At 50.5% G+C, this 115,343-nt stretch carries 90 protein-coding genes, 1 pseudogene and 2 riboswitches (2 of these 93 cut by a window edge); of the genes and pseudogenes, 75 read left to right on the forward strand and 16 right to left on the reverse strand.

The window, feature by feature from the left end; genetic code table 11:
• From BLW29_RS15995 to BLW29_RS16060, 14 genes are all read left to right on the forward strand, one after another.
• Positions 1-1,631, forward strand: partial view of an alpha-mannosidase gene (locus BLW29_RS15995; RefSeq protein ID WP_177186663.1) — the 3' portion only. The gene continues 1,081 nt to the left of window position 1, outside the view; the window shows 1,631 of its 2,712 coding nt (coding positions 1,082-2,712); its start codon lies beyond the left edge, outside the window; the stop codon is at positions 1,629-1,631.
• Positions 1,628-3,538 carry an ADP-ribosylglycohydrolase family protein gene (locus tag BLW29_RS16000; protein ID WP_090981314.1) on the forward strand — a complete coding sequence of 637 codons (1,911 nt, stop codon included), beginning with the start codon at positions 1,628-1,630 and terminating at the stop codon, positions 3,536-3,538. Before BLW29_RS15995 ends, BLW29_RS16000 begins: the two co-directional genes overlap by 4 nt.
• A 178-nt stretch (positions 3,539-3,716) precedes the next feature.
• Positions 3,717-4,160 (forward strand): protein-tyrosine phosphatase family protein, encoded by a 444-nt coding sequence (locus tag BLW29_RS16005; protein WP_090981316.1) that lies wholly within the window; start codon positions 3,717-3,719, stop codon positions 4,158-4,160.
• Positions 4,161-4,246: 86 nt separating this feature from the next.
• A complete protein-coding gene (locus BLW29_RS16010; protein ID WP_090981318.1) occupies positions 4,247-4,798 on the forward strand; it encodes an Hcp family type VI secretion system effector in 552 nt (183 codons plus the stop codon).
• A gap of 313 nt (positions 4,799-5,111) precedes the next feature.
• Positions 5,112-5,690, forward strand: coding sequence for a TMEM175 family protein (locus BLW29_RS16015; RefSeq protein ID WP_090981320.1), 579 nt, complete (start codon positions 5,112-5,114; stop codon positions 5,688-5,690).
• 186 nt (positions 5,691-5,876) lie between these two features.
• Entirely contained in the window at positions 5,877-7,376 is a 1,500-nt protein-coding gene (locus tag BLW29_RS16020) for a spore germination protein (RefSeq protein ID WP_090981322.1), read from the forward strand.
• Positions 7,373-8,458: a GerAB/ArcD/ProY family transporter gene (locus BLW29_RS16025; RefSeq protein ID WP_090981324.1), complete on the forward strand. Its 1,086-nt coding sequence runs from the start codon at positions 7,373-7,375 to the stop codon at positions 8,456-8,458. Before BLW29_RS16020 ends, BLW29_RS16025 begins: the two co-directional genes overlap by 4 nt.
• On the forward strand, positions 8,455-9,561 hold the full coding sequence (locus tag BLW29_RS16030; RefSeq protein WP_090981326.1) for a Ger(x)C family spore germination protein: 1,107 nt from the start codon (positions 8,455-8,457) through the stop codon (positions 9,559-9,561). The genes BLW29_RS16025 and BLW29_RS16030 overlap by 4 nt, the downstream gene beginning before the upstream one ends.
• Positions 9,562-9,676: 115 nt before the next feature.
• Complete coding sequence (efeO, locus tag BLW29_RS16035) at positions 9,677-10,534, forward strand: iron uptake system protein EfeO (protein ID WP_090981328.1); 858 nt, start codon at positions 9,677-9,679, stop codon at positions 10,532-10,534.
• A 6-nt stretch (positions 10,535-10,540) separates the two neighbouring features.
• Positions 10,541-11,839 carry an iron uptake transporter deferrochelatase/peroxidase subunit gene (gene efeB, locus BLW29_RS16040; RefSeq protein WP_090981330.1) on the forward strand — a complete coding sequence of 433 codons (1,299 nt, stop codon included), beginning with the start codon at positions 10,541-10,543 and terminating at the stop codon, positions 11,837-11,839.
• A gap of 19 nt (positions 11,840-11,858) precedes the next feature.
• Positions 11,859-13,658: an FTR1 family iron permease gene (locus BLW29_RS16045; RefSeq protein ID WP_177186664.1), complete on the forward strand. Its 1,800-nt coding sequence runs from the start codon at positions 11,859-11,861 to the stop codon at positions 13,656-13,658.
• Positions 13,659-13,823: 165 nt separating this feature from the next.
• On the forward strand, positions 13,824-14,516 hold the full coding sequence (locus tag BLW29_RS16050; protein ID WP_090981334.1) for a response regulator transcription factor: 693 nt from the start codon (positions 13,824-13,826) through the stop codon (positions 14,514-14,516).
• Complete coding sequence (locus BLW29_RS16055; protein WP_090981336.1) at positions 14,509-15,837, forward strand: sensor histidine kinase; 1,329 nt, start codon at positions 14,509-14,511, stop codon at positions 15,835-15,837. Before BLW29_RS16050 ends, BLW29_RS16055 begins: the two co-directional genes overlap by 8 nt.
• 75 nt (positions 15,838-15,912) lie before the next feature.
• Positions 15,913-17,307, forward strand: coding sequence for a hypothetical protein (locus BLW29_RS16060; RefSeq protein WP_090981338.1), 1,395 nt, complete (start codon positions 15,913-15,915; stop codon positions 17,305-17,307).
• A gap of 196 nt (positions 17,308-17,503) precedes the next feature.
• Here the strand turns inward: BLW29_RS16060 and gcvPB are convergent, their stop codons facing one another.
• From gcvPB to gcvT, 3 genes are read right to left on the reverse strand one after another with little or no spacing between them, the layout of a single operon-like run.
• Complete coding sequence (gene gcvPB / locus BLW29_RS16065) at positions 17,504-18,985, reverse strand: aminomethyl-transferring glycine dehydrogenase subunit GcvPB (protein ID WP_305728486.1); 1,482 nt, start codon at positions 18,983-18,985, stop codon at positions 17,504-17,506.
• Positions 18,982-20,337, reverse strand: a complete 1,356-nt coding sequence (gcvPA, locus tag BLW29_RS16070) for an aminomethyl-transferring glycine dehydrogenase subunit GcvPA (protein ID WP_090981340.1) — start codon at positions 20,335-20,337, stop codon at positions 18,982-18,984. The genes gcvPB and gcvPA overlap by 4 nt, the downstream gene beginning before the upstream one ends.
• Before the next feature lie 6 nt (positions 20,338-20,343).
• Positions 20,344-21,453, reverse strand: coding sequence for a glycine cleavage system aminomethyltransferase GcvT (gene gcvT, locus BLW29_RS16075; RefSeq protein WP_090981342.1), 1,110 nt, complete (start codon positions 21,451-21,453; stop codon positions 20,344-20,346).
• Between the two features lie 200 nt (positions 21,454-21,653).
• Positions 21,654-21,757: riboswitch (glycine riboswitch) on the reverse strand.
• 148 nt (positions 21,758-21,905) lie between these two features.
• Positions 21,906-22,021: riboswitch (glycine riboswitch) on the forward strand.
• 153 nt (positions 22,022-22,174) lie between these two features.
• Here gcvT and BLW29_RS32125 point away from each other — a divergent pair.
• From BLW29_RS32125 to BLW29_RS16105, 6 genes and pseudogenes are all read left to right on the forward strand, one after another.
• Positions 22,175-22,318 (forward strand): annotated as a pseudogene (locus BLW29_RS32125) (serine hydroxymethyltransferase); the annotation flags it as partial.
• A gap of 52 nt (positions 22,319-22,370) precedes the next feature.
• Positions 22,371-22,763, forward strand: coding sequence for a glycine cleavage system protein GcvH (gcvH, locus tag BLW29_RS16085; RefSeq protein ID WP_090981346.1), 393 nt, complete (start codon positions 22,371-22,373; stop codon positions 22,761-22,763).
• Positions 22,729-23,673, forward strand: a complete 945-nt coding sequence (lipA, locus tag BLW29_RS16090; protein ID WP_371264734.1) for a lipoyl synthase — start codon at positions 22,729-22,731, stop codon at positions 23,671-23,673. The genes gcvH and lipA overlap by 35 nt, the downstream gene beginning before the upstream one ends.
• Complete coding sequence (gene lpdA, locus BLW29_RS16095; protein ID WP_090981638.1) at positions 23,667-25,097, forward strand: dihydrolipoyl dehydrogenase; 1,431 nt, start codon at positions 23,667-23,669, stop codon at positions 25,095-25,097. Before lipA ends, lpdA begins: the two co-directional genes overlap by 7 nt.
• Positions 25,098-25,102: 5 nt before the next feature.
• A complete protein-coding gene (locus tag BLW29_RS16100) occupies positions 25,103-25,966 on the forward strand; it encodes a lipoate--protein ligase family protein (protein WP_090981350.1) in 864 nt (287 codons plus the stop codon).
• A gap of 15 nt (positions 25,967-25,981) precedes the next feature.
• Positions 25,982-26,599 (forward strand): hypothetical protein, encoded by a 618-nt coding sequence (locus BLW29_RS16105; protein ID WP_090981352.1) that lies wholly within the window; start codon positions 25,982-25,984, stop codon positions 26,597-26,599.
• 146 nt (positions 26,600-26,745) lie between these two features.
• Here BLW29_RS16105 and BLW29_RS16110 read toward each other — a convergent pair whose 3' ends face one another.
• Entirely contained in the window at positions 26,746-27,801 is a 1,056-nt protein-coding gene (locus tag BLW29_RS16110; protein WP_090981354.1) for a LacI family DNA-binding transcriptional regulator, read from the reverse strand.
• 310 nt (positions 27,802-28,111) lie between these two features.
• Between BLW29_RS16110 and BLW29_RS16115 the strand changes: the two genes are divergently transcribed.
• The 3 genes from BLW29_RS16115 (at position 28,112) to BLW29_RS16125 (ending at position 31,862) form a co-directional block, all read left to right on the forward strand.
• Entirely contained in the window at positions 28,112-30,529 is a 2,418-nt protein-coding gene (locus BLW29_RS16115; RefSeq protein ID WP_177186665.1) for an alpha-L-rhamnosidase-related protein, read from the forward strand.
• Positions 30,530-30,673: 144 nt separating this feature from the next.
• Entirely contained in the window at positions 30,674-31,228 is a 555-nt protein-coding gene (locus BLW29_RS16120; protein WP_177186666.1) for a GNAT family N-acetyltransferase, read from the forward strand.
• A gap of 34 nt (positions 31,229-31,262) precedes the next feature.
• Complete coding sequence (locus tag BLW29_RS16125; RefSeq protein ID WP_090981358.1) at positions 31,263-31,862, forward strand: P-loop nucleotide/nucleoside kinase family protein; 600 nt, start codon at positions 31,263-31,265, stop codon at positions 31,860-31,862.
• Here BLW29_RS16125 and BLW29_RS16130 read toward each other — a convergent pair whose 3' ends face one another.
• The 3 genes from BLW29_RS16130 to BLW29_RS16140 form a co-directional block, all read right to left on the reverse strand.
• A complete protein-coding gene (locus BLW29_RS16130; RefSeq protein ID WP_090981362.1) occupies positions 31,863-32,990 on the reverse strand; it encodes a sensor histidine kinase in 1,128 nt (375 codons plus the stop codon).
• A gap of 128 nt (positions 32,991-33,118) precedes the next feature.
• Positions 33,119-33,700 (reverse strand): DUF1349 domain-containing protein, encoded by a 582-nt coding sequence (locus tag BLW29_RS16135; RefSeq protein ID WP_090981364.1) that lies wholly within the window; start codon positions 33,698-33,700, stop codon positions 33,119-33,121.
• A 71-nt stretch (positions 33,701-33,771) separates the two neighbouring features.
• Positions 33,772-34,644 (reverse strand): helix-turn-helix domain-containing protein, encoded by an 873-nt coding sequence (locus BLW29_RS16140; RefSeq protein ID WP_090981366.1) that lies wholly within the window; start codon positions 34,642-34,644, stop codon positions 33,772-33,774.
• 124 nt (positions 34,645-34,768) lie between these two features.
• Here BLW29_RS16140 and BLW29_RS16145 point away from each other — a divergent pair, with 124 nt between their 5' ends.
• The 3 genes from BLW29_RS16145 to BLW29_RS16155 all read left to right on the forward strand — a co-directional run bounded on the left by BLW29_RS16145 (position 34,769) and on the right by BLW29_RS16155 (position 38,729).
• On the forward strand, positions 34,769-36,763 hold the full coding sequence (locus BLW29_RS16145; protein WP_090981368.1) for a beta-galactosidase trimerization domain-containing protein: 1,995 nt from the start codon (positions 34,769-34,771) through the stop codon (positions 36,761-36,763).
• Positions 36,764-36,912: 149 nt separating this feature from the next.
• Complete coding sequence (locus BLW29_RS16150) at positions 36,913-37,746, forward strand: sugar phosphate isomerase/epimerase family protein (RefSeq protein WP_090981370.1); 834 nt, start codon at positions 36,913-36,915, stop codon at positions 37,744-37,746.
• A complete protein-coding gene (locus tag BLW29_RS16155; RefSeq protein ID WP_090981372.1) occupies positions 37,743-38,729 on the forward strand; it encodes a zinc-dependent alcohol dehydrogenase in 987 nt (328 codons plus the stop codon). The genes BLW29_RS16150 and BLW29_RS16155 overlap by 4 nt, the downstream gene beginning before the upstream one ends.
• Before the next feature lie 96 nt (positions 38,730-38,825).
• Here BLW29_RS16155 and BLW29_RS16160 read toward each other — a convergent pair whose 3' ends face one another.
• The 3 genes from BLW29_RS16160 to BLW29_RS16170 all read right to left on the reverse strand — a co-directional run bounded on the left by BLW29_RS16160 (position 38,826) and on the right by BLW29_RS16170 (position 40,856).
• Positions 38,826-39,062: a hypothetical protein gene (locus tag BLW29_RS16160; protein ID WP_090981374.1), complete on the reverse strand. Its 237-nt coding sequence runs from the start codon at positions 39,060-39,062 to the stop codon at positions 38,826-38,828.
• 335 nt (positions 39,063-39,397) lie between these two features.
• Complete coding sequence (locus BLW29_RS16165) at positions 39,398-40,033, reverse strand: GntR family transcriptional regulator (protein ID WP_090981376.1); 636 nt, start codon at positions 40,031-40,033, stop codon at positions 39,398-39,400.
• A complete protein-coding gene (locus BLW29_RS16170) occupies positions 39,999-40,856 on the reverse strand; it encodes a sugar phosphate isomerase/epimerase family protein (protein WP_177186668.1) in 858 nt (285 codons plus the stop codon). The genes BLW29_RS16165 and BLW29_RS16170 overlap by 35 nt, the downstream gene beginning before the upstream one ends.
• 158 nt (positions 40,857-41,014) lie before the next feature.
• Here BLW29_RS16170 and BLW29_RS16175 point away from each other — a divergent pair, with 158 nt between their 5' ends.
• The 27 genes from BLW29_RS16175 (at position 41,015) to BLW29_RS16310 (ending at position 77,979) form a co-directional block, all read left to right on the forward strand.
• Entirely contained in the window at positions 41,015-41,881 is an 867-nt protein-coding gene (locus tag BLW29_RS16175) for a phosphogluconate dehydrogenase C-terminal domain-containing protein (RefSeq protein ID WP_090981380.1), read from the forward strand.
• Between the two features lie 29 nt (positions 41,882-41,910).
• On the forward strand, positions 41,911-42,951 hold the full coding sequence (locus BLW29_RS16180; RefSeq protein WP_090981382.1) for a Gfo/Idh/MocA family protein: 1,041 nt from the start codon (positions 41,911-41,913) through the stop codon (positions 42,949-42,951).
• Positions 42,952-43,206: 255 nt separating this feature from the next.
• A complete protein-coding gene (locus tag BLW29_RS16185) occupies positions 43,207-43,920 on the forward strand; it encodes a GntR family transcriptional regulator (protein WP_090981384.1) in 714 nt (237 codons plus the stop codon).
• Positions 43,921-43,949: 29 nt separating this feature from the next.
• A complete protein-coding gene (locus tag BLW29_RS16190) occupies positions 43,950-44,726 on the forward strand; it encodes an SDR family NAD(P)-dependent oxidoreductase (protein ID WP_090981386.1) in 777 nt (258 codons plus the stop codon).
• Between the two features lie 55 nt (positions 44,727-44,781).
• A complete protein-coding gene (locus BLW29_RS16195) occupies positions 44,782-46,722 on the forward strand; it encodes a DUF8034 domain-containing protein (protein WP_090981388.1) in 1,941 nt (646 codons plus the stop codon).
• Between the two features lie 151 nt (positions 46,723-46,873).
• Complete coding sequence (locus BLW29_RS16200) at positions 46,874-47,170, forward strand: hypothetical protein (RefSeq protein ID WP_090981392.1); 297 nt, start codon at positions 46,874-46,876, stop codon at positions 47,168-47,170.
• On the forward strand, positions 47,167-47,931 hold the full coding sequence (locus tag BLW29_RS16205) for an SDR family NAD(P)-dependent oxidoreductase (RefSeq protein WP_371264729.1): 765 nt from the start codon (positions 47,167-47,169) through the stop codon (positions 47,929-47,931). The genes BLW29_RS16200 and BLW29_RS16205 overlap by 4 nt, the downstream gene beginning before the upstream one ends.
• A gap of 631 nt (positions 47,932-48,562) precedes the next feature.
• The gene (locus BLW29_RS16210; RefSeq protein WP_090981393.1) at positions 48,563-49,396 is read left to right on the forward strand and encodes a phytanoyl-CoA dioxygenase family protein; all 834 of its coding nucleotides are present in this window, start codon (positions 48,563-48,565) and stop codon (positions 49,394-49,396) included.
• A 31-nt stretch (positions 49,397-49,427) separates the two neighbouring features.
• Complete coding sequence (locus BLW29_RS16215; protein ID WP_090981394.1) at positions 49,428-50,237, forward strand: sugar phosphate isomerase/epimerase family protein; 810 nt, start codon at positions 49,428-49,430, stop codon at positions 50,235-50,237.
• Positions 50,238-50,251: 14 nt separating this feature from the next.
• The gene (bglX, locus tag BLW29_RS16220; protein WP_090981396.1) at positions 50,252-52,393 is read left to right on the forward strand and encodes a beta-glucosidase BglX; all 2,142 of its coding nucleotides are present in this window, start codon (positions 50,252-50,254) and stop codon (positions 52,391-52,393) included.
• Positions 52,394-52,742: 349 nt separating this feature from the next.
• Positions 52,743-53,789, forward strand: coding sequence for a LacI family DNA-binding transcriptional regulator (locus BLW29_RS16225; RefSeq protein ID WP_256208668.1), 1,047 nt, complete (start codon positions 52,743-52,745; stop codon positions 53,787-53,789).
• A 96-nt stretch (positions 53,790-53,885) separates the two neighbouring features.
• A complete protein-coding gene (locus BLW29_RS16230) occupies positions 53,886-55,331 on the forward strand; it encodes an extracellular solute-binding protein (RefSeq protein ID WP_090981401.1) in 1,446 nt (481 codons plus the stop codon).
• A gap of 67 nt (positions 55,332-55,398) precedes the next feature.
• A complete protein-coding gene (locus tag BLW29_RS16235; RefSeq protein ID WP_143044418.1) occupies positions 55,399-58,521 on the forward strand; it encodes an extracellular solute-binding protein in 3,123 nt (1,040 codons plus the stop codon).
• The gene (locus BLW29_RS16240; RefSeq protein ID WP_090981405.1) at positions 58,518-59,423 is read left to right on the forward strand and encodes a carbohydrate ABC transporter permease; all 906 of its coding nucleotides are present in this window, start codon (positions 58,518-58,520) and stop codon (positions 59,421-59,423) included. The genes BLW29_RS16235 and BLW29_RS16240 overlap by 4 nt, the downstream gene beginning before the upstream one ends.
• A gap of 40 nt (positions 59,424-59,463) precedes the next feature.
• Positions 59,464-60,345 (forward strand): carbohydrate ABC transporter permease, encoded by an 882-nt coding sequence (locus BLW29_RS16245; protein ID WP_090981407.1) that lies wholly within the window; start codon positions 59,464-59,466, stop codon positions 60,343-60,345.
• Positions 60,346-60,356: 11 nt separating this feature from the next.
• A complete protein-coding gene (locus BLW29_RS16250; protein ID WP_090981409.1) occupies positions 60,357-62,417 on the forward strand; it encodes a YIP1 family protein in 2,061 nt (686 codons plus the stop codon).
• Entirely contained in the window at positions 62,407-64,713 is a 2,307-nt protein-coding gene (locus BLW29_RS16255) for a DUF5696 domain-containing protein (RefSeq protein ID WP_090981411.1), read from the forward strand. The genes BLW29_RS16250 and BLW29_RS16255 overlap by 11 nt, the downstream gene beginning before the upstream one ends.
• 7 nt (positions 64,714-64,720) lie before the next feature.
• A complete protein-coding gene (locus BLW29_RS16260; protein ID WP_256208681.1) occupies positions 64,721-65,596 on the forward strand; it encodes a carbohydrate ABC transporter permease in 876 nt (291 codons plus the stop codon).
• Entirely contained in the window at positions 65,596-66,564 is a 969-nt protein-coding gene (locus BLW29_RS16265) for a carbohydrate ABC transporter permease (protein WP_090981415.1), read from the forward strand. Before BLW29_RS16260 ends, BLW29_RS16265 begins: the two co-directional genes overlap by 1 nt.
• Before the next feature lie 45 nt (positions 66,565-66,609).
• Positions 66,610-67,677: a Gfo/Idh/MocA family protein gene (locus tag BLW29_RS16270; RefSeq protein ID WP_090981417.1), complete on the forward strand. Its 1,068-nt coding sequence runs from the start codon at positions 66,610-66,612 to the stop codon at positions 67,675-67,677.
• Between the two features lie 174 nt (positions 67,678-67,851).
• Positions 67,852-68,976, forward strand: a complete 1,125-nt coding sequence (locus BLW29_RS16275) for a Gfo/Idh/MocA family protein (protein WP_090981420.1) — start codon at positions 67,852-67,854, stop codon at positions 68,974-68,976.
• Positions 68,977-69,017: 41 nt separating this feature from the next.
• Positions 69,018-71,429, forward strand: a complete 2,412-nt coding sequence (locus BLW29_RS16280) for a beta-galactosidase (protein ID WP_090981422.1) — start codon at positions 69,018-69,020, stop codon at positions 71,427-71,429.
• A gap of 429 nt (positions 71,430-71,858) precedes the next feature.
• Positions 71,859-72,815, forward strand: coding sequence for an ABC transporter permease (locus tag BLW29_RS16290; RefSeq protein WP_177186669.1), 957 nt, complete (start codon positions 71,859-71,861; stop codon positions 72,813-72,815).
• 22 nt (positions 72,816-72,837) lie between these two features.
• On the forward strand, positions 72,838-73,761 hold the full coding sequence (locus BLW29_RS16295; protein ID WP_090981428.1) for a carbohydrate ABC transporter permease: 924 nt from the start codon (positions 72,838-72,840) through the stop codon (positions 73,759-73,761).
• Between the two features lie 60 nt (positions 73,762-73,821).
• Positions 73,822-75,741, forward strand: a complete 1,920-nt coding sequence (locus tag BLW29_RS16300) for a type 2 periplasmic-binding domain-containing protein (RefSeq protein WP_090981430.1) — start codon at positions 73,822-73,824, stop codon at positions 75,739-75,741.
• Positions 75,742-75,811: 70 nt separating this feature from the next.
• Complete coding sequence (locus tag BLW29_RS16305; RefSeq protein WP_090981432.1) at positions 75,812-76,879, forward strand: Gfo/Idh/MocA family protein; 1,068 nt, start codon at positions 75,812-75,814, stop codon at positions 76,877-76,879.
• A gap of 134 nt (positions 76,880-77,013) precedes the next feature.
• Complete coding sequence (locus tag BLW29_RS16310) at positions 77,014-77,979, forward strand: D-2-hydroxyacid dehydrogenase (RefSeq protein ID WP_090981434.1); 966 nt, start codon at positions 77,014-77,016, stop codon at positions 77,977-77,979.
• Between the two features lie 20 nt (positions 77,980-77,999).
• On the opposite strand, the gene BLW29_RS16315 is transcribed toward BLW29_RS16310, so the two are convergent.
• Positions 78,000-78,893 (reverse strand): TetR/AcrR family transcriptional regulator, encoded by an 894-nt coding sequence (locus tag BLW29_RS16315; protein WP_090981435.1) that lies wholly within the window; start codon positions 78,891-78,893, stop codon positions 78,000-78,002.
• A 141-nt stretch (positions 78,894-79,034) separates the two neighbouring features.
• On the opposite strand from BLW29_RS16315, the gene BLW29_RS16320 reads away from it, so the two are divergent.
• On the forward strand, positions 79,035-80,507 hold the full coding sequence (locus BLW29_RS16320) for a DHA2 family efflux MFS transporter permease subunit (protein ID WP_090981437.1): 1,473 nt from the start codon (positions 79,035-79,037) through the stop codon (positions 80,505-80,507).
• Between the two features lie 75 nt (positions 80,508-80,582).
• On the opposite strand, the gene BLW29_RS16325 is transcribed toward BLW29_RS16320, so the two are convergent.
• Complete coding sequence (locus tag BLW29_RS16325) at positions 80,583-81,221, reverse strand: phosphatase PAP2 family protein (protein ID WP_177186670.1); 639 nt, start codon at positions 81,219-81,221, stop codon at positions 80,583-80,585.
• A gap of 126 nt (positions 81,222-81,347) precedes the next feature.
• Between BLW29_RS16325 and BLW29_RS16330 the strand changes: the two genes are divergently transcribed.
• The 3 genes from BLW29_RS16330 to BLW29_RS16340 all read left to right on the forward strand — a co-directional run bounded on the left by BLW29_RS16330 (position 81,348) and on the right by BLW29_RS16340 (position 86,603).
• Entirely contained in the window at positions 81,348-82,031 is a 684-nt protein-coding gene (locus BLW29_RS16330; protein ID WP_090981441.1) for a response regulator transcription factor, read from the forward strand.
• A complete protein-coding gene (locus tag BLW29_RS16335) occupies positions 82,024-83,439 on the forward strand; it encodes a sensor histidine kinase (protein WP_090981443.1) in 1,416 nt (471 codons plus the stop codon). Before BLW29_RS16330 ends, BLW29_RS16335 begins: the two co-directional genes overlap by 8 nt.
• A gap of 74 nt (positions 83,440-83,513) precedes the next feature.
• The gene (locus BLW29_RS16340) at positions 83,514-86,603 is read left to right on the forward strand and encodes an efflux RND transporter permease subunit (protein ID WP_090981445.1); all 3,090 of its coding nucleotides are present in this window, start codon (positions 83,514-83,516) and stop codon (positions 86,601-86,603) included.
• 688 nt (positions 86,604-87,291) lie between these two features.
• Here BLW29_RS16340 and BLW29_RS16345 read toward each other — a convergent pair.
• A complete protein-coding gene (locus tag BLW29_RS16345; protein ID WP_090981447.1) occupies positions 87,292-88,539 on the reverse strand; it encodes an MFS transporter in 1,248 nt (415 codons plus the stop codon).
• A gap of 127 nt (positions 88,540-88,666) precedes the next feature.
• Positions 88,667-89,536 (reverse strand): helix-turn-helix transcriptional regulator, encoded by an 870-nt coding sequence (locus BLW29_RS16350; RefSeq protein WP_090981449.1) that lies wholly within the window; start codon positions 89,534-89,536, stop codon positions 88,667-88,669.
• Positions 89,537-89,684: 148 nt separating this feature from the next.
• On the opposite strand from BLW29_RS16350, the gene BLW29_RS16355 reads away from it, so the two are divergent.
• From BLW29_RS16355 to BLW29_RS16405, 11 genes are all read left to right on the forward strand, one after another.
• On the forward strand, positions 89,685-90,515 hold the full coding sequence (locus BLW29_RS16355) for a phytanoyl-CoA dioxygenase family protein (protein ID WP_090981451.1): 831 nt from the start codon (positions 89,685-89,687) through the stop codon (positions 90,513-90,515).
• A 119-nt stretch (positions 90,516-90,634) separates the two neighbouring features.
• On the forward strand, positions 90,635-92,203 hold the full coding sequence (locus BLW29_RS16360; RefSeq protein ID WP_090981454.1) for an MDR family MFS transporter: 1,569 nt from the start codon (positions 90,635-90,637) through the stop codon (positions 92,201-92,203).
• Positions 92,200-92,667, forward strand: coding sequence for a GNAT family N-acetyltransferase (locus BLW29_RS16365; protein WP_090981457.1), 468 nt, complete (start codon positions 92,200-92,202; stop codon positions 92,665-92,667). Before BLW29_RS16360 ends, BLW29_RS16365 begins: the two co-directional genes overlap by 4 nt.
• 102 nt (positions 92,668-92,769) lie before the next feature.
• Positions 92,770-93,711, forward strand: a complete 942-nt coding sequence (locus BLW29_RS16370) for a DMT family transporter (RefSeq protein WP_177186671.1) — start codon at positions 92,770-92,772, stop codon at positions 93,709-93,711.
• 227 nt (positions 93,712-93,938) lie between these two features.
• On the forward strand, positions 93,939-95,702 hold the full coding sequence (locus BLW29_RS16375; protein WP_090981460.1) for a sensor histidine kinase: 1,764 nt from the start codon (positions 93,939-93,941) through the stop codon (positions 95,700-95,702).
• The gene (locus BLW29_RS16380) at positions 95,695-97,080 is read left to right on the forward strand and encodes a response regulator (RefSeq protein WP_090981462.1); all 1,386 of its coding nucleotides are present in this window, start codon (positions 95,695-95,697) and stop codon (positions 97,078-97,080) included. The genes BLW29_RS16375 and BLW29_RS16380 overlap by 8 nt, the downstream gene beginning before the upstream one ends.
• A gap of 176 nt (positions 97,081-97,256) precedes the next feature.
• Positions 97,257-98,969: an extracellular solute-binding protein gene (locus tag BLW29_RS16385; protein ID WP_090981464.1), complete on the forward strand. Its 1,713-nt coding sequence runs from the start codon at positions 97,257-97,259 to the stop codon at positions 98,967-98,969.
• An 88-nt stretch (positions 98,970-99,057) separates the two neighbouring features.
• Positions 99,058-99,957 (forward strand): ABC transporter permease, encoded by a 900-nt coding sequence (locus BLW29_RS16390; protein ID WP_090981466.1) that lies wholly within the window; start codon positions 99,058-99,060, stop codon positions 99,955-99,957.
• Positions 99,958-99,981: 24 nt separating this feature from the next.
• Complete coding sequence (locus BLW29_RS16395) at positions 99,982-100,866, forward strand: carbohydrate ABC transporter permease (RefSeq protein ID WP_090981468.1); 885 nt, start codon at positions 99,982-99,984, stop codon at positions 100,864-100,866.
• 25 nt (positions 100,867-100,891) lie between these two features.
• On the forward strand, positions 100,892-101,767 hold the full coding sequence (locus tag BLW29_RS16400; protein ID WP_090981471.1) for a ChbG/HpnK family deacetylase: 876 nt from the start codon (positions 100,892-100,894) through the stop codon (positions 101,765-101,767).
• A gap of 51 nt (positions 101,768-101,818) precedes the next feature.
• Positions 101,819-102,586 carry an alpha/beta hydrolase gene (locus BLW29_RS16405; RefSeq protein WP_090981474.1) on the forward strand — a complete coding sequence of 256 codons (768 nt, stop codon included), beginning with the start codon at positions 101,819-101,821 and terminating at the stop codon, positions 102,584-102,586.
• Between the two features lie 656 nt (positions 102,587-103,242).
• Here the strand turns inward: BLW29_RS16405 and BLW29_RS16410 are convergent.
• Together BLW29_RS16410 and BLW29_RS16415 are read right to left on the reverse strand one after the other, a co-directional pair.
• Positions 103,243-103,935 (reverse strand): hypothetical protein, encoded by a 693-nt coding sequence (locus tag BLW29_RS16410; protein WP_256208669.1) that lies wholly within the window; start codon positions 103,933-103,935, stop codon positions 103,243-103,245.
• A gap of 171 nt (positions 103,936-104,106) precedes the next feature.
• Positions 104,107-106,215 (reverse strand): Sip1-related alpha-galactosidase, encoded by a 2,109-nt coding sequence (locus BLW29_RS16415; protein WP_090981476.1) that lies wholly within the window; start codon positions 106,213-106,215, stop codon positions 104,107-104,109.
• A 411-nt stretch (positions 106,216-106,626) separates the two neighbouring features.
• Here BLW29_RS16415 and BLW29_RS16420 point away from each other — a divergent pair, with 411 nt between their 5' ends.
• The 7 genes from BLW29_RS16420 to BLW29_RS16450 all read left to right on the forward strand — a co-directional run.
• Positions 106,627-108,696: a bifunctional aldolase/short-chain dehydrogenase gene (locus tag BLW29_RS16420; protein ID WP_090981477.1), complete on the forward strand. Its 2,070-nt coding sequence runs from the start codon at positions 106,627-106,629 to the stop codon at positions 108,694-108,696.
• Positions 108,697-108,713: 17 nt separating this feature from the next.
• Complete coding sequence (locus tag BLW29_RS16425; protein WP_090981479.1) at positions 108,714-109,085, forward strand: sensory rhodopsin transducer; 372 nt, start codon at positions 108,714-108,716, stop codon at positions 109,083-109,085.
• Between the two features lie 20 nt (positions 109,086-109,105).
• Positions 109,106-110,398, forward strand: a complete 1,293-nt coding sequence (gene rhaA / locus BLW29_RS16430) for an L-rhamnose isomerase (RefSeq protein WP_090981482.1) — start codon at positions 109,106-109,108, stop codon at positions 110,396-110,398.
• Positions 110,399-110,409: 11 nt separating this feature from the next.
• Positions 110,410-111,882 (forward strand): rhamnulokinase, encoded by a 1,473-nt coding sequence (locus BLW29_RS16435; RefSeq protein WP_090981484.1) that lies wholly within the window; start codon positions 110,410-110,412, stop codon positions 111,880-111,882.
• An 86-nt stretch (positions 111,883-111,968) separates the two neighbouring features.
• Positions 111,969-112,739 carry a DeoR/GlpR family DNA-binding transcription regulator gene (locus BLW29_RS16440; RefSeq protein WP_090981486.1) on the forward strand — a complete coding sequence of 257 codons (771 nt, stop codon included), beginning with the start codon at positions 111,969-111,971 and terminating at the stop codon, positions 112,737-112,739.
• Between the two features lie 495 nt (positions 112,740-113,234).
• Positions 113,235-113,963, forward strand: a complete 729-nt coding sequence (locus BLW29_RS16445) for a (Fe-S)-binding protein (protein ID WP_090981644.1) — start codon at positions 113,235-113,237, stop codon at positions 113,961-113,963.
• Positions 113,960-115,343 carry the 5' portion of a LutB/LldF family L-lactate oxidation iron-sulfur protein gene (locus BLW29_RS16450; RefSeq protein WP_090981488.1) on the forward strand. 149 nt of this gene lie beyond the right edge of the window, so only the first 1,384 of its 1,533 coding nucleotides appear in the window; its start codon is at positions 113,960-113,962; its stop codon lies off the right edge, out of view. Before BLW29_RS16445 ends, BLW29_RS16450 begins: the two co-directional genes overlap by 4 nt.

A 115,343-nucleotide genomic window follows, 5' to 3' on the forward strand; every position in this document is an offset into this window, starting at 1 on the left:
TGGACCAAGTTCATAAAGATATGCGGAATCGATTCGAGGAAATAGAGAACACCGGAGCCTATCTAATCAAGGATGGACTTCACCAACTGATAGGAGCTATTGATACCGCCTCTTCGGATCATAACGCGATCGCAGTCGTGGTGGTGAACCCGCTCGGCCGCATGCATGCCGGCCCCGTGAAGCGTTATGTACGGGTTCCGAAGCGTTTCAAGCATGATGCGTATCTGCTGGTCGATGAGAAGGGGCAAACCATTCCGGCGAGAATCCGCCATATCGTCGATAAGAATAAAGATTTGGAAAGCGAATATATGACTGCCGATATGCTGGCTGTGTTAATTTCGAAGACCAGCGAGGATACGCGCGCGGATAATCAGGTGTTCACGGTATTGGAGATTGTTTTTATAGCTGAGGAAGTTCCCGCAACCGGATATCGAACTTATTGGGTGAAGCCAGCCGGCATGGAGAACGAAGCTGAGTCGCCGTCGGCGTCACTCCGATTGTGTGAAGACGGAATGGAGAACGAAGCTATTCGGGTTCTTTTCCACGATGATGGAACATTTGACCTTCTCTATAAGCGCACAGGCCGCAAATATCATAATCTCAATTACTTCGTGGATCGGGAAGAAACGGGCGACTTATATGATCATCATGAATTTGCGTTCTATGATGAGCGCGATTCCAGGACGATCGGAGCGAAGTGGCAGCTTCATGAACAGGCTCCGGATCGCATTGTATATAGATCCGAGATGAACTGGGCGCTGCCTGAAGCGAACGTGAATGGTAAACGATCCTCTGTGCAGGCGGAAGTTTCTATGACGATGTATGCAACTTTGTATGCGGGCATCGAGAGGCTCGACTTTGCGTTGGATATGAATAATAGCTGCAAGGATCATATGCTGAGAGTCGCTTTCGAGACCGGTCTGCACACGCAGTCGGTTGCGGCATACGATCATTTTCATGTTGTGGATCGGAGTGTCAGAGCTGCCGGAGGAGAGTGGCGAGATGAGCCGTTTCAGGAGTTTATTGATGTATCGGATGGACGAGAAGGGCTCTGCCTATCGACAAAAGGACTTCCGGCATATGAAGCAGTAAATGGCGGTGACAGAGGAACAACGGTGCAGCTTACTTTAGTTCGGTCGGCAGGCAGCGTCGGCCAAGCGGCAGGCGCCAATTATCCGGCTCCGGGCGGTCAGTGCCAAGGTCCGCATCGGTTCGAATATGCGTTAATTCCCCATGAAGGGGATTGGCGGCAAGGAGAATGTTTGGGAAAAGCTTCAGATTATCGCACGCCTCTATTGGTGGAAGCCACGCTGCAGCATGATGGGAATTGGCCGTCTTGTGGCTCACTATTCTCCTTTCAATCTACGGGGGGAAAGGACTTGTTTATGAGCTGTCTCAAGCAAGCCGAGGATCGGAGCGGGTGGATTGCCCGCCTGTGGAATCCTTTACAATCGGGGCGTGTTCATGTTCAAAGCTCGCTCGTTGATGTGGATGTTTGCACGGCTTTACTGGATGAGAGTCTGAAGGAACAGGTGGAGGATGCAGCAGGAGAAGCCATTCCGATGATAGCAGGAGAGCTTGTCACGATTAAGCTTCAAGAGCGAATTCAAGGACAAGAGGGAGAGCGATGATGGCCAATTACCAATTAACCTATGAGAACTATCTCGATAAAGTGTACGGGGCATGGCTCGGCAAAAGCATAGCCGGTACGATCGGTGCGCCTTTCGAAGGCAGGAAGGAATTGTTCGATTACGAATATGACCCTCGGGCAATCGCCGAAATGCTTCCCAATGACGACTTGGATCTACAGGTGTTATGGCTGCATGTACTTGAGCAGAAAGGCGTTTATTTCACCTCGATGGACTTGGCCGAGGCCTTCTACGAGCGATATCCTTTCGTGCCCGGAGAATATGCCTGGTTCAAGAAAAACTATAATCGCGGCATTTATCCGCCTGTATCGGGTGCTTTCAATAATCGCTATTATATCAACGGAATGGGCTGTCCCATTCGTTCCGAAATATGGGCTTGTGTCGCTCCGGGCAATCCCGAGCTCGCAGCCGAGTTTGCCGGGCGTGATGGCATGCTGGACCATGAAGGTGATTCCATCTATGCGGAGCAGTATTTGGCTGCAGTTGAAGCGATGGCCTTCGTCGAAGATGATCTCATGAAATTGCTTCGAGATGGCATGGTTTATTTGCCGGTGGGTTCTAGAATACGCAGACTAGTGGAAGATACGATGGCATGGTGCTCACAGGACCTGACCTGGCAGCAGGTTCGTTCTCGAATCATTCGCGATTACGGTCACCCGGACTGTACGAACCTCTATCAGAATATCGGATTTACGTTTGTATGTTTGTTTTACGGCAAAGGGGATTTTCTTGAAACGACGATGATCGCGCTCAATTGCGGCTTCGATACCGACTGCAGCTGCGCAACGGCGGGGGCTCTATTAGGCATTATATATGGAGCGCGTTATTTAATTGAGAAGCATGCCTTCTACGATACGAGCTACAAGCTTGACGTGAAAGTGACTCGCCGCTCTAACCAGCTGGCTGATTTGGCTGAGGATACTTGCGTTGCGGGCTTGACCATCCTGGGGGAGCTTAATGATCGGATAGAGGTAAGCGATATACCGGTTGGACTAGGCTCCATTCCAGCGAACCAGCCGCAGCCTTCCATAGTGATCTCCGTGGATTATCAGGGGATTCCAGTCGTTGGATGGCGTGAAAGCAAAACGATCGCCATTGGTCTGTCAAACGAGACGGAGTTTGTCGCTGTGGATCAATTGAAAGTCGACTTGCCTGACGGCTGGCTGAGTGATTGGACTTCGCAGCATATCGTTCTACAGCCGGGGGAGACCAAATCCGTATCGCTCACGGTAAGCGTACCGGAGCAGATCACCTATCTATCCGAGAAAAACCTATTGACGGCTGCATTTGGCGAGTCTATCTTTGTCTTCGGACTGAACGGCGCACAGGTCTGGAAGGTGTACGGACCGTTCTGGGAAAATCATATCGACCTTCCACGCACGGAGCTCGGCGAGTGGTATTACGGCGCTTTCCAAGGCACAAGGGACGAAGTCGCCGATTTGACGCGGCAATTCCATCTCAATACGAAGGCGGACGCAACCAAAGATTATAGGAGTCTTGTCGATCCGCAGGATTACCGGATCGTGAATGTGACCGAAGATTTATTCTCGGTTTCTGATCTGATCGGCTTCCAGGGGCCTTGCGTCGTATACGCGGAGCGGGAGATCGAGCTTCCGGAGGAGCGAGAGGTCAATATCATATTCGGACATACGGAGGCCTATCGGTTGTGGATTAACGATCAATTAATCAGCGAGGCCGATCACCATGATTGGTGGACAGCCGAGAACCGGCATCACTCTGAGGTTAAGCTGCGTCAGGGGAGAAATAAGATTAGGCTTCAGGCGATACGGCGCGGACGTCACGCGGATTACAGCCTAATCTTCACCGAGCTGGGCCAGTCGTTCCCTCATCATATTACGGATCTTGGTTCGTGGATCGAGCTCAAGTAACGGTTGTGTGCAGAGAGTAAAGGTGGCAACAAGAATGAAATCCTTGTTGCCACCTTTATTTATTCACTGGCCACTTCCTGAGGATTCTTCTCTACCGAATGGTGCGTTATTGTCTATGTTCATTTATGCTATTATTGGAGCATCTGCAAATGGGGGATTATCGAAGGAGGCAACTACCATGTCACAGAAACAGAATAACTATCAAGCGTTAATCGAAGATCGGATCTTCATGGGAGCGGCAGCGGATGTAGAGGATATGATCAAGAACGAAGAGGTTGATGTCGTAATCGATTTGCGTGCCGAGGCAACAGGCTGTGCTTATGAAGGTGCAGACGTGGAGTGGATTCAAATCCCGCTTGGCGACAATACGGCGGAAGACCACCTCCTATTTAAGCAAGCGATTGATGAAGTTGTTGGTGCGTATAAGAGCGGTAAGAAAGTTGCATTTCATTGTGCAGGCGGCGGTGGCCGCACAGGCGTCGTGGCAGTGGGAACGCTGATCGAGCTTGCGCAAGCAGCCGGAATTGAGGAAGCAGAAGCGAAGGCAATCGACATTCGCGCCAAAATCAACATTAAACCGCCGCAGCGTGAAGCACTCGAGAAGTTATACAACAAGAAATAATGTGACTGCCCACCGACTCGGTACCTATTGTCATAACTCTTCCGTTGATACATAATGTATCTATATTGAAGGAGGAGTGATCATTCTTGAAGAAGCTGCTATCGTCCGTCTTGATTGCTTGTTTATGGTTAGCTACGTTCAGCATTGTTCCGGCAAGTGCGGCAGCACCAAGTAACCTTAACATTGTGCTGCAGCTGGATGGGATTACTGGCGATTCTACGATTAAAGGCTACGAGAAATGGAGTATCGTTACGGGAGCTTCATTTTCCTTATCCAGTCTGGGCTCTGGTACTGTCGGTGCCGGAAGTGGAAGCTCGAAAGTAAGCCTCTCAGAACTCACCATTACCAAAGCCACCGATGCAGCCTCGATTCCGATCATGATGACTGCCATGAAAGGCGTACATATTCCGAAGGGCAAGCTTGTATTTACGCGTCAGGATGGGACGGGAAGTCAATTCCCTTACCTAGTGCTTGAGCTTGAAGATGTGGCGATAACCGGCTATACCTTTAATGATACCGACGAAACGGTGAAGCTTAATTATAAGAAGATCAAGTGGACCTTCTGGTCTACGGATGCGAGGGGCGTTCGTACGCCAATCACAGGCGGCTGGGATGTTAAGACTAATAAAGCGGCATAAAGATTCATGAGAAGGCAACCGCGAAAGTATGAAGGCAGCCGAGGCGGCTGCCTTTTTTGTCGTGCATTCGGAGCTCTTGGCCGGATCGCATCATGCAAGCGACATAGTCGTATTTACCCCAAACCCCGTTCATTTCTGCCTATTTCGGCTAAATAAGACCTCTGTGGTTCGTTTAGAATTTCGGAGATGCCCATATCTCCACAATAAGCCCTCCACGGTTCGTTAGAATTGTGAGGGGGTGAAGTGAAGAAGGGTTTCCGCCGCAGATGTCGAAACAACAAAGCAACGTCAATACATGGAGAGAGTGAGTACGTTGAAAGCAAATCGAATGGAAGCGTTCAGCGATGGCGTGTTCGCCATCATCATTACAATTATGGTGCTGGAGCTCAAAGTACCGGAAGGCCATGAGTGGCACTCGCTGATCGGGCTGGCGCCGAAGCTGCTCAGTTACCTGTTAAGCTTCATCTATGTCGGGATCTATTGGAATAATCATCATCATCTTCTTCATGCCGTTCACACGCTAACGGGCAAGCTAATGTGGCTCAATATGCTGCTGCTGTTCTGGTTATCACTTGTGCCTTTCTCTACGGCATGGATAGGAGAGAGTCACTTTGCCCCCACGCCAACAGCGTTGTATGGCATCGTGCTGCTGCTTGCTTCTATAGCATATTGGTTATTGCAGCGCGCGATTCTGGGCCAGCACCCATCTGATTCTGCTATTAGAGCGGCGATAGGGAGAGATTTCAAAGGCAAGATTTCGCCTGTGATTTATATATTAGCAATCGTGACCGCCTATCTTAACGCCTGGGTTTCGTGCTTCTTCTTTGCACTGGTCGCTATCATTTGGTTTGTGCCCGACAAGCGTATCGAACATGTCTTACAGAGGAAGTAAACCTAGCGAGCGAGCGCGCTGGCTGGTTATGGAATTGAGGCAATTAATCGAAAAGGGTCATCATCAAACAGTTAGATCAATCCAATGATCTAGCTGTTTTTTCATGGATACCCATACTATTTTCATAAATAATAGCGTGCTTGAGAACAATAAGGAAAGAATTAACTATCGGCAGGTGGTGATGGCATGTTTCGCACCAAGAAGGGAAAAACAAATTCTGGTCCTAAAGTAACGATTGAAATGGAAGCCGGGGATCTCGATAAGAAGATTGTTCAGATTCAGAACTATTTCGCACAAACAGAAGATCTGATGATGCAGAAGCTCGCATGCTCGGATCAAAACTGCGCATTGATCTATCTGGAGTCACTGGTACAATCGGCTTCCATTCAAACGCTTGTCATTGATGCATTGCTGGAATCCAGCCCCGATGATATCGAGCAGAAGTTAACTGCAGTCGAAGTCAAAAAGTCATCCGATCTAATCCAAATCGGAAAATATATGCTTGAAGGACATTGCGTCATTGTAACGGAAAGTGACTCGACCGCGATCGTGATACCCGTAGCAAAGTCGCAAGACCGAGCCATACAGGAACCGAAAGGCGAGCAGATCATCAAGGGAGCACATGATGGATTTATCGAAAGCTTGAGTACCAATCTATATTTGCTTCGCACTCGCATGACGAATCCAAAATTAAAAGTGAAGTACCTTACGCTGGGTCGTGTGACAAATACAAAAGTCGCGATGATTTACATGGCTGGCTTTGCGGATCCCAAAGTCGTTGCAGAATGCGAGAAACGACTTTCCTCAATCGATCTGGAATATCTGTATTCCACAGAAAACATTGATGAGATGCTCGAAGAACATCCGCTCTCACCATTTCCTCAAGCGATTCAGACCGAGAGGCCCGATAGGACGGTAGCTTACTTAATGGAAGGCAAAATCTCAATTTTCGTCGATGGTAATCCAGTCGCTTTGATACTGCCTATTACGTTCTTTTCCTTTTTTCAGACACCGGATGATTACAACAGACGCTGGATTATCGGGTCTTTTTACCGTTTGCTTCGTTTAGTTAGTTTTCTATTAGCCATTTGCTTACCGGCCATCTATATCGCTACCGTATCGTACCATTCTGAAGTGCTGCCGATCGGAATTCTTTATTCGGTAAAGGTGGCGTTAACTTACGTTCCTTTACCGCCTATACTAGAAGCGCTTGTTATGCAAATCATCCTGGAGCTGCTGAAGGAGGCCGCGATTAGGCTGCCTTCACCCATCTCTCAGACGATCGGTATTGTCGGGGGCTTAGTCATTGGTACCGCTGTGGTGGAAGCTCAATTGGTTTCGAACACGATGATCGTCGTCATCGGGCTCACGGCGATTGCGTCTTTCGGAAACCCAGTCAACGAATTTGGAACCAGCCTTCGGGTATTGGGATTTCCCATGATGATAGCTGCATCCTTGTTCGGTTTTTTCGGTATTTCCATTATGCTGATGCTGATCTTCATCCATCTCTGCAAAATCGAAACATTGGGAATACCCTATTTTGCGCCGTTCGGCCCGTTTCAAGGAAAAGAGAATTTTAAAGATGTGTTGCTTAGACTGCCTCTGTGGATGGTCAATAAAAGCTCGCGAAAAGCGGAATTCGGCCTCATTAAGCAGACGATATTCGGGAGGTGGAAGCGTCCATGAAAATGACGATAAGCAGAACCCAGTTGTTTTTTTTGATTATCAAGACGCAGATTGGAATAGGCTTATTATCCTTGCCCTCTGAAATTCAGAGCATTGCGAATGGAGATTCTTGGATTTCGGTTCTTTTGGCCGGGGCACTTATCCAGATTTTGCTATTCGTCTATTGGCGGCTGCTCAAGAAATTTCCGAATGAAACCTTGAGCGAAATTACAAATCGCCTGCTTGGGCGATATTTGGGAAAAACGATCAATCTCGTCTATTTTGGTTTCTTCGTATTCATCGCGGCGTATGCATGTTCACTCTACGTACAGTTGATCAATACATGGATGCTCCCCTTGACCCCCGGATGGGTGCTGCTTCTGCTGATCGTCGGGACGAGCGTTTATTTGGCTCATGATAATTTGCGCGTCATCGCTAGGTTTTTTGTCTTAGCTTCCATGCTGTTCATTGTGTTGCTTCTACTCAGCATTTTAAACTTTAAGAATGATATGCATATTACGAACATATTGCCTTTAGGCCATTCAGGTATGCTGCGAATTTTCAAGGGAAGCGACAAAACGTTCTTCTCCATGCTTGGGTTTGAGGTGACACTATTTTTCTTCTCCCATGTACAAGATAATAAGAAAGGCATGTTTACCTTAATTTCATTAGCCAATTGCTTTGTTACATTGTTTTATACCTACTTTGTTTTCATCTGCCTGATCGGATTTTCTCCAAAGGCGTTAGAGCCGGTGAATGAACCGGTTTTGTTTTTATTTAAAGGCTTGACCTTTCAACTGTTTGATCGTTTAGACCTGATTTTCCTGACGATCTGGAGTATTCCGATGACTGCAACCATCGTTTCTTATTTATCTGTCGCCGGAAAGAGCCTTACGACCAAGCAAGGCGCCTATAGAAAGCTAGTATGGTTCAGCGGGGGAATTGTCTTCGTTGCAGCGTGGTATTTAACGACAATTGAGAATGTGGATTCTTTCAGTAAATGGCTGGAGTATGGCTATCTGATCATGATTGCAGCGGTGCCGGTATTGCTCTGGCTCGCATCCCTTCTTGTTAAAACCAATGAAAAGGTCGAGTCAGTATGAGAAGAAAGTGGTTTATTACGGTATGGATCTTGTTATGCATAATGGTGCTAGCAGGCTGCTGGGACAGCCAATATTTATTGACAAAGAAAATGGTAAACGGAATTAGCTTGGACAAGGACAAGGATAACCAAATACTTGTGACCGTTCGAACAGTCCAGCTCGACAGCAAAGGCGGCGGCCAATTTGATGTAAAGGACCAAGAGATGCGAGCAAGCGGGGCATCAACAGCCAGTACAGGCATGAAAATAGATAGTATGCTTCCCGGCACCGTCGAAGCCAGTAAGACGCATGTTGTCATCATTGGGGAAGAACTAGCCAAACAAGGGATCAAAGTTCCCTTGGAGTACTTTTATCGGAATCCGAAAGGCTATCTGAATTCGAATATTCTAATGAGCAAGGGGCAAGCTGCCGAAGTATTATCTTTCAAAAAAATTGATAACAGTCCCATCGCATTCGGCATTAAACAATTGATAAATGGGGCTGAGCGCACGACGGTCATTCCAAATCAAACGATGTATTCGATCTGGAGTCAAATGTTTGACCTGGGCGAAGATATGGTGCTGCCTCTCATTCAAAAATTAGGGAATAAAGCCTTGGTCATTGACAGTGTCGGTCTATTCGATGAGGATAAATTTACCGGACAAACCTTAAAAAATGAGGATAGTACACTGTTATTGCTCATGATCGGCAAGCTTAATAAATTTGCAAACATGGACATACCGGTTGAGCGGAGTATGCTTACCTTTCAAGCGCGCAAAATGAAGAGATCCATCCACTTGTCAGTCAAGCCATCCACGTCCGAAATCGAATGCTTTGTGAAGGTAGACTTATATGGTGTCCTTGGCAGTTTTCCGAACCAGCTGGGCCAGGAAGTCGATCGTGAACAGGTGAAGCAGGAAATTAACGCAAACCTAAGCAAACGAGCCTTAGGCGTAACAAGGAAGTTGCAGCAGGCAAATTGCGATGCGCTTGGCATTGGAAGAAGGCTCAAAGCCCATCATGTCAAGCTATGGAAAACCATCGATTGGAATAAAACTTACAAGGAAGTGAAGATAAAAACGGAAGTGAAAGTTCATATTGCAAATACGGGCATCATTAAATGATCGGTGAGAAGGATGATCTCTCCACTTGGAGAGGTCATCTTTTTTTTTTTGCATTTACGATTGGCATCCACAGGCTTATAATGAGATTGATTATCATTACTAGGGGGATGCAAACATGAAAGTTTGGTATAGAGGTGCAGTTCTATTAACTGCGGCAGCAATCGTATTATCCGGTTGCGGTAAGAATGACAACAATGCTAACGCGTCCAAGGCAACCAATGCAGCAGCTGCGAATGGTGAAGGAGCAGTTGATCTAACGGAGGCGCAAGACCAATATCAGGCTTTCGGCATTGAGCAGTGCGATCTATTGATCGCGGATACGGAGAAGTTCGTAAATGCCGTCAAAGCGGGCAATATCGATGAGGCGAAGCAGTTTTATGCCCCTGCACGGATGTATTATGAACGTATTGAGCCGATTGCAGAATCGCTTGGCGACTTCGATCCGAATATCGATGCGCGCGAAGGCGATGTGGCTGAAGCCGATTGGCGCGGATTCCACCGCATCGAGAAAGCGCTGTGGGTCGATAACTCTACGGACGGCATGACGGAGTATGCCGATCGTCTTCTCAGTGATGTCAAAGCGCTTCGCGCATTGATGGAAACCGTTGAAGTAGACAGCACGATGCTCGTGACCGGCGCGGTAGAGCTGCTTAACGAGGTTTCCTCCTCGAAGGTAACAGGGGAAGAGGAACGTTATTCCCGCACGGATCTGTATGATTTTGTTGCGAACGTTCAAGGAGCGAAGAAAATTTATGAACTGTTGAAGCCTGCGCTTGCGCAAAAAGATGCGGATCTGGAGAAGCAAATCGGTGAACGCTTTACCGAATTGGAAGGCCTTCTCGATAAGTACAAGTCAGGCGACGGTTTTGTCTTGTTTACCGACTTAAAGGACGCGGATACCAAATCGCTGAGCCAATCGCTTGATGCACTTGCAGAGCCGCTTTCGCAGATGGGTACTATTTTGGGGGCGTAATTAGAGATGAAGGACCAGGAGAAGAAGAACCGTCCGGAAGAAGGACAAAGCGGAATTTGGAAAAAACCAGTTAGCCGGCGCGATCTGCTCAAGATGGCCGGTATCGGCGGAGCCGGACTTCTGCTCGGCGGCCTAGGAACAGGCGGACTGCTGGAAGCAAGCAGTCGTCTGCACGGTAGCGAGGCTTCACAGTCCGAAGACGACATTGTAGCGTTCTACGGTCCGAATCAGGCGGGCATTGCAACGCCTTCACAGGATTTTATTTGTTTTGCCGCTTTTGATCTACGGACGACGGATGTTGCGGATGTACGCGAGCTGTTCAAGAAGTGGACGGAAGCTGCAAGCGCAATGACTCGTGGACAATTAATCGGAGAGCCCGTTCATGAGAATGAACATGTACCGCCTACGGATACGGGAGAAGCCGCCGGACTGAATCCTTCTCGAACGACGATTACGTTTGGGGTAGGGCCAAGCTTCTTTGATGAACGATTCGGTCTTGCGGGGAAACGTCCGGCTAGCTTCGCTGAGCTGCCGCTCTTTAACGGGGATGCGCTGCGCGAGGAATGGACTGGCGGAGATATTGGCGTGCAAGTTTGTGCCAATGATCTGCAGGTTGCTTTCCATGCTATACGCAACCTCGCCCGCATAGCGCGAGGGAAGGCAGTTCTTCGGTGGACGCAGGAGGGCTTTCAACGTACCGGCCAAGCGGATCCGTCTGGCGCTACGCCGCGAAATCTCATGGGCTTTAAGGATGGCACTGGTAATCCGGATATTCACGATGCGCAGACGATGAAAGAGGTTGTTTGGGCTGGTGCAAGCGACGGAGCTCCGTGGATGGCTGGTGGAAGCTATATGGTCGTCAGACGTATTCGGATTCGCGTTGAAGTGTGGGATCGCTCGACACTTAAGGATCAGGAAGATACCTTTGGCCGTAATCGGCACAGCGGAGCACCACTTGGCAGTCAGAATGAGAGGGATAAAGTTGATCTTGCGGCGAAGAATGAGAAAGGGAACCCGCTAATTCCAATGGATTCCCATGTGCGTCTGGCAAGAGGCGACAGCTCGATTCGGATCTTGCGACGCTCTTATTCGTACTCCAGCGGACTCGACAATGCGACCGGACAATTGGATGCAGGCCTTCTGTTCATCAGCTATCAACGCGACATTGCCAAACAGTTTATTCCCATGCAGCAGCGGCTTGCAACCGACAAGCTGAACGAATACATCCTACACCATGGAAGTGCTGTATTTGCTTGTTTCCCGGGTGTACGCAAAGGCGGCTATATTGGGGATACACTGTTGTGATCAGAAGGGGAATAGATACATGAAGGTGAAATTTCATACACCAAGGCATTGGGTGAAGCGGGGAGCAAGCTTGCTCCCCATTGTGTTTATAGCGCTTATATTATGGTTTCCACTGGGCAGTAATGCGATTGCAGCAGGTGAACAAGCGCCTATTGAACGGATACTTCCTCTGATCGGCGATGCGCTTGTCGATATCGGCCAAGAGAAGTTTACGGATGCGCAGGACGCATTTACTGAGGCGAATCAGCTTTGGGAAGGCGTTCAGGCGGAGAATTCGGACCTGGCTGCGAATGTGAATTCTGCACTGGCTCATGCCAATAAAGCGGTGGCTGCAGCGAAAGATGATCCTGCAGCGGCGAAGAAAGCATTAGCAGCAGCTGCAAAGGCCGTCAATGCCTATGCGAAGTCTGCCAGCGGAAAGACGCAAATGACAGGACCTGATGCAGCAGCGACGCTGATCCCTCTATTGGAACAGCTGACTACGCATATTAAAGAGGGGTCCTGGTCTGCAGCGAATGCGGACTACAGACAGATCGACAGCGGCTGGAAGAAGATCGAGCAGCCGATTCGGGGCGATAACGTCATCGTTTATGGCTCGCTTGAGACGAGTATGAGCATGATTCGGATCGCGCTTCGCTCGGATCCTCCGCGCGCAGCGCAAGCCGAAGCGGAAACCGCTGCTTTGCTGCAGCAGGTCAAGGATTATGCGTCAGGGAAGATTGCCAAGACAGCAGCAGATATGAGTTTAACGCTGACAGATGCTTTTGAAGTGCTGAATCAAGCGGAGGCGGATGCGAAAGCAGGTCATGCTGCGGAATCGAACGGCCAAATGCAAGCTTTCATTCGCATGTGGCCGAGCGTAGAAGGAGAAGTCCAGCTGCGATCAGCTGCGGTTTATCGCGATATCGAGAACCAGATGACAGAAGCTGCAGGCTATTTGGTTTCCGAGCCTCCTGAGACAGAGAAAGCCGGCGAGATCATCGCAGGCATGAAGGAACAATTGGCGCCGATTTTGGAGGAAGCGAGTTACAACGCTTTCGATGCAGGTGCGATCCTGCTCAGAGAAGGGTTCGAGGCTATTCTGGTGTTGGCAGCGCTCATCTCGTATTTGAACAAAGCCGGCCATGCGGATAAGCGCAAATGGATCTGGGGCGGAGCGGGCATGGGGCTGCTGCTAAGCGCCATTATGGCGCTCGTGCTGACCTATGCGGTTTCGCAGGCGATGTCAGGCAGCATGCGAGAGAAGATTGAAGGAATAAGCGGACTCGCCGCTGTTCTATTCATGCTCCTAGTCGGGAATTGGCTTCATAAGAAGTCCAATATTCGCGCTTGGAATGCCTTTATCGATAAGCAGGTCGGAGGTGCCTTGGCAAGGGGCAGCTTATGGTCCTTATTTGTCGTATCGGGGCTTTCCATCTTCCGCGAAGGCGCGGAAACGGCTATATTCTACGTGGGGATGGCTGCATCTATTGATCCGATGCAGATGCTGCTTGGTATCGCGGTGGCGCTGCTGTTACTCCTGATTCTTGCCGTACTGATGATTAAGTACAGTGTGAAGCTGCCGCTTCGCCCGTTCTTCCTCACAGCTTCGGCATTCATCTATGTGCTGGTGTTCCGGTTCATCGGCGAAAGCATTCATTCGCTTCAGGTTGCAACCTGGGTGCCGGCGCATTCCATATCGAGAAGCATCTCGGTGAATGTCCTTGGCATCTACCCGACACTTGAAACGGTCATTCCGCAAGCTGCACTGCTTCTATATTTATTGATTCGGTATACTTCCGTATATATAATCGGCGTGCGTCGTGGGCGAACGACCTAGCCTGGCTTGAAATCGACAAGAAAGTTTAATCCAATCCTTTTGGGGATATCGGATTAAGCTTTTTTCGTTTCTGGTTTTTCAGAATGCTTTCATCTTTTGCAGGTATAATGATGGAAGCAATTCGCTGGATACTCAAAGGTCAAGTTTATATAGGGGGAAAAGAAGTTGCGAATTCTGTTTGCGGAAGACGATGAAACATTGGGCGAGTTAACGGAGCATCAGCTGCTGCGGCGCTATCATGTCGTGGATTGGATGAAGGACGGTGCGGAGGCGCGGCAGGCTATGGCTCCCGGCCGATATGACGTATATGTGTTCGATTGGATGCTGCCCGGTGCAACAGGTATGGACCTCGTTAGAGCTGCCCGGAAGAAGGATGATAATACGCCGATTCTACTGCTTACGGCTCGGGACGCCGTACAGGATCGTGTAGAAGGATTGCTCGCTGGGGCAGATGATTATATGATCAAGCCGTTTGCATTCGAAGAACTGGAGGCGCGGCTCCTTGCGTTATTCCGGCGTCAAGAACGTGTCATACAATCCGATTCCTTGCAGGTGGGCGATTTGGTTGCCCATCTGAATCGGTTCGAAGTGACGCGCGGTGGAGCAGCGATTACGTTAACTCGGCGTGAATTTCAGCTGCTTGTCTGCTTGATGCGGCATGAAGGGCAGGTGCTGTCGCGCGAGCAGCTGCTGGATCAAGTCTGGGGCGTAGGGGCAGACGTGACACTGAATACGGTAGATTCCACGGTCAAGCTGCTTCGCAAGAAAGTGGACGGGCCGTACGAGCATAAATGCATTCACAGCGTTTACGGCGCAGGTTACCGACTCTCGCAGAACGGCGGGGAGCATCATGTTTAAACGAACGCAGACCCAGCTGACGCGCCAATTTTCAATCACAATCGGTGTCATCCTTCTTCTTACCGTATTCTTTGCGCATTGGATGGTCCAGTATATCCTTACGTCGACGGAGAATAACCAGCTGCGGTCACTCAGTCATCAATACGCGAAGGATCTCCAAGAACTGCTGGATTCGCCGAAAGCGGCTGTACTGTTTGACCAAAATATGAATGACAAGAAGCTTAACGAGGCTTTCTCGCCGACGGGGCTGCAACTCAATCAGATGACTTGGCTTGTTTCTGCCCAAGGGGAAATTCTGCTTCAATCTCCCGGAGGTAAGAATGGCAGTCTTATTGCAAGTGAATTTCCCATTCTGCCGCTGCTCCCGAGTATACTAAGCAAGCCAGATGATAAGTATCACAATGTGCGGTCTGATGGAAGAACATTTCGTATTGGGGGGCTGACAATCAACGCCTCAACCGGAGATGAATATCGAGTCATCGTCGCACAGGAGGTGACAAGCGACGTCGCCTTGCTTGTTCAATTGCGATGGGCGTTCGCAGGCTTTGCCCTCGTTATGCTGCTTGCTGGAGCCGCCGCCGGCTACTTGCTTGCAGGCCGGGCCATGGTTCCCATATTCAATGCTTACCGACGCCAGGAGCAATTCACGGCAGATGCATCCCATGAACTGCGTACTCCGCTCAGCATATTAAGGTCCTCCGTGGAGGTACTTAATGAGCAGCGAGAGACGCTGCCTGAGTTCTACCGGAATGTGCTCGCCAAGTCCGGCAAGGAAATTCATCATTTGATCCGACTTGTCGACAATTTGCTGACGCTTGCGCGCAGCGAGAACGGTCGGATTGAAATTATGAAGCGGCCATTCTCTTTACGCAGTATGGTTCTGCAAGTCCTGGAGCAGCTGGAGCCGATTGCACAGGGAAAGCAGGTGCGCTTGCATTTAGCGGAAAGCTCCCAGACGGTGGAGAGGGAATTTTGCGGCGATGAGGTACGAATCAGGCAGCTTACGTTCATCCTGGCGGAGAATGCGATTCAGTATAATCGTTCGGGGGGCACAGTAACCGTTGCTATCGAAAGCGGGCCGGATGAAGCCGCAATCATGGTAACCGACACCGGCATCGGTATTGCGAAGGAGCATTTAACCGGCATATTCGAACGGTTTTATCGTTTAGATCAAGCTAGGACTCGCCGCTCGGAAGGAACAGGACTCGGTCTTGCCATCGCGAAGCAAATTGTTCTGTCGCACAGAGGAAGATTGCAGGTATGGAGTGAACCAGAGGTCGGCACTACATTTCGCGTGACCATGCCGAACATTTCAGATTAGTTTCAGAATGTCTCGTTAGAATCAGTATTGTAACCGCTCATGGGCGGAATTAAGGTACAGGAGGTTATCATCAACATGAACAAGAAGTGGAAGCTGGCCGGAGCGGCCATTGCACTAGCTGTAGCGATTCCGGTATCGGCATATGCGGCAGCAGATGGGGCAAGCCAGAAGAACCCGGACAAGAAGTATCATGTGATTTCGATTAACAAAAGTGGTGTCAAATCGGAACGTAAGGATGCAAGAATTGACGTACTCGACATCGCGGTGAAGAAGCTCGGGCTGGATAAGGCAGCTATCGAGGCTGCGGCTAAAGATGGCAAATCTCTCAACGATCTTGCGAAAGAGAAAGGGATCGCGATTCAGCCGATTATCGACGAACTGACTGCACAGCTGGTGGCAGAAATACAGAAGGCACGCAGCTCTGAGGGGCAACTGACCGACGAAGAGAAAAACAATATTAATCTGAAAGTCAGCACCGAGCTGAATCGGGTCGTAACAGTGCCGCTGTCTGAGCAGATGAAGGAAGACAAGGGTCATGCAGTTTATATCGAAGATCATGGTGGCAGTGGAATCGACATCGCTGAATTAGCAGTAACGAAGTTCGGTCTGGACAAAGCTGCCTTCGAGAAAGCGGTCAAAGATGGCAAATCACTCACCGATCTTGCGAAAGAAAAAGGGATTGCGATTCAGCCGATTATCGATGAATTAACCAAACAGCTGCTGGCAAGTATACAGAAGCCCAATGATGCCGAGAAGTTGACGGCTGAGGAGAAGAGCAATATCACGAAGAAGGTTGGCCTTGAGGCGAAGCGGATCGTAACCGAGCCATTGGCGGAACAACTGAAGGCGGCTAAGCGTGAACGGGTTTATAAAGAGGATCACGGCGGGGTAGGCGTCGACGTAGCCCAAATTGCAATAACGAAGTTCGGTCTAGATAAAGAAGCCTATGAGAAGGCAGCCAAAGCGGGCAAATCGCTCGGTGATCTTGCGAAAGAGAAAGGAATCGCGATTCAGCCGATTATTGATGAAGTGACGAATCAAATCATGAGCGGCATGCAGAATCCTGACGATTCCGAGAAACTGACGGATGAAGACAAGAGCAATAGGAAGAAGAAGATCAACTTCGAGGCGAATCGGATTGTAAACGAGCCTCTGAATAAGCAAATGTCGGATGACAAGTATGGTCTTAATATAAAAGCAGCGATTGTGTTCCTTGGGCTAGATAAAGCCGCACTTGAGAAATTTGTTAATTCCGGAAAATCACTTACCGAAATCGCTAAAGACAAAGGATTTACTCGTCAGCAGCTCATCGATGCTCTGCTTATTGATGTGGACGCGCAGCTAAAGAAACTTGTGGATAATAAACAACTAACGCAAATAGAAGCCGATCAGGAAAAGAAGGAAGCTCGTGCGTTCGTAGATAAGTTTGTCGATGAGAAGCTAAGCTTGAGCTCTAACCAGAAAAAATAGATCGGCCCCCAAGTAAAACAAAGGAGCTGCAGATGCTGCAGTCTTTATGATCGGCGCGCGTCGAGAAAGAACGACACAAACTAGCTTGAAATAAAGATGAAAGCTTAATCCAATCTCTTAGATGAGATCGGATTAAGCTTTTTTCGATATTGGCTTGGCTTAACAAATCTATCGGATTTGTCCTAAGTGCTGCTGATTAGCTGCACGCGCAGTTGAGAACCGGTTTGCGGGCGGCTGTCGTTTCGTCCAGCCGGCGTACGACTGTATCATAAGGTGCGCCTAGTACAATGGCTGGATTCGTGCGTGCTTCTTCGGCAATTTGGATCATCGTTTCAATAAACCCGTCGAGAGTCTCTTTACTCTCCGTTTCGGTCGGTTCGATCATGATACATTCCTCGACGTTGAGCGGAAAATAGATGGTTGGCGGATGGTAACCGAAGTCGAGCAGCCGCTTGGCTACGTCTAACGTGCGGACGCCGTACTCCTTCAAGCCGCGACCCGACATCACGAACTCATGCTTACAAACGCCGGGGTAGGGAAGCTCGAAATGTGGAGCGAGCCGGTGCATCATATAGTTGGCATTTAGAACCGCACATTCCGAGACGCGGCGCAGTCCTTCCGGTCCATAAGTCCGAATATACGTATATGCCCGTACAAGAATGCCGAAGTTGCCGTAAAACGCTTTGACCCGGCCGATTGACTCAGGACGGTCGTAGTCAAAGTAATAGGTGCCGTCATCGCGTCTGGCGGCAAGAGGTTTAGGCAGAAACGGGATGAGCGTACTCTTGACGCCGACAGGGCCGGCTCCCGGGCCGCCTCCGCCGTGCGGCGTGCTCATCGTCTTGTGCAAATTAAGGTGGACAACGTCAAACCCCATGTCGCCGGGTCTGGTGATGCCCATGATCGCATTCGAATTCGCTCCGTCGTAATAGAGCAGGCCGCCGGCCTCATGGATAATCTCTGCGATCTCAACGATCTGTTCCTCGAACAGGCCGAGGGTACTCGGATTTGTGAGCATGAGCGCTGCGGTATCCTTGCCGACAGCTGCGCGCAGCGCGCCTAGGTCAACCATGCCGTGCTCGTTCGATTTGATTGTGATGGTTTCGAAGCCTGCGACGGTGGCACTGGCAGGATTCGTTCCGTGCGAGGAGTCCGGAACGATCACTTTGGTGCGTACATCGCCGCGGCTTTCATGGTAAGCGCGAATCATCATCAGCCCGGTCCATTCGCCATGGGCGCCTGCAGCCGGCTGAAGTGTAACCTGATCCATTCCGGTCAGTGCAGCCAGGTCGTTCTGAAGCACATACATCAGCTCGAGTGCGCCTTGAATGCTCTCTTCCGGCTGATAGGGATGAATTTTGGCGAAGCCCGCAAAACGAGCGGTGTCTTCGTTGATTTTCGGATTATACTTCATCGTACAGGAGCCGAGCGGATAAAAGCCGTTATCGACGCCGAAATTGCGCCGGGACAGCTCGGTGTAATGACGGATTACGTCGACCTCGTAAACCTCGGGAAGCTGTGCAGGCGTTTGTCTTAGCATTGCGGCAGGAATGAAGGCAGAAGGATCCGATTCCGGTACATCGCAAGGCGGGAGGGAATAAGCGACGCGCCCTGGTTTGCTGAGCTCGAATATCAGCGATTTGGCCGGTTTCAATGACATGTTCCTCATATCGTTCATGCCATTTCCTCCAGTCTAGTGACAAAGTTATCGATTTCCGTGCGCGTACGTTTCTCCGTCACAGCAATTAACATATGTCCTTGCAGCTCCGGATAGGCAAACGCAAGATCGCAGCCACCGAGGAAGCCGGCTGCAAGCAGCTTCAGATTCGCTTCCTTTACGGAAACGTTGGTCGGCAGCTTCACGACAAATTCATTAAAGAACGGAGCGGTGAAGGGGAGTTCGAAGCCGCGCTTTGCAAACTGATCGGCTGCGTAATGGGCTTTCTGTACATTCAAGTTAGCGGCCTCGCGCAAGCCCTCTTTGCCCATCGTCGACAAGTAGATCGAAGCGCATAGAGCAAGCAAGGCTTGATTCGAGCAGATGTTGGACGTCGCTTTCTCCCGCCTTATATGCTGCTCCCGAGCTTGCAGAGTCAGAACAAAGCCGCGCTTTCCATCGATATCCGTGGTCTGGCCGACAATTCTGCCCGGCATCCGCCGCATCAGCGGCTCGGTGACGGCGAAGAACCCGCAGGTCGGTCCTCCGAGCGATTGCGAGATGCCAAGCGGCTGCGCATCACCGACGACAATGTCGCTTCCGAGCTTACCCGGTGTCTCCAGCAAACCGAGCGATAAGGGGTTGCTGCTGACAACAAGCAGTCCTTTAACATGGTGAATGATTGGCTCGATGGCGGCTAGATCCTCGACTGCGCCGAAGAAATTCGGTGATTGCACGAGCACGGCTGCGGTCTTGTCGTCTACGGCTGCCTGTAGGGCGTTCAGATCTGTAACGCCGTTCGTATAGCCTACTTCGACGATGTTCAGGTTGAGGCCGCGAGCCATCGTGCGGACCATCTCGCGGGCTTCCGGATGGACGGTGCGCGAGATGACGATCCGGTTTCGCTTCGTTGCTCCTGCAGCCAAGGCGCCTGCTTCGGCTAAGGCCGTAACGCCGTCATACATACTGGCATTTGCGACAGCCATACCGGTTAACTCACAAATGTACGATTGGAACTCGAAGATGGCTTGAAGCTCGCCTTGGCTGATCTCCGGCTGATAAGGCGTATAAGCCGTATAAAATTCAGAGCGAGAGATCATGTGATTGATAACGACAGGCAAGTGGTGATCATAGATGCCCGCACCAAGAAAGCTTTTGTAACGGTCGGTGTCGGCGTTGCGGCCGGCAAGCTCCTTCATATGCTCAAGCAGGGAGAACTCGTCGAGAGCGGCGGACATCGGCAACGTACCGCGGTAACGGATGGATTCCGGGATGTCTCGGAACAGCTCTTCGATCGATGCTGCGCCGATCGTTGCAAGCATATCGGCTTGGTCTTGATCGGTTACGGGGATGTAGCGGTGTAAATTAGCCAATTAATTTCACTCCTTAGGAAGTCTTTTATAAAATGGGGTCTTTATGACTTTGGCCTTCAACTGTTTACCGCGAATTTCAACTGTCAGTTCGGTGCCGAGAGCGGCAAAGTTCGCATCGATCAAAGCGAGACCGAGGTTACGCTTCAGCGTCGGCGATTGTGTGCCTGTCGTGACGGTTCCGATCAATGTGCCGTTTCCGTAGACAGGGTAATGCGAGCGGGGGATACCGCGGTCAATCAGCTCGATGCCGACAAGCCTGCGGGACAGTCCCTCTTCCTTCTGCTTGACCAGCGCTTCTCGGCCGATAAAGACCTCTTTGTCGAGCTTGACGAAGAAGCTGACTCCAGCCTCAAGAGGCGTGATGGTGTTCGAGAGCTCTTGACCGTATAGCGGCAAACGCGCCTCAAAGCGTAAAGTGTCACGAGCGCCGAGTCCGGTAGGGATTAAGCCGAACGGTTCGCCGGCTGCGAGCAGGTTTTTCCAGACGTCGCCGGCTCGGTCTGCCTGAACATAGAGTTCGAAACCATCCTCGCCCGTGTAGCCGGTTCGCGAAATTAACGCATTCACTCCCGCGAGTGAGGTGCTTGTTGCGAATCGGAATGAAGGGAGTTCGAGGACGTCGGCACCGGCGCCTGCGGCAGCCATGATAGCGGCGGCTGATGGTCCCTGCAAGGCGAGAAGGGCCAGCTTATCGGAGATATTCTCGAGCAGGACATCCCCGATTAAATGATCTCGCATCCATTCGTAATCTTTATCGATGTTCGAAGCGTTTACGACGACCATGAACTGATCGGCCGTGATTCGATAGACAAGCAAGTCGTCGACGACGCCTCCATCCGGATAACACATCAGTGAGTATTGTGCTTGGCCGTCGGCGAGCTTGGTGACGTCATTCGTCGTCAACAGCTGCAAGAAGCGCTCCGCGAATAAGCCTGTCACCTTGAATTCTCCCATATGGGAGACATCGAACAGACCGGCGCGCTGCCGAACGGCGTCGTGTTCTTTCTGTATGCCGGAGAACTGGACGGGCAGCTCCCATCCGCCGAAATCGATGCAGCGGACCTCCGGATGAGCGGCATAGAGCGGGTACAACGGGGTTCTTTTCAAATCGGCCATTCTTATCTCTCCTCCTCGAATTCGTGATAGTAACGCAAAGAAGGACAGCAACAAAAAGGCAGCGCATTCTCAGCCGAAGCTGCCTGCGTTTCCTTTTTGCTCTGTCCTTTGTACCTGAGAGTTACCCTATGTCCGTATGAAAAGAAGGGACATAAGTTTCCCCGTGGGTGATCCCGCGAACGGGATGCTCTCCAGAGGCGCGTCCGATAAAGGTCCTTTTGCCTGAGAGATTCACCTATGTGAGGTTTACTCCTTCGGCGCCGCCGAAATCTTGCTTATTGGCGATCTCTCCCTGTATCATCATCCGCATATTTAGTTGTCACAGTCTATTCTTACACAACGATGATAGGTTTTGTCAACAAAAGTATTTTTAATGTCAATATTTTGTTAGATATATTGACATTAATAATCATTCTGATTTAAGCTAAACGCATCAACAACCGAATAAGCGGATGACGATGGCAGGGAGAGACTGAAGGAGCGAACCGCTCTGGAGGCACCGAAGGAGCAAGTCGACGGCCGGCCGGCCGAAGATTAATCTCTCAGGTAAACGTACCGCCATTCGACGCAACTCTGGAGAGAGCTAAAAGCCACCAAAGGGGTAAGAGCGGTTCTTGAACCGTTTAAACTCTCAGGTACCCGGGACAGAGAACTTGGCGAATAGCCGGTTCTCTGTCCCTTTTTATTGGTTTACCGGCATTAATGGAAGGTCTAGGGTTTTAAATTTATTTTTCCAAGCATACAGGGCGGACCGCTTATGCATATCATTGCGGCCAAGGCCGTATGCTTCGGCAAGGCGATAAATCCTTCTTTTAAAGCATATGCAGCAATGCTCCTCAATAACGCCTGGACGCTGCAGGAATCGCAGGAGACGGACAACAGCAGTCAACTACCATATAACGGAAAGGATGTTGAACTTGAGTGAAGTGAGAGCAGGATTGGGATATACAGAGGAACATGAATGGGCTGAGGCGCGAGGAACCATCATTCGAATTGGGATTTCGGATTTTGCGCAATGTCAGTTAGGCGACATTGTGTTCGTGGAATTCCCGGAAGTGGGGGTAACGCTTGAGGCGAACGAGCCGATGGGGACGATCGAGTCGGTAAAGACCGTATCCGATCTGTTCAGCCCTGTTAGCGGAACTGTCGTGAAAGTGAACGAGGAATTGCTGGACGAACCGCAAAAAGTGAACGAGGACCCGTACGGAGAAGGCTGGATTATCGAGGTCGAGGTGGAAGGCGAAGCGGCGGAAGTGGTGGCCGCGCTTTGGAGCGCTGAGCGATACGCGGCGTTCGTTGCATCCAAATAAGGAGGTGCGCAAGATGCCGAAGCCTAGGGAACGCAAGCCGGAGTGGCTGAAAATATCGCTTCATACAGGAGACGGATACCAAGAGATCAAATCGATGATGCGCGGCCGCCAGCTGCACACGGTGTGCGAGGAGGCGAAATGCCCGAATATATTCGAGTGTTGGAGTCAGCGGACGGCAACATTCATGATTTTGGGGAGAATCTGCACGCGCGCCTGTCGGTTCTGCGCCGTAAACTCGGGCCAGCCTACAGAGCTCGATCTGGAGGAGCCCCGGCATGTGGCGCAATCCGTCAACGAGATGGGACTTGCGCATGTCGTCATCACTTCCGTCGCCCGTGACGATCTGAACGATCACGGTGCAACGATGTTTGCTGCGACCATTGTGGCTGTGCGCTTGGAAAACCCGCTAACGAGCATCGAAGTGCTAATCCCGGATTTCGGCGGTGACGCGAATCGGCTCGCTGCCTTGCTTGAGGCGAAGCCGGATGTGTTGAATCACAATCTCGAGACGGTGCGCCGGCTTTCGGACAAAGTGCGTGCAAAGGCCAAATATGACCGTTCATTGTCCGTGCTGCGCAAGGCCAAAGAACTCCGTCCAAGTCAGACGACGAAATCCGGATTGATGGTCGGTCTGGGGGAGGAGAAGGAAGAGCTTATTGAAGCCATGCGTGATTTGCGAGAAGCCGGATGCGATATTTTGACGATTGGGCAGTATTTGCAGCCGACTTCCAAGCATATGGATGTCGTTCGCTATTATCATCCAACGGAATTCGAAGTACTCAAGCAGGCGGGACTTGCGCTTGGCTTCGCCCATGTCGAGGCAGGGCCGCTCGTCCGAAGTTCCTATCACGCCCGCGAGCAAGTCGAGCGCGCGAAGGCAGTCAGTGCTGCGGGGGGAGTGTTATTATGAACGACTATGATATCGTTATTTTGGGTGGCGGCCCCGGCGGTTATGTAGCCGCCATCCGAGCTGCGCAGTTGGGCAAACGCATTGCGCTGGTCGAGAAAGAGAAGCTGGGCGGCACTTGTCTGCATAAGGGCTGCATTCCCAGCAAAGCGCTGCTGCGCAGCGCGGAGCTCTACGAGACTATGAAGCGCAGCTCAAGCTTCGGCATCCGCGTGCAGGGGATCGAACTTGATTACAGTAATGTGCTAGCCCGCAAGGATGCTATCGTTGAGCGGCTCGAGAGCGGCGTACGCTTCCTGATGAAGAAGAACAAGATCGATGTCTATGAAGGCATGGGTCTGATTGCAAATACTGCAATTACGAGCGATCGTAATGGCGTTATAGATGTAAGGGGCAGCGGCAAAGCGGAAGGTGAACCACCAATAAGCATCGGCTATCGTGACCTCATTGTGGCTACGGGATCACGTCCCCGTCGTATCCCCGGGTTGCCGGTAAACGAGCGGATAATGAGCAGTGATGAAGCGCTTGCCATGGAAGCCGTCCCGGCTTCGATAATAATCGTCGGAGGCGGCGTCATTGGCGTTGAATGGGCTTCGATGTTGAATGATTTCGGCGCACAAGTCACAATCGTCGAAGCGGCAGATCGGATCGTGCCAACAGAGGATGAGGACTTGTCCCGCGAACTGGCGCGTCTGTTCACGAAACGCAGGATCAAAACGTTGACAGGCGCAATGCTGCTTCCGGACAGTGTTTTGGCGGACGGTGGAGGCGTAGTCTTGCAGGTCTCGCGGGGAGGTAAGATCGAGACGCTGATGGCAGATCGTATGCTTGTCTCTGTTGGACGAGCGGCGAATATTGAAGGTTTCGGCCTCGAACGAACGGCAGCGCGGATCGAACAGGGGGTCATCGCGGTCGACCGATCAATGCGGACCAACGATCCCCATGTCTATGCAATCGGCGATGTCGTCGGCGGTTTGCAGCTCGCCCATGTTGCCAGTCACGAAGGGGTGACGGCGGCAGAGAGCATCTGCGGACTTGACGCTCATTCGTTGGAGGCTGTTTCCGTTCCGAAATGCATATACAGCCGTCCCGAGCTTGCTAGTGTCGGATTATCTGAGCAGGCTGCGGTTGAAAACGGGCATTCGGTCAAAATAGGCAAGTTTTCGTTCAAGGCGATTGGCAAAGCGCTGGTTTTAGGCGACTCCGACGGCTTTGTTAAAGTTGTTGCGGACGAGAATACCGGTGATGTCCTTGGCGTTCACATGATCGGACCTCATGTGACGGACTTCATCGGCGAAGCATCGCTTGCGCAGCTGTTGAAGGCGACTTCGATGCAGATCGGCCGAATGATTCATCCGCATCCGACGCTCTCCGAAATTATCGGCGAAGCAATGCTCGAGGCCGACAACATGGCTCTGGGGATGTGACTGCGATGTGGAGGTTCGTACACACGGGGAATCGGACGCCGGCAGAGAACATGGCAATCGATGAAGCGATCGTCGTTGCTCATGAACGGGGACTTGTACCGCCAACCGTTCGATTCTACGGCTGGAGTCCGGCGACATTGTCCATTGGTTGTTTCCAGAAGGCTGCCGAAGAGGTCGACTTTGATGCTTTGCACAAGCATGGCCTCGGCTTCGTCCGGCGGGCAACCGGCGGACGCGCGGTGCTTCATGATCAAGAGCTCACCTATAGCCTCATCGTCTCCGAGAATTATCCCGGCATTCCGAGCAGCGTAGTTGAAGCCTATCGCGTGCTCAGCATGGGACTGCTGTTTGGCTTTCGCAAGTTAGGTTTAGCCGCGAACATGTCGGGTATGGACGACTTAGAGGCTGATGTTTTGGCGGATCCATCCACGTGCAGTGCTTCGAGAGGAAAGGTGATGTCGGCTGCATGTTTCGATGCTCCTTCCAAGTATGAGCTTGTCGTTGAAGGCAAGAAAATCGCGGGAAGCGCACAAATGCGAACCAAAGGAGTCATCCTCCAGCACGGTTCCATCCTTATTGAACTGGACGCTGACCTGTTATACGATGTTTTGCGTTTCGACGACGAGACGGAAAAGCGGCTGATGAAAAAAGTATTCGAGCGCAAAGCAGTCGCGATAAATACCTGTCTGCGCCGCAAAGGGGAACTGCCGCTAATGATTTCGGATGTGGAAGAAGCTTTTCGCATCGGATTTGCTCAAGGTCTGGAAACCGAACTCATCTACGGCACCTTAACGGAGTTTGAAACGGAATTGGCCAACCAGCTTGCGGTAGATAAATATGGCGCTGACGGTTGGAATCTTCGAAGATAAACGGAGGATGATCAGATGAAGCCTATACGACGGCATTCAGCTATGACTAATCTGCATGGACCGCGGCATCGCCGGCTTCTAATCGCTCTTTTCGCCTCCCATTTCTTCTGCACGGTACTATTTGTTTCTGCGGGGTATGCGCTATCGGAGGGTTTCAACCTATCTCCGATTTCGATAGGTTTGAACCTCATTACCGGCATCATGCTATGTGTTGGAGCCTACATTCCGGATAATATGCTCGCTCGATCAGCTTGGTCTTCCATCCCTATTGGATTGTTGCTATGCATGTTCGCTTCGATTTGTCTACTATTTTGGGGCGGCAGCGACTCATCCGTCATCACCTTTGCGGTGTCCTGCGCAGGCTTCGGCTTTGCGGTGGTGAATCTTGGCGTGTCTTCCGAGAAGGCTGAGGTTCAGCTGCAAGGGCTCCCTGACGGATTCAATCATAAAATGGTCAGTTCGCGGCTGCTAGGCCTTGCCATCGGCTTCGCAATCTCGGCGCTATTCGCGATTGTGCAATGGGGAAGCTTTCATATCGGACTAATGCGGCTGGTTAACGGCTGCGCGTTCTGTCTGCTTGCTGTCAGTTTCATATTCATATCCAAAATTAGCCGGGTTCGTGCCTGGGAATAAGCAGAACAGACGATGAGGGAGCAGATTTCGATTGACAAACGTATTTACAGAATGAAGCCCGCGGATTTCCGCGGGCTTCATTCGTATTTGTCGGATCACGCGTTCAGGAAATGCAACAGATCCCTTCTGAATAAAGCGACCTAGTGTTAATGATTTGTTCGTCCCCCGACATGAAGGATGGAAGCGACTAAGTTGTCATGGTCTTGTTCACTCACGACGCCTGAGAATCCGCAGGACTGTCTGGCAATCAGCTGGGTAGGCAGGATGATGGAGTCTTCTTCCTTGCGAGCATTAAAAACGAGCTGGGTGGCAATAGCGCCAACCTCAAATTTAGAATGACCGATCGTCGACAATGCAGGTCTGATTAGAGGGGCAAGGTTAATGTTGTCGAATCCGACAATGGCGATATCCTCAGGCACGCGAAGGCCTGCTTCGTGCAGGGCACGAATGGCACCGATCGCCATCTCATCATTGGCTGCGAATATAGCATCCGGCAGCCTTTTGCTTGCAATCAGGAGCTTGACAGCTTGATAGCCGCCGGCTTCGAGGAATCGGCCGTGCATCGCAATCCGCTTGGGAACGGGCAGGTCATGCTCGAGCAAAGCGCGTTTGTAGCCTTCGTATCGCTGCGTGTTATCGAAGGCAGCCGTCGGTCCGCTCAGAAACTCGATATTGCGCCGTCCCAGCTTGATCAGATGCGTGACTGCATCATAACCGCCTTGCTCATTGGTAATGAGGACATTATGTACATAATCTCCACGTAACTCTCTATCAAGTACGACAATGGGGAAAGATTCCGACGCTACTTGAAGAATGAGGCTGTCGCTGATCGCTGTACCCATAACGATGGCACCATCAACGAATTTTTCTCTTAAGAAACGATGTGCAGAGCTGTTCTCGCCGCCATAGGTGCTGCAGACGATCAAATTGTAATCATGTGAGGCTACAATTTCTTGGACGCCTTCAATGACTTGGCTGTAGAACGGACCGCCAAGATCGTTCAGGAATAATCCGATCGTCTCACTCTTGCGTTTCTTCAAATTACGAGCAGCCCCGCTTGGACGGAAATTAAGTGCCTCAGCGGCCCGAACGACTTTACGGCGTGTCTCTTCACTGATCTTAGGCGAGTTATTCAGTGCGTAGGAGACGGTCGAAACGGCAACGCCCGCCATCTTCGCTACATCCTTGATTGTAGCTGACATGTTATCCTCCCGGTCGAATACGAATTTTAGATAATGGAATGAAAGAAGGTTAACAATTTCGTCATATGTAATGATTATTATAACATTCGTTTCTACAGCATGTGAATGATCAAACAGGAAATATAGGGCCTAGAGTCGCATCTATCTACTCATTTATTAGCTTAAATCTATAAATTATTCGCCAATTCGAACTAGTAAGATTGTTGCTGATGAAAATACCGATTTTCATTATAATGGAAGATGACAGCGTAATGGCAACTCACTTAGATGAATGGCGACATGAGCTATGAGAAGGAGTTGGAGAGCTAGCATGGAAGAGAACCTTAATTGGCAGGCAAAATGGATCTGGCCGAATCGGCCAAGCCTCGAGCACGCTGCAGGTGAGCGAGAGCCGCAGTTGGCTTATTTTCGCCGGAGCTTTCACGTTTCGGATAAGTCGGATGTTCGATTGACTGTACGCGTTTCTGCAGACAGCCGCTATCGAATCTGGCTGAATGGAGAGTCGCTCGTAAGCGGTCCGCTTAAAGGCGACATGAACACGCACTACTATGAAGTGATCGATGTGACGGACAAGCTCCGTGACGGAGAGAATGTGTGGGCGGCCCAAGTGATTTACTACACCGGACGAACCGGACCGGCTTCCGTGTGGCGCTCAGATATGGGAGCGTTCCTGCTGGACGGCCAACTGGTAGATGGATCGGGTAACACGTTGGAAGATGTAAGCACAGATACTCGTTGGCAGGCACTGCGTCTTGGCGCCGGAGCGTTTACGTTCGAGCGGGAGACATTTACGTTATTTATCGGCGGCGGGGAACGAGTGAACGGCAGCGAGCTGCCGTTCGGCTTCACGACTCCTGATTTCGATGACAGCAGTTGGTCGAATGCAGTGGTTGTCAGCGAGATTATGGACGGGATGTATGGTCAGTTGACCCGCTGGCAGCTAACCGAGCGGTCTATTCCGTTTATGCAAGAGACCCTTCGTTCTTTTACACGCGTTATGCAGGCATCGAGTGGGGACCGGACATGGAGTGAAGGGGACTCGCCGGAGCAGCTGCTCGGCGTGGAGCTGAATCCGGGAGAGAAGTTGATTGTCGAGCTGGATGCTTCGAAGATGACAAGCGGATACCCGCGCGTTCAGTTCTATGGAGGCAGAGGTGCACAAGCCTCCGTGCTTTATGCCGAATCTTATGAATTCCCGCCCGGCGAAGGCGGCATGCGCAACAAAGGGATTCGTGATGATCAAGAAGGCAAGTCGTTATTAGGGTTCGAGGATTACTATTCTCTTGCCGGTGTAGGTAATTCGAGTACCGCTGTAAGTGAAGTGTACGAGCCTATCCACCGCAGAGGATTCCGGTTTATTCGTCTGACGCTTCAAGCCGCGGATGAACCTGTCACGCTGGCTGGTATCGATTATCGGCAGAGCGGCTATCCGCTGGAGGAATTGGCTGCTTTTGACGGATCCGATCCTACATTCGCTCCGTTATGGGAAATCAGCTTAAATACGCTTCGCGGCTGTATGCATGAAACGTATGAGGATACTCCGTTTTACGAGCAAATGCAGTATGAGCTGGACAGCCGACTTCAAGCGTTGTTTACCTATTCGGTGAGCGGTGATGACAGGCTCGGTCGGAAGACGATTCGCGACTTCCACAGCTCCTTGCTGCCAAGCGGCATCCTGCAAAGCCGTTATCCATCTGTCGACAGACAGGTCATTCCGGGTTTTGCCTTGTTCTGGCTCATGATGGTGTACGATCATTACAGTCATTATGGCGATGCTGCGCTTGTGAAAGCCTATCGTCCGACAATGGATGCGGTGCTCGGCTGGTTCGAGAATCGCCGCGAGGAGAGCGGACTTGTCGGGCAAATGCCGACAGCGTACTGGTCTTTCGTCGATTGGACAATGGCATGGAAGGACAATGCCGGAGCGCCGCATGCAGCACGCCGAGGGCCGCTCACGGTATACAATCTCATGTATGCGGATGCGCTTGTTAAAGCTGCAGAGATGAATGAGTGGACCGGACGAAACGAAGTCGGCGCGGAATACCGCGAACGGGCAGCATCCGTGCGCGAAGCTGTTCGCCTGCATTGCTGGTCGGAATCGCGTCAGCTGTTCCGCGACGGTCCGGAAGTGGAAGCTTACAGCCAGCATGCGCAGATGTGGGCCGTACTCACAGGAACGGTAAATGGCGATGAAGCGAAGTCGCTGACGGTGCGGATGCTGGACGGAGACGGAGATGGAGCAGACCTGGCGCAAATTTCGACGGCGATGTCCTACTACCTGTTCCGTGCGCTGGCGATGACGGGCATGTATGAGCTGACATTCAAACTGTGGGATTCATGGCGCAGACAAGTCGATCTCCATCTGACTGCCTGGGTGGAGGACCCGGTGTCAGAGCGCAGTGATTGCCACGCCTGGGGCGCTTTGCCGCTCTATGAATTCCCTGCGGAGATACTCGGCGTCAAGCCGCTCACGCCTGGTTTTGCCGAGATCGGGATATCGCCTGTCGTCGGGCCGCTCAGCTGGGCGAAGGGAAGCACATCGACGCCGCATGGTCTTGTTGAAGTGGCCTGGCAGCAAGAAGGCAGCCGTTTCACCATTCAAGTGAACGGACCAGCCGGTATTCCGGTTACGCTCACGCTGCCAAGTGGTGAGAAGCGCACCTTTGCTGAAGCACGGGAACTGGAAATCGTGTGCGAATATGCAGGGAATGCTGTTGCTAATAGCTGATAGGGTTAGGGAGATCGAGATGTCCGTAATGGACATCTCGATCTTCTTTTTGTTATCCCTAATTTTCCAGTTCCTGTTATACTGAATGTGAGGTAGATAGCATCGTTAAGAGCAGTTTAATCGATTTCGAAGGAGCGTGAATCCTTGTTCAGTTACTCGATAAACGCGGACTTGAAATTACATATCTTGCAGATCCATCATGCGGATGAAATCTATGCCGCGATTCAGAAGAACCGAGAGCATATCGGCGAGTTTCTGCCTTGGGCGCTTACGACGACTAGCGTCGATGAAGTGAAGCTGTACATTGAATATGAGTTAAAGAGATTCGCAGGAAACAACGGCGTATCGTGTGGGATCTTCTATCAAGATCGCTACATCGGTAATATTAGCGTCCAAGATATCAATTGGAAGCATAGGAAGACGTCGATTGGCTATTGGTTATGCGCGGATTATCAAGGCAAGGGATTCATGACGGAGGCTTGTCGGACGATTATCCGGCATATTTTTCAGGAGCTGGAATTAAATCGGATCGAGATTCGGGTAAGAGAGGATAATGCGAGGAGTAAGGCAGTTCCTCTGCGGCTTGGCTTCCTGCAAGAAGGAATCATTAGAGCGGCCGAATACAATAAGGGACACTATCATGATCACCTCGTATATGGTCTGCTGAAATCGGAGTGGAAGGCAAGCGAGACAGGTTAGGGATCAGCAAATATCATAGGAAGGAGAATTCGTCATGATTATTCTGATAAGCGGAAACAGTCAAACCGGTAAGACGCTCATGTCTCAAAAGTTACTTGAGCGCTATCACATCCCATACCTCTCAATTGACCATCTCAAAATGGGGTTATATCGGGGAACATCAAATTGCGGGTTTACGCCGCTCGACAGCAACGAGCACATTGCGGAGGTGCTCTGGCCGATTATTAAAGGCATTATCATGACGAATATCGAGAATAACCAGCACCTTATTATTGAGGGCTGTTATATTATGCCACATCATAGTAGAGACTTTGAACCGGAATACGCAGACAAGATCATCTCCGTATATCTGGGATTCTCACAACGGTATATAGAGGAGAACTTTCTATCGGGTATTGTGAAGCATCGCAATGTGATCGAGGACCGAGGAGGTCCGGAAGAGCGATCAATCGCGGAGTATATCGGTGAACACGAAGCATTTAGAAGAAAATGTTTAGACAACGCTGTCCATTACTTCGAAATTGACCACAGTTACGAAGCTGAAATGAAGCAGGTCTATGAGTACATAGATGTTCAAAAGAAGGAAAGGGAAGTTACGCCGAATTGCGAAGAATCGGATGGAGCTTCCCTGTAATTAACCATTCTCCGGCGGTGCCGGAAACCGCAGCGTAAACGTCGTTTCTCTGCTGTTAGTGTCAAAAGCAATCGTGCCTTCGTTGCGCTCCACGATTTGTTTGCAGATGGCAAGTCCAAGGCCGGTGCCGTCGGATTTGCTCGTGACGAACGGATCGAACAAGGAAGGCTGAATCTCAGGCGGAATTTCGGGACCGGTGTTGCTGATTCTGATGTAGATGTCAGAGCCGTCGACTAAAGTATGTATCGTAATTCTGCGCAGCTCCCCATTTGATTCGCGAAGCGCGTCAATCGCATTGTTAAGCAGATTAGAAAATACTTGTACGATCGCAATCTTCTGAATCTCCACTTGCAGCTCCTGCTGCATGTCTAGAATGAGCTCGATGTTTTCGTTGAGCAGCAGCGGATTGACGAGAATCAGCGTTTGATCGACAAGCTCATTAAGTGAAGCGAGAATGCGGTCTTCTTCGGCAATCGGTTTTCTCGAGAAGCTGAGGAAGCCGGTTATTTGCATTTCAATATTGCGAAACTCATGATCGATGATATCTAAGTATTTCTCGATGCTGGAAAGTGCGCTTGGGGCAAGGGATTTGCGAATTAAAACGAAGAACCCCTTAATGGATGTCAACGGATTTCGAATCTCGTGTGCCATGCTGGAGGCCATCTTACCGATGAGGTTAAGCTTATCCGTGTGCATGTCCTCGATCAGCTTGTCTTGGAGCTCGATTTTTCCGAATGCATGCTCCCAGAAGTAAGTGGAGAGTACAGATTGGAAGGTATCAATTCTTGAAAAGATCGTGGTAATGATCGATACAATTTCAGTACGATCGATATCCGAATGATTGAAGGCTTCATGAAAGGCTTCCCGTAAAAATAAAGTGCTCTGGTTAATATGGGCAATCGGGACTTTTCGCCGAAATAATAACTCAACCCAATCCTTGTAATTCACATAAACCGGATGCTGATCGATCGGAATATGAAAATCCGAAATAAGAGCCATATAAAGCGTGCCTTGTAAGCGGAGCTGAGTCAGGTCATATAGACCGGGATAGGCAGTAGTTAATCGTTCAATCCAACTGTCGACGATCTCGTTCGAATGGTTTTCAAAAAAACGTTTAATTTCGCTCATGTATGGGCTCCATTATTCAAGTTGGACGATGCTTGTTCGATAACTATGTCTATTTAAGCACGAATACAAGATATTCTTCAACAGACTATAATTTCCAGATTCCGCGTGTGTTTGGAGCTGGGCCTGCTTTACTGCTCCTTTAGCATCAGCTCTTCAACTTGTACCATGCACCCCGTCCCTTGCGGAGACTGTGCGACTACGCCTGCTAAGCAAGTAGTAGGAAGATTCATCCCGAAATACCGGATTTGCCGCCACTGCTCGCCGTCCGCCGAATAGTGGAAGGAGATACAATTGCCGTCCCGAGTAAGGCGCAGATAAGGTTTCTCTACATCCACCCGCTCGGAATTGCAGTCGTCCGAACTGCCATCCTTCGTGACAACAGACACGATAGTAGGGTATTCGCCATTGTATTCGTAGCATAGCTTCGCCCAATTACGGTCATCAACCATCAGCATCAGACAGCCGGAGTCATACTTGTGTGTCATGACAGCACTTAATCGGGTTGTCAGCACAAACGATCCGCTAACCGGCCTGTACAAGAAGGGAGCGGAGCTGATGATGTGTTTGCCTGCCGGATCTTGATAGAAGTCAGCATTCGCCGGAGCCTCTATTAGGAGTTCGCCTTTCTCGCCACGCTCCGAGTATCCCGGTTCATTCATCCACTGCATGGTTTGTTCTGGCACTTGATTCAGCAATAAATTAGCTTCCACCCTCATCCCTCATTTCATATTAAGTAACTAACTCTTAAGTACATTCTCTCCGTATTCGAAATGTCCTGCCCTCAGCTTAATCCTTGCCGAGATTTGCGGTAGTCTCCCGGTGTCTGACCGGTCAATTCTCGAAACATCCGAATGAAATAGTTGTAGTCATCGATGCCGATGGCTTCGGCTACGACGGGAACAGGCAGCTCGCTCGCTGCGAGAAGCCGCTTGGCTTCCTCGATCTTCAAATAACGGATGTATTGGACAGGGGTTTTGCCGGTGTGCATCTTTAAACAGCGGGCCAAATATTCAGCGTTAAAATGAAACTGTTCCTCTAAAGAAGCCGAGTGAAACGGCTCCTTAATGAAGCGGGTTAAGAAATCCTCCAATTGGCGGCTTAGTGTAAGCGAGCGCGACGGCTTCGTCGATTCTATCGTTAACTGCTGCAGCTGCTCCAGCAATCGGACGAGCAACCCATGCAGACGCGCGGCATTTTCCAAGTTCAGCTTGTGCTGAATTGCAAGCATGTCTCGGAGCAGGGGCAGCAGCGGCTTCGGGTCAATATTCGCCCATTTTGGCAGAAATAACGATTGTCTGCGAGGGAGAAAGTCGGCATCCGTTCCCGGTTCAAGAATGGAAGACCATGAGATTTGCTGGCTGTTCAGCGAGGAAGCGGGGAGAGGATGGTAGAAATGAATCCAATAAATCTCCGTGTCCACCTCACATGGCCGATGGCCGACATGAGTGTGACCGGGCTCAAGCAGCAGGAGATCACCTGCACCAAGCGTGTAAGGCCGCTCATCCTCGGTCATATAAAGGTCACCTTGGATAACCAGGAGCATGTCATACAGAGGGAAATTTCGTTTGAAATGCTGGTTACCCGGACGCCAGATAGAATGGCCGATGGTGACAAATTGCGGAAGCGGGGGGATTGGAAGCTGTAAACATTCCATCTTGGAGGGATCGCTCCTATTAGGTCGATTTTGTGCTATAACAAGTCTATTCCATCTCTATCCTCTTGTGCAATGACTATGTCATAGTGAAGAAAGATTGACTACGAGGATAGGGGCGAAGCGTATGCGGTTTAGACAGGTTCATCTTGATTTTCATACCTCAGAAGCCATTCCGGGCATTGGCAGTCAGTTTTCCAAGGAGCAGTTCCAAGACATGCTCCGCAAAGGCCATGTCGATTCCATCACGGTGTTCTCCAAATGTCATCACGGCTGGGCTTATCATCCGACCGACGCCAATGAGCGCCATCCCGGTCTGGAATTCGATTTGCTTGGCGCGATGATTGAAGCTGCACATGAAGTCGGGGTCAAGACGCCTGTATATATTTCTGCTGGGCTGGATGAGAAGCTGGCCAGACGTCATCCGGAATGGCTCTTCCGAGACCAAGAGGAGCGTACGAGCTGGGTGAAGAACTTCATGCAGCCCGGTTACCATGAGTTCTGCATGAACACGCCTTACCTTGAGATGCTGTTGAAGCAAATCGAAGAGGTTGTTCGCCGGTATGATGCAGACGGCATCTTCCTGGATATCGTTGGCGTACGTCAATGCTATTGCCAATATTGCGTGGCGGATTTGCGCCGTGAGGGCAAAGATCCGCGCAATGCGGAGGATGTGCTGGCGCTTGGCGAACGCACCTATGCTCATTATGGGAGAGCCGTGAAGGAGCTTATCCATGGCTTGAAGCCGGGGATGCCCGTCTTTCAAAATGGCGGCCATATTCGCCGCGGCCGGCGTGACTTGGCACAGATGAACACCCATTTGGAGCTGGAATCGCTGCCTACCGGCGGATGGGGGTATGATCACTTCCCGCTGTCGGCGCGTTATTCGCAGACGCTCGGCATGCCTTATCTGGGCATGACCGGTAAATTCCATACGTCATGGGGGGAGTTCGGCGGCTATAAGCATCCTAACGCACTGCGTTACGAGACGGCTCTGAGCATTGCCAATGGTGCTCGCTGCTCGATCGGCGATCAGCTTCACCCGGATGGTGTCATGGATGAGGCAACTTACGAGCTGATCGGTCACGCCTACCGCGAGGTTGAGCAGAAGGAAGCTTGGTGCACGGATACGGTGAATGTCGCCGATGTAGCGCTGCTCTCGCTGGAAGCTGTCGGCGTTCACAAGACGACGGGGCAGGTGGATTTTACGGGGCACTCCGATGCCGGAGCCGTGAGGATGCTGCTGGAAGGAAAAATTCTGTTTGACGTTATCGATATGGAGGCGGACTTCTCCGCTTATAAAGTTGTTATTTTGCCGGACGAAGTAGTGCTTGGGAGTAAGCTAGCCGAAAGTCTTAAGGCCTATCTGGCGAAAGGCGGTAAGGTTCTGGCTACCGGGCGGTCGGGCTTGAAGGAAGACGGAAGCGGATTTGGCCTCGATTTCGGCGTGAAGTGGCTGGGAGAGAACGAGTTTCAACCGGATTATTTCCGGCCGGCGTTTGAAGTAGGCGGACTCGGCAAAGCCGCATTTATTTTCTATGGCAAAGGGCAGCGTATTGAGCTTGAAGATGTTGAAGGCTCCTCTGCTGCTGCGCTTGGTCGGCGGGAAGATCCATATTTTAACCGGGATGTGTTCACATTCTGCTCCCATCAGCATACGCCAAGCTCGCGAAGCAATGGTGGACCGGGCATGGTAGAAGGTCCGGATGGCATTTATATCGCTTGGAACGTGTTCGAGGATTACGGGACGAAGGGCAGCTTAATTCTGAGGGAAACGGTGCTCTATGCCCTGAATAGATTGCTTGGCGCAAGGAAGACAATCGAAACTTCTCTGCCTGCACAAGGGATCGTGACGCTGCAGCAGCAGCCCGCGGAAGGTCGCTATGTGAACCATTTGCTGTATGCGACACCGGTCAAACGCGGCAACGGCATTGAAATCATAGAGGATATCTTGCCGGTTTACGATACGACGGTTTCCCTGCAATTGCAGGAATCGGTCAAGAGCGTGTACCTGGCTCCACAGCAAACCGCGCTGCCATTCGTGCAGGAAGACGGGAAGCTGACCTATACGGTGGATCGTCTGGAATGCCACCAGATGGTCGTAATTGATATCGTGAAATAGACGGACGGTTGCTAATACAGCAGGGGCGGGTCATGTTGGACCGTTTCTGCTGTTTTTTGCTATGTGTGGCGGTCGAAGTGGAAGGATTTTGGGCAGAGGTCAAGGAATACAATAATTAGGAAAATTAGGATAGAAAGGAATGATCCTTCATGAGGCTCGGAGGTCCGATTCTGGCAAGGGAAACGCTTGATCCGGAGCGCTGGATTGCTGCACATGTTGAGCGCGGTTATACGGCTGCTTATTTTCCGGATGTGGATGAAGCGGCACAAATCGAGGATTACGTTCGCGCTGCCGCAGCGGCGAACATCGTCATTGCGGAGGCGGGGGCGTGGAGCAACCCGCTGAGCCAAGACCCGGAGGTGCGGGAGCAGGCAATCCGATATTGCAAGAAGAAGCTCGAGACGGCAGAGCTGGCAGGGGCACGCTGCTGTGTCAACATCGCCGGTTCGTTAGGCGAGCAGTGGGATGGTCATGATCCGGCGAACTTGACAGATGAAACCTTCGAGCTGATCGTCGATACCGTTCGCGGAATTATTGATCATGTGAAACCTGAACGGACTTACTATACACTGGAAATGATGCCGTGGATGTATCCGGATACTGTCGACAGTTATTTGCAGCTCATTAAGGCGATTGATCGGTCGGCGTTTGCCGTTCATCTAGATCCCGTGAACATTGTCACCAGCCCGCAGTTGTTTTATCGGAACGGGGCTTTGATCGAAGAATGCTTCACCAAGCTTGGTCCTTATATCCGCAGCTGCCATGCTAAGGATATTGTGCTTGGCTCGTCGATGGTGGTTCATCTGGATGAAACGCGTCCGGGGCTGGGAAAGCTGGATTATGCTCAGTATCTCCGCCAATTAGTGAAGCTGGATCGCGATGTGCCGCTTATGCTGGAGCATCTGGACAGCGACTCCGAATACCGACTTGCGGCCGATTATATTCGAGCAACAGCAAGTTCAATCGGAGTGAAGCTGGGATGACCCATCGACGGGATGTTGGGATTGTTCTGACAGGCGTCCGCACAATCGAGCTTCAGTCGATGGATCGCGGAGCTGCACGGTTACAGGCGAACGAAATCATAGGAGAGACATTGTTCACGTTAATTAGTACGGGGACGGAGCTCGCGTTGTATCTGGGGCGGGCTGATTTTACGAGTATTCCGGGTTACGCCGCTGTGTTTCGTGTGCAAGAGGTTGGTAGTGAAGTCCAAGCCTTCAAGCCCGGAGATTTGGCCTTCTGCATGGGGCCGCATCGATCTGTGCAGCGTGTAAGCGAGAAGGAGGCGCTGCTGCTTCCGGGAGGCTTGTCCCCGGCAGCCGCTGTCTTCGCGAGAATGATGAATGTCAGCATGTCGACGCTATCGACGACGAAAGCGAGACCGCCTCAGCGGGTGATGGTGAGCGGATTGGGTTTGGTCGGCAATATGGCGGCGCAGCTGTTCGCGGCTAGCGGCTATTCCGTGACGGCTTACGATCCGGTTGTATGGAAGCGTGAAGCTGCTGCCGGGATTGCCGGTGGTGCTTATGTATCGAGCCTGCCGCCTGTGGATGATCCTGCTCTCAGAGGGACATTCGCACTCGTCGTGGAATGCTCCGGGCATGAGCAGGCCGTGCTTGACGGCAGCCGCATGGTTGGGAAGAATGGCGAGGTAGTCATGGTAGGCGTACCATGGAGAAGGCAGACCGAAGCGTATGCGCATGAGCTGCTGCATCTTGTTTTCCATAACTATGTCGTGCTGCGAAGCGGCTGGGAGTGGGATATTCCGCTGCATGCCGCAAGCGCGTCGGAGCCAGGCATCTTCACGAATCTTGCGGGGGCGCTGCAATGGCTGGCCACTGGCAAAGTGAACGTAGACGGCTTGTACGAAATCGTTTCGCCGAAGCAAGCTGCTGCTGTTTACGAGGATTTAGCCGAGCAGCGAAACCATTCGCTGGGCTTAGCATTTGATTGGTCGCTTGTTTAGGGATTGCAGCCCGCAGCCCGGCTAAGCGCGACAAGCAAATCGACCATTAACCCATACAAATCAACTCTCAAAACCTAAGACCTCGCTGTCCAACCATCAGCGTTTCTTAGGTTTTTTCTTGCCGACGGCAGAAGCGGATTTCTTGCCTTTCTTCGATTTTCGCCGGTTCGTGTTAATCTCTTCATCGACGACGACATCTTCTCCGTCCAGATCTTCGTCTACTTCTTCCTCAGCCTCTGGATTCTCACCAAACTCGGGTAAAATATTGGCATCGCCGAACAGGACGGTGCCATTGTTCTTCACGATGATGACTTTGCCGATCCAGCAGAACATGGCTGCGATGCCTCCCTCTGACGCATACTGCTACCGCTGGTCTATGATATGAACCGTATTGTCTGCCCGTATTGGCGCGTGTCCGTAGTAATCAACATAAATTAGGCAGGCTTATCGTTAAGGGACATCTACTTTACTCACAAAGTCCCTCAATTCGGCCAAAGTAGACCTCTAGGTGAGCTACATACTCACAAAGTCGCACAGTTCGGCCAACGTAGATCCACTTGTGAGCTACTTACTTCTAAAGAGAGGTACCCAGTACCTCTCTTCAAACAACAATCATTAGAAAAAGCTGCCCCCATCATCTAAACGATGACAAAAGCAGCTTTTATGCACTACAGCACTAATATCCGCGCCCCGTACGCCAGATGCTCGACCATCCGACGACTCGCTTCTGCGGCGTTGCCTTCGAGAATGAGCTCGAAGATTTCCAAATGATCGCGATAGGACATCTCGATGCGGTTCATGTCCTTGCGAAGCACTTTAAGCGCCATCTGGAACAGCCGATCCTGCAGATTATCCATCATCTGCACCATTTCGGAATTGTCATAGACGATGGCAAGGCGGCGATGAAACTCAGAATCGGCATGCGTGAATGCCAGGTAATCATGCTGCGCGGCGGTCTGCTCCTGAATGAGCAAATTAGCGCGGAACCAAGCGATCTCCTCCGGCGGGAGCTTGCGATTGGCCAGCTTCTGCACGATATGACCTTCCAGCGCAATTCGGAAATCGAAGAAATCCGCGACCCGCTGCAGCGACAATTCGGGTAGACTCAGCCCTTTATTAGGCGCAATATTAAGCAGCCCTTCCGCAGCCAGCTTCTCAAGAGCGGAACGGATTGGCGTGCGGCTCATCTGGAGCAGCTCCACCAAATATTTCTCCGTCAGCTGATCGTTGGAATTAATGGTTCCTTCTAGAATATAAGCACGAAGCTGCTCATACGCTTTCTCTTTCAAGGTTATGGTTGCCATTGTCAGTATCCTTCTCTTCTATAAAATGAATGGATTTCAAATACGCGATCGATTGCTCCATCCAGCTTCGTTCGAGTGCAGCTGTCTGCTCCACGGACTCCGTGAACGGTGTCCATAATTCAAGGATGGCCGTTGCAGATGTTTTGTCATGCTCCCGAATCGATGCTCGGAGAAGCTCATAATCCAGCCGGCCTGCTCCGGCAGGTGCGCCGAGGATCGTAAAGCCGAGCTGGTGGTCGACTCGTTTAATATCAAAGTCTTTAATATGCAGATTAACCAGAAAGGGAATTAACCGTTTGATCACGACATCCGGGCTCTCCAGCGCGCCAAAAGAATTCACCGTATCCAGGCAGCAGCCCACGAGCGGATGATTCAAGCTCTCGAATAATTGTACCAGTTGCTGCGTTGTATGCAAGCCATGATTTTCAATGGCAAGCGCAATATTCTCTTCCTCGAAGGCGGGAAGTACCTCTCGCAGCTGCTGTTCCGCGGCAGCAAGATCAGGCGTTGTAATAATCGTTCGCACAATCGGGGATTGCAGTGTCCGAGCAATGGCCAGATAAGTCAACAGCAGTGCAGGTTCCGTACCCCGTGTGCCAACCTCAATCGAGACGTTCTGTTCGTCAGCGGTCTGCTTCAACTTGAGGAGTTCATCGGACGAAAGCGGATGCAGAGGCAGATTGTCCGCAATTTGCACAAGATCGAGTCCGCAGCTTCGCGTAAGTCGAATAAGTCCTTCGTGCGTGAGCGGTTCAGCCGGCCGCTCATAGCCGGGAATGCCGATCGACCAAGTGAAGGTGAAAGAGCTAAGTCCAAGTCTCACACAGATTCCTCCCTAGCATTTGTGACCTTAGAATAACAGGTATTTTAGAAGTCGGCAATAAATATATATGTATTGTATACATTATGTATTGAATGTCTGATGTTGATCAGTTATGCTAGTTTCAATAATACTTATTCTATTAATAAGGAGCAGGATGAATGAGCAACCAACGGAGTGAAATCGTAATTGCCGTGCTTGGTGCAGGGGGCAAAATGGGCTGCCGCATTACGGATAATTTGAGGAAAACAGATTATCAGCTGCTTCTGTGTGAACAAGCAGAGAATGGAATTGCCCGTATCTCGGAGCGAGGATTGTCCATCATGCCTAATGACGAAGCGCTTGCCGTAGCTGACTATATCATCCTCGCCGTACCTGATGCTGTCATCGGACCGCTAAGCGAGAAGATCGTTTCGCAGCTGAAGTCCGGTGCGACCGTCATCTTGCTGGATCCGGCGGCAGCCTATGCACGGCAAGTAGCGCTGCGCGATGATTGTACGTTTGTCGTTACGCATCCATGCCACCCTGCCTTGTTCGAAGAGCAGGATTCACCGGAGGCGCGCAAAGACATGTTCGGCGGCATTGCGGCGAAGCAGGATATTGTCATTGCACTACAGCAAGGCAGCGAGGAGAAGTTCGATATCGCCGAACAGATTTGCATCCGTATGTTTGCGCCGGTCACGCAATGTCACCGCATAACGGTAGAGCATATGGCGCTGCTTGAGCCGGCAGCGGCAGAAGTAGTTGCGGCAGCTGCTGCTTGTATTATGAAAGAAGCGATGGATGAAGTGATTCGAATGGGAGTTCCGGAAGCTGCAGCCAGATCGTTTATGCTCGGCCATATCCAGATCCCGCTGGCTATCGCGTTCAATAATGTGAATCCGTTCTCCGATGCGGCGAAGATTGCGATCAATTATGGTTACGATAAGATTTTCAAACCCGACTGGAAGCAAGTGTTTACGAAGGAATCTCTGGATGAAGTACTGCGTCTTATGCTGCATCTGGATGAGAAGCCTGCCCTTAAATAATTCAACATAACAGAGAGGGAGATAGTAGCATGTGGAAAGTGGGTCTAATCGGAACCGGCTTCTGGTCGGATAAGCATCTGCAGGCGTGGAGCCGAATTCCGGGTGTTCAAATTATCGCGCTCTGCAATCGATCTTCAGAGAAACTAAAACAAGCTGCGTCCAAATACAACATTTCTTCGGATCAATTATATAACAATATCGACGATATGCTTGCTCATGCGGATATCGACATTATTGATATCGTAACAGGCGCTGAAACACACGTGGATTTCGTTCGAAAGGCTGCGCAGGCGGGCAAGCACATCATGTGCCAGAAACCATTCGCGCCGACACTCGAGGAAGCCGAAGAGATGGTCGCGCTCGCGAAGCGAAACGGCGTGAGACTCATGGTTACGGAGAATTGGCGGTGGCTGGAGCCTTTTCAAACGATTAAAGAAGTGATCGACAGCGGTGAGTTAGGTAAGCTGCATGTCGCAAGATACATCCATACCGATTATTACACCCCGCGGATGGAGCCTGAAGCTGAACTGCCGCAGCCGTTCTTCCGAACGATGCCCAAGCTGCTCTTCTATGAGATGGGCGTGCATTGGTTTGATACATGGCGGTTTCTCTTCGGGACGCCTAAGCGATTGACGGCGGAGCTAACACGGGTCAGCGACCATATTATCGGGGAAGACAGCGGCATTGTCATGCTCGGACATGATGGGTTCTACGGATTCATGGATATGAGCTGGGCGACTAGGCAGAAGCTGGACCGTCCGCTTGGCGAGCAAGTTCGGGCCGTCCACTTGGAGCAGTTCGTCATTGATGGCAGCAACGGCAGCCTTAAAATGTACACAGACGGCAAAATCACCATTGTTTCGAAAGACGGATCTTCGGAACGAGTAGTGAAAGCTGAGACAACGCTTGATCACGAAGAGAGTCACTTCCGGCTGCAGTCGCATTTTATTGCCTGCTTATCCAGCGGTGAACCGTTCCAAACAAGCGGTGAGGATAACTTGATTACGCTTCGTTTAGCTTTCTCAGTCTATGAAAGTGCTGCAGAGAATAAGATGATCACATTCACTTAGTCACGGCTGATTCGACAGATTCAAAGGGAAGAAATCGTCGAATATTTCCGGGGAAATGTTGGAGAGCCAATAGTATGCAATTTTTACGGTCATAACTTGCGAGAACCCGGAGGCAGTCTGCTTTCCGGGTTTTCTTGATTAGTAGAATTTCTTTAGCAAGAAAAGAATTGACGGGATTATACGGCTTTATTACTATAATGATGTATACAACATACAACATGACCATTCACATATAGAAAGCAGGAGGTTAGTAAATTGTCTTCGAATCAGCTACCACCGCAGCCGTTAGCGAAACTGGACGTCAGTAATATTTGGGATCAAACCTATCAAGTGCTTAAGGAGCGAATACTAGCCCGACATTTTGGCGCAAACGAGAAGCTGCTCATACCGGAGCTGGCTAAACAGCTTGGCGTCAGCCGCACCCCGATTCGAGATGCCCTTAACCGACTTGAGATGGAAGGGCTTGTGCGTACCGTATCGAAAGTAGGCACTTTCGTTAATCCCGTATTGGTGGATAACGTTAATGACATCATGAACAGCCGGTTGATGATCGACTTATGGACGATCGAGCAGCTGAGCGTCATGGACGAAGGATTGCTTGCTTCCAAATTCGATGCGTTGGATGCACTGGTTGAGCATGCTGCTGCCTCCCTTGCAGAAGGTAACGCCATCAACATTGAATTGCAATCCAACTTTGATCTCATGTTTCATTTGGAGCTTGTGCGAATGAGCGGCAATCGTAAGAATGTCGAGATTTACAAGTCGCTGATGCATTATCGTTACTTGAATCTTGGCGAGCCGCATGTGACGGACGAGATGATGATGCTTGCTTTTCGCCAGCATCTGTCTATCTATGAATCGCTTCGGGCAAGAGACTTTCTAGCGGCGAAAGCTGCTGTTACGGAACATCTGGCTTACTCCAAGCAAAATATCTTAAATGTCATCATTCGCAGTGGCGGGGAAATCTAGCATCTGAAGGAGCAGGGTGAAGCGTAGTTATGATGAGCTTACATAACCAAACAGCTATTATTACAGGCTCGACCAGCGGAATCGGTGAAGCGACGGCATATAAGCTGGCAGAGCATGGCGCCAAAGTATTAATTACCGGTAGAGACCAGGAACGAGGCTCGAAGGTCGTATCGGAGATTATTCGAAATGGCGGAGAAGCATGGTTCGTGCAAGCGGACCTCAGTGATCCATCGGTGCCGGGCAAGCTCGTACAGGCTGCAATTACACAATGGGGACGCCTTGATATCGTCGTTAATAATGCCGCACTGGTCTGCAGCAAGCCGCTGGCCGAAGTTACCCATCAAGATTGGGATCGGCTGTTTGCAGTCAATGTGAAGGCAGGTTTCTTCCTGATTCAGGAGGCGCTGCCCTATTTGCGCGAAAGGCACGGGGCTGTCGTCAACGTAAGCTCAATCAACGGACAGATCAATGCGCATGACAACCTCGTCTATGACACGATGAAGGCAGCTTTAAATCATATGACGCGCGGGCTTGCCTTCGAGCTGCGCAAGGAAGGGGTAAGGTTTAATGCTTTGCTCCCGGCCGGTGTAGCGACGCCGCTCTTGGAGACTTGGCTGCAGCAAAAGCTGGGCGATCCTGCGGCAGCGAAGCAAGCGGCTGAGCGGATTTATGAGGATCCCCATGTTGGGAAGCCGGAGCAAATTGCAAGCGCTGTCGCGTTTCTAGTCAGCCAAGAGTCTTCTTGGGTGAATGGAGCCATCATCCCGATTGAAGGCGGCTTTACGCTCGGGAACACCAAGGATTAAACGGGCCACAGCCATAGCATGAATCACAACAATTCATAAGAAGGATGTGTTTCAAGTGAGTTTGAGTCCACTTCAACTTCCGCTTCCCCTGCAAACCAGTTTAACGGCAGCAAGTCGCAGCACCGCACCTAGCTGGGCAGTGAAGCAGCGGCAATTATTCGACCTCCTGAATGAATCCGCGAAACGCTTCATCGAGAAATATACAAGGCCTGACGGTACTCTAATTTGGCGAAATGATTGGCCGGGGATGGACGGGTCTGATGATCCGTATGAAGGCTTCATGAACCTGGCGCTGCTTCACGCCTTAGGCGGCGACGATTTCCTGCACGAGGCTTCCCGCCGAATATGGGAAGGCATCACCTTCCAATGGACGGAATATGGACAGATTCATCGCGAATTTGACGCTTATTATGATTGGATGCATCACGGAGAAGGGTATTTATATTTTTATTTTCTGGGACTCTCGGGACCTGCGTTATTGAAAGATCGGCAGCGTGCTGTGCGATTCGCGAATATGTATACCGGCGATGATTCGGAAGCGCTGAACTACGACAAGGAGAAGAAGCTGATTCGTTCTCCGCTCAATGGCAGCAAAGGACCTCGTTTCATCGCTTCCGCAGAGGATTGGTCTACCCATCGGGGCATTCTGGATAACTATCTGGCGCCATATGAAGATATACCGGGTGTGGATTTCGCATCGCGCAAATGCAAGTGGAGTGACGATACGATTTACGGTCATCTGCTGGCGATGATGAATGAGCGTATGAACCGCGGCGATGTCCCGCTGAACTTAAATGCTACGGGACTTGTCGCGAATGCGTTCATGCATACGGCAGATGACAAGTACAAGCAATGGGTACTGGATTACTTGGCGGCTTGGTGCGAACGAGCAGAGCGCAACGGGGGATTGATCCCAGATAATGTAGGCTTGAATGATCAAATCGGAGAGTATAACGACGGCAAATGGTGGGGCGGCTACTACGGCTACCGCTGGCCGCACGGCTTCATGACGGTTATTGAGCCGATCACGAATGCGACCATGAACGCGGTATTGCTTACTGGCGACATGGAGCAGCTTGGACTCGCGCGTAGGCAGATCGATTTGAACTGGTCGCTTCGCAAGCAGGCGGAGGATGGCAGGACAGTCGTACCTTACAAGCATTTTGATGCAGGTTGGGCAGATTTCCGGGAAGCCAGTGTGAGATATCCGATCTATCTATGGACGATCTCGATGGCCGAGGAAGATCTGGAGCGGATTAATCGCATTCCGAAGAGCTACAATTGGGATGAGGTCGTGATCCCGAACGTATCCGGCAAGGACGCGCTGACCGGACGTGATACGAAACATTTTATAAGCAACACGGAGCCTTGGTTCCGCTATATGAACGGCGAGCTGCCGGATTATCCGGACCGCATTCTGGATGCGAATTTCAAGCTGATCATGAAGCAGCTGGACCGAATGGATTCCCCAATGGGCGATCCGGCGCAGTGGTCGGCATCGTATAATGACGATGACTTCTCCAGCATTCATATTTGGCAGGAGCTGTGCCCAGTCTATATGGAAAGTCTTGTGCAGCTAACACTTGGTGCGCCGATGCATATTTCACACGGCGGCTTCCAGCACGGCAGATTCCGTTACTTCGATGGGGACCGCAAACGAGTGGGGCTTCCGCAAGATACGGCAGCACTGGTGGAACAATTGAGCGACGACTCTGCAACGCTGCATCTGGTGAATACGTCGATGTTTGAATCGCATACAGTAGTCATCCAGGGTGGCACATTCGGCGAGCATACTATTATTTCTGCGACTGTGCTTGAAGATGCCGAGGCGGTGCAAACCGTGCAGGTAAACAGCAAATGGCTGCAGATCGAGCTGCTTCCGGGGGCATCCATTCGCCTCTCGCTCCTGATGTCTCGCTATGTGAACGAACCGACTTATGACGGGCCGTGGTCGCGTCAATCAGCGGAGCCGCTGCTGACAGGTCGAACCGAATAATGTGGCTATTGTGCAAGCGGGCGGCCTAGGCTGCCCGTTTTTACGCATTTTGCAGCAAGCATGGTATAATTTAGGCAAGTCATTCCGCAGGCAGGCATCGACAGGTGCATCATGGCGGAAGCATGTCCACCATTTTGGAGGTTAACGAACGATGAACATTACAATTATTCAAGCAGCTATGACACACGATAAGGAAAATGGCTACAAAGGAAGCGTTCAATTCGAGGTTGAAGGCCATAAACATCCCTACGAAATTACGCTCCAGTTGAACAGCTTGCGTGGTACGACTTGGGATTATAGCTTGCTTTTCGCAAAAGAGCCCGGCCCTGAAGAGCAAATCCATGCCGTTGAAGCCGCAATCGAGCAGGATGATGATCTGTTCGACAGCCTGATTGATGCAGCTGCTGCAACATTGCCAGAAGAAGAACAAGAGGAGGCACAATCATGATCGGAATCGATCTCACCGGGCGCACCGCGCTCGTCACCGGGGCTACCGGAGAACTGGGCAGAGTCATGGCTCGAACATTAGCTGCTTGCGGGGCGGATGTTGCGATTCATTACAACCGTAACGAGGGACAAGCCCTAGAATTGCAGAAGGAAATCATCGCTACAGGAAGACGCGCTGCAATTGTACAAGCTGACATTACAAATTTGGATTCGATTGTTGCGATGAGAGATAAAGTGAATGCGGAACTGGGCCATGTTGATATCGTAGTCGCTAATGCCGTCATTCAGTATGCATGGACCTCTGTTCTGGAGCAGGCGCCTGAGGATTATCGCAGCCAGTTTGATTCCTGCGTGATGCAGAGCGTCTATCTGGCCAAAGCTTTCGCACCGGCTATGATCGAGAAACAAGCAGGCCGGTTCATCGGCATCAACACCGAATGCGCGATGCAAAACTTCGAAACCCAGTCCGCCTATGTGGCGGGCAAACGGGGGATGGACGGCATCTATCGGATTCTAGCCAAGGAGATTGGCAAAGATCAGATTACGGTTAACCAGGTGGCGCCGGGGTGGACGATATCGGACCGAGACCGTGCGAACGGGACCGAGCGCAGTGAAGGGTATGAGAAAAGCGTGGCGTTGAAACGCAGAGGAACCGATCAAGATATCGCGAACACAGTCGCATACCTGGCTTCCGATCTGGCCGGATTCATTACCGGTGCTTATATCCCTGTTTGCGGCGGCAACGTCATGCCTGCGATCTAATAATGGACTTATCATTTCATAGTGATTGAATCGGAGACCATCCCTAGCAGGGGATGGTCTCTGTGTTGTTTCGCAGCACTGCCAGAGAGGTACGAGTTACCCCTTATAAGTGAGAACATGCCGATGGAGGGATCGGGGCGGCGATAATGAGCGCATTTGCACACGAAATAACCCCTAAGGTTCATTAAAGTTCATTTTTCTCCGCATTTCGATCGTTATCTTTGGTTGCCAATGTTCGGGTTGTGAAGTAAGATAACGCTTTCAGGATATGCAAGACGCTCGCCCATCCAAATTGAGGAGTAAACACCGGCTAAATGTGGTCAATTATGGCAGTCTTAATTTCTGTTTGTCGAAACGTTTCACTTAGCGAGAAAAACATGTATATTATTCATAGGGAGCTGACAGCGACATGGACATGCCAGGTCCGCATGAGGCTAATCTATGCAGCATGAAATCGTTTCCGCAATACCGACGTGATTGCGCTGCCGTTTCATGAATGATGCACTCGTCCCCGCAAGCACCGCATATCTGCCTACCGCGATGTCGATGCTAATCGAGGGATATAATGGTTTTGGAATCGTTGGCTAACCGCCATTGATCTTATACAACACACCTAAAGGAGACGATTGATATGAGAATCAAATTGACTGAGCAAGAATTGGCAAGCGGGCAGCTTAGCCCGGAAACGCTGGAGACAGCAGCTGAGCAAGTGAAAGTAAACGGCTATATCTTGTTCGAGAAAGTACTGAGCGACGAGAAAATCAAAACCATCCGTGACTCTTTCGATCCGATCTTCGACGAGTATATCGACAAACGCGGTTACAACACAGGTACGAATCGTGCACAAATGTTCTTGCCATTCATGGCGCCGTTTAATGACAGCGAAGTTATTGCTCACCCGATCGTGATGAACGTTATCGAGAAAGTGCTAGGCAGAGGCTTCCACTGTTCGTATTTCGCATCCGATACACCTATGCCGGGTTCTGATTATCAAGCTGTACACTGCGACATCATGCCGCTGTTCCCAGAACTGACTGTTCCGCTTCCGGCGTTCAGCCTGGTCGTGAACATTCCGTTGGTTGATGTTAACGAAGTGAATGGTCCGCTTGAAATTTGGCCGGGCGGCACGCATCTGAATCCGGACAATGCGAACCACGATACACTTGATGGAAGCATTAACCCGAATCTGCACATCGTTCGCGCAGCAGAAGGCATGCTGTCGGAGAAAGTATTCATGCCTGCAGGCTCCATCGTTATCCGTGATATCCGTATGTGGCACCGCGGCACGCCGAACCGTTCGGACGATCGTCGTACGAACTTGGCTATGATTTTCAACCGTCACTGGTACAATTCCAGCACGCATACTCCAATTCCGCGCGAAACATACGATGCCATGACTGCTAAGGAAAAAGAAGTTTACCGTAACTTCCGCATTGGCCAACCAGTGGCAATGCCTTGGGAATAAATCGAAGGTACGAGAAAAGGAGAAAATAAACATGATTAAGAATAAAGGCTTCTCCACGGGGCTCTACGGCTATATGTGCGAATATTGGAAGGATGGCAAAGATCCGTCCATGGAAGAAATTTTCCGTAGCTGTGCGGAAGCAGGCATGAATGCGCTTGAACTGGATCCGACTCCGGAGCTGGTAACGCTGGCTAAACAATTCGGTTTAGCGATTTCCGGTGCGTATATTGGTTTGCAACTGCATGAGCCGTTCGAAACACTTAACATCGAAGAAACGGTTATACCTGTTGCTAAGCGTGTAGTTGAAGCAGGCGGAACTGACCTGGTCATTAATGCCGATCCAAAAGGCGGCTGGGATGCTCCGCAGGCGAAGACAGAAGAAGAATTCAAGCAAATCGGCGACAATTTGTCCCGCATCGCGGCGGCAGTCAGTGGTCTCGGTCTTAAAGTAAGCTTGCACAATCATGCTTCGGACAAACACAATGCAGACGGCGATCTTCGCGCGGTTATCGAATACGCCAGCCAAGAAGTAGGGCTTTGCGTGGATACGGGCTGGGCGCATGTTGCAGGTTTGAACCCTGTGGAATTGCTTCGCACTTATTCGGATCGCATTTATGCGTTCCACTTCCGTAATCAAATCGGACGCATCTATAGCGAAGATCTGACTGTCGGCGATATTGATATGAAACAAGTGCTGCAAGCTGCATCCGACATCGGATATGAAGGCTGGCTTACATTCGAGCTCGTGCACGAGGAAGGCACAGGTGCAAAGGGAACGCTCGCGGAAGCGACTGCTACTTCAATTGCATATATGAAGTCTTGCATCGCGGAACTCGCATAGAAAGGCGGCTTACTATGGATAGCAACGTAAAGAAAACCCCTTTCCAGCTGGACGCGGAGAAGGAAGCCGCGATCGAGACGCTGCTTGCTCAGATGACGCTGCAGGAGAAAATCGGCCAATTGACGCAGCTGGGTACTTTTGACGAAGAGTCGGACAGCGAGCTGATCGAAGAAGGCATGGTAGGCTCCATTCTCGGTGTTCGAGGAGCGGATACGGTTAATGAGCTGCAGCGTATTGCGATCGAAGAGTCCCGACTTGGTATTCCGCTGCTGTTTGCGGATGATGTCATCCACGGCTACCGGTCGACTTTCCCAATACCGCTTGCAGAGGCATGCAGCTGGAATCCGGAGCTGCTGGAAGAAACGGCGGCGATTGCTGCACGTGAAGCTTCATCGGACGGCATCAACTGGATTCTTGCGCCGATGGTGGATATCGCACGTGATGCAAGATGGGGAAGAATCGCGGAAGGAGCAGGGGAAGATACATACCTGGCTTCCTCCGTTGCCGGAGCCCGCGTTAGAGGGATTCAAAGAAACGATTGGACGGATCGGCCGCATGTGATGGCTTGTCCGAAACATTTTGCCGCATATGGGCTTGCCGAAGGCGGTCGTGACTACAACACGGTCGATGTGTCGGAGACGCGTATGCGTGAAACGTATTTCCCGCCATTCCAAGCGGCACTTGATGCCGGAGCAGGCACGATTATGGCGGCCTTCAATGAGATCAACGGCGTACCGGCTTCCGGCAACCGTTGGTTACTGAAGGATGTACTGCAAGACGAGTGGGGCTTCAAAGGGTTCGTCGTCAGCGACTGGGAATCCGTAGATGAGCTCGTTCAGCATGGTTATGCCGCGAACCGCGAGCAAGCAGGATTGCAAGCGATCCAAGCGGGCATGCATATGGACATGCATTCCCTGATCTATCATGAGCATCTGGCTGCATTGATTGAGAAAGGCGAGGTTAACGAGAGCGAGATTGATGATGCGGTTCGCCGTATTCTGCGCGTGAAGCATCAGCTTGGTCTGTTTACTCATCCGTATGTAGACAATAAATTGGCTAGCTCCTATATGCTGCATTCCTCGCATGTGGAAACTGCACGCGAAATGGCGCATCAATCAATCGTGCTGCTGAAGAATGAGAACGACACGCTTCCGCTCCAATCGTCTTCTCGCAAGCTGGCGGTTATCGGTCCGTTTGCCGAGGATCATGAGGCACAGCTCGGCTGCTGGCGCGGACAAGGAAGACCGGAAGATGTCATTACCGTATTGGCAGGCATTCGGGCGCTTGCTCATCAGCATCAAACCGAAGTTGTGTATGCACGAGGTTCAGGTGTGCTTGACGGAACGGTTGAAGAGCTCGAGGAAGCGGTATCGGCTGCTAAGAGCAGTGATGTTGCCATTCTCGTATTAGGGGAGAACGCGGATATGAGCGGCGAGAACAACAGCCGCGTATCGCTCGACATCCCGGCAAGCCAGCAGAAGCTGCTTGAAGCGATTCATGCGACCGGCGTTCCGGTTGTGCTTGTTCTTGCGAACGGACGTCCGCTTACGATCGAGTGGGCGGATGCGAATATTCCGGCTATCGTTGAGGCTTGGCAGCTCGGCGTGCAAGCAGGTCCGGCAATCGCCGATATCTTGTTTGGCGCTGCCAGTCCTAGCGGTAAGCTGCCGGTGACGTTCCCAAGACATGCGGGCCAAGTGCCGATCTATTACAACGCGAAGAAAACAGGCAGACCGCATATGAGACGTTATGTGGATGCCGACATTTCACCGTTGTACCCGTTCGGACACGGTCTGACGTACACAAGCTTCAGCTATGAGGAGCTGCTGATCGAGCAAGCCGAGCTCCCGATTGGCCAAACGCTGAACGTTTCTGCAAAGGTGAGCAATACAGGATCGCGCGAAGGTATCGAAATCGTACAGCTGTATATTTGCGATGAGGCAGCGAGCATCACAAGACCTGTAAAAGAACTTAAAGGCTTCCGTAGAGTGACATTGGCGGCCGGCGAAAGCACGACAGTTTCATTCCAACTGGCAAAGGAAGAGCTCGGATTTATCAATCAAGAGCATCAATTTGTCGTAGAGCCCGGGAAGTTCAAGCTCTGGATCGGTCCAAGCAGTACGGACGGTCTGGAAGGGCAATTCGAAGTCATTTAAATCATCGTGTTGGAAAACCCCCGAATTGTCGGGGGTTTTTCCATTATCTATCGAATCGTTTCGATAATGTTAGAAATAAATTTGGATATTAAAGCCAGGAACTAACAAAATTCTAACAAAAAAAAGATCCATTTTATTTGTTGAAAGCCTTTTCACTTCCAAAAATCTGTGCTATTATGTGGTTGTGAAACGTTTCTATGAGTGAAAAGGGTAGTTCTTTAAACAAATATCCCTCCTTGACTATGCATACAAGTCTGAGCGCTAACCTGTAATGTAAGCGTTTCATAATGGGGGAATTTTACTTTATTCTTTCGAAACGTTTCAACAGGCTGAACCAGAGGTGGAATTGATGATGGCTGCTACGATCAAAGATGTTGCAAGAATGGCCGGAGTTGCCGTATCAACTGTTTCTTACGCACTGAATAACTCACCGAAGATAAGTGAGGAAACGCGAAAGAAAGTAATTCGAGCTGCAGAAGAGTTAAGTTATCGGCCAAGCGGCGCGGCACGAAATTTGAAGAAACGCAAGAGTGAAACGATCGGACTGTTCCTGAATGATCTGGGTGGACCTTTCTATAGTCAAGTTATCGAAGGCGTACAGGAAGTTGTTGCGTCGCATGATTACAATCTCATCGTCTGCAGCACTTATGGCGGCGAGAACAGCTCAGCGAATCGGTTTCTGAGAGAAAAGTTCGTAGATGGCGCCATTATCATGGGTACCGCGATTCCGGACAGCTTAATCCTCCAAGTCGCGGCTGAGTCATTCCCGATCGTCGTACTCGACCGAGAGCTTAAGAGCGATTACGTACACAGCGTACTGATCACGAATGAACAAGGCGCTTATGATGCGGTTACGCATCTCATTAAACTGGGACGCAAGCGGATTGAATTCCTCAGCGGACCGCTCGCCGCGTATGACAATTCCAAACGTTATGACGGCTACAAGCGTGCGCTTATGGAACATAACTTACATGTACCGCCGAAGATCAGCCTGCAAGGTCGTTACTTGGAAGCCGGCGGCTATCAAACCGTGAAGGTCATGATGGCATGCAAACGGCTGCCGGATGCCATCTTCGCAGCGAATGATGAGATGGCGATCGGCGCCATGCGAGCGCTCCGTGAAGGTGGTATACGAGTGCCGGAGGACGTCGCAGTAGTAGGCTTTGACAACATTAGTTTCGGCCCGTTCGTTCGCCCTTCGTTAACGACAATCGGCCATTCTAAATACGAAATGGGAGCGATTGCAACGCAGCTCGTGTTCAATGTGCAGAAGGAAGAGAACTCCATCTTGCTTCCGACACAGCTGGTCATTCGTCAATCCTGCGGATTCAAAGGCACTCACAATGAGAATGAAGAAAGCTATATATTCCATGAAGGGAGGCGAAACCAGGGTTAACCGGGCAGTAAGGGAGCAAGTCAAGCTTGATTGTGTTTATGGGGAAGTCGACTAAGAATCACCAAATCTACATTCACGAGCTGGGGGAGAATTGGAATGAAAAAGTCAATTAATATGATGCTTCTGATGGTACTGGCTTTATCGTTTGTACTTGCTGGCTGCGGAAGCAGCAACAACAATGCGAACAACACTGCAACGAACACGAATACGGGCAACACAACAGAGACCAATAACACATCGACAAACGCTAATACTACGGAACCAGCGGAAGAGCCGGCTGCTGAAGAGCCAGCTGCAACGGATGAAGTTGTAACACTTACTTATGGAACATGGGGCGATAAAGCAGACAATGGTGCTGAGATGAAACGTATCAAAGCATTCGAAGCGGCTCACCCGAACATTAAAGTTCAAATCGATAAATCGATGGACTGGCCTTGGGACGAGAAATTGGCAGCAGCAGCAGCAGCTAACAAACTCCCTGACGTAACTTTCCTATTCAATGTGCCTCTGGCAGTAGGCAGCGGCTGGCTTGAAGACTTGACTCCTTACTTGGAACAAGATCCTGATTTTGCTCCTGACAAAATTTACGGAAACCTAGCTAAAACAGGTGAATATGAAGGCAAACAATTTGCATTGCCGACAGGTCTGTTCTCGTGGGGAATCTACATCAACAAAGATTTGTTCGCAAAAGCAAATATTCCAATTCCTAGTGCTAACTGGACAGTAGCTGAGATGGAAGAGATCTCCAAGAAGCTAACGAACTATAATGAACACCAATTCGGTATTGATGGTGCAGCTGGCATGGCTGACGTATTGATCCCTAACATTGATAATACGCTGGGCGCTTCCACATGGGACGGCACTCAGTATAACTATACGAACCCAGCGTGGGCACAAGCTGTTAACTGGGCGACTAACTTCGGTATGAAAGACAAATCATCGCTTCAAAGCTACAAGAAAGAAGAGAAAGACAAATGGTACGGTAAAGACATCAGCGGCTTTAACATCGGTAAAGTCGGCATGGTGTACGATGCAACTTGGAGCATGGGTTGGTACAAACAAAACTTGAAATTCAACTGGGATATCCTTCCGGTTCCGGGCTATGAGGGCCAACAACAGAAGGCCGGTCTGGTTACAGACTATGCCGGTGTAACGAAGAGCTCGAAGCATAAGAAAGAAGCAGTTGAGTTCCTGAAATGGATGACGTATTCCAAAGACGGCTGGATGGCACGTATTAAAGACGAGTCCCCGCTAGCTTCGATGCCGCTTGTCAACGACCCTACAGTATGGGAAGCATGGTTGGCTCAAGATTTCGTAACGCCAGGTGTTAAAGATATCGTAAAAGCAATCCCGACAGGTGTGCTTGAAACGTTCAAATACCAACCGGGCTTTGCAGACTTTACTTCCAAAGTGAAAGACAAGTACAACGAGAAGTTCCAAAAAGGCGAAGCAAGACCGGAAGACGTAGCTGCTGAGCTGCAAGAGAAATCGATGGAGTACTTCAACAACGCGATGACCAAGATCAAAGAAGCAACAAAATAAAAGCAAGTAATCACAATTTTTCCTCCTCTATTTAGGGGAGGAAAAATTGTTCTACTGGGGTGAAAGCATGAAGTTCAAACCACTATTAGCTGCAATCATATTTGTTTCGCTTCTGGCGACAACAGTACCTGTATCGTTCCATGGACGTTCCATCGCACAGGCTGATGAGGCGGCTGCGCCTGACAAAGATAAACAAGACAATGATGATATTTTGGATGGTTTGTTTGGCGGTGGCGGTGAAATTTCTTCAGGCGCCGGCAAGCAAGACGAAGTAAAGGACTCAGCAGAGGACGAGGAAGAAGACTCCCCTGTAAAGAGAGTCGTAGAGGATGCCTACAGCGACGTGCTTAAAGCATGGCAGGCCGAAGGGATCAAAGATGCAGCAACGGATATCATCATTCATCCTAATCAGTTTGTAACACCTAACGGCAAGGCAACACTTACTTCCGATTCAAACGGCTATGATGAGCCGGTGTTTACATGGACGGACGACTTGAATGCGATCGATTTGAATGTAACAGCTCCTCAAGATGGGCTTTACCAAGTTAATATCGACTATTACTCGACATCGGACAAAATCATTCCGATAGAGCGGGCTATTGAAGTAAACGGGAAATATCCGTTTTTTGAATCCAGAAGAGTTGTGTTACCAAAGCTGTGGACAGATGAGAACGCGACATTCGACCGAGATGGGCTCGGGAATGAGACGCCTGCAAGCCAGAAGCAAATTAAGCAATGGCAGACGGCTCCATTAATGGATGCCAGTTATTTCACGGCGGAACCGCTGCGGTTCTATCTGAAACAAGGCACGAACAGCATCAAACTTATGAATTTGCGCGAAGAGGCCCTCATTGGCCGAATCGTCATTTCCGCTCCGGAGGTACTGCCGCAGTACGAGCAATATGCGAAAGCAAACAGCTTGTCTAAAGCAGACTCTTCAATCCTAGTCGTGGAAGCCGAGCATCCGAATTCCAAATCGGAACCGTCGATCCGCGCGATTGCTAGCGGAGATGCAACTGTTGTTCCTCATAGAGATGGTAAAGTCACGTTAAACACGCTCGGCGGAGAAACGATTGCAACCAGTGGAAACGCGGAAGAAAACGAGCAGGCGTGGCAAGTGGGCGGACAGCGGGCTACTTGGAAAGTGAAAGTGGATAAGGCGGGCTCTTACCAACTGGCGTTCAAGTACTTGCAGACTGGCAAAACAAGCATGCCCGTATATCGCACTATAATGATAGATGGTAAAGTGCCATTCCAAGAAGTGAATGAGTACGCCTTCCCTTACACGAAAGAATGGCGCAATGAGGTCTTGTCCGGGAAGGATGGTAAAGCGTATCAATTCGCGCTAACAGCAGGCGAGCATGAAATTTCACTTCGCGCCGATGCTGCTCCATATGGACAAGTCATCCAAACAATAAAGAATGTCATGTGGGATATTAACACATTGGCACTTGAGATTAAGATGGCGACAGGTAATACGATGGACGTGAATCGGGACTGGGATATTACGAAACAGATGCCTGATTTGCCGCAGAAGCTGGAAGAATTCGCTTCTATTCTGCGCAAACAATACGCCGCGCTTAAGAAGCTTGCCGGCGCTAATCCAGACCAAGCGAGCAATTTGCTCGTTGCGGCGGAAACGCTGGAGCGGATGTCGAAGGAACCGGAGAAAATCCCCTATCAATTTAACCGTCTGTCCGAAGGCTCCGGCTCCGTGCTGCAGACGCTAGGTGTCATTAACACGAAGCTGCCAAGACAGCCGCTTCAGTTGGATCGGTTCTATATTTATTCGGACAGCAAACTGCCAAGCGAGAAAGCGGGTTTCTTCAAGTCTTTCTTCAACAGCATCGCAGCGTTCTTCAAATCGTTCACGCGCGATTACTCCAAAGTAAACGCGGACGATAAAGATGCCGTGCAAGTATGGGTAAACCGTTCGCGTCAGAACGTGACCCAGATGCAGCAGCTAATCAATCAAGAATTCACCAAGAAAACAGGCATTAAAGTAACGCTCTCCATCATGCCGGACGAAGGAAAGCTTGTACTTGCCAGCGCTGCCGGTAATGCGCCTGACGCAGCACTTGGCGTCAGCAACTACATTCCATTCCGCCTTGCCGCTCGTGGAGCGTTAGCGGACATGAATCAGTTCAAAGACTTTGACGACGTGCAGAAGCGGTTCTCACCAGGTGCACTCGTTCCGGTCACTTTCGATCAGAAACTGTATGCATTGCCGGAAACACAAAGCTTCTGGGTTATGTTCTATCGGAAGGATATTCTCGATGCGCTGAATATTCCGGTTCCCGATACGATGGAAGAAGTGAAGCAAATCTTGCCGGAGCTGCAGCGATTCGGGATGAATTTCTACCTGCCGCTGTCGCAAACAGGCGGATTTAAGCCTTATAACAACACCGTTCCGTTTATTTATCAAACCGGCGGTAAGCTGTACACCGACGATGGCCTTCACACTGCGATCGATCAGGATGAGGCACTGGCGGGACTGAAACAAATGACGGACATGTTTACGGTATACAGCGTTCCGCTGCAAGTGCCGAGCTTCTACAACCAGTTCCGCGATGGAAGCCTGCCGATCGGGATTGCAGATGTTACGACTTATATCCAGTTGACCGCAGCAGCTCCTGAGCTTGCCGGTTGGTGGAAGATCGCTCCTTACCCTGGTGTTAAAGGAAAGGACGGCGTCGTAAACCGGACCGCTCCGGGAACGGGCGCAACCGGAATCATGTTCAACAGCAGCAAGAAGAAAGACGATACATGGGAGTTCCTGAAATGGTGGACTTCCGAAGAGGCTCAAGTTCGTTTCGGTAATAATCTGGAAGCGATCTACGGTCCGACTTACAAATGGAATTCGGCCAATGTCGAAGCGTTCAGCCAGCTTTCCTGGCCGAAAGAAGATATTGAAGTCATTCAAGAGCAATGGAAATGGCTATGGGATATTCCGCGCTTCTTCGGTGACTACATGGTCGAGCGGGAAATCAGCGACGCTTGGAACAAAGTCGTCTTCGATGGCTACAATGCGCGAAGGGCGATGGAAGACGCCGTCATTAACGGCAATCGCGAAATTAAGAAGCAGCTTACGGATTTCGGTTATCTCAAGAACGGTAAAGTTGTCAAACCGCTTCACGTGCCGATTATGCCGAATATGTCAGACATGGCCAAGCGAGGTGATGAGAAGTGAAGCCTGCGACTGCAAAAGCAATAAAAAACGAATTTAACGCCTTTGTGTTTATTAGTCCGTTTTTTATCATTTTTTCTCTGCTTGTCGTAGTTCCGGTCGTTTCTGCCATTTACTTGTCGTTTACGGATTTCAACTCGATTCAAACGCCTAAGTTTATCGGACTGACCAACTATGTAAACCTGATTACACAAGATAATGCCTTTATGATGTACGTCTTGCCAAACACGCTTAAATTTGCTCTGCTGGTCGGTCCGGGAGGATATTTATTATCCTTCTGGCTCGCTTGGCTGCTGGCGCAAATTCCGAAGAAATCGCGTACTGTCATTGCCCTCGCGATCTATTCGCCTTCACTGACTGCAGCCATTGCAATGGCTGTCGTGTGGCTCGTTATTTTCAGCGGTAATGCTTCCGGTTATTTGAATCATTTCTTAATGAGTCTTGCGATTATCAACGAGCCGATTCAGTGGACACAATCGCCGCATTATCTAATGCCGATCATGGTGACCGTATCGCTCTGGAACAGTATGGGCGTTGGCTTTCTAGCGATGCTCGCGGGTATCCTCAACATTAACGGGGAGATGTATGAAGCCGGCTATATCGATGGCATTCGCAACCGTCTTCAAGAGGTATGGTACATTACCATTCCGAGCATGAAGCCGCAAATGCTCTTCGGCGCCGTCATGGCTGTCGTCGGCACATTCCAAGCCGGAGCGATTGGCGTGCAGCTCTCGGGCGCCAACCCTACACCGCAAAATGCAGGGCAGCTCATGATTAATCATATCGAGGACTATGGTTTCCTGCGCTATGATATGGGTTACGCTTCAGCGGTTTCCGTAGTCTTGCTCATTATTGTTTACGGATTTTCTAAACTGTGCTGGCGCTTGTTCGGCGACTCCGACTAGTCCTCAGTGTATTACGAATTGGGAGAAGGTGATGGCGTAAATGGCTTCTTTTCATGCTAATAAAATCAATCCGGATCGGTTCAGCTTCGGACAATGGAAGTTCTTTCTCTTCCTAGTTTCTTTGTCCGTGTTCATGATCTTGCCGATTATCTTTATTTTCTCTCAGGCGCTCAAGCCTGTAGACGAGCTGTTTCTATATCCGCCGAAGCTGTTTGTTCAGCATCCGACGTGGAGTAACTTCGCGACACTGTTCAGCGTCGGCGACGTTTCAGCGGTTCCGAAGACGAAATATTTGTTCAACAGCATTCTTGTAACCGGCTCAGTCGTTTTCCTGTCCATCGTGATCTGTTCCATGACAGGTTTCGCTTTGTCCAAGAAAGAATTCAAAATGAAGAAGGTCGTGTTCGAAGTAAACATCATTGCCTTGATGTTCGTACCGGCAGCGGTGACGATTCCGCGTTATTTGGTCATTGAGAAGCTGGGGCTGACGGATAACTTCCTAGGGCATATCTTACCGATGCTTTCCTTGCCGGTAGGGGTGTTCTTGGTCAAGCAATTCGTCGATCAGATTCCGAATGCGCTCATCGAAGCAGCGCAGCTTGACGGAGCGAACGATTATTACGTATTCCGTAAGCTCGTCATTCCGATGATTATGCCGGCGCTTGCGACCGTGGCGATTCTATCGTTCCAATTGGCTTGGAACAATGCGGAGACTTCCTCGTTATTCATGAGCAAAGAAACGCTCAAGACGTTTGCTTTCTACATGAGTACGCTGACGACGACCACCGCGATGGAGAATAATATAGCCGGTCAAGGGATGGCAGCGGCGGCAGCGCTTCTGATGTTTATTCCGAACTTGGCCATCTTCATATTCATGCAGAGTAAAGTAATGGATACGATGGCGCATTCCGGGTTGAAGTGAGGAGGAGAACAATGTTCAGATTCAGATGGCTCACACTTCTCGTTGCGGCTGCGTTGTTGGTTGGTTCGACTACTGCTTATGCGGACGTGCCTTATCCTACCTTCACGATCGATGAAAAAGGTCATGGCATTATGATGCAGAACGCCTACATGCCAGTAGGCGCAATCGACGGGTATAGCATCTTTGGCGAGAATGAAGCATTAAGCAACGGGAAAGTGGAGTTGAATAGCCCGCAAGATATCTTCGTAGATAACGAAGACCATGTGTACGTTGCCGATACAGGCAACGCCCGAATTGTAGAGTTGGACTCATGGGGGAATTTCATTCGCATTATCGGCGAGGGAGAATTAAAACAGCCGAAGGGTGTATTCGTAACGGAAAACAAAGATATTTACGTTGCGGATTATGCCAAACAAAGCGTCGTCGTCTTCGGGCCAGACGGCAAGTTGAAGCAGACGATCGGCAAGCCGAAGTCGAAGCTGTACGGCAAAGATACGCCGTTCAAGCCACAGAAGGTCATCGTCGATAAACGCGGCAGCATCTATATTATCGGTGAGGGCCTTATCCAAGGTCTTGTCCGATTGGACAAGGAAGGCAAATTTCTTGGCTACTTCGGCGGTAACCGGGCAGGCTTCAACCTGCTGAAGACGCTGCAGCGTATGTTCTATACGAAGGCTCAACTAAGCAAAATGACACGTGAAATGCCGATTTCACCGACGAATATTTCGGTTGATTCGGAAGGCCTTATTTATACGAGTACGACAGGAATTAACGGCGGGGCCATTAAGAAGCTGAACGTCGCGGGCAAGGATTTGCTCGGCGGAACGTGGTCGCTTAATCAGGTGTCCGATATTACGACCGATGCGATGGGAAATATTTATGCGATCGATGCCGGCGAAGGCATGATCCTGGAATACAACCGTGACGGTAACCTGATGTTCCTCTTCAGCTACAACGACACAGGGGAGCAACGTCTCGGTTTGCTCGCAGCACCGACAGGAATTGCCGTCACGTCGGATGGCAGATTGCTTGCCCTGAGCGGCGAGCGCGGCAATGTTACGGTGTACCAGCCGACGGCGTTCACGAAGCTTGTACACGAAGCACTGGGACTTTATCTGGACGGCAAATACGTACAGAGCCGTGAACCATGGAATGAAGTGCTGCGTCAGAACAGCTTGTTCTCCCTGGCGCACACCGGTATCGGCCTTGCTTATTTCAAAGAAGGCAAATACCAAGAAGCATTCGAGAAATTCGAGTTTTCCAAAAACAAGAAGGAATATTCCAACGCGTACTGGGAACTTCGGCGCGAATGGATTATGAAACACGCAGTTGACGTGGCTTTAAGCATCTTAGGTGCCATTATCGCCTTGATGGCCATTCGATTCGCTTACCGGAAGTACCAATTCGGCAAGCCGGTTGTCATCGCTTGGCTAAAGGTGACCAGACAATGGTTCGTCGCGCAGCTGCTTCACATTTTCCGTATGCTGCGGCATCCAATTGAAGGTTATTACGAGCTGGAGCATAACAACAAGGCTTCGGTAGCATCGGCAACTGTCTTGCTGGTCGTGCTGTTCGGGGTTCGATTGTTCGGTCTCTATACGACGAACTTCTTGTTCGCAACGATGGAGCCGCTGCAGATAAACATCGTAACCGAGCTGCTCAAGCTGCTCATTCCATTGTTCGCTTGGGTGATTTCCAACTACCTCGTCAGCGTCATCAACGATGGGGAAGGCAGCTTCAAGAACATCTACAAAGGGACGATTTATGCATTATCCCCTTACATTATTTTCGCAATACCGCTGGCGATTATGTCACGTGGCCTTACCCTGATGGAGGGTGTCATCTATAACTACTCCTACAATATCGTCATTCTGTGGTGTGCGCTTCTGCTCTTCATCATGGTGAAAGAGATCCACGGCTACGAAATTAAGGAGACTGTTAGAAACATCGTTCTCACGATCATCGGCATGCTAATTATGGCCTTTGTAGCGTTTATCCTGTTCGGCTTGTCGAATCAGGTGTGGGAATTTGTTTACTCGTTATTCCAAGAGGTGAATCTGCGTGTCGATTAACAAGAAACCGATTATCCTGGTCGCGTCTGCTGCACTTGCAGCGGTTGGATTGTATCAGTTCGCATATGGGGCTACAGTTGAGCAGCAATCTACCGAGGGTCAGAGCAAGATTGTTCTGAATAAGACGGAAGGCTCATTCCCTTATCGTTCGAACAATTATACGATGCCGGAGAAGGCAGCAAGCGCCATTGCGAAACGCACGATTCCGTCCGACTATAAGAAAATCGGCGAGTCCGGCTCGCTGGAGCTGTATATGGCGAACGCTTCGCTTGCCATTATGGTGAAGAACAAGGAGAGCGGTTATGTTTGGGCTTCCACGCCAAACGACGCCGATCTGCAAAATGCCGAATTAAATGATGAGTGGCAGACCGCAGTCAAGTCACCGGTTCTGCTCGAGTACTATAATGATCAAGAAATGCTGAGCACGGGTAATTTCTTGTCGCTCGGCGGTAAAGTCGACGGTGTAGAACAGATCGAGCAAGGGGTGCGCGTGAAGCTGACCTTCGGGTCGTTGAACGCAGGCATCGCACTTGAGGTAAAGCTTGAGAACGATTCGCTTGTAGTCTCTATCCCATCGGATTCGATGTGGGAGAAAGGCGTCAGCAAGCTGGCTTCCATTCAGGCATATCCGTTCCTTGGCTCGGTGCACAAGGCTGATATTCCGGGCTATATTTTCATTCCGGATCGTTCAGGCGCGCTTATCCGCTTTAACAAAGCGCATTCCCGTTTTGACGAGCCGTATGTCGGTAAGATTTACGGTACCGACTATACCTCGGACGGCAACATGAATACCGGTCGTACATCTGTGCCGGTATTCGGGATCGTGCACGGCACCGGGCAGAACGGCGTACTCGGCATCGTCGAGGATGGCCGCTTCAATGCCAAGATTGTCGCGTATCCAAGTGGATTAAGCACCGACTTCTACTGGGTCGCGCCGAAATTTGAAATCCGGTACGGCTACTTCCAGCCAACAAGCAAATCGATGGGCGGTTATAATACCTTCCAGAAAGATCCGCTAAAGACAGACCGTCAAGTTCGATACAAGTTCCTTGGCGGCAAGGAAGCGGATTATGTAGGGATGGCGAAGACGTACAGAACGTACTTGCAGGAACAAGGCGAGCTCGTCAAAGAGAAATCCACGAAGAGCAAAGCAGACGTTCCTATGCAGATTCGCCTACTGGGCGGAGAGACGGAAGCGAGCGCATTCGGTGCCAAAGTCGTTCCGATGACGACGTTTAATCAGGCGAAGACGATTGTCGATAGTCTGGAGAAGCACGGCATTACGAACTTGAAGACGGTACTGGAAGGCTGGAATGACGGAGGCTTGAACGGTTCGCGTCCTGCCGAGTTCCCGGTCGAGTCCAAGCTTGGCGGCGCTGCGGGTCTGAAGGATCTGAAGAAGTACTTGTCAGGCAAAGACATTCCGGTCTATCTGTACAATAACTATACCATTGCCTTCGGGAATTCCGATTTGATGAATTTCAAATCCGACGCCGTTAGAGCCATTAACAACGAAATTAACGAGTTTCCGTTCTTCGGCTGGGGCGACGGTGGTTTCTTCGACGATATTATGGCGCGGGACATCAGCCCGGTCAAATCGGTTGAAATTGCGAAAGACGATGCCGAGGATATGAAGGATCTGGGCGTAGATGGGCTTGCGCTCGATATTACGGGCAGCACGCTCGTATCCGACTATAACAAGAAGCATCCGTTTACGCGTGAGCAGACCGCTGAAGCGTATCGTGAGCTCGCCGCTAACTTCAAGAAAAACTTGAACGAGCTGGCGATTGTTCAAGCCAACGACTACCTGTGGAAATACACGGATACGATGTTCGGCATGGGTTCAGGAGCTTCGCAGTACATGTACGAAACGGATACGATCCCTTTCTTGCAAATCGTGCTGCACGGCTACATCGATTACTTCGGCTGGCCGTCTAACTCGGCTTCCAGTCCACGCGAGGATACGCTGCGCATGATCGATTTCGGTCAATATCCGTCGTATCTGCTGACGCATGAGCCGTATTGGAAGCTGAGAGACACGCCTTCGGTCGATTTGCTGACAACGCAATATTCCGATTTGGAGCAGCCGATTAAGGAAACGTACAAAGCCGTGAACCAAGCGCTGCGTCAGGTTCAGGATGCAACGATTGAAGCGCGCATCGTGCCGGACTACGGAATCTCGGCAGTCAAGTATTCCAACGGCGTGGAAATTGTAGTGAATTACACATCAAGCGACTACACATACAACGAAGTCAGCGTCAAGGCGAAGAGCTTCGCTGTCATCGGGGGTGAGTAAGTTGAAAGTGACCAAAAAAATGAGAGAGGCGCTCACCGGTTACGCGCTGGTGTCGCCTTGGATTATTGGCTTCATCCTGTTTATGGCCTATCCGATCTACTACTCGGTATATCTGAGCTTACACAAGGTTACGATCAGCGCGGAAGGTATCGTGACCGATTATACAGGCGGGGACAATTACAAATATGCGTTCTTGTCTGATCCGGAATTTGTAGAGAAGCTGCTGCTCTTCGTAAAATCAGCGGTAGGTATGATCCCGATTATCATCGTCTTCTCGATGCTAGTCGCACTCTTGATTAACCAACCGATTAAGATGAAAGGGCTGTTCAGAGCGATCTTCTTCTTACCGGTCGTCATTACGAGCGGCGAGGTTGTCAATGAGCTGTTCAGCCAAGGAGCAACGGCGATTCCACTGGTAGAGAAGTATGGGATCATCGAGATTATTAAAGACAATTTAAGCCCGGCCTGGTCCTCGCCGATCATTAGTCTGATTCAACAGCTCATCTTGATTCTATGGTTCTCCGGTGTACAAATATTGATCTTCCTTGCAGGTCTGCAGAAGGTCAATAAGCAAGTCTATGAAGCGGCTTCCATCGATGGCGCATCGCCTTGGGTTAGCTTCTGGAAAGTAACATTGCCTGCCATTAAGCCGTTTATCGCGGTGAATATGATTTATACGACGGTTGATTTGTTCACCAACTCGTTCAGTGACGTCATAGAATTAATCAAGGAAAATATGTTCAACCTGACAACCGGCTTCGGTTATGCAACCGCTATTGCCTGGATTTACTTCGGTGTCATATTCGTCTTCTTGCTCTTGATTCTGCTGCTGTTCCGCAATAACGATGACGTGAATGTGCGACCGAAGAGGAGGAGAGCTTAATGGAACGATCATTGAAGTTGCAGAAAGCTTTTCTGCTTCGTACGTACAATCGCGGCAAACGGATACTGATGGGAAGACAGGGCAACGACGGCATTGTATTCAAGTTGCTGGTATACGCACTGCTCATTAGTATCGGGTTCGTTTATTTATATCCGATTCTCTATCTTGTCTCGCAAAGCTTTAAGAGCTTATCGGATCTGCTGGACCCAACGGTGCTCTGGCTTCCACAGAAGCTGTACCTGGAGAACTTCACGCAAGCCTGGCATGTTCTTGATTACATGGATACCTTCTGGAATTCGGTCTTGAACTCCGTGGTTCCGGCTATCGGTCAGACCGTTTCCTGTGCAGTCGTTGGCTACGGAATTGCGAAATTCCGTTTCCCGGGCAAATCGATCGTACTTGGTCTCATGATGATTACCTTCATCGTTCCGTCCCAGGTCGTTATGATTCCGCTCTACTTGATGTTCAACGAGTATCACATGCTTGGATCATCGCTGCCGTTTATCGTTCCGACTATATTCGCCCAAGGGATCAAAGGCGTATTGTTCATTCTGATCTATACGCAGTTCTTCCGGACGATTCCGGCATCGCTCGAAGAAGCGGCGCAGATGGACGGGGCCGGCTTCATTCGGACCTTCTTTACGGTTATTCTTCCGATCTCCATGCCTGCTATCGTCGTAGTTATGCTGTTCTCGACGGTATGGCATTGGAACGAGACGTATCTGACTTCTCTCTATCTGGGTGAAAGCATGACCACGCTTCCGCTGCAATTGAAAACGTTCAATGACTCGTTCACGAAGCTGTACGGAGGCGGAGCAGCAGTTGGCGGCGGTCAGACGAAGAATATCAATGAATCGATTCGTATGGCAGGCACGCTGTTAATCGTACTGCCTTTGCTGGTCCTCTACATGTTCGCGCAGAGACGATTCGTAGAGGTAGTAGATAAAACAGGTATTACAGGCGAGTAATTAGATTCGATTGTATCGCAGGGCGACTTAGGGAGGGTGTTTCAGTTGACTAAGAAGTTAAAGGTTGCAGTAATCGGCGCAGGCGGAATCTTCCAGTGGGCGCATTCCGCTCCGCTGAAGAACCATGGAGAGCTTGAAGTGGTCGCCATCGTAGATATCGACCTGGCGAAAGCACAAGCTGCGGCTGAACAGCACGGCATTCCGCAAGCATTCAGTGACTATCGCGATGTCATCAGAAAGGAAGAGATCGACATTATCGATATTTGTACGCCGAATCTGTTCCATTCCGAGATTGCAGTCGCAGCGCTGGAAGCCGGCAAACATGTCTTCTGCGAGAAGCCGGATGCGGTAAATCCGGATGAAGCGATTAAGATGCAGCAAGCGGCGGAGAAAAGCGGCAAAGTGCTTATGGTTATGCGCAACAACCGCTTCCGTCCGGCATCGAAGTTCATCAAGGAGTGGATTGAGGAAGGCAACCTCGGCGAAGCTTATGCAGGCCGCTGCGGCTGGACTCGCCGACGCGGTATTCCAGGCAAAGGCGGCTGGTTTACGACCAAAGAGCTCTCCGGCGGCGGCCCGTTGATCGATCTTGGTGTTCACTTCATCGACTTGGCGATCTGGTTCATGGGCAATCCGAAGCCAATCTCGGTCACTGGCGCAACCTACACGAAATTCGCGGACGCAGACGATATTGCCGGCTCGGAGCACAGCAAGTTCGGCGAGAAATCAGAAGACGAAGGCATCTTCGATGTGGAGGACCTTGCGATCGGATTTATCCGCTTCGATAACGGCGCGTCGCTCCAAATCGAGTTCAGCTGGGCTTCCAACATCGAACAAGAAGAGAATTTCGTCGAGCTTCGCGGTACGAAGGCAGGCTTCCGATTCAGTAACGGCAAGCTGGGTATCTTCGGGGAATCCAATGGCACGGTAACCGATACTGTTCCGCATCTTGCCGAAGACACAGGCGGACACGGAGAGAATCTATACCATTTCGTGGATGTCGTGCAAGGCCGCGAGAACCCGATCTTTACCATCGATCAAGGCGTGGATATGATCAAAATTTTATCAGCCATCTATGAATCCGCCCGTACAGGATCAGAAGTTAAACTGTAAGGGGATGCGCTAGTGATGAACCGGGATCGCACTCGATTGAATGAGGGCGGTTCCGGAACATCTGCCGCATGCAGGATTCTTTTTTTTATTAGGAGAATTAGTAGGAAGCTTGATGAAATGTGAAATTCATGAGAAGCAGCACTCATAGAACGATCATTTGGAGGCTGGCATGCATTGAAGACAATCCGAATCGGTATTATTGGCGCAGGGCTGATCGGCAAGGATCATTTGGAGAAATACGAGAACATCGAGGGTGCAGAAGTCGTGGCGCTCTGCGACACCAATGAAACGCAGCTGAAGAAGATGGCAGAGCAGTTCGGCGTTGCGAATACCTATACGGATTATCGAGCGCTGCTTGCACGCGAAGATCTGGACGCGGTTGATGTGTGTGTGCATAACAACCTTCATGCACCTATCACGATTGCTGCGCTTGAAGCCGGCAAGCATGTGTATTGCGAGAAGCCGATTGCGGGCTCTTATGCGGACGGTAAACGGATGATTGACGCTGCTAAGCAAGCCGGCCGCTATCTGCATGTACAGCTGGGCTTCTTATATCTCATTGAGACGATTGCGGCGAAGATGCTCATCGAGGAAGGCAAGCTCGGCAAGCTTTATCATGCCCGCTCGACAGGTCACCGCAGACGGGGGCGTCCGTTCGTAGACGGGTATGCGACGAAGGAATTTAACCGCAAAGCTACCGCGGCAGGCGGTGCTTTGTTCGATATGGGCGTATACCGCATCTCGCAGCTGCTCTACTTAATGGACTTGCCGATGGTGAAGACCATTACCGGCAAGACGTATCAGGAAGTCGCGATGGATGAGACGCGCCGAGCGATAAGCGGCTTTGATGTGGAGGAGCTAGGCGTCGGGTTCGTCCGTTTCGAGGGCGGATTGACGCTGGATATTATCGAAGCGTGGGCTATCCATCTGAACGGCTTCGAAGGCAGCAGCATCGTCGGCAATATCGGCGGGTTGCGGCTTCCCGGACATACCAGTCAAGGAAAAACACCATTCAGCTATCATACACAACTAAGCGATATGGATATGGATGCGACCTTTGATCTCGGCAATGCGAATTACCGCTGGCATCAGCTTCGCGAGCATACAGATGCCTATGATTCGTCTCAAGAGCATTGGATTGCGGCTCTGCAAGGCCGAGTAGAACTACTGCCAACCGCGGAGATTGCACTGCAAACCATCCTGATCAGTGAAGGCATCTATCTATCCGACCAATTGGAGCGAGAGGTAACGGCCTTGGAAGTTATCGCAGCATCGAAGTCCACCGCAATGAACCTATAAATTAAATTCTAAAGAGTCAGAGTCAGGAGAATCGCATCCCCATGATTGAAATCATAAATAAACAAATTGTTATTGATGGTAAACCTGCACTTATTATGTGCGGTGAAGTTCATTATTATCGCCTTGCTCGCAGCGAATGGCAGGATCGGATCGATAAACTGAAAGAGGCAGGCTGCAATGCTGTTGCCTCTTATGTTCCTTGGTTATGTCATGAGCCGCTCGAAGGACAATTTGATCTAGACGGACATACGCGTCCGGAGCTCGATCTTGGCGGATTTATTGATCTTTGCGAAGCGAATGGGCTCTATTTCTTCGTTCGTCCGGGGCCGTTCATTATGGCGGAGATGAAGAATGAAGGCATTCCGTTCTGGGTATATGAGAAACATCCGGAGGTCATCCCGCATGGCTGGGATGGTGCAGAAGCGACAACGCGTACGCTTGATTATCTGGCACCGGGTTTCTTAGCTGCAGCTCGCAGCTGGTACGCTGCGGTAATGGCTGTCGTAGCCCCACGCCTGCATGGGCAAGGCGGCAGCATTATTGGCGTTCAACTTGATAATGAAATTGGCATGCTGTCGTGGGTTAGCAACTGCCCTGATCTGACGGACCATGTCGCCTCTGATTTCACGGAATGGCTCGGTCGAACGTATGAGGCAGATAAGCTGCAGGAGCGATATCCGGTTGATCTTAGTGATGCGGAGGTACGTTTAGCGGCCATTCGTTCGCCTAAAGAAAGCTATGCTGCTGAGCTTCTGCATGATTTGGGCTACTACATGCGCAACCGATTTGCTCGGTATATCGCCGTGCTGCGAGATTACGCGGAAGAATTCGGCGTTCGCGGGGTGCCGTTCTTCGTGAACATTCACGGTACCGGCGGCGGTCGCGGTTTCACGTATCCGATTGGCATCAGCCAATTGTACGAAGCGTATACGCAGGCGCCCGGCTATCTGTCCGGCTCTGATATTTATTTTGGCGATCTGACGGTAAGCAATTTTCAAGATCTGTACTTGATTAACGGGTTCATGGATGCCGTTCATTTGCCGGATCAACCGCTCACTTCGCTGGAATTCGAATGCGGTGACGGCAACTACGGCAATAACTTCGGCGGTCGTTATGATGTGTCGGCTGCGGATTTCAAGACGCGGATGTGTATCGCACAAGGGAATCGGATGATCAACTATTATCTGATGACCGGCGGAATCAATTACCGGATGGATCAGCAGCTTGGCGACGGCAATGATCGTGTCGCGTTCACCGGTGAACGCCATGGCTTTGCGGCTCCTGTCAGTCCGGAAGGGGAGCTTAACTACACTTATCCGCGAATGCAGCGCGCAATTAAGACTATGATGGCCGTGAAGGATAAGCTGGCGGTTATGAACGAAGAGCATGACGGAGTAGCTTTCGCATTCATCCCTGATTACTATATGACGGAATATCGTTATCCGAAGAGCGAGAAGATGAACGAGATTCTGAAGAACATCGAAGCGAATCGTGCGAGTGGCGGCTGGGAAATCATGGGCCGCGGCATGCTGCTGGCCGGGTATCGGTTCACATCGGCAGACATTCAGAATAAGCCTCTAGATCCGGTCACAACACCTGTACTAGCACTGCCATGCGCGCGTTACTTGAGCGCGGCTATTCAGCGTAAGGTTGCGGACTATCTGAACGCCGGCGGCGGGCTGCTGTTGTACGGCGAGGTGCCGCAGTTTGATATGGAAGGCAAGCCTTGCACGATTCTTAGCGACGCGCTGGGCATCCAAGTCGAAGGTTTCGTTCAGAACGGGCCTCATTCCTGGCCGTCCATCATCGCTGAAGGTTGGGCGGCAGGTCGTCCTGAAGTGCATACGCATTTCGCCCAGCGCCTGGCACCGGGAACAAACGATGTCATCATGCGTTTGTATGACAGCGGATTTGTTTGCGGCGTCGAGGCACAAGCAGGACGCGGCCGTGCCATTGTGATTGCAGCGGCTTACAGCGGCGATGTAGCCTTGTTCAAGACTGCGCTTGAGCGCTTAGGGGCTAAGGCCGGTTTGACGCATGATAATCGCTATCTGGGCATATTCACCACGTCGACGGTTAATCAAGAAGGCGAACGTTTCGTGCATATTCTGAATTTGGACGGCTTCGATAAAGAGATTCATCTCACAGACGGCAGCGAGCAGATGTTTGGCGGACGCAGGTTTGAGATTGCCAGCAAAGACGGGGTCATGCTGCCGATTGGGATGACGTTCGGCGATGTGCGGATTGCGTATTCAACCGCTGAAATTACAGCCGTTTCTCAGGAATCGATAGCCTTCCGTTTGACGCAGGCAGAAGATGTAATTGCGCTCGAAACCGAGCGAGGGATCGCTGACAGCACAGATTACACGGTAGAGGAACAAGGCGGCATGAAGCTGGTGGTATCGCGAAAGCATGCCAAAGTAGATGACAAACTAACGATAGTATTTATCTAGTCTCATTCATATTGCCACTGTGAAGGTGGTCTATAGTACGAAATGCATGCAAAACCCCGTGGAAACGGGGTTTTTTGCTGCTTTTTTGTCGAAACGTTTCACCTAAAGTGGGCATATGCAGAAATTTACATAGAAAAAGTCATAAAATTTATGGTGAAAGCCTTTTCCCCGCGCGAACAATGTGCTAATATGGGTTTTGTGAAACGTTTCGACAAAAAGTGAGGCGAGAAATGCAACTTTTTGTTAATTTTCGTAAATTACCAAATAAAATACCTTTTTTGGTTGTGAAAGCGGTTCATTTGGATCGTTTTATTTTATAAAACTGTCGAATCGTTTCGATGGAAAATGTCATGTCGGCAGTCGGTCAGACCTACGGGTTTGGGACATAATAGGTGTGGTTATTACGCAACTGAAATAGGAGGATTTACGATGGCTATGTCAACAAGCAAACAAAACGTAAGGCCCAAAAAACGCAGTGGGCTGCAAACGCAGAACATAAAGATCTTGTATCTGTTCTTGGTTCCCGCGATGGTATTAACTTTCATTTTCGCGTACCTGCCCATGTTCTCCAACTACATTGCATTCTTGGATTATGACTTTAACAAAGGCTGGTTCGGTTTCGGCAGTGAATTTGTCGGCTTTGACAACTTCGCCAAGTTCCTGACCGATCATAAATTTTATACATTGATCGGCCGTACGCTGCTTTACAGCGTGACGATGATGATTGCGACATTCCCTGCACCGTTGATCTTTGCGCTGCTGCTCAATGAGCTTCGCGGCGAACGCTTCAAACGTATCGTTCAAACCACTTCCTATATTCCGCATTTCGTATCATGGGTAACGGTTGCCGGCTTGTTCTACATGTTCCTTACTGTTGACGCTACAGGGATAATCAATAACCTGCGCCAACTGATTGATCCGGCCGCAGAACGTATTTCGTTCATGCAGGATGCGAAGAACTTCCTTCCCGTTCTGGTCATTTCCGAAGTGTGGAAAGAAACAGGCTGGGGCACGATCTTGTATCTTGCAGCACTTACGAGCATTGACCCGCAGCAATATGAAGCCGCACAAGTAGACGGCGCGAGTCGCTGGCAGCGCCTGATGTATATCACGCTTCCGGGTTTGATTCCAACGATGTGTATTCTTCTGATCTTCTCGCTGAGCGGATTGCTTGCAACAAACTTCGACCAAGTATTCAACTTGCAAAATAAAATGATTCGACTGGATACGGACACCATCGGCGTTTATACGTACTATCAAGGTCTCGTCAGCGGACAGTATTCCTATTCAGCCGCGGTTGGGCTATTCCAAGGCGTAATCTCCTTTATTCTGATTATGGCTACTAACTACACGACGAAGCGCCTCAGTAACGTAGGTATCATTTAAAGGAAGGGGTTACCGGAACCTAATGAAAGCGAACAGAATTAAACGAACAACAGGTGAACGCACATTTGATGTCTTCAACATCCTACTCATGTTGCTCTGGGCGATAACTGCGGTATATCCGTTCTGGTATATCTTGGTCATGTCCTTCAATACAGGAGCTGACGCGGCCGCAGGCCCGATCTGGTTCTTCCCTCGCGTATTTACGCTAGAGAACTATGCTTTTGTCTTTCAGTATGATCGGCTTCACTCGGCGTTTATCGTAACGACGCTGCGATGCATCATCGGACCTGTGTTATCCGTATTCGTCACGATGTTAGCTGCCTTCGCACTCTCCAAGCGTTTCTTGCCGGGACGTAAGTCATTTCTCTTCTTCTTTATGATTCCGATGTTTATCGGCGGAACGATTATTTCCAACTATGTGGTCATTTCTAAGCTGGATCTAATCAACAATTTCTTGGTTTACGTTCTTCCGGGGGCGTTTGGATTCTTCAGCATGATTATCATGCGTACGCACATTGAAGATCTTCCGGCTGAGCTGCAGGAATCGGCTTTCATCGATGGTGCCGGTTATGTGCGCATTTTCTTCCAAATTATTTTCCCGCTTTGTATGCCGGTTATTGCCGCATTTGCATTCTTCGCCGTTGTAGGCAACTGGCTGGATTATTACACGAACCTGATTTACGTTACAGACCGCAGCTTGAGTACGCTGCAGTTCGTACTGTACGAAATCATTAACCGCGCAGAAGCGAACACGATGATCGATTTCACGAAGACTTCGGGGGCTGCTGCACGTAGACTCCTGGCTCAACGTAATAACACGGTTCCAACACCTGAGGTTATCAAAATGACGGTCATGGTCGTGGTCACGTTCCCGCTGCTATTCGTTTACCCGTTCTTCCAGAAGTATTTCGTTAAAGGGATGTTAACTGGAGCAGTTAAGGCTTAATAAAGTCACTGCTTTTCCATAGTTAATTAAACACATATCCAAGGGAGGCTTTACGGTATTATGAAAAAGGTAGTCATGATTATGTTTGCTGTTCTGCTGGCTGTTTCTCTGGCTGGCTGCGGCAGCTCCAAGAACGACAACAACGCTCCGAATAATACGGGCACGAACGCAGGCGCACCGGTTGATCCGGCAAACTTCAAGGAAATGCATTTGGAAGTGCTTAGCCAATTGCCGACAAACCCACGTAAGCCGGTTGAAGACAAACTAACGCCAATCTGGCGTGAGAAAACAAAAGTGATACCTGATTTCGTAGAAATTCCGGCAGGCACTGATTATAAAAGCTGGCTTCAAATGCAAATTCTTGCTGACACTGTTCCAGCGGTAATCGCGAACCAGAACGGGATCGCAGACGACGCGGACAACATGGAAATGCTGAAGAAAGCAGGCATGGTTCGTGAAATCACGCTTGATGAAATGACAAAATACATGCCGCTTACGGCAGCTCGTTTAACTGAACTTGGCGTTACGATGGAACAATGGTACAAAGCAAGCGTAGATCCAACAGATGGCAAGCTATGGGCGATTCCTTCACTGCCAAGCCCATTGCTCAAAGATGAATACCGCAAAACACCTTATGGCGAATCCCGTCTGGGTAACGGCGGTTACGGTGTATGGATGCGCGATGATATCCTGAAAAAAATCTTCCCTAGCGCAATGAGCGCAGCTGACTTGAAGAAGCTGGCTATTGCGAACAAAGGTAAATTATCGCTTGAGCAAATCATGGATATTCCGATTAAAAACCTGGATAACTTGTACGCTTACTTAGAAAAAGTAAAAGCATTGGACATTAAAGAAAACGGCAAGACGATTACACCGGGCCACCTTCAATTGGATAACACGAGAGGCGCGCTTCAATGGTCCTTGTTCACAGCTTCCGGTTTGAATATGAGCCAAGCTTATCCGCTCGTAATCAACGAGTCCAAGAACTTATACTCGGATTATCAGCTTACACCGGAATGGAAAGCTTACATCTCGTTCATGAACAAAGGCTTCAAAGACGGCTTGTTCGGTAAAGAATTCTACATCCAGAAGAATGAGCAGCGCGATGCCAAAGTGATCAATGGTGAATATGCCGTTGTGAACATGTGGGCTCCAATTGCCGCGAACCAAGAGAAAGTGAAAAAAGAAGGCAAGGATTACGACTGGAGATTCTATCCGATCTTCGCAAACGAGCTTGACCCAAGTAATCAAGATGCAGCCAATCAGTACTTCCCTTTGACGACAAAATGGAACTCCAAAGCCATTAACCCGAAAAAGGTTACGGATGACATGATTCCGCAAGTACTGAACTGGATTGACTGGAACAACTCCCTTGAAGCGGCAGATCTGCGCGCATGGGGTACTCCTGATATGTACACAGGCGAAGGCATGGAACGCCGCTACAAACCGGAATTCAAGAAGGTTGAAGAGTACAAGCTGATCGGTAAGCAGGATGAAACAGGCGATGGCTGGTACTACGGTATTCAAGGTCAAGACAACACCATGACAAACCCTGAAGTATACGGCCTGGCTATGGCTGACGAAATGGGATTTGTCTATACACCGCAAATCGTATATCCATTCAGCGTAAGCAACTACGATCAAGCTACGCTAGTGAACACGGCTTGGCAGCAGCACAACATGAAGAACATGACGCTGTATGCGGAACTTCCTGTTGATGATGCAACGCAGCAAGCTCGTGCTGAGTACGACACCGTTACGAATGATCTGAACAACAACTTGGTTGCTCCACATAACGATGAGCTCGACAACCTGATTGTTAAAGCCATTACTAGCCCGGTTGCTGATTTCGACAAAACGTATAAAGAATATACAGACGTTCTGTCGGAAAGCGATATTGCCGATGGCGTGAAGAAACAAACGGAGGCTTGGATGAAATATTACAAGCTGCGTGAAGGCTTCTTGAAGAAACTGAACTAAATGAACGACACTGCAGCGCTCTGGCCGCTCGGCCAGAGCCTGTTTATTTCATCTTGAGAGGATGTTAATCATGACGAAGAAACTTAAAGTAGGCGTAATTGGCGCAGGTGGAATTTTCCAATGGGCGCACTCCGAGCCTTTGAAAAACCACCCGGAGCTTGAAATCGTTGCAATTTGTGATATTGATCTGGAGAAAGCTAAAGCAGCGGCAGAGCAGCACGGCATTCCGCAAGCATTCAGCGACTACCGTGATGTTATCGCTCTTGCAGACGTTGATATTATCGATATTTGCACGCCAAACCTCTTCCACTCCGAAATCGCCGTTGCCGCTCTTGAAGCAGGCAAGCATGTATTCTGCGAGAAACCGGATGCGGTTAGTCCGGAAGAAGCGCTCCGCATGAAAGAAGCTTCAGAGAAAAGCGGCAAAACGCTGATGGTTATGCGTAACAACCGTTTCCGTCCGGCTTCCCAGTACATCAAACGTTGGATCGACCAAGGCAACTTGGGCGAAGCTTACGCGGGTCGTTGTGGATGGACACGTCGCCGCGGTATCCCAGGCAAAGGCGGCTGGTTCACGACCAAAGAATTGTCCGGCGGCGGACCGCTTATCGATCTTGGCGTTCACTTCATCGACTTGTCGATCTGGTTCATGGGCAATCCGAAACCGGTATCGGTTACGGGTGCAACGTACACGAAATTCGCGGATGCGGAAGATATTGCGGGCTCCGAGCACAGCAAGTTCGGTTCTAAATCCGAAGACGAGGGCACGTTCGATGTTGAGGATCTGGCAATCGGCTTTATCCGTTTCGACAACGGCGCATCGCTCCAAATCGAGTTCAGCTGGGCTTCGAACATCGAGCAAGAAGAGAACTTCGTTGAGCTGCGCGGTACGAAAGCCGGCTTCAAATTCAGCAACGGCAAGCTTGGCATCTTCGGTGAAGACCAAGGCGTCGTAACGGATATGGTTCCACACGTAGGTGAAGACAATGGCGGACATGGTGCGAACCTGTATCACTTCGTCGATGTCATTCAAGGCCGCGAGAAACCGATCTTTACGATCGATCAAGGCGTAGACATGATCAAAATTTTGTCCGCGATCTATGAGTCGGCTCGTACAGGTTCTGAAGTTAAGCTGTAACAGCAGATTGGTTTCCGTTCGAAGCCAAAGCTTCGAATGGAGCATTCTGCTAGTGCAGTATATAAATAGAAGCTCGTACCGTCCGTTTGGGCTGGTAGGGGCTTCTTCTTTATGAGAAGGAGCGTGGGTAAGGGATGAGCAGAAAGCTTGTATGCGTGTACGACTTGGAAACGAAGCACAGAGAACGCATCAGAGAAGCTGCGCCGGGGTTTAAGGTAGTATTCGGCGGCGATGCCGATGAGCAGGGGATGTCGGAACATCTGGCCGAGGCTGAGATTATAGCAGGCTGGGATGATCATGCGGCTGCAAGCGCGCTGCGACCGGGTACAACGCTGCGCTGGGTGCAGGCTTGGGGCGCAGGCGTCGAGCAGATGCCATTCGAAGCTTTTGCCGCACATGGAATAACGCTGACCAACGCCAGCGGCGTTCATGCGAATGGGATATCGGAGACCGTGCTCGGCATGATGCTTAGCTTTACGCGTAAGCTGCATTTGACGATGCGCAATCAAGTCGAGAAGAAATGGGATTGGCTTGGAGGCTTGGGCGAAATTCACGGGAAGGTGCTCGGGATCGTAGGTGTCGGTGCGATCGGCGAGGAGCTTGCGAGGCTTACTAAGGTGTTCAATATGCGTGTAGTGGGAGTTCGGAATTCCGGTAAGCCGTCCCCGTATGTGGACCATATGTACGGCTCCGATGGACTGGACACCGTGCTGCAGGAGAGCGACTATGTCGTGGTTACGCTGCCGATCACGAAGGAAACCCATCATTTGTTTGACCTTGCAAAATTTAAGCAGATGAAGCCTTCCGCCTTCTTCGTTAACATTGGACGCGGAGGGACGGTTGTAACGGAAGATATGGTGGAGGCGCTGCGGTCCGGTGTCATTGCCGGAGCAGGGCTTGATGTGTTCGAGCAGGAGCCGCTGCCTGCGTCACATCCGCTTTGGGAGCTCGATAATGTCATTCTAACCCCGCATAACTCCGGTAATTCGATCTATTACACCGACCGTGCCGTTGATATTCTTGTTCATAATTTAGGCGTTTATGTGCGTGGCGAAGGGGATTCGATGCGCAACCTCGTTAGTTTGGCGAATCAGTACTAAGAGGGCAAGCAGTAACAAGGCTAGGAAGCTGATTTTAATTCGAACAGCTTCTCAAGCTGCCCCAGAATGGCTGTTAATTCATGCTGGGATTGCAATAGTCCGATAAGCGCGCGGACAAGCACCATTCGGGGCTTGTCCGCGTCTGCTTCTTCTCGTAGAAGAACGGCCGCGTCATGCAGCTCCGTCTTGATGCTGTTTGTAGCTTGGAGCTCATGAATGGTGGTTAACAATCTGGTGATTCCTTCGCTCAGCTGCTCCTCAGCAGGGACAGCAGACCCCTTCATCCCGCAGGCAACAAATTGAGTCATAATGTCCGATTCGAGAATGGGTTTACTCTTCGATTGAACAAGCCCGGCAACCATTTCGTCCATCCGCTCGACCACGAAAGCGGCCATTCGTTCATAATCGAATGGACTGCTAACTAGCTCTGTCATCACCATGTATTCCTTGATGATGCCGATGTAGAGAGCAATCAGATCCCATTTATATATTTGAATGCCTGGGCCGTACGCATGAATAAGGCTTTCTTCCAAATAGACAAACATTTTCGAGCGAATTTGTTGAAGGAAAGAAGAAAAGGCACCATCTTCGTTAATCTTCAGTTCATAAAAGTCTTTTATACTGGATTTAAATGCCTTGAAGTTGATGAATTGGTTCAAGGTTTCTTGCACGAAACGTGCTTTAGGCGACAGGGAACGATCCGCTTTAATACGGTCCACCTGCTCGAACATCAGCTGAAAGCGATGGCGATAGACTTCAACAAGCAATTCCTCCTTGGAAGCAAAAAACTTATATAGGGATCCCTTAGCTATTCCGCAATCGTTCGCAATATCTTGAATGGAAGTAGCCTCAAACCCTTTTTGGGCAAATAACTGCATGGCAGATCCGATGATTTTATCTCTAAGCAAGCTCAAGTGGCGTTCCTCTTTTCAGAAAAAGATTGACAAGTGACTGTCCGGTGTTGAGAATATTATATATCGTGACCTATCGGTTTTCAATAAAAACGGTTAGTCACAGGCACGACAATATGGATTTCATGGAGAGAAGGTAGAACGATGTCAGCACCAACAGCACCAACATCATCATCCGAGTTTTCGATCAAGACCATCATCGCACCGCTAATGGCCGTAATCGTCGGCATGATCATGGTTATTCTGGACAGCACGGTCGTGAACGTAGCATTGGCGAAATTCCAGACCGAATTTGACGCAACCATCAACACGGTCCAGTGGACGTTCACAGGCTATACGCTTGCCCTGTCAGCTGTAATTCCCCTCGCCGGCTGGATGACCGATAAATTCGGCTCTAAACGCATATTCTTGATTACCATTGCGCTATTTACGATTGGTTCCGTGCTTTGCGGAGCTGCTCAAACGGTTGAACAGCTTATCGCGTTCCGTGTCATTCAAGGGCTCGGCGGCGGTATGGTTATGCCAATCGGTATGGCGATAATTTTCCGTCTCGCACCGCAGGAGAAACGTGGCGCTGTCATGGGTATGCTCGGTATCCCGATGCTGCTTGCGCCGGCGCTCGGACCGATTCTCTCCGGCTGGCTGATCGAAGCGGTATCTTGGCACTGGATTTTCTTGATCAACCTGCCAATCGGTATTGTCGGTATGATTGTTGGGATCAAATATTTGCCGAATTTCGAGCAAAACAAAGCGCCTGCCCTTGATATCATTGGGATGATCCTAGCGCCAATCGCGTTCGCATCGCTTGCTTACGGCGTTAGTGAAGGCGGCCGCACAAGCTGGACTGCGGACAATACGTTAACCGGTTTGATCGTCGGCGGTATTGCTTTGCTCTTGTTCATCATCGTGGAGCTTCGTCACAAACAACCGCTTCTCGAATTACGCGTATTCCGTTCCTCGGACTTTACACGCGGCACACTGCTTGTGTGGATCGTTCAGATCGCATTGTTCGGCGCTATGATTCTAATGCCGGTATTCCTGCAAACGATTCGGAATTATTCACCGCTAGAAACAGGTGTTATTATGCTTCCACAAGCGATCGGTTCGATGCTCTTCATGCCGATTGGCGGACGTTTGTTCGATCGAATCGGTGCTCGTCCGCTTGCGCTGGTCGGCCTTTCGCTTGTTGCCGGAGCGTTGTTCCTTCTTCATAACATCAACGTCGACACGCAGCTGATCATGATCATTATCCCGCTATTCATGATCGGATCGGGCATGGGTTTAGCGATGATGTCTCTGAACACGCATGTACTGAATTCCGCGCCGCGTCATCTCGTTTCCCGTGTTACACCGCTGACGACGGCAGCACAACAAGTGGTCACATCGTTCGCGGTTGCCGGTCTGACCGGCTACATGACAACGCGCGCGGCCGATCATATGACGGCAGGCGGCAATCAGATCGAAGCTGCAGTTAACGCCTACAGCGATACGTTTATGTTATCATTCGGTCTGGCCATCTTCGGCGTTGTGTTCAGTCTTATTCTTCGCAAACCGAAGCCTCAGAAGGACATTGCAGGTACCGAGCAGGTTGATCCCGCTATGATGATGGGACATTAATCGTAACTTGTTGCCTTGCATAACAAAAGCTGCTCCTCAGCGTCGTGAGACGATGGGGAGCAGCTTTTTGCTCTTCTACATATTTGCGCGCTGTGTCATTGGTTTCCGCTTGCCAACCGTAGAGGAGCGTTCGATCATAGTGACAAGTCGGTAGACGACATCGGCGAGAATGATGCCGGCGAACGCATCGAAAATGACATGCTGTTTGATAAAGAAAGTGGAGACGATAATAATCGAAGACATTCCGTAAATCAGCGTCTGGTTGATGCGGTTACGGAAACTGCTGTTGTACAGAGCTTTCATCACCATGTAGCTGGAGAAGCAGTGAATGCTCGGGAAGCAGTTGAATGGTTCATCTCGCCCATACACATAACCCAGCAGGCGGGTAAATGGATCGGTTCCGACCAGTTCCGGCCGAGGTACAGTCGTTTGGAAGACAAGGTAGATGCCATAACAGATCAGTGCGCAAACCACATATGTGATGAGCGAGCGCCTGTATACGGCGGGGTCCTTGATGAAGAAATAGACCAAACACAAATAAATATAAAAGATCCAAACGGAATAAGGCAGTACAAAAATTTTGACTAGCGGAATGGCTCGGTCCAGATCAGTCACCAGGCTGTAGACTTGGGCGCCGGGTCTATTCGTTAACGCATATAGCCAGCCCATAATCGGAAAAACGAGCATACTGATCAATGGCAGAAAACGTTTCATTGGATCCTCCCCTGAAAAAAGCATGAAGATAACTCTAGCAACTCATCTAGCAATCTTGTAATAATAAGATATTGTGATTGCGGATGCAAGCACTAAAAGCATACAAAAATGTGAGGCGGTTCATGAATGGTCAAAATAGCTCTGGTCGATGATGATGTACATATTCGGGAGTTGGTCAGACTTTATTTAAGCGACGAAGGTTTTGAAATTGTGGAATTCGCAAATGGTGAAGATGCATGGCTCTATGTCAAAGAAAATGTCGTGGACATGGTCATCTTGGACATCATGATGCCGCGAATGGACGGCTATGAATTGTGCAGGAAGCTGCGGGAATCAGGCGATATGCCTATTCTCATGATAACAGCCAAAGGAGAATCTGAGGAGAAAATTAAAGGATTCCAGCTTGGCACCGACGATTATGTGACAAAGCCCTTCGACCCAATGGAGCTCGTGGTACGGGTTAAAGCACTGCTAAAGCGATATCGGATAACCGCTTCCCAGATGGTCACGATTGGGAGCATCGTGCTGGACCGGATCGGCTACCAGGTGATTTTGAAGCATACGGATACGGCTCTCACCATACCGCTTAAAGAATTCGAGTTGTTATACAAATTGGCGAGCCATCCGGGACAATTGTTTACGCGGGCTACTTTAATCGAACAGATATGGGGCTTCGAATATGAGGGCGATGAGCGAACGGTGGATGTGCATATCAAACGATTAAGGGAACGCTTTGCAGAATATGAAACAGCGTTCCGAATTGTGACACTTCGCGGACTCGGCTACAGGCTAGAGGTTCTCCATGATTAAGTCGCTATATGTCCGTACGGTGTTGGTATTCGTCGGCGTTGTCATCGCGAGCTTGATCTTTGCCTTCTTCTTGGCTACTAGGCTATACAGCACCAACATTAAGGAGCTGGGGGAAGAACAGCTGATTGAAAGCGGCAAACGCATCATCATGATGATCCAGAAAGCGCCCGAAGCGCAATCGGCCGCCAGCTTGGATGAAGTAACGAGCAATATCGTGCTGATCCCGGTATTCAAAGTGAAAATCGTCGACGAACATGGCATCGCAGTGAAATACGGCAACGTAAGCGATCTTGGCGCGCAATTTCATGTTACAACCGAACAATACGAGCATGTCATTCGAGGCGGCATTTTTAGAGGTACCGTTGCAGCGTTTCCCGGGGACAGACATGGCCCGGAAACGGCATTGATCGGACTGCCGTTCGAATTTCGCGATCATCCCTATGCTTTGTTTGTTTCGCCCGAATTGAATGATTTGCTGGATGTCTTTCGCCGTGTCATGTTGACCGTCCTGTTCAGTGTGCTTGCTATGGGCAGTCTGCTGATCCTGCTCGCTTCGCGGTTTATCGTCAAGCCGCTTCAGCGTTTGACGCGCGCGACCAAACGGATGGCGCAAGGCGACTTCGGCATCAAGCTCCAAACGAAACGGAAGGATGAGATCGGCGTTCTGACCGCCAGCTTCAACGAGATGGCGAAGTCGCTCCGTATGCTGGACCAGATGCGCTCCGACTTCGTGAACAATGTCGCGCATGAGTTTCAATCGCCCCTTACATCCATTACCGGATTCTCGAAAGCGCTGCGGACGAAACCGATGGATGAATCCGGACGCCAGCATTATTTGATGATTATCGAAGAGGAAAGCCAGCGGCTCGCAAGACTGAGCGCGAATTTGCTGCGATTATCGGTCCTCCAGCAGGATCAAGGACCTGTTCATCCGACCTCTTATCGATTGGATGAGCAAATTCGCCGCATCATTATTGCCAGCGAGCCGCAGTGGAGCGTTCGCGGGATCGAATTCGAGCTTGAGCTTGAAGATTTGACCATCCAGGGGGACGAGGATAGTTTGGATCAGGTGTGGCATAATTTGATTAGCAACAGTATCAAGTTCTCACAGGATAAGGGCTGCATTGGGATTAGGCTGCAACAAGTCGGCGAGATGGCTGTCATTACGGTACGAGACCATGGAATAGGAATTCCGCAGGAGGAGCAGCAGCATATCTTCACCTCTTTTTACAAAGTGGATAAATCAAGGGATTATGCTGTTAAAGGAAATGGGCTGGGCCTTTCAATCGTGAAACGAATTGTCGATCTGCATCATGGCGAAATTGCGGTCACAAGCCTACCGGGCGTAGAAACGGTATTTACGGTCTGGCTGCCGCTGGAAGTTGGGGGCATAAGTCGTAAATTGTAATGTCCAGTACATATTCAGTTCAAACTTCTCCTGTATACTGACCTCCAGATAGAGAAAGAGGAGAGATAACATTCATGAGTTGGTTAAGTCGATTCAGTCTCAAGAACAGTGTAGCAGTCGTTATTCTCTGCTTGATGGTGCTCGGATTTGGTTTCTTCTCCGCCACCCAGATCAAGCAGCAAACCTTCCCGGATGTGGAATTCCCGGCCGTGTTCGTACAAGTCGTCTACCCGGGGGCTTCAACGGAAGAAATTGAGTCCGAGGTGACGAAACCTGTTGAGGAAAGCTTGCAGGGGCTCAAAGGGTACGATGCTCTAACGAGCACTACCTCTGAGAACTCCGCCAGCGTCATCCTGCAGTATCCATTCGGAACGAACATGGATGATAAAGTAAAGGATATTGAAGCGGCAGTTGCTAAGCTTCAAACACCCGAGAAAGCCAAAGTAACCATTCAGCGCCTGAATATTAACGCGGCGCCGATTTATGAAGCGGCCATCTTCTCGTCGAAGGACGATCCGGCTGCCTTGCAGAAGGTGCTTGAAGAGCAAGTCGTGCCGAAGCTGAAGAAGGTTACCGGCGTTAGCGCCGTTGAGCTCAAAGGCGTCGTGTCTCAAGAGCTTCGCATCGAAGTCGATAAAGATAAAGCCGCGCAGCACGGCATTTCGCTAAATACGATCCAAACGGCGATTCAGCAGCTGGAATATGCGCTTCCGCTTGGTTCGGTAAGTCAAGACAGCACATCGATTCCGATTCGTCTTGTCGGTAAATTATCGCAGCTGGAGCAAATCAATAATCTGGAGTTGAGTGCCGGAGCTCCGGGACTTGGCGGCGGTGCTGCCGGTGCGCCAGGTGCAGGCGGACAAGCGCCTGCGGCTAAGGTGAAGCTGTCGGATGTGGCTAAGATCACGACAGTTTCCACGCAGAACGAAATTACTCGATTTGACGGCCAAGCGAGCTTCGTCGTACAAATCGTGAAGACGCAGGATGCCAATACAGCAGAAGTATCCGATGAAGTAAAGGAAGTATTGGATACTTACAAGACCAAAGCCAACCTTGATATTCACCTGATTCAAGACCAAGGCGCTGAAATCAAGAAGTCGGTTTCCTCGCTAATTCGCGAAGGACTGTATGGTGCGCTGTTTTGTGTCATCATTATATTCCTGTTTTTACGCAATATACGAGCAACCCTGATTTCGATCATCTCGCTTCCGATTTCGATCTTCGCAACGATCGCGTTGATGAACGAAATGGGTTATACCCTCAACATCATGACGCTCGGCGGTATCGCGGTATCGATCGGCCGGATCGTGGATGACAGTATCGTCGTTATTGAGAACATTTACAGATGGCGCCAAGAGAAGGGCCGCGATATGAATGGCAAGGAGCTTGCCTACAAAGCGACCAAAGAAGTTATTGGCGCAGTCGGCTCCTCCACAATTGCAACTGTAGTCGTGTTCTTACCGCTTGCTTTTGTAACAGGTATTATCGGTGAGTTCTTCCGTCCATTCGCAATCTCGGTCGTTATCTCGATCGTCAGCTCCTTGCTGGTGGCGATGATGCTCATTCCGGTACTGGGCGCGAAATTCTTCAATCACATTAAGCCGCATAAAGAAGGCGGCAAGTTTATGGACTTCTACGAGAGACTGATCCGTGGTGCCCTTAAACGCAAAGTTCTGGTGTTGATTGCTTCCATTGTGATCTTGATCGGTTCCTTCGGTACAATTCCGTACCTCGGCGTAGCATTCTTGCCGGCAGGCTCCGTGCCTTCGATCGGCATCGAATTGAAATTGCCAACGCAAAGCACCATTGAGCAAACGAATGAGGCTGCTGAGAAAGTAGAAGGCTACTTGAAGGATCTCAAAGGCGTCGACAATTATCAGGCTTCCATTGGCGGAGCGGATAATCCGTTCATCCAAATCGGCTCCACGGCGAACAGAGCGGCATTCACCGTTCAATTCGCGGAAGGAACGTCGATGGACACGATGATGGACGATGTCGGCAAAGATTTGAAGGTATTGATTGATAAAGAAGTACCGGGTGCGACGGTTAACGTCAAAGAAGGCGAGCAGAACGGCCCGCCGACAGGTACCAGCGTAGAAGTAAGCTTGTATTCCGAGGATATGGCAGCACTGACAACAGCTTCGCAGCAAATCGAGAAGCTGATGACCGCGAATACAGATATGAAAGATGTTACGAATAACCTGAAGGATACGACGCCAAAATGGGTCATCTCGCTGAATCAAACTGCGAAGGATTTGAACGTCTCTGCGTTCCAAATCATGGGTGCTGTAAACGAGCAGCTGCGTCCGACAGATGTAGGCAGTTACGTGCTTGACAGCAAGAACTGGGATATTACGATGTCCTATGCGCAGCAAATTACATCCAAGGCACAGCTCGAAGCGATCACGATTCCGACAGCAGGCGGCATGAAGCAGCTGAAGGATCTCGTCGAGCTAACCGAAACGATTGCTCCAATTGCAATCAATCATGAGGATGGCAAAATGTCCGCGAAAGTAACGGGTAACGTGAAGGATGCCGATAAGACGGCAGCTGTCACGAAAACAATCACCGACGATATCGACGGCTTGTCGCTGCCAAGCAATGTGGAAATGAAAATCGGCGGCGGCCAGGATATGATCAACAGCGGCTTCCAAAGCATCGGTATTGCGATGGCAGCGGCGATCGGACTTGTGTTCTTGGTCATGAGCATGACCTTCGGCGGATTGCTCACGCCGCTGATCATTCTCTCCTCGCTGCTCTTCGTACCGGTTGGTTCCTTGGGCGCGCTTCTGATCACGGGCCAATCGTTATCGATGAGCTCCATGATCGGGATGCTGATGCTCGTAGGTATCGTAGTAACGAACGCAGTCGTCTTGCTTGACCGCGTAGAGAAGAATCGCAAGGACGGCATTCCGCTTCGTGAATCGCTGGTTGAAGCTTCGAAGACAAGGCTGAGACCGATTCTAATGACGGCATGTGCAACGATTCTGGCACTTGTGCCGCTGGCACTCTCGGAATCGACAACCAGCCTGATCTCAGGCGGACTTGCGATTACGGTAATCGGCGGTTTGACCACGTCGACGCTGCTTACACTGATTGTGGTACCGGTCATTTATGAATTGACAGGTAAGCGTCGCAAGATTGAGAAGGAATTGGATCTGTAAGGTTAAGGGAACAGAGCAGTAACGGAGCAGGTTTTACTACTGCTCCGTTTTTTTGCGATCTTGTTCGCCACCTACGCCACCACCGCCTTCGGTTCACAGGTGTGAAACCTCTAACGAACCGTACAGGTCTTATTTGCCCGTAAATCGCGCCGGAAAAATTCTGACGAACCGTGGAGGTCTTATTTGAAGGTTTTGGCGTGTTTTGGAGTCAATTCACCCCAGATAAGACCCGTACGGTTCGTTAGAATTTCAGAGACCAGAAAATCGGGCAAATAAGGCTCGTACGGTTCGTTAGAATTTGAGTCCGCAGCTGAGAGTGGTCATATGGAACTCTCAGCGTCCAAACTAACCTCGAATCCCTCCGAGGTCCGGCGATCCTGCGCACCAGACGGTTCGTTAGATTGTCATGCGGCATACGCGATCATTGAACACATGAAGACGGAGTTAGTTAAGTTCCGATGTCCACTTCATCTTGAGCTTGAGTGCGAGGCGAGGCGTGGTGTGGTGAGAGGGGGTGAAGATGGTTAGTTTGATTGATGAGAGCGGCAATTCGGTGGTCGTGATCGGAGTGGAGTGGAGTTTGGGTGTAGGTGTAGGTGTGGCGTAGTGTAGAGTAGGGAAGCAGCGATTTCAGAGCAGGTAAAAGAAGCTGAGCGCACGGATAACCGTGATCTCAGCTTCTAATCATTTAATGGGTGGCTGTTACCGCCTTTTTCTGCGTTGCAGCCGCTTGGTTCTTCATCCAGCGCTGATTGACGAGCGAATGAATAACGAAGAACAGCGCGGATGCAGTGGCTGTAATAACAGCCAGCCAGGCTACCGGAGTCAGCTGGCCGATATCGTACAGATGGCCCATCATGTAGGGACCGAGGACACGCCCCGCGGAGCCGATGCCCCCGGCAAGTCCGAGGTAGAACGGGGCTTGTTTGCCGCCGTTTTCACTAAGGAATGCAGGAATTGCAGGCGCGATCAGCATCTCGCCGAAGGTGGTGAGCACCATCGCGAGCACCATGCCCGGAAAGCTATGAAACATAAGAATGGCAGCATAGCCGGATAGATAGAACAGTGCGCTTGCCGTAAGCTGAGCGGTAATCGTTTGAGCTGCTAAACGCTTAATCAAGCCGATTAGCGGTTGTGCCACGAAGATTAGAACTCCGTTCAGCGTCCACAGGTAGCCGAACATTTGCTTCGGAAGCCCTTCGCTGATGATGAAGGGTGAGACTCCCGTATTCCAAATGCTGTTGCCGAGATTGAGCAGCATGGCGCCGACTGCCATGAACAGATAGACGCGAACATCGAGCAGCAGCGCCCAGGCACTTTCATTTTGAGGAGACAGTCGCTTCATCTTGACCGCAGCAGTGTCACTGCCAGTCCCAACTTGCTTCAAGTAGAACAAGAAGAAGATCGCGAATACAGCTGACGTTACGCCGTTCATCGAGAAGCTGAGCGAGTATGAAATATCGGCGAGAAAGCCGCTGAGCGCGGTTCCAATCGCGACGCCGATATTGTTGGCGACATAGACGATGTTGAACAGCTCACCTCGCTGATCCGCGAAGCGAAAGCCGATGAACGCTTGAATGGCCGGCATGGACAGCGCGTTGAACAGCCCGATCAGACCCATCATCGCGATAAAGACAGGCCAATTATGGCTAAGCACCGGAAGCAATAGCAAACCTGCCGCATTTAAAGCAAGTGCACCAATGATCAGCTTCTTCACGCCTACCTTGTGATAAAGCGCGCCGCCGAGCAGTTGTCCGGCGATGCCGCCAATCGATTGAATCAGAATAACGAATCCGGCATCGGTCATGCTGCGACCGAGCTCATCGAAGACAAACATCGTCACAAGCGGCCACATCAGCGCGCTTCCGATGGCATTAATCAGACTGGCAGCGAGAAAAACTTTAATTTCCTTCGGGTATTGAGTAAGTATGCGCATAGATGTGTTCTCCTGTTGCTCCTGGTTGAAATAAACGCAATAAGCTTCTATTATACTTGATTACGACGGAAGATGGAGGTCCCGATATTTTCCACAACCGATAACGCTAAAAACTTCAGCTGACCTGTTAAGACGACGAGCGCCAGCTCGAAGGCGACACCCCAATGTACTTCTTGAACACCGTTGCAAAATGCTGACTCGTCTTATAGCCGAGGTCGAGCGCAACCGTCGTCACATTGGCCCCTGGCTGACGAAGCAGCTCGCAGGCGCGATTGATCCGTATTCGGTCCATATAATTAGCCGGTGACTGACCGTGCATATTATGAAACAAGCGATAAAAGTGCGATTCGCTGACACCTGCGAGGGCTGCAAGCTCTTTGTTGCTCCAGCGCCGCTCAGGCGAAGCGTCGATCTGGGCGGTAAGGGCAAGCATCGATTCCTTCAGATCAAGCGGGAGCTGACGGGAAACGGCGGGCGGATAGAGCAGCTCAAGCAAAATATCAACTAGATGATGGCGTACCCGAAACACGGCGCTGTTATCTTCCATCAGCAGACTGCGCAGCTTGAAGAATTGCTCGCGTACGCGGCTGTCGACCGAAACGATGCGGGGCAGCTCCAGCAAAGCTTGGTGAATTTGAAGCCGGTCTTCATCGCGCAATGACAGCCAATCCGGATAATCCGCGGGATCGCGCAAGATGAACCACCAAATACTGCAGGGTTCAATGAAATTGAGCCGAGCCCGATGCCATTCACCGGGGCGGGTATGGAAGACTTGTCCTGTAATCGATGGATAATATTCGCCGTCGACTTCCCAAGTCACACGGCCATTATCCACATATACAAATTCGTAGCAGCCATCGTGCTGGTGATCCGATAAAGGGGAGGCTTCTTGAAACCGGTCATAGCCCAGCATCATGAGTTCAGGAAAGTCCGCAGCACGCTTCGAAGCATGACTGTGAATCTCCCAGCGAACGGCATCGTTTCTGACTTTAGCCATCTGGCATCGGCAGCTCCATTCGTGTCTAATTATCTCTTATGTTTCTAATCCTATTTGATAGGTTTTCGGAAGTCAACGACAGCAGCCATGCTCTACAATGAAAGCAGTTACACTTATATTGATATGAGCGAAAGAGGTGTCTTACGTAATGGGAGTTATTGATTACACCATCACCGAAGAGGATAAACAACGCTTTAATAATGACGGCTACTGGATCAGTCCGAAGCTGATCGATGATGATACAATTGCACGGCTTCGTGCGGCACATGAGCGCGTTTGGGCTAATAAACATGACGGTTTCGGCCTGCCGATGCACCACTTCCACATGCAGGAGAATCCGTTCGCACTGCGTAAATTCGATAACGGTTGGTGGATCAACGACGAGGTCCGCTCCGTTGTAACCGACCGCAATTTGGGCAAAATGACAGCCGAGCTGTTAGGCGAAGAGTCCATTCGTCTGTGGCATGATCAAGTCATCTATAAACCGGGTACCTCCGGCCAGGAAACGTCGGCAGGCAATGTAGGCTGGCATCAGGATTACGGCTATTGGCGTGTCAGCAGCACAGCTAACATGATGACGGTATGGATCGCACTGCAGGACACCGACTTGTCGAACGGCGGGATGATGACGATTCTCGGCTCGCACAAATGGGGCGCCGTAGAAGGCAGCGATACCTTCTTCGAGCAAGACATGAGCAAGCTGAAAGCGAAGTTTGCTACAAGAGATTGGGTTGAAGAGCCTTGTATTCTGAAAGCCGGGCAAGCGAGCTTCCACCATGCGCTTACGTTCCACGGTTCAGGAACCAACTACTCCCCTGATCCAAGACTCTCCGTCGTTGCGCACTTGATGCCTGGCCACACGTACTATCGCCAGAGCAGACAGCGTCATGATAATCTGCGTTACTTGAGTGCTCGACCGGTGCCAGGCATGAAATTCGATAACGAAGAGTATTGGCCAACGCTATATTCCAAATCATAATATGGTAACCTAGAGAATGACCGGAACATCCTTCGCAGGGAGGAGGAGGCCGGTCATTCTTTGTTATATAATGAACGGGTGTCTTTTTGTTAATATTCCGTTCACAAAGATGGATTAAGATGAACAAGGACATCAAGAAAAGGGGGTTTACCGGCTTGAAGCAGAAAGAAAGCAATAAAACATTAATCCTGATCGGGTTGATGATCGGGGTCATCTTCGCAGAGCTTGACGAAACGGTTGTTTCGACGGCGATGCCCACGATTATCCGTGATCTGGGCGGTTTAGCGCTGTATGGCTGGGTTGGCGGCGTTTATATGCTCGCCATGACTTCCTTTATGGCCGTACTCGGCAAGCTGGCCGATTTGTACGGACGCAAGAAGATTTACTTGCTTAGTATGGGCTTATTCATTGGAGGCTCCATCATTAGCGGAATGGCTCCTTCGATGGAGGTGCTGCTCATTGGACGGGGCATTCAAGGGATTGGCGCAGGGGGATTAATGCCGCTTGCGATGGTTATCTTCGGCGATACGTTCCCGGTTGAGCAAAGGGCCAAGATTCAAGGGATATTCGGGGCTGTCATGTTTATTCCGCAGCTGCTCGGACCGCTCGTCGGCGGATATTTTGCCCAGCATATTTCATGGCACTGGATCTTCCTCGTCAATATTCCGGTCGGCATTCTGGCAGCAATTATATTATCGATGGGACTGCAGGAGACCAGGGTGGAGCGCAAAGTCAGCGTCGATTGGTTCGGGGCAATTATTCTTGTTGCGGCGTTAGTCAGTCTGCTGCTCACGCCGGTGCTTCATCAGACAGAAGGCTATGGGTGGACAGAGCCTGTAATGCTCGGCCTCATGGCAGTCGGTTTGGTCTTGCTTGTATTGTTCATCTTCGTGGAATCCAAGGCGAAGGAGCCGATCTTGCCGCTTCATCTCTTCAAGAACCGCAATTTCGTTGTGCTGTCATCGCTCGTATTCGTCTTCATTCTTGCAGTAATGGGTGCACTTTCTTCGTTCCCGTTCTTTGCGCAAAACGTACTTGGACTGACGCCTACAGCGGCTGGCTACCTGACACTTCCACTTATGGTGGGTGCGATTGCAGCAAGTGTAGTAGCAGGGCGATTGATGACCAAAGTTCCTTATCGCAATATCTATGGCATTTCGTTTATTCTTCCGGTTATCGGATTCTATCTGCTGTCGACAACACATGTAACAACGCCAATTTATATTTTCGTCATTTACTTCATCATTCTTGGACTTGGTTTCGGTACCTTGTTCGGCAATCAGCTGATTGTACAGGAATCGGTCGAGAAGGAACACAGCGGTATTGCGCTATCTTCCGTCACGCTCTTCCAATCCATCGGCATGACGATCGGCTTCAGCTTGTTCGGCTCCGTGCTCGCAGCTAATGTCACATCCGGTTTGAAAGGCTTGGAGGGTTCCATGACGGCTGATCAAGCGGCGAAGCTCGGCGATATCTCGACAGGCGCGATTCCCGAAGGTATCGATCCTTCGCTGCTGGAACAAATTAAAATCGTCTTCGCAGACGCTTTTACACACCTGTACTGGATCTCATTCGTGCTCGCCATTGTATCCTTCCTGATCTGCTGGTTCTTGAAGAAGGAAATCCTGGTGACGAAGAAGGATGACGAAGCAGGGGCCAAAGAAAGTGTAATGGAAGCGACGATATGATCAAGGAGCTTAATCTCTTGGATCCATCTGTTGCGCAGCAGCTGCTCGATGTTCAGCTGCCTTCCTACCGGATCGAGGCCGAACTTATCGGATTCGACGGTATTCCGGGTCTTCATGACACGATTGAGAAGCTTGGGAAATGCCAAGAAACCTTCTTCGGCTGTTACGTTGAAGGTGAATTAGCCGGAGCGATTTCCTATAAACTGGAAGATAATGGAAGTGTCGTGGATATCCATCGACTCATTGTCCATCCGAATTATTCCCGCAGAGGAATCGGTGAAAGGCTGGTGCGGTTTATACTGGATTCCTTTCGGAACCAGGCAAAATCATTCATCGTAGCGACGGGAGCTGCGAATACGCCGGCGAAGCGACTGTACGCGAAGCTTGGCTTCGAAGTTGTTCGCGATGTGGAAGCGGTACCCGGATTATTCATAACGGAGTTCTCCAGAAGAGGAGATTGCTGAGCTGTTACAGCCGGCAATCTCCTCTTTGCTTTTGACATTGGCAGGGGAGCATAGGATGACTTACAATAAGTGGGACTATTGGCGACGGGAGAGATGAAGCGGTTGAAACCTTCAAAGGCGGCACAAGCTCCGCTGGCAAAACAAGGCGTAAGTGCATACTTTCTACTTGGCATGATCGCATTTCTGTGGGGACTTAATTACGCTGTCGTTCGGGTGGGCTTGGAGTCGCTCGATCCGATGTTATTCTTAGTGCTGCGTTTCGGCGTATCGGCTATCCTCATGTTCGGACTTCTCCGGTGGATGGAAGGGAGCATCGGCGTAAGTCCGGCAGATCTGTGGAAGTTCATTGCCCTCGGACTCATTGGCACAACGATGCTGGAGAGCTTCGTTGTGGTATCCATCAACTATACGACGCTTGCGAATTCTTCCATTCTTAGCATTGCCCCTTGGCCGATCTTCGCGGCGATCTTTGCACCGATCTTTACGAAGGAGCGAATTAAGCGATCCCTGATCGGGTACGGTTTTGTATCCATGCTGGGTGTCATTCTGGTCATATTGGCCGGAGGAAGCTTCTCGCTTGATTCTGATTTGCTGCTGGGCAATTTGCTCGCGTTCGCCGTAAGTATCTGCGGCGGTTTCTATTCTGCGGCTTGTATTCCGATGCTCAAGAAATATTCGGCGCTGCGCATGACCACGTGGATGTTCAGCTTCGGTACGTTGTTTATGCTGCCTTTTACAACCAAAGCATGGGGAGCAACCGATTGGACGGGCATGAGCTGGTCAACGATCGGGGCACTGGCTTGCAATATTTTCGTCATCACGATCATCTGCTTCCTGCTGTGGAACAAAGTTATGCCTCAGATCGGCGCAGCTACGGCAAGCTTCTATCGGTATTTGACGCCGCTCGCGGCAGCTTTGTCCGGCGTGTTGTTCTTCCAAGAGCCTGTCTATTCCGGCCAGCTCGTTGGCGCTTGTCTGATGTTCATCGGACTGATCGGCATCAGTCTGCCGGCAAGAAGCAGAACAAGAACCAGAACCGCATAAATTCTCTCTCCCCTGCAAATACTTACATTACCGAAGAGTTGTTCTATGCATGAACTAGATGTAAAATAGTTGAAGCATCAGGAGCCCCTTCAAGCAGTCATGGCAGAGCCGATCAACCATACGCTCATCCTCACCTCCTTGTTCGTAAAGCTGATGCTTTGCGTGCATGGAGGTTTTCTTGTTTTCTAATCGCATTCTGACCGGATAATAGCAAGAAGGAGGACAATATGGCATTTCGCAGCTCGAAACGCAAGCTAGATCTATTGCCTTATACACTGAAGCATCGGCTGTTCGCCATGCTGGCGCTGTGCGTTATCATACCGCTGACCTTAATCGGACTTATTTCTTTCTTTGGCATCTACAATGTGCTTCAGAACAAAGTGGAGAAAGGGGTCGAGAAAAGCTTGGAGCAAGAGCGTAAAGGGATCGAATCCATCTTAAGCAACTTGGATTACTCCTCGCGCCAGCTCGCCTTCGAAGGGAAGGTCGGCAAGGACCTCAAGAGTTATCTGACGTCACCTGATCCGCTGGATCGCAAAGAGTTGGCCGATGAGATCGAGAATTACATTTCTTTGATTAACTACACGAATCCGCTCCTCGGCTTGACGACGTATTATTTGCCTGAAACGAAGGAATTCCTGTTTGAGAATTTGTATATCAACCCCAAGCTCGACATTAACAACTTTGCAAAAATCAATCAGAATTCGAGCAATTATACGATTCACGGGCCGCATCGTACGTTATATACGAACAGCCGCAATTCCGTCTTCTCCATCATGCGTCAAACGGAAACCGGCTCCGGCGAGAAGAACATCGAGCCGATCTATGTCTATATTGAGACGAACGTCTCCGCAATCACGAGCTTATTCAACAATGACCCGTATGGTATGCCTGTCCGGCATTTGATGCTAGACGAGAAAGGTCACATTATCTATAACAGTCAAGAAGATACCGATTTCCCGATTGGCGCCGATATCGCTTCCATTAAGGATAGACTAAGCGACAACTTTGTTTTCTTTGAAACCTCAAGCAACTATGGCATTAAAGTAGCCGTCGTCATTGACCGCAATGACTACCATAAAGAAATGAATACTTGGCTGAAGCGCTTCGCAGCCGTCGGTATTCTCTCGCTCGTCATCGGATTAGCGATCGGTTGGATCATCTGGAGCATGATCTATGGCCCGCTGCAGCACATTCGCAAGCAGTTCAAGATGCTTGGGGAGAATCGGTTCAATGAGCCGCCGGTCTCTCTTCATATGAAGGAGTTTGACGAGCTGCTGTACCATTTCTACGAAATGCGGCAGCGTATTCGCGGGCTGATGTCAGAGATCGAACAGAAAGAATCACGCAAAAGACAGCTGGAAGTCGAGAAGCTCATGTACCAGATGAATCCGCATTTTATCCATAACACGCTGAATACCGCGCAGTGGCTTGCTCGCATTAACGGTCAGGACGAGATTGTCCGGCTGCTGATGATTTTTACGCGCGTGCTCAATTACAATCTGGGCAAGGAAGGCAAGATCGTCACCGTCGGCGATGAAATCCAGACCGTCAAAGACTATATGGAGCTGCAGCAAATCAGGTACAATCACAATTTCAATGTGGAGATCGAGGTAGAGGATGGGACAAGCGCGATTGAAATGCCCCGATTTATCCTGCAGCCGCTTGTCGAGAATGCCCTCTATCATGGTTTCAAGCAGAAGGATGGCACGATTACCGTTAAGGTAAGCAGACATGGCGAAGAGCATCTGTTCATCAGCGTGAAAGACAATGGGGAAGGGATGTCGCAGGAGGTAATCGAGAAGCTGTTTCAATCCAATGATCCTAACCGCCGTAAGGTGGGCCTTGGGATTGGGCTTAATTTCGTCAATAATATTGTGAACATGTACTATGGTGATCCCTATGGACTTGAAGTATCCAGTACGATCGGGGTCGGTACGGAAATGCGGCTGCTGCTGCCGATCACGGTGAAGGAGGTGTGGGATGATTAGGACATTGATCGTAGACGATGAGCATTTGGTACGCAAAGGATTGGTCTTTACCGTTCCGTGGAAGGAATGCGGGTTTGAAATTGTCGCTGAGGCGGACAATGGGGAGAGCGCGCTCGACATTATTGATCGCGTGCCGATCGACCTGCTGTTGACCGATTTGACGATGCCTGTCATGGACGGATTTGAACTGATGCGCATTGTGAAGGAACGTTACCCGGCAGTACGGACCGTTGTGCTGACCTGTCATCAAGATTTTCATTTTCTGCAGGATGCGATGCGTTTAGGGGCCATCGATTATGTCGTGAAGACCGATATTGCCGATAATGTGCTGGAAGAAATGCTCCTGCGCATATCAGAGCGAATCGTAGCGGAGCAAGCGCAAGGCGGGTTGGCGGAAGCCGCAGGGCAAGCGAAGCAGACTGAATCCCGCCAGTCATTGATCGTTATGCTTCCAGAGCTGGGCAAGGCGCAAGTCCGTCCGGCAGGACTGGACGGTGCCGTTCAAATCCAAGACTCGATCTGGATGGTTCCCGGCAAAACCAGCTCGGAAATCGATGCGCTCTTATCCCGAATCGAAAGGGAGGGAGAAGCGGGCAAGCATAGTTACGCGCGCGTCACGAATTGGCCGGATAAACCGAGAACTTCGGATTGGCTGCCGATGCTCAAGGAACGCATGTTTTACGAGTCCTATGCAAACGATGAATATATCGTTTCCCTATCGGAGCTCACCGGCGAGAAGCCGAGCACGGTAGATGTGCCTGCTCTTATTCGGCAAGCTTGGCGCAATCAGCGCTGGTTGTTCGATAAGAAGGAATTCGAGGAATTGATGCTTTCGATCCGTGAAGGCAAGCCATCCTATCGCAGCGTCGTGGCGATGTTCGAGGAATTGGCAGCCGCGTGGGAATTGCTAGCCGTTAACAACCGGCTATGGCCGAATTGGCGCTCGGCGACTGCGGCTTTCACCAGGTTGGACGAATGGCAGCACTGGTACGAGCAGTCATCGCGCAGCATCGCGCAATATGCCAGAAGCCGCGGGTTCTCGAATGACGTCTTTATCGCAATCATGCGTGCGCTCGAGATGCTGCATACGGATTCGGGTGAAAGCGCCAATCGTACCGAGCTGTCCGCCAAAGTGAATCTCAGCCAGAGCTATTTCAGTACGATATTCAAAGAGATCATCGGGAAGTCCTTTCATGAAGCAGTGAAAGAAGCGCGGCTGGAGAAAGCCAAGCACATGCTGGTGCAGCATGCGGATATGCCGATCTATTGGATCGCGGAGAAGACAGGCTTCCAGGATGAGAAGTACTTCAGCAAGATATTCCGGCTGCAAACCGGCATGGTGCCATCGGAGTTCAGAGAACGCCAGCTGCGCCGGTAAGGTAGAAAAAAAACGAATGCAGGTGAGAAAAAAGTCGTCTGGCGTCGACAGCTTTGTCCGATGGGCAGACGTTCTTCTCCCATGCATAAGTCCCGATTCTCTCACGATTCGGCTTGGTGCGGCGGTATGATGGACATGTACCAAATAACATTAAACAGCCGAAAGAAGGGGTCGCATTGAAAAAGGCAGCATTGTTGTCAGCAGTAGCATTAATGCTTGTTGTAACCGCTTGCGGAGATAAAACAAACGAGACCGCAAACTCAAACAATTCGAATAACACCCAAGCAGACGCACCGGCAAACACACCTGTAGAGAAAGCCGATCCGTTTGGTAAATACGCAGAAACCGTGGAGTTTACGACAATCGTGAACAACAACCCGGAAGCAGCTAAGAAGTTCCCGGAAGGCGAATCCTTCGAGAACAATAAATACAAGTCCTACCTGGAATCATCGCTTAACGTGAAATCCACGCCGCTTTGGGAAGCGAATGGAGCGGCATATGCCAATAAATTCAACCTCATGATTGCAAGTAACGATCTGCCTGACATCTTCGTTGTGGAGAATATCGACAAGACTCCTGCCAAAACACTGCTGAAACGTATGTACGATGCAGGCATGCTGGAAGATCTGACAACGGTTTATGAGCAATATGCAAGCGATGCGGTTAAGGAAGTAAACGCTTCGGTCGATAACAAAGCGCTAGAGAACGCATCATTCGATGGCAAGCTGTACGGCCTGCCGAGCGTTAACGATATGAACAACGCACAGATGGTTTGGATCCGCCAAGACTGGCTGGACAAGCTGCAATTGAAAGCTCCTACAACAACGGATGAGCTGATGGCGGTAGCCAAAGCGTTCAAGGAACAAGATCCGGACGGTAACGGTAAAGCAGATACGCTTGGTCTTGCTGTACAAGGCGCACAATTGTTCAACAACGATCCGTTCACGTTGACAGGTTTCGTATGGGCAGAGAACGCGTTCCCGAACATGTGGGTCAAAGACGCTTCCGGCAAGCTCGTATACGGCTCAACAATGCCTGAAATGAAAACAGCGCTTGGCAAACTGGCGCAAATGTACAAAGACGGCTCGATCGACAGCGAATTCGCGCTTCGTGACGGTAACAAAACATCGGAATTCCTAGTCAGTGACCGCGCCGGCATGATGATGGGCATGTGGTGGAACCCGTACTGGCCAATCGGCGGTGCGATCGACAATAACCCTAAAGGCGAGTGGAAAGCTTATCCGATCCTGACTGGCGACCATGTTAACGTAGGCAACGAGTTCTACTCCAACTCCTTCATGGTTGTGAAGAAAGGCTACGCACACCCAGAGCTTGCTGTTAAGATCATGAACACGATGAAAGCAAACTCGACGAAGAAAATTCCTGAGCTGCTGGAGCTTGAAACAACAGGCATCTACAAAGCAAGCGATTCGACCAGAAACCAATGGGGCTTGAACGCACAAATTTCCCCGGCATTCCCGGATACAACGGCTCGTACCGTTAAGAAATTCGATGATATTTTCGCTGGTACAGCGCAAGAGAGCGTTCTGGATATCGCGGAGAAACCGATCTTTGATCAAGTGAAATCGGAGAAAGACAATCCGAAGAAAGATCTGAACAACTACAAGACGTTCCTGGCTTGGATGGAAGGTAACGGCGTAGTTTCGCATAACAAGCTTAACAACGTATTCAACGAATTCACGGGCACAACGCCAACAATGGAACAAAGCAACACGACGCTTACAGATCTTCAAACGAAAGTGTTCCTCGAAATCATCATGGGCAAGAAAGATATTTCGGAATTCGACAACTTCGTAACGCAGTGGAAGAAGCTTGGCGGCGAGAAGATCACGGAAGAAGTAAACGCAGAATATACAAAGACGCATTAAGGGAAGTTCAAGCAGATGGAGAAGGAAAGGCGTTAATCTTAACGGTTAACGCCTTTCGTTTCCTAAGCGGGATGGGAGGATTATAGAGATGGCAAAGCTGTGGCAGAAGGAATCCATACATTTTCATATCATGCTGTTGCCGGCACTCGCATTGGTCTTGATTTTTCAAATCTATCCGATGTCAGGTATCGTATTGGCGTTCAAAGATTTTGTGCCTACTAAAGGCATCTGGGGCTCGCCTTGGGCAGGCTTCAAGCATTTTCTCTTCGTGCTCGACAATCCGGAAAGCGCCACGATATTGCGCAACACCTTGATTATTTCGTTCGGTAAAATCATCACCCTCATTATTGTGCCGGTCGTATTCGCACTTATGCTTAATGAAATTAGACTTCGCTGGTTCAAACGTACCGTTCAAACGATCGTTTATCTGCCCCACTTCCTGTCTTGGGTCGTCGTAGCAGGTATTCTCAAAGATGTCCTTTCCCTTAGCGGCCCTGTGAACTGGGTGCTTCATAGCTGGTTTGGTTTGGACCCGCAAATGTTCCTCGGGAGCAATGAATGGTTCCGTACGATCATCGTGTCATCCAACGTATGGAAAGAGTTTGGTTTCTCAACGATTATTTACTTAGCGGCTCTCACCAACATCAACCCTTCGCTGTATGAAGCGGCTGAAATTGACGGAGCAGGACGTTTCCAAAAACTAATGAATATTACATTGCCGGGTATTGCGATGACGATCGCGCTGCTTGCTACGCTGAGCCTTAACGGCGTACTTAATGCGGGCTTCGACCAAGTCTTCAACATGTACAACGTACTGGTCATGGAATCCGGCGATATTATTGATACGTATGTGTACCGCTCGGGGCTGATGTCCGCCCAATATGAGATGGCAACCGCGATCGGACTGCTGAATTCCGTCGTGAGCTTCATCTTAGTTATTCTTACTTATACGATGGCTTATCGATTTGCTAATTATCGCATCTTCTAGTGTATACAAGCGAGGTGAAATGGTATGGTTCAAAATAAAACGCTCGGTTCGCGGTCATTTGACGTATTTCTGCTGCTGTTCATGGTAGTCGTATCTCTTCTGTCCGTTGCGCCTATTATTCATACGCTGGCATTGTCGCTGAGCAAAGCTTCCTTCGCCATGGCCGGACAAGTTTTTCTATGGCCGAAAGGCTTCGATATCAGCTCTTATCAAAAAGTATTTACGGATAAGCAATTCTTTCTCTCTTTCTGGGTTTCGGTGAAACGTACCGTCACTTATACTGGATTTAGCTTGCTTGTCACTGTGCTGATGTCATACCCACTATCACGTGAAACCAGACAATTCAAATCGCGGAACGTCTATATGTGGGTGTTCGTATTCGTCATGATGTTTAACGGCGGTCTCGTACCGACGTACCTGACGATCAAATCCCTCGGGATGATGAATAACTTCTGGGTTCTGATCCTGCCTGGACTGGTTAATGTGTACAACGCCATTCTGGTCATGAACTTCTTCCGGAACCTGCCGAAGGAATTGGACGAATCGGCTGGCATGGACGGAGCAGGCGCATGGCGGAAGCTGGTACTCATTTACTTGCCGCTCTCGCTGCCTGTACTTGCGACCATTACGCTGTTCAACGTCGTTACGACATGGAATGAATACTTCTCTGCGATGATCTACGTCACGAAGAGCAACTTAATTCCGCTGCAAACGTATTTACAGCAGGTCGTTGTTACCATCGATCCGACGAAAATCACCACCGAGAACGTAAGTCAGCTTACGAAAGTATCGAGCGAAACGCTTAACTCGGCCAAAATCGCCGTCACGATGCTGCCGATTCTCATTATTTATCCGCTGCTTCAGCGCTATTTCATCACGGGGATAACGATGGGTTCTGTCAAAGAATAAATCCAATGTGAAGCGAGGATCTTTCATGACGAACAGTAGGAACAGTGTAAACAGTGCAAACAGTGCAAACAGTGCAAACAGTACAAACAGTGCAAAAAGTACTGTGGAATTAATTACGAGAGCCGACGACTGTGGAAATTGCGAGTCGCATAACCTGGCGATCGCGGAGAGCGTGAAGCATGGTATCGTGCGCAACGTCTCCGTGATGGCAACAGGGGCCGCGCTTGAGCATGCGGCGGCTTTGTTTGCCGAAGACCGAAGCACCTGCTTCGGTCTTCATGCTACGATGAATGCGGAATGGGAGACATTCCGCTGGAAGCCGCTGCTCCCGGCATCGCAAGTGTCAACACTTGTTGAGGCGGATGGGTACTTCAAGCAGCATCCGGGGCTGTGGCTTGCCGCGCCGCCGGATGTCGAGCAGATCTTGAGCGAGATGAAGGCGCAGCTGGACAAGCTGCGTGCTGCGGGGTTTGACATTACATATGCGGATTCGCATATGTTCTTCGAATGGGCGGTCAAAGGGCTCGATGCGGCTTTCGACGCGTGGTGCGTGCAAGAAGGTCTTATCAGTCATCGGCCGTTTACGGGGAGATTGCCTGAGCTTGGCGGAACTGCGGGAGTTGGAGAGGGTGCAGGTGCAGAAGCGAGTGTGAATGCAGGTGATCCGGTGGATCAGTTCGTCGCTCGGTTGAAGCTCGCCGCGCCGGGGCAGTATCTGATCGTCGGCCATCCCGGCTATGACGATGAAGAGACGCGGAGCTGGGGGAACTCGGATTATCCGGGTACGAAGGTTGCGCAAGACCGTCATTGGGAGCGCCTGATGTTTACGGATGCGCGTGTACTGGATGCCGTTCAGAGTGGTGGCATTCGCTTGCTTCGTTATGATGAGGCGCAGATGTAACAGAAACGATCGATTGCGGATTCTATTGCAGTTACAGGAGGAGAATGAACGATGGCAGTCATTCATATGGATTTTTTTTCAAGCGTACTGGGGATGACCTCAACGGTATCCATCGTGATGCCGCAGGATGTGCAGCCGGGCGAGAAGCTGCCTGTGCTGTATATGCTCCATGGTTTAAGCGATAACGAGAATACGTGGCTTCGCCAAACGACGCTGGAATACCAGCTCTCGAAATATCGTATGTGCGTCGTCATGCCGAACGTGCATCGCAGCTTCTACTCCGATATGGCGCATGGCGCAAAGTACTGGACCTATGTGAGCGAGGAGCTTCCGAAGATCGTCAAAGCGATGTTCCCGATTTCGGACCGCAGAGAAGATACCTTCGCAGCTGGCTTATCGATGGGTGGTTACGGCGCAATGAAATTGGCGCTTGCGCATCCGGATCGTTACGCTGCAGCAGCAAGCTTCTCCGGCGCGCTGGATATCCGCGCGATCGAGAATTTGTTCGTAGGCAGTGAATTCACCGATATTTTCGGTGATCTGGCAGATGCGAAGGAGCATAAGGATGACTTGTTCCACCTCGCGAATGTCGCGGCACGATCGGGCAAAGAGCTTCCTGCGCTGTATCAATGCTGCGGGACGGAAGACTTCCTTTATGCCGATAATATCCGCTTCCTGAATCACTTGAAAGCGCTAGGCGTGGAGCTTACGTACGAGGAAGAACCAGGCCTGCACGAGTGGGGCTACTGGAACATGAAGCTGCCGCGCGTGCTTGAATTCCTTACCGGCGCTGCGAAGAAGGATGCTGTACTTAAATAAAGGAATTGAATCCCGTCTCCCGGCTTGCCGAAGACGGGATTTTTGTATATGCGTCTGGTTATTCTAGCCCCACTCAACTGAGCAAACCCGAATCACGCCGGTACCCACACCAACATACCTACCTCGCCCGACCCACGCCGGTTTCCCACACCAACATACTCTCCTCGTCCGACATATCGCCGGTACCTACACCAACATACCCAACGCGCCCGGTATTCGCCGGTCCTCCCCGGAGACAAACCTTGAAATGTAATAACTACAACTCGAACGGAGAATTTGTGAATAAGTATGTAGCTAACGTGTACCCAATACAATTGAACTACTGAAAACCAATCGTATTTCCTGATAATATAGATTTGACTTGTACTTCATACACTTCACATACCACCAAAGGCATGAAAAGAGAGATTGTATTGTACTAAGTGCACGTTAACATTGTCGAGTCGTGCAGTAGGAGTGACCGCGTACCTTAACACTTTTTGAGATGTATAAACTACACTTCAAACGGAGAATCTGTGGCAAAGTATGTAGTTAACGTGTATCCAATACAATTGAACTACTGAAAACCAGATGTATTTCCTGAAAAAATAGATTTGACTTGTACTGCAAACACTTCACGTGCCATCAAAGGCATGGAGAGAGAGATTTTAATGTAATTAGTGCATGTTAACATCGATTCGAGCAGTAGGAGTGATTTCGTACCCTAACACTTTGGTGCCTTTGCCCGAGATGACAGGACGAAGTTTACCTTTGGAGACCAATTCACGGATATGGCGTAGTGTCGTACGGTAATTGATAGTGAGGTGTTTTGAAATATCGATTGGTTTGACGGGTTTCCCTAGCACAAGCGCAAAACGCATGACCTCCTTTTCGATTAAGAGAGAACGACTGATGCTTTGTGCATTAGGCTGGAATTGATTCAAATAAAGTCGCAGCAAACTAATAATTAATTCAGGTTTCCTTTCTATATCGTCGTACGGAATGGAAATTAATCGATAGCCGATTGCTTGAACATAAATCTCTCGGTTACAACTGCCGCTGAACTTGAAACGGTCCATATCCCGGGCATGGGATGAAAAACTTTTGACCTCGATGAGCAGCTTTTGATATCCGCCTGGAGGCAAAAATGCGAAGTCTGCAAACCATGGCCTGCCACGCCAATCTTCGATTTCGAACTCGGGATGCAGATGTTCCAAGCTTCCTCTAAGCTCCCACCAGATACTGCGAGCGAACAAAATTTCCCCGTGTGCATGTCCGCGTTCCAATCGACCTTTGCGTTCTCCTGATCTTAAGCTGAGGTGATGAGTCAACCATTTCTTATGTGCTTCGTCGAATCCATGCAATGCCAATTTGACATCCTCCTATATGAAAATAAAAATGAAAACGCCCCGAGACATCCTTATGGGATGTTTCTCGGGGCGTTCTTCGCCATCTATTGCAGTTTAACGCCTTTAGGTCCATTTCGTCTAGATTTGATTACTGAACCATAACGGATTTTGAATGTGTCGATTTGGTTTTGTCTAAGTCCACCTAAATTCGACGAGTACTTCAGCATCGGTTCCATCGCATGCGATGGAGTAGAAGCCCTGCTCGGAGCGGATTTCTACTGCTTGTCCGTTTACAGTTGCGGATACTGGTGCGGTCTTCGCCGCGAAACCGTATACGCCGCCTTCGCGCAATAACACGGTTGCGCGATCCGGTTGAGCGAGCATCCATTTGACGGTTGCTGCCGAGACGTACTTATTGATAAGGCCGAAGCTTGCAAAGCCGTTACGGTAAGGGGCGGCTGTGAACAGCTGCGGTTTGCCGCGTTCAACCGTGAAGCTATAAACCCCAGACTCGTCCAGCAACGAAGCGTTACGGCCGAAGTAGTCGTAAACGGCATATTCGGCGTCAGCCTCCAGCCCGTCAATGTCACTCAAGCGGAACTCGCCTTCGATCGGCGCAGCTTCCGTATGAATGTGGAAGGCAGCGAGCAAGCCGCTGTCGCCGGAGCGGCTCATGATTTTGAGCGGAACCGCGGTTTCGACGGGGTTGACCAACAGAACATCCTCTGTCGGTACGCCTGGTTTGTCGGCACGAAGCACACGGCCGTCAGCCAAAATAAGCGGGCGAAGTACGTCAGCATCGGTTTCACCGACTTTGTCGCTGATATAAACCGGGCCGCCGCTAATTGCTCGGAGCACGGCATGATCACGACTATCCTCGTGGGAAGTCCACCAGATATCCCAATCGCCCCAGTACAGCGTGCTGTGATAGAACGAATTGTAGGCGTTCTGCAGCGCGTGCTCGCGGAACCATTCCGGTTTGGCCGGATAGAAATCGTCGCTGTTGCGCGAAATCGCGGAATTGACGCGGCTCCAAACATTTTCCTGTGCCATGCCCATGCAGTTAATCAACCGACCGTCGAAATATAGCGATGCCGAAGCTTCGAGCGCTTCATGCAATCCTTTCGCCGCTTGTCCAAGAGGCTGCTGGCCTTTGACAAATTCGATCAACGAGCTCTGGCTGTCGACCTTCAGCATATCGATGCCTTGCCCAGCCAACCAGCTATGCCACTGTTTCCAGAAGCCGAAGCCTATCTTCGCATCTGTGCTAGGGACGAGGCGCCCGGCAGTGTCGGCCTGCAGTAGGTCACGATGTTTAAGGGCAATCTCGCCCTCCGGGTCAACGCCATGCCAATAACCCGTGAACGCGTGCCAGACGCCAACCCAATTGACGCCGTACTCATTCTTGAGCTTGCTTACCGTACCGGCAAGCCCGTCCGGAAACTTCGAGCGATCTTCCTGGAACGAAACAAGCGTTTTCTCGCGGACCGGTGACCAGCCGTCATCGATCATCACCCATTTCACCGGGACCTGCTTATAGCGCAGCTCATCGGCTTTCTCCTCAATGCCTTTCTGCGAAACATCATGATAGAACGCATCCCATGTGCACCACCCCAGATATTCGAAAACTTCCGGGTATCGCTTCGACTCGCGCAGACGAACCGGCTCATTCCGAGCTAGAAATACCGATTCAGCGGCTTTCTCGACAACTTCATAAGCACTGTCACCTTCATGCAAAACAAACAGAAGCTCGCGACCCGTCCTTACACCGCGAAGCAGCGGAGAAATAACAAACTGCAGCCCCTCACCGTCACCGCGCAGCGTGGTTTTGAACACATTCGAGCATTGCGGGAACAGCTGGGTATAGCGGCCGTTCGCTTTCCAGAGCAGCGCTTGCGTTTTCTCCGGGAGCGCAGCTGTGCTCTTCGCCATATAAGGCCGCGTCCACCACCACTTGTACGCATTATAGTGTGCCAGTACACCTTCCAAGTTGCCGACAGGCTCGCCGACCGACAGCACGATGCCATTATCTGCTGCCAAAGCATGCGTGACACCGAACACATCCTGCTTTAATTGAACGGACATATACGCGCTCACGGTGTGCGCATAACAACGAAGCTCAAGCGTCAGATCGCTTGTTTCTTCCGTATCATGGAAAGGCAATAGATGCGTTTCGTAGCGGCCAAGTTCATCTTGACCACTGTCACCTTCCACCCAGCCTGCCGTTTGATAACTAGGGGTATCGCCATTCTCATAAGTAACTTTAAGTCCATATCGGTTAAATAAATGTTGTGGTTTCATCTGCTAATCTCCTTTGCCGCTTCAATCGTGCTCTGCCAATTGAGCAGAGTACAACTGTAATCATAACGGAAATGCCCTGCATGCTAGGAGGGAAATAGGTCTTGCAAAGGTGGAAAATCGTCTGTAGTTGCATAGGGATGAAATGTTGACCATTCAGCGCTTCGGAGCTGATATAGCGCACCAGGAAGTCTACATCGGAGCGGATTCGGCGAATGGAGTTCATGAAGCACAACAGGGGAGCTACATGAAGAGCACCCACCTTACAAAAAGCTCGGAAACACAGCGCAGTTTCACCTTCGCTGCCCATTCCGAGATCTTTTTGTTTTTCTTTGATTTTCTGTATTCAAAAACAAACAAACATGTTACACTATTTTCAACATCATATATCAAACTCATTCGGAGGTATTCACAATGGTACAAAGTTTGTGGGAGCAAGAGAAAGCATCGGAACTGCAAGGCGGACTTGCGCAGTTGGTTTATCGTTCTAATATCATCGGTACGGATCGCCGTGTATGCAACTGGGGCGGCGGCAACACGTCGAGCAAGACGACGGTTCAGGATTTCCGAGGTCGTGACATTGAAGTGATGTATGTGAAAGGAAGCGGCTCCGACCTTGCTACGATGAAAGCAGGCAACTTCACAGGTTTGCGCTTGGAGGATATTCGTCCGCTGTTCGAGCGCGATGAGATGTCCGACGAAGAAATGGTTGGTTACCTCGCGCACTGCATGATCGACAGCAAGCACCCGCGCGCTTCGATTGAAACGCTGCTGCATGCCTTCCTTCCATTCAAACACGTGGATCATACACATCCGGATTCCATCATCAGCCTGTGCTGCGCAGATAACGGTAGAGAGCTGGCCAAAGAAATTTTCGGCGACCGTTTCGTATGGGTCCCTTATGTACGCCCAGGCTTTACCCTTTCCAAAATGATCGCGCAAGGCGTGCTTTCGAATCCTAAAGCGGAGCTTGTGCTCATGGAGAAACACGGTCTTGTCACTTGGGGCGAAACGTCCGAGGAAGCTTACGCGCAAACGATCAAAATCATCACGGAAGCGGAAGACTTCATCGAAGCTCGTGTTAACGAAGCGAAGCTGTTCGGCGGCGTGAAGCACGCAGCGCTTGAAGCCGATGTGCGCAGAAGCATTGCAGCGCAAGTGATGCCAACGATTCGCGGCGCAGTAAGCGATGCGAAGAAAATGATCTTAACCTTCGACGATGCAGACGATGTACTGGCATTCGTTGGCGGCGCGAAATCCCCGGAGCTGTCCCAAGTCGGAGCAGCTTGCCCGGATCACCTCGTTCATACGAAGGTCGTTCCACTCTTCATCGATTGGACCCCGAACGTGAGCGACATAGACGGCTTGAAAGCGATTCTGAAAGAGAGCGTCTCTGCGTATAAGAAACAATATGAAGCCTATTTCGATAGGAATAAGAACGATGGCGACGTGATGTTCGAAGCAGCGCCTCGCGTTATTCTGATCCCGGGAATCGGCATGATCAATACAGGCAAGAGCTGGTCCAATTCCAAAGTAAGCGGTGCACTCTATCACCGTGCCATTGCGGTTATGCGCGGTGCAACAGCGCTTGGCGAATTCGTCTCCCTAAGCGAGAACGAGTCCTACAACGTGGAGTACTGGCCGCTAGAGCTGTACAAATTGTCGCTTGCTCCTGCAGAAGCAGAATTCTCCCGCAAAGTGGCGTTCATTACCGGCGGTGCCGGCGGTATCGGCAGCGAAACGGCTCGCCGCCTCGTTTCCGAAGGCGCGCACGTCGTGCTTGCAGACCTGAATTTGGAAGGTGCGGAGCGAGTAGCCGGCGAAATTAATGAGAAGTTCGGCGAAGGCCGTGCTGCAGCTGTGAAGATGGACGTTACGAGCGAAGAAGCGGTTATGGCGGCTATCGCAGAAACAGCCATCACATACGGCGGTATGGACATCATCGTGAACAATGCGGGTCTTGCAACCTCGAGTCCTTTTGACCAAACATCCTTGAAAGAATGGAACCTGAACATGAACGTGCTTGGCACAGGCTACTTCCTTGTAGCTCGTGAAGCGTTCAAGCTGATGAAAGAGCAAGCCATCGGCGGCAATATGGTATTCATCGGCTCCAAAAACTCCGTTTATGCGGGCAAGAGCGCATCAGCGTATAGCTCGGCCAAAGCACTAGAGGCTCACTTGGCACGCTGCGTGGCTGCAGAAGGCGGGGAGTTCGGCATTCGCTGCAATACGATTTTGCCGGATGCGATTCTGCAAGGTTCTACGATTTGGAACGGCAGCTGGCGCAACGAGCGGGCAGCCGCTTACGGCATCGAGCCGGATCAACTGGAAGAGTACTACCGCAAACGGACGACGCTGCTCGTGAACATCTACCCGCGCGATATCGCTGAAGGCGTTGCATTCTTCGCATCGTCCAAGGCTGATAAGACAACCGGCTGTATGTTGACAATCGACGGCGGCGTGCCGGCAGCATTCACACGATAAGAGAGGTTGGTGCGGGCATGTATCAAGCAAGAGGCGAGAAACACTGGATTATTCCGGACGGTTATATTCCGCCAACAAGTAAAGGTTCACTTGAAAGCCATGAATCAGTATGTGTGCTTAACTGTGCTTCCGAGGACGCACTGATTCGGATGACGATTTTCTTCGAGGATCGCAATCCTATCGAAAATATTCTTGTTGTCGTACCGGGCAGACGAACCAAACATATCCGTACCTCTACACTGTCATCTGGCGGAGAGTTCATCCCGGTCGGCGTTCCATATGCGATTGAAGTATTGAGCGATATACCGATTATCGTGCAGTACAGCCGTTTGGATGCAACTCAGGCGGAAAATGCATTAATGTCAGTCGTAGCTCATCCTCTCAAATAACGATAAAAGGAGCATGTGAGATGGACCAAACAATTCAAGCCAATTATGAGGCAGCCAAAGCGCTGTATGCACGCCATGGTATCGATGTGGATGCGGCACTTGAGCAGCTGGCTCAAATTAAAATATCGATGCACTGCTGGCAGGGAGACGATGTTCGCGGCTTTCTGAATAAAGGCCAAGCGCTTACAGGAGGCATCTCCGTTACGGGGAATTATCCTGGGGCTGCCGGTACACCGGAAGAACTGCGCTCGGATCTGGAGCTTGCTTTCTCCTTGATTCCGGGTAAGCACAAGCTGAATCTGCATGCGATTTATGTGGATACCAACGAGCAAGTTGAACTGGACAAAATCGAACCGAAGCATTTTCAGAAATGGGTGGATTGGGCGAAGGAGCAAGGCCTAGGACTAGATTTTAACCCAACCTGCTTCTCCCATGAGAAGTCGAAGGACGGCTTCACGCTGAGCCATCCGGATCCGGAGATTCGTCAATTCTGGATCGACCACTGCAAAGCATCTCGCAAGATCGGAGCTTATTTCGGCGAGCAGCTCGGTCAAACCTGCGTCACGAACGTATGGATTCCGGACGGCTTCAAGGATACGCCGGCGGATCGTTTGGCACCGCGCAAACGACTCAAGGATGCACTGGATCAAGTATTCGAGGAAGAGTTGAACCCAGCTCATAACCTAGATGCAGTAGAGAGCAAGCTGTTCGGCTTGGGCTCGGAAGCCTATGTTGTCGGTTCGCATGAATTCTATATGGGCTATGGCATGCAGAACAATAAACTGATCTGTCTGGATGCGGGCCATTTCCATCCGACGGAAGTCATTTCGAATAAGCTGTCTGCGATTTCGCTCTTCACAGATGGCATTCTGCTGCACGTCAGTCGCCCAATGCGCTGGGACAGCGATCATGTCGTCACAATGGACGATGAGCTGATTGATATCGGTCGTGAGCTAGTTCGCGGCGATCTGCTTAGCAAAACACATATCGGCCTTGATTTCTTCGATGCCAGCATTAACCGTGTGGCCGCTTGGGTTATCGGGACGCGCAACACGATCAAAGCGCTGATGAGAGCAATGCTGGATCCGGTTGAAGCGCTGCGCCAAGCTGAACTTGATGGCGATTATACGACTCGCATTGCGCTGCAAGAAGAATTCAAGTCTTACCCGTTCGGTGCGGTTTGGGATTATTACTGCGAGAAGAACGGTGTGCCTGTGCGTGAAGCATGGCTTGCCGAAGTGAAAGCTTACGAGCAAGCAGTGCTGCTGCAGCGTGGCAAAGAACCGGTCGAAGCAGCAGAATCTAACGTATAGGAGGATGCAGCTTGCCAAGCATTCTGGCTTATGACCTTGGAGCCAGCAGCGGAAGAGCGCTGCTAGGCCGATTGAATAATCGCATCATTGAGGTGGAGGAGCTTCACCGATTCGGCAATGACCCGGTCGGCGTCGGCGACCGTTTGCAATGGGATATTCTCCGCTTGTTTCATGAGATCAAACAGGGACTGCTGAAGGCTAAGCATGCCGGCGAAACGCCGGCAAGTCTTGCCATCGACTCTTGGGCGGTCGACTTTGGTCTAATTGGCCGAGGCGGCGAGCTGCTTGGCAATCCATACCACTATCGGGATCATCATACCGATGGTGTTATGGAACGCACGAAGGCGCGCTTGACGACGGAGATGATTTTCGGCCGGACAGGAATTCAATTTCTGCCGTTCAATACGATCTATCAGCTTGCGGCGCTGAAGGAAGCGAACTCTCCGCTGCTTGAGGGAGCAGAGCGTTTCCTCATGATCCCGGACTTACTTCGTTACTTCTTGACCGGCGAGATGCATAATGAATTCTCCAATGCGACAACGACACAGTTGTACAATCCGCTTGAAGGACGCTGGGACCAGCCGCTGCTTGAAGCGATTGGGATCTCGCCATCGCTGTTCGGCGACGTTGTTCAGCCTGGTGCACGAGTGGGGCAGTTGCGGCCTTCTCTTATGGAAGAGCTGGGCATCGGCGCTGTTCCTGTGTATGCTGCAGCCGAACACGACACGGGTTCTGCGGTTGCGGCGGTACCGGCGCTGGAGCGTGATTTTGCCTACTTAAGCTGTGGCACTTGGTCTCTGATGGGGACGGAAATCGATCAGCCTATCATTAACGAGCTTGCGCAAGAGTTGAATTTCACGAATGAAGGCGGCGTTTATGGTACGTACCGTCTGCTCAAGAACATTATGGGGCTGTGGATCCTGCAGGAAAGCCGCAGAGCCTGGGAACGTGCAGGTCAATCGTACAGCTTCCCTGAGTTGATCGCGATGGCGGAGAAAGCGCCGGCGTTCGCTGCTCTCATCGAGCCGGATGATCCGATGTTCCTTCATGCAGGCGATATGCCGGCTCGGATCCGCCAATATTGTGTGTCAACGGGGCAGACCCCACCGGCAACACCGGGCGAAATCGTCCGCTGTATTCTGGAAAGCCTTGCACTGAAATACCGTTATGTGCTTGAATTAACAGAGCGGCTTTCTGGCAAATCGTTCAGCGGTTTGCACATGGTAGGCGGCGGCATTCAGAATGTGCTGCTATGCCAGTGGTCAGCGAATGCGATCGGCAAGCCGGTGTGGGCCGGTCCGGTTGAAGGAAGCGCACTTGGCAACCTAGTCGTGCAGTGGATCGCGCAAGGTGAGCTCTCTGATATTTGGGAAGCGCGTAAAGTGATCCGGGAGTCGTTCCCTGTTGTGGTGTACGAGCCGCAGGAAAGCCAACTATGGGAAGATGCATACGGGAAATTCCGTGCTTTAACGGGACTTATATAATTGAAGATGGCTGGCTGCGCCGCTTGAAGGCGGGCAGCCAGTTCATGTAGCAGGCAATACGAGCAGTTCGCGAGAAGAGGATGACTATGCTAGTTGCAGAGCGTTATGAGAGAATTGTAGGACTGGTAAATGAACGGGGCAGCATTCGGGTAACGGAGCTTAGCGAGCTATGCCAGGTGACGGAGGAGACGATCCGCCGCGATTTGGACCGGCTGGAGCAGGCGGGCAGGCTTCGCCGATCGCATGGCGGCGCGGTCAGCGTCAAGGATCTGCCGCAGCAGCAGCCGGAAATTCCATATGCGGAGCGGGAAATTACGCACGCGGAGGAGAAGAAGCGTATTGCGCAGGAGGCGGTGCAGCTCATTCGCCCTAAGGACCGCATCCTGCTCGACGCGAGCTCGACCGCGTGGTATATGGCTTCGTATTTGCCGGATTTTCCGCTGACGGTGCTGACCAATTCGATTAAAGTAGCGACCGAGCTGAGCAGTAAGGAGCGCATTGAGGTCATTTCGACAGGTGGTTTACTGGCGCAGCGCTCGCTGTCTTTCGTCGGTCCGCTGGCGGAACGGTCGCTCGACCTTTACCATGTCGATAAAGTATTTCTCTCATGCAAAGGGGTTCATTTGGACCGCGGCATTAGCGAGTCGAATGAACTGCAAGCGCGCATCAAGCAGAAAATGATCGGGATGGCGGACGAGGTCGTCTTGCTGGCCGATGCCAGCAAGTTCGGCGTGCAGGCGTTTACGCATGTCGCAGACATGAGCGATATTAATCGGATCATTACCGATCAACGGCTTCCGCAGGAGACGCGGCTGCAGCTTGCGGAACGTACAGAAATTTCTGTCCAGACGGTGTAGTTAGCAAAGATGAGGTTGTCTCGAAAGTACGCACAAGGCGACTTTTGAGGCGGCCTTTTTTTGTGGTTTGTTGGTATAGCTTTAAGTAGGGTAGCGATTACCGCTCTTTCGTGGGAATGCGGTAAAGGTGCTGCTTTAAGTGCGGGAGTGCGTTAGTTGGTCGAATGTGTGGCTCCAAGAACGACACATCAGCAATTAGTTGGTCTTTTCAGTGAATGTGTGGCTCCCAGAGCAACACATTAGCAGTTAGTTGGTCTTTTCAGTGCAGGTGTGGCTCCCAGAGCAACACATCAGCAATTAGTTAGTCTTTTCAGTGAATGTGTGGCTCCCAGAGCGACACATTAGCAGTTAGTTGGTCTTTTCAGTGCAGGTGTAGCTCCCAGAGCAACACCTGCACTGTTGGAGCCAAGTCTCCGCATTTTTCTATTGTCAACATGTCTGACAACCTGATAAAATGATATCATAACTATTTCATAAGGCGAGGTGCCGATGAGCGTGAAAGTTTCCTTATTTATCACTTGTTTAAGCGATGCCTTATATCCTCCGGTCGGTGAAGCGATGGTGCGTTTGTTAGCCAGATACGGTGTGACGCTCGATTTTCCGACGGTGCAAACTTGCTGCGGTCAGCCTGCTTTCAACAGCGGCTATTGGAAAGTAGCGCGGGAGACAGCGGCTACGATTATGGCTGCTTTTGAAGATTGCGATTTCGTCATTTCCCCATCGGGCTCTTGTACCGGCATGATTCATCATTATCCGAAGCTGTTCGAGAACGATCCTGTCATGCTGGAGAAAGCGATCAAGCTGCAGGAGAAATCCTATGAATTCACGCAATTTCTGGTTCAAGTGCTTGGCGTTACGGATGTCGGCGCAAGCTTTCCGCACAAAGTCACTTATCATCCTTCCTGCCACGGCAGCCGTCTGCTAGGCGTGAAGGAGGAACCACTCATGCTGATGAAGCAGGTGCAGGGGATGGAGCTTATTCCGCTTCCTTTTGCCAATGATTGCTGCGGGTTCGGGGGTACGTTTGCGGTGAAAATGTCAGATATTTCGGGTGCGATGGTCAGCGAGAAGAGCGATCATGTGCTGGAGACGGAAGCGGAAGTACTGGTGGGCCTGGATATGGCGTGCCTCATGAACATTGCGGGCAATTTACGTTACCGGGATAAACCAGTGCGCGTGATGCATCTGGCGGAGCTTCTTTATGAAGGAGTGAAAGGCGCATGAGTGGAGCGGGAGCGGTTGGAGGCAGCACGGTCAAAGAACGGGCGGATCTTGCACTGAACAATGATTTTCTGCGTAAAGCGGTTCGTTTTACGACAGAGCGGCTGCGTACGGGCAAGGAGAAGGCAGCCGAGGATCATGGCAACTGGGATGATTGGCGTGAGCGCGGGCGGCAAATCCGTCTTCATACGATCGCCCATCTTGATTATTACTTGAATTTGTTTGTGAACAATGCGCGGGCGAACGGTGTCCATGTGCATTTTGCCGAGACGGCTGCAGATGCGGTGAAGATCTCGCTTGATATTGCGAAGCATGTGGAGGCCAAATCGGTCGTGAAGTCCAAGTCGATGGTGACGGAGGAGCTTCATCTCAACACGGCACTGGAGTCGATCGGGGTCGAGGCGATAGAGACCGATCTTGGGGAGTATATCATTCAATTGGCTGGCCAGACGCCATCCCATATCATCATTCCGGCTATTCATTTGAATCGTTATCAAATTGCAGATTTGCTATCGGCGGATGCCGGAGAAACGCTTGAACCGGATACGCAGATTCTTGCCGGCTTCGTGCGCCGCAAATTGCGCGAGCGGTTTCTGGAAGCGGATATTGGCATGACAGGCTGTAACTTTGCCATAGCTGAGACTGGTTCGATGGTTTTGTTCGAGAATGAAGGTAATGCGCGTATGGTAACGACTGTTCCGAAGACGCAAATTACGCTGATGGGGATGGAGCGTATTATTCCTTCGTTCGCCGATTTGGAAGTCATGGCGACTTTGCTGCCGCGGTCGGCGACTGGGCAGAAGCTTACGGTGTATATGTCGGCAATTTCAGGGCCGCGCCGCGATGTCGATGCGGATGGTCCGGAGGAGATGCATATTATTATCGTGGATAACGGGCGTTCGCTTCAGCTTGGCGATCCTGAGTTCCAAGAGCTGCTCAACTGTATTCGGTGCGGCGCTTGTCTGAACGCTTGTCCGGTTTATCGCCATATTGGCGGTCATGCCTACGGCGGCACCTATAGCGGACCGATTGGTGCAGTGTTAACCCCAGCGCTGAAGAAAAATCCTGCGGAGTGGGATGATATCGCCAACGCTTCGAGCTTGTGCGGTGCCTGTTATGAAGCTTGTCCGGTGAAGATTCCGCTTCATGAGATGCTTGTGTATTTGCGCCGCCGCAAGCTGGAAAGCGGTCGAGGCGATAAGCTCGAAGCGCTCGGCATGAAGGGATTCGCTGCGGTAATGAAGAATTCGAAGCGATTTAAAGCGGTGCTGAAGATCGGTCAATGGGGTCAAAAGCTTGTCGTTCGGGATGGCGGTATTCGCACGAAGGTCGGTCCGTTAAAGGGTTGGAACACGTACCGTGTTGCGCCGAGCTTGCCGAAGG

Origin of the sequence: Paenibacillus sp. CF384 (assembly GCF_900106745.1) — a bacterium.
Taxonomy (GTDB): Bacteria; Bacillota; Bacilli; order Paenibacillales; family Paenibacillaceae; genus Paenibacillus_Z.

Bases quoted from the DNA above. Each gene is read 5' to 3' on its own strand.
- BLW29_RS16405 (WP_090981474.1), top strand. From the start codon at position 101,819: ATGGCAGTCATTCATATGGATTTTTTTTCAAGCGTACTGGGGATGACC.
- BLW29_RS16110 (WP_090981354.1), bottom strand. From the start codon at position 27,801: ATGTCAGCTACAATCAAGGATGTAGCGAAGATGGCGGGCGTTGCCGTT.
- BLW29_RS16175 (WP_090981380.1), top strand. From the start codon at position 41,015: ATGAGCAACCAACGGAGTGAAATCGTAATTGCCGTGCTTGGTGCAGGG.
- BLW29_RS16390 (WP_090981466.1), top strand. From the start codon at position 99,058: ATGGCAAAGCTGTGGCAGAAGGAATCCATACATTTTCATATCATGCTG.
- BLW29_RS16345 (WP_090981447.1), bottom strand. From the start codon at position 88,539: ATGCGCATACTTACTCAATACCCGAAGGAAATTAAAGTTTTTCTCGCT.
- BLW29_RS16415 (WP_090981476.1), bottom strand. From the start codon at position 106,215: ATGAAACCACAACATTTATTTAACCGATATGGACTTAAAGTTACTTAT.
- BLW29_RS16105 (WP_090981352.1), top strand. From the start codon at position 25,982: ATGAAGCCTATACGACGGCATTCAGCTATGACTAATCTGCATGGACCG.
- BLW29_RS16160 (WP_090981374.1), bottom strand. From the start codon at position 39,062: ATGTTCTGCTGGATCGGCAAAGTCATCATCGTGAAGAACAATGGCACC.
- BLW29_RS16335 (WP_090981443.1), top strand. From the start codon at position 82,024: ATGATTAAGTCGCTATATGTCCGTACGGTGTTGGTATTCGTCGGCGTT.
- BLW29_RS16115 (WP_177186665.1), top strand. From the start codon at position 28,112: ATGGAAGAGAACCTTAATTGGCAGGCAAAATGGATCTGGCCGAATCGG.
- BLW29_RS16055 (WP_090981336.1), top strand. From the start codon at position 14,509: ATGTTTAAACGAACGCAGACCCAGCTGACGCGCCAATTTTCAATCACA.
- BLW29_RS16325 (WP_177186670.1), bottom strand. From the start codon at position 81,221: ATGAAACGTTTTCTGCCATTGATCAGTATGCTCGTTTTTCCGATTATG.
- BLW29_RS16375 (WP_090981460.1), top strand. From the start codon at position 93,939: ATGGCATTTCGCAGCTCGAAACGCAAGCTAGATCTATTGCCTTATACA.
- BLW29_RS16295 (WP_090981428.1), top strand. From the start codon at position 72,838: ATGAAAGCGAACAGAATTAAACGAACAACAGGTGAACGCACATTTGAT.
- BLW29_RS16145 (WP_090981368.1), top strand. From the start codon at position 34,769: ATGCGGTTTAGACAGGTTCATCTTGATTTTCATACCTCAGAAGCCATT.
- BLW29_RS16365 (WP_090981457.1), top strand. From the start codon at position 92,200: ATGATCAAGGAGCTTAATCTCTTGGATCCATCTGTTGCGCAGCAGCTG.
- BLW29_RS16280 (WP_090981422.1), top strand. From the start codon at position 69,018: ATGATTGAAATCATAAATAAACAAATTGTTATTGATGGTAAACCTGCA.
- BLW29_RS16060 (WP_090981338.1), top strand. From the start codon at position 15,913: ATGAACAAGAAGTGGAAGCTGGCCGGAGCGGCCATTGCACTAGCTGTA.
- BLW29_RS16000 (WP_090981314.1), top strand. From the start codon at position 1,628: ATGATGGCCAATTACCAATTAACCTATGAGAACTATCTCGATAAAGTG.
- BLW29_RS16395 (WP_090981468.1), top strand. From the start codon at position 99,982: ATGGTTCAAAATAAAACGCTCGGTTCGCGGTCATTTGACGTATTTCTG.
- BLW29_RS16045 (WP_177186664.1), top strand. From the start codon at position 11,859: ATGAAGGTGAAATTTCATACACCAAGGCATTGGGTGAAGCGGGGAGCA.
- BLW29_RS16235 (WP_143044418.1), top strand. From the start codon at position 55,399: ATGAAGTTCAAACCACTATTAGCTGCAATCATATTTGTTTCGCTTCTG.
- efeB (WP_090981330.1), top strand. From the start codon at position 10,541: ATGAAGGACCAGGAGAAGAAGAACCGTCCGGAAGAAGGACAAAGCGGA.
- BLW29_RS16230 (WP_090981401.1), top strand. From the start codon at position 53,886: ATGAAAAAGTCAATTAATATGATGCTTCTGATGGTACTGGCTTTATCG.
- BLW29_RS16300 (WP_090981430.1), top strand. From the start codon at position 73,822: ATGAAAAAGGTAGTCATGATTATGTTTGCTGTTCTGCTGGCTGTTTCT.
- BLW29_RS16245 (WP_090981407.1), top strand. From the start codon at position 59,464: ATGGCTTCTTTTCATGCTAATAAAATCAATCCGGATCGGTTCAGCTTC.
- BLW29_RS16155 (WP_090981372.1), top strand. From the start codon at position 37,743: ATGACCCATCGACGGGATGTTGGGATTGTTCTGACAGGCGTCCGCACA.
- BLW29_RS16215 (WP_090981394.1), top strand. From the start codon at position 49,428: ATGATTAAGAATAAAGGCTTCTCCACGGGGCTCTACGGCTATATGTGC.
- BLW29_RS16225 (WP_256208668.1), top strand. From the start codon at position 52,743: ATGATGGCTGCTACGATCAAAGATGTTGCAAGAATGGCCGGAGTTGCC.
- BLW29_RS16440 (WP_090981486.1), top strand. From the start codon at position 111,969: ATGCTAGTTGCAGAGCGTTATGAGAGAATTGTAGGACTGGTAAATGAA.
- BLW29_RS16250 (WP_090981409.1), top strand. From the start codon at position 60,357: ATGTTCAGATTCAGATGGCTCACACTTCTCGTTGCGGCTGCGTTGTTG.
- BLW29_RS16265 (WP_090981415.1), top strand. From the start codon at position 65,596: ATGGAACGATCATTGAAGTTGCAGAAAGCTTTTCTGCTTCGTACGTAC.
- BLW29_RS16355 (WP_090981451.1), top strand. From the start codon at position 89,685: ATGGGAGTTATTGATTACACCATCACCGAAGAGGATAAACAACGCTTT.
- BLW29_RS16020 (WP_090981322.1), top strand. From the start codon at position 5,877: ATGTTTCGCACCAAGAAGGGAAAAACAAATTCTGGTCCTAAAGTAACG.
- BLW29_RS16425 (WP_090981479.1), top strand. From the start codon at position 108,714: ATGTATCAAGCAAGAGGCGAGAAACACTGGATTATTCCGGACGGTTAT.
- BLW29_RS16400 (WP_090981471.1), top strand. From the start codon at position 100,892: ATGACGAACAGTAGGAACAGTGTAAACAGTGCAAACAGTGCAAACAGT.
- BLW29_RS16190 (WP_090981386.1), top strand. From the start codon at position 43,950: ATGATGAGCTTACATAACCAAACAGCTATTATTACAGGCTCGACCAGC.
- BLW29_RS16125 (WP_090981358.1), top strand. From the start codon at position 31,263: ATGATTATTCTGATAAGCGGAAACAGTCAAACCGGTAAGACGCTCATG.
- BLW29_RS16140 (WP_090981366.1), bottom strand. From the start codon at position 34,644: ATGGAATGTTTACAGCTTCCAATCCCCCCGCTTCCGCAATTTGTCACC.
- BLW29_RS16165 (WP_090981376.1), bottom strand. From the start codon at position 40,033: ATGGCAACCATAACCTTGAAAGAGAAAGCGTATGAGCAGCTTCGTGCT.
- BLW29_RS16320 (WP_090981437.1), top strand. From the start codon at position 79,035: ATGTCAGCACCAACAGCACCAACATCATCATCCGAGTTTTCGATCAAG.
- BLW29_RS16380 (WP_090981462.1), top strand. From the start codon at position 95,695: ATGATTAGGACATTGATCGTAGACGATGAGCATTTGGTACGCAAAGGA.
- gcvPB (WP_305728486.1), bottom strand. From the start codon at position 18,985: ATGAACGATATGAGGAACATGTCATTGAAACCGGCCAAATCGCTGATA.
- BLW29_RS16420 (WP_090981477.1), top strand. From the start codon at position 106,627: ATGGTACAAAGTTTGTGGGAGCAAGAGAAAGCATCGGAACTGCAAGGC.
- BLW29_RS16205 (WP_371264729.1), top strand. From the start codon at position 47,167: ATGATCGGAATCGATCTCACCGGGCGCACCGCGCTCGTCACCGGGGCT.
- BLW29_RS16200 (WP_090981392.1), top strand. From the start codon at position 46,874: ATGAACATTACAATTATTCAAGCAGCTATGACACACGATAAGGAAAAT.
- BLW29_RS16290 (WP_177186669.1), top strand. From the start codon at position 71,859: ATGGCTATGTCAACAAGCAAACAAAACGTAAGGCCCAAAAAACGCAGT.
- BLW29_RS16340 (WP_090981445.1), top strand. From the start codon at position 83,514: ATGAGTTGGTTAAGTCGATTCAGTCTCAAGAACAGTGTAGCAGTCGTT.
- gcvT (WP_090981342.1), bottom strand. From the start codon at position 21,453: ATGGCCGATTTGAAAAGAACCCCGTTGTACCCGCTCTATGCCGCTCAT.
- BLW29_RS16210 (WP_090981393.1), top strand. From the start codon at position 48,563: ATGAGAATCAAATTGACTGAGCAAGAATTGGCAAGCGGGCAGCTTAGC.
- BLW29_RS16150 (WP_090981370.1), top strand. From the start codon at position 36,913: ATGAGGCTCGGAGGTCCGATTCTGGCAAGGGAAACGCTTGATCCGGAG.
- BLW29_RS16025 (WP_090981324.1), top strand. From the start codon at position 7,373: ATGAAAATGACGATAAGCAGAACCCAGTTGTTTTTTTTGATTATCAAG.
- BLW29_RS16030 (WP_090981326.1), top strand. From the start codon at position 8,455: ATGAGAAGAAAGTGGTTTATTACGGTATGGATCTTGTTATGCATAATG.
- bglX (WP_090981396.1), top strand. From the start codon at position 50,252: ATGGATAGCAACGTAAAGAAAACCCCTTTCCAGCTGGACGCGGAGAAG.
- BLW29_RS16310 (WP_090981434.1), top strand. From the start codon at position 77,014: ATGAGCAGAAAGCTTGTATGCGTGTACGACTTGGAAACGAAGCACAGA.
- BLW29_RS16350 (WP_090981449.1), bottom strand. From the start codon at position 89,536: ATGGCTAAAGTCAGAAACGATGCCGTTCGCTGGGAGATTCACAGTCAT.
- BLW29_RS16130 (WP_090981362.1), bottom strand. From the start codon at position 32,990: ATGAGCGAAATTAAACGTTTTTTTGAAAACCATTCGAACGAGATCGTC.
- BLW29_RS16100 (WP_090981350.1), top strand. From the start codon at position 25,103: ATGTGGAGGTTCGTACACACGGGGAATCGGACGCCGGCAGAGAACATG.
- BLW29_RS16005 (WP_090981316.1), top strand. From the start codon at position 3,717: ATGTCACAGAAACAGAATAACTATCAAGCGTTAATCGAAGATCGGATC.
- BLW29_RS16180 (WP_090981382.1), top strand. From the start codon at position 41,911: ATGTGGAAAGTGGGTCTAATCGGAACCGGCTTCTGGTCGGATAAGCAT.
- BLW29_RS16330 (WP_090981441.1), top strand. From the start codon at position 81,348: ATGGTCAAAATAGCTCTGGTCGATGATGATGTACATATTCGGGAGTTG.
- BLW29_RS16360 (WP_090981454.1), top strand. From the start codon at position 90,635: ATGAACAAGGACATCAAGAAAAGGGGGTTTACCGGCTTGAAGCAGAAA.
- rhaA (WP_090981482.1), top strand. From the start codon at position 109,106: ATGGACCAAACAATTCAAGCCAATTATGAGGCAGCCAAAGCGCTGTAT.
- efeO (WP_090981328.1), top strand. From the start codon at position 9,677: ATGAAAGTTTGGTATAGAGGTGCAGTTCTATTAACTGCGGCAGCAATC.
- BLW29_RS16305 (WP_090981432.1), top strand. From the start codon at position 75,812: ATGACGAAGAAACTTAAAGTAGGCGTAATTGGCGCAGGTGGAATTTTC.